This window comes from Kitasatospora sp. NPDC059599 (assembly GCF_042735125.1).
Classification (GTDB): Bacteria; Actinomycetota; Actinomycetes; order Streptomycetales; family Streptomycetaceae; genus Kitasatospora.
In genome coordinates this window covers 1-111,994 of the sequence record NZ_JBHWCL010000007.1, presented here as the reverse complement: position 1 = coordinate 111,994, position 111,994 = coordinate 1, and the positions used below count along the sequence as shown (strand labels likewise).

Genomic DNA, 111,994 nt, shown 5'->3' with positions numbered 1-111,994 from the left:
CCACGCCGTCCTGGAAGATCTGCCCGATCTGCCGGACCAGGGTGTCGATGTGCGCGTCGACGGTGCCGCTGTTCTCGTCGACCAGCACCATGTAGGTGGCGAACAGCTCCGGGTCGTCGAGCGCCTTCTTCCGCTTGGCCGCGAACAGCGTCGTCAGCCAGCGGTGCAGCCGATCGCCGGCGGGGCCGCCCTCGGTGGAGATGGCCGCCAGCTGGTGGTGCGCCTGGTCGAGCCAGCGCTGGGTGACCGCCTCGCGCAGCGCCGCCTTGCTCGGGAAGTGGCGGTAGACGCTGCTGTGGCTGACGCCGAGGATCCGGGCGACGTCCACGACGGTGGCCTTGGCCGGGCCGAACCGCCGGAGGACGTCCTCCGCCGCGATCAGGATCTGCTCGGCGGTGAGTGTGGTGTCCGTGGTCACGGGGAGGTCCGTCCTTAGGGTCGTGCGGTCGGTCGGTTGGTGCTGCGGTGCTGCGGAGCTGCGGTGCTGTGGGGCTGAGGCGCTGTGGAGCTGAGGCGCCGTGGAGCTGAGGTGCCGGTGGAGCTGCGTGCGTGAGGAGAGCCCGGGAAGGTCAGCGCTCGCTGTCCAGACGGGCCATCTGCGCGGCAGCGTACCGGTCACCTGCGGCGGAGCCGGCCGGGACGGCGGCCTCGATGGCGGCGAGGTCGGCCCCGGTCAGGGTGACGTCGAGGGCGCCGAGGGCCTCGGTGAGGCGCTCCCGGCGGCGGGCGCCGACCAGCGGGACGACGTCCTGCCCCCGCGAGACCACCCAGGCGATGGCGACCTGGGCGACGCTCGCGCCCTTCTCGGCGGCGATCGCGCGCAGCTGCTCGACCAGTGCCAGGTTGTGCGTCAGGTTCTCGCCCTGGAAGCGCGGGCTATGGCTGCGGAAGTCGGTCCCGGCGAGGGCGCGCTCCGGGTTCCAGTGGCCGCTGAGCAGGCCGCGGGAGAGCACCCCGTACGCGGTGATGCCGATGCCGAGCTCGCGGGCGGCGGGGAGGACGGAGGCCTCGATCGAGCGGGTGAGCAGCGAGTACTCGATCTGCAGGTCGCTGATCGGGTGGACGGCGGCGGCGCGGCGCAAGGTCTCGGCACCGACCTCGGAGAGGCCGATGTGGCGTACGTAGCCGGCCTTCACCAGGTCGGCGATGGCACCGACGGTCTCCTCGATCGGGACCTCCGTGTCGAGGCGGGCCGGGCGGTAGACGTCGACGTAGTCGGTGCGCAGACGGCGCAGGGTGTAGGTGAGGGCGGTCTTGGTGGCGGCAGGGCTCGTGTCGTAGCCGAGCCACTGGCCGTCCGGGCTGCGCTGGGCGCCGAACTTCACGCTGATCTGCACGCTCTCGCGGTCGCGGTCGCGCAGCGCCTCGTGGATCAGCAGTTCGTTGTGGCCCATGCCGTAGAAGTCACCGGTGTCGAGCAGGGTGATCCCGGCGTCGAGGGCGGCATGGATGGTGGCGATGCTCTCGGCCTCGTCGGCCGGGCCGTACATGTCGGACATGCCCATGCAGCCGAGGCCGAGGGCCGAGGTGACGAGCCCGGTGGTGCCGAGCGGGCGCTGCGCGGGGCGGGTGTTCGAGGACATGGGTGACTCCGAGGTCCAAGGGGCGGGTGCGACGCCGGGCGGCGCGGGAGTGCGGCGGTGCCGTGGTGTGGCGGCTCGGCACTGACGGCGGGGCGCGGCGTCGCGGGCAGGGTGGCCCGGGTGTCACTATGCCACGACAGCGAACAGATTTCAAAATCTGTTCGCTGTCGTCTGTCATCTGTCATCTGAAAGTTGAAATCTGTCGGCTGTCATCTGTTGGTCGTCATCCGTCAGGTGTCGCGGCACGCTCCCGACCGGTCGCAGTACGGCTGCCCGCCGCTGAGCCCGCAGCCGCAGAGCATCGCCCGCGGGGTGTCCCGCACCTCGCCGTCCGTGCCCGTCACCCGCAGATCCCCGCGTACCAGCAGCCGTCCGTCCGCCGTCCGCAGCACCGTGGTCGGCCGGTCCGGCTCCTCAAGGCCGCCGTCGGCCCGCCGGTAGCGCAGCGCGCCGGTGGGGCAGCGCCGCACCACCTCGGCGACGGCCTCGGGCGCCGCCGCGTTCGGTGTGATCCACGGCCGCCGCCCGGTGTCGAACACCTCCGGCAGGCCGCGCACGCACTCGGCGGCGTGCCGGCAGACCCGGGCGTCGAAGCTGACGGCGATGCCCGCACCCTCGTAGGTGCGGGCGCCGCCGCCCCGGTCGCCCCGCCGGGCGCTCTCGTGGGCGCTCTCCCGGGCGCTCTCCCCGCCGTCGGCCGGTTCGCCTGCCGGTTCGCCGGTTGGTTCGTCGGCCATCAGTCGGCGACCCGGCTGCGGTTCTCGTACGCGAGGTCGGTGTACTCGGGGTGCCTGAGCATCCAGCCCTTGATGAACGTGCAGGTGGCCAGGACGGGCAGGTCGCGGGCGCGGGCGTCGTCCAGTGCCGCGCGGGCGAGCGCGCTGCCGATGCCCCGGCCCTCGAAGGCGGACTCGACCACGGTGTGCGGGTAGACCACCAGGTGGTCGCTGCGCAGGTACTCGGCGAAGCCCGCGAGCTCGTCGTCCACCCACGCTTCGAAGCGGTGCCGGTCTTCCACGTCGCGGACCGAGAGGGTCATCGCGGCTCCTCACTGCCGGAGAGTCGGAGCCGGGCCCGGCCCCGGTCCATCATCGAGCGGTGGGGGCCGCCCCGCCCGTCGGCTCGCTCGCGGCGCCGTCGGTTGCGGCGCTGTTGGTTGCGGCGCTGGTGGTTGAGGCGCTGGTGGTTGAGGTGCCTTCGGTCGCTGCGCCTTCGGTTGAGGTGCCGTCGGTCGTCGCGCCGTCGGTCGTCGCGCCGTCGGTCGCCGCGGCCCGGGCCGTCGCGCCGCGGGCGGTGACCGTTCCCCCGGGCGTCCTCCAGTCCTCGTGCCCGCCCGGGGAGCGGAGGAGGTGGGCGCGGGCGGGCGGGAGGTTGCGCCACACCGTGCGCCCGCCGAGCCCGTACGCCGCCTCGAACTGCCGCAGCAGTCGGACCACCGCCCGGTGACGGGCGCCCCGGCGGGGCCCCGAGGTGAGGGTGCGCGCCGTCGTGGTGCCGAGGTACCCGAAGTACGTCAGCTCGCCGCCGGGCGTCAGCAGCCGCAGGTAGAGGTCGAGGATCTCGCGCACCCGCGCGGGGTGAAAGTTGGTGAACGGCAGTCCGGACACGATCGCGTCATACCGTTCCCCGTGTTCCTCCGGTCCGGCTCCCGCTGCCGCCACCGCCGTCCGGCAGTGCGGCAGTTCCTCGACCCGGCAGCCGGAGATGCGCAGCCCGGTCCCCGGGTGGCGGGCGGCCAGCACCGGGTCCTCCCGCAGCCGGTCGGCGAACCGCGGGTTCGCCTCGACGACGTGCAACCGGTCGCCCGGGCGCAGCACCCGGACCAGGCGGCGGGTCACGACGCCGGTGCCGGCGCCGACCTCCAGCACCGAGATCGGACGGTTCGGACGGCTGAGGACCGGTACGACCAGGGCGTTCACCAGGTCCGGGCCGCTCGGGGCCAGCGCGCCGGTGTCGTGGAAGGTGCGCAGGGCCTCGGCGAGGAACAGCAGATGGTCCCCCGCGGAGGATGAACTCCGCTTCGGAGAGGTGGAGTCGGGGCGGCGCCCGAGCTGGTCGTTCGTCATGTCATCGACGCTAGGCAGGGCCGGACCGCCGCGGATCGGCCGGTCAGTGACGGGCGCCCCCGACGAAAGTCGAGGGTGCGGGTGGCCGGAGGACAGGGGCGGCTCGATGCCGGGCGCACCTGGCATCGAGCCCGAGTCCCGGGTCCGAGTCCCGAGTCCGAACCCCGAGTCCCGAGCCCCGGGCCCGAGTTCCTCGCCCCGGGTCGGGGACGGGCCGAAGCCCGATGCGGTGAAGAGGAGGAGAGAGGGCAGAAGGAGCACGAGGACCGGAGGGTGGGGGAAGCGGTGGAAGCGGGGGACTGGCGGCAGCAGGGCGGAGGAAGCCGCCGCCAGGAGGACCGTAGGCGGACGGAAGGCCTTCGGGCCGACGGGAGGAGGGGCCCGATGCGCAGGAGCCTGCTCGGCTGGTACGGCCCGGACCACCGGTCGTGGACCGACACGGTGCTGCTGCTCGGCCTGCTCGCCCTCGCCGCGGAGGAGGCCGTGGTGCAGTGGCTCCAGGCGGACGGTCCGCTGCGCGCACCGCGTACGGCCGTGGTCGCGCTGGCCTCGCTCTCGTTGTTCCTCGCCCGCCGCTACCCGGTCGCGTCCGCCGTCCTGCCGGTACTCACCGCCGGGGTGTTCGACCGGGCCTTCCCCGGGCTGTTCAGCGTCTTCCACCTCGCCTACCTCGGCCGGACCGGCCCGGCGGTGGCCGGGGGCGCGGTCATCGCGGTGGCCAGCGGGTCCGGCGCGGATTCGCCGGTCGGCTGGGCCGGTACCACCGGGGCCCAACTCCTCGTCCAGGCCGCCGCCTTGTCGGTCGGCCTGTGGCTGCATGGCAGGCGGGTGCTGATCCACACCCTGCACGAGCAGGTCGACGCGCTGCGCCGTGAACGCGAGCTGCGCGCCGAACAGGCCCGGGCCGCCGAACGCGCCCGGATCGCCCGGGAGATGCACGACGTGCTGGCCCACCGTCTCAGCCTGCTGGTGCTGCACGCCGGAGTGCTGCGGGACCAGGCCCGGGCCGGCACCGTCGCCGACGACCTGGACCGGCTCGGCCACCGGCTCGAACTGCTGCGCACCACCGCCGCCTGCTCGCTCGACGACCTGCGCGACGTCCTGGGAGTACTGCGCGCCGACCCGCCGGACAGGGCCGACGGCGGGGGCGAGCCGCTTGCGCCGGGCGGAGCCGGGTCCGCCCCGGCACCCGCCCTGCGTGACCTCGCCGAGCTCGTCGGGGAGGCGACCCAGGCGGGACAGCGGGTCGAACTGGCCCTCTCCGGGGACCCGGAGGCCGTCCCGACCACCCACCGGCTGGCCGTGCACCGCCTGGTCCAGGAGGCCTTGACCAACGCCCGCAAGCACGCGACGGCCGCGCCGGTCACCGTCCGGGTCGGCTACGGGGAGCCGGCGACCACGGTCGAGGTCCGCAACGGTCCGGCCGGGGCGCCGTCCGACGGTCGGGGCACGGGCGGCGGGTACGGCCTGGTGGGGCTGAGTGAACGGGTCGGCGCGCTCGGCGGTGACCTCGACGCGGGACCGGACGGCACCGGCGGCTTCCGGCTCTCCGCCCGGTTGCCCGGGCCGGGCCGCCCGCCGGGGACGGCGCCGGGCCGTCCGCGGCCGCCGATACGAGCCGAGGGGCCCGAGCTGTTCGAGGTGTCGGAGGTGTCCGAGGTGCCCGAGGTGCCCGAGCTGTCCGAGCTGTCCGAGCCACCTGCACTCCCCGGGCCGCCCGGGCCGCCGAAGCGGCACCCGACGCACCCGACGCACGCGACGCAACCGAGGCACCCGGAGCGGCGACCGAAGCCGCCGACGCAGCAGCCGGAGGAGACCGCATGATCCGCACGATGGTGGTCGACGACGACGCGCTGGTCCGGCTCGGACTGGTCGACCTGCTGGCCCAGGACCCGGCGCTGACCGTGGTGGCCGAGGCCGCCGACGGGTTCCAGGCCGTCGAGATCGCCGGCAGCCGACGGGTCGACGTTGCGCTGATGGACATCCGGATGCCCCGGCTCGACGGCATCGCCGCCACCCGTCGACTGCGTGAACTGCCCGACGCCCCGCGGGTCATCGCGCTCACCACCTTCGACCTGGACGAGTACGTGTACCAAGCGCTCGCCGCCGGGGCCGACGGCTTCCTGCTCAAGGACACCCCGCCCGCCGACATCGCCCGGGCCGTGCACGTCGTCGCGGGCGGCCAGGGGATGCTGCACCCGGCGGCCGCGCGACGCCTGATCGACCGGTACCACAGGGTCGGCGCGCCCCGGTCGGTCGCCGCCCGCGGCCGGGTCGCCGGACTCACCCCGCGCGAGACCGACGTGTTGCGCGAACTCGCCGACGGGCTCTCCAACGCGGAGATCGCGGGCGCCCTGGGGATGCGGGAGAGCACCGTCAAGGCGCACGTCAGCCGGATCCTGACCGGGCTCGGCGTCGGCAACCGCGTCCAGGCCGCGTTGCTGGCACGCGATGCCGGGCTGGTCGGGGACGGCCCCTGAGGGCGGCGGCCGGTCCGGTCCCGCGGTGGCGGTACCCGCGACGACGGCACGTGCGGTCGCGGAACGCCCGGTGGCGGTGGAGCCTTGGGCGGCTGCAGGGCCCCCGGGAGGCGGCGCTGCGTCCGGTGACGGCGCACGGCGGGCTCGTCGGGGCATCCCATCGGCCGGTGTTCACGCGGGTGTTCCCCGGACGTTCCCCCGGAGTCAGGCCCGGTGTCCGGTCGGGCTTCCCTGAGCCGTCGCGTGCTCCCGGTTCGTACCGCGGGCTGAGCCGCTGTCACCCATCCGGCGTGGAAATGCCGTGCCTTGGCGGTTTGCGCTGCCGAAGTCGGGCGGCGGGTCCATGGTGGAGATGGGCGCGATCCGGCGACCGCGCCCGCGCGCCGATCCAGGCCCGCGCGCCGTGCGCCCGTCGCCGTTCCCCGACGGGTGCCCGAGGTCGGGCCCGGTACCGGCACGCTGGGAGCAGGGCCACCTCGCAGGAAACCGAACGGTTCTTCTAGGCTCACATCTCGGCTTCCCTGCGGCGGTCAGGCCACTGCGCCCGCCGCCGGGAGGCCGCCGTCCACGGGGCTCCGGGCGGACCGGGGCCACCGGATCGAGCGAGGAGGACACACATGCCAAGCACGCCGCCCAGCCGTTCCACCGCACTTGGGCCAGACGGACCGTTCCGGAGGGCCGCCGATCATCCCGGCCGCACGGCGCGGTCCGGCCGGGCCTGGTACCCGGGCGGGAGCGGTCGGCCGTCCCGACCGCTGAATACCGGCGGCGGCCGCGGAGGCGCGCGTTGAGTCCCCAGATCGTCGGGTCGTCGGCCGCGCCGGGTGCCGCCGCGGAAACCGACCGGAACCCGTCCCCCGTCCCGGCGGCCGCCGACGGCGAAGCCCTCGCCGCAGTCACCGCGGCAGCCACCGCAGCCGTGGCGCCCGCTCCTTCGGTGTCGCCGCCCCCGTCGGCCCAGACCTCGCCCGCCAAGTCCTCACCCGCCCAGTCCTCACCCGCCCAGTCCTCACCCGCCCAGTCCTCGCCTGCCCAGTCCTCACCCGCCCCTATGTCGCCCGCCCAGACCTCGCCCGTGCCGACCCCGGCGGCCGGCACGAACCCCGGGCCGGCCGCCGCTTCCAGAACCACCGCCCCCGCCGGGAGCGCGCCGGTCACCGCGGCACTGCCCGGCCTGCCACAGGCACTCAGTGTCCGCGCCCGTACCCTCGCCGGCGCCGTCCGACGCCGCTGCGCCGACCTCGCCCGGATCGAGTCACCCAGTGGGGACGCCACCCGACTCGACGCCCTCGCCGAGGAGTTGGCGTCCGGCTTCCGGGCCACCGGCGCCACCGCCCGGCGCGAGCCCAGCCCGGCCGGAGACCACCTCGTCCTGGAGTGGGAGGGGCGGGACGAGTCCTTGCCGCACCTGCTGATCGTCGGCCACCACGACACCGTCTGGCCGGCGGGCACCCTGGCGGACTGGCCGGTCACCGAGGAGAACGGCCGGCTCACCGGGCCCGGCGTGGTCGACATGAAGGGCGGACTCGCCATCCTGGAGGGCGCGTTGGCCCTTCTCGCGGACCTCGGCGAGCGGCCGCACCGGACCGTGCGGCTGGTCGTGGTCTCCGACGAGGAGGTCGGCAGTCCGGACGGGCGGCGCCTGGTCGAGCGCCAACTGCGCGGCGCCGCCGCGGTGCTGGGGCTCGAACCGCCGCACCCCGACGGCCGGCTGAAGACCGCCCGGCGCGGCAGCACCCGGGTCCGGCTCACCGTGACCGGGCGCGAGGCGCACGCCGGCAACGACGCCCACGACGGGGTGTCGGCGGTCGACGAGCTGGTGGACCAGCTCGTGCTGGTCCGCGGCCTCGCGGGCCAGCCCGGTACGGAGCTCAACGCCGGCCGGATCAGCGGCGGTTCGCGGGCCAACGTGATCGCGGGCCGGGCCGAGGCCGAGCTCGGGCTGCGGTTCTCCACCGCCGAGGCGCAGCGCCGCACGCTCGACCACCTCGCCCGGCTCACCGCGCTGCGCCCGGGGGCCAGGGTGCGGACGGAGGTGCTGTCCAGCCGTCCGGCGTGGCCCGAGCGGACCGGCAACCCGTTGCTGCGGCACGTGCGTTCGCTCGCGGCGGTGCTCGGGCAGCAGCTGGACGGCGCCCCGGCCGGCGGGGCGGGGGACACCAACCTTCCGGGCTCGCGCGGGCTCCCGACCCTGGACGGGTTCGGTGCGGTCGGGGCCGGGGCGCACGCCCGGCACGAGCACATCCGGCTGGACCAGATCGCCCCCCGGATCGCGCTGCTGGCGGCGCTCCTCGCCGTACCGCTGCCGCGACTGCGGGACCGTGCGGAGGGCTGAGCGGGGGTGGTGCGCCGGTGACGGCCCGCCGCCCGAGCCGAGCCGGGCCGGCGGCGGGTAGCGAGTAGCGGCCGAGGGGGGCGGCTGACCACGGCTGCGGCTGCTGCGACTCACGGCCGGCCGCCGGCCGCAGCTCATGGCCGACCGCCGCCACGGCTCGCAGCCGACGGCTGCCGCAGCTCACCGGCAACGGCGAACAGATGACAGCCGACAGATGACAGATGACAGCTGACAGATTTCGAAATCTGTCAGCTGTTATCTGTTTCGTGCCTTGCCATCCCTCCGCCCCGCCGCGCAGAATGGTACCGACCGAACGGTCAGTCGGTTGGTGCCCGGGCCCCGGGCGGACCGGCGCGCAGGACACGAGAGGGGACCGTGGTGACAGCAGAGGTGGCCGAGCCGGTTCCCGCGCAGGCGCCGGAGGACCGGTTCGAGGCGGTCGTCGCCGCCGAGCAGCGGATCGAGCCCAGGGACTGGATGCCCGACGCCTACCGGGCGACCCTGATCCGGCAGATCGCCCAGCACGCCCACTCCGAGATCATCGGCATGCAGCCCGAGGGCAACTGGCTCACCCGGGCCCCCTCGCTGCGCCGCAAGGCCATCCTGCTCGCCAAGGCCCAGGACGAGGCCGGTCACGGCCTCTACCTCTACGCCGCCGCCGAGACCCTCGGGGTCGATCGCGCCGAGCTGACCGAGAAGCTGATCTCCGGCCGCCAGAAGTACTCCTCGATCTTCAACTACCCGACCCTCACCTTCGCCGACGTCGGTGTGATCGGCTGGCTGGTGGACGGCGCGGCGATCTGCAACCAGGTGCCGCTCTGCCGCTGCAGCTACGGCCCGTACGCCCGGGCGATGGTGCGGATCTGCAAGGAGGAGTCCTTCCACCAGCGGCAGGGCTACGAGCTCCTGATGACGCTGATGCGCGGCACCGAGGCCCAGCGCCGGATGGTCCAGGACGCCGTGGACCGCTGGTGGTGGCCGTCGCTGATGATGTTCGGCCCCTCGGACGCGGACTCGCCCAACACCGCCCGCTCGATGGCCTGGCGGATCAAGCGGCACAGCAACGACGAGCTGCGGCAGCGGTTCGTCGACATGAGCGTCCCGCAGGCCGAGCACCTGGGCGTGACCCTGCCCGACCCCGAGCTGCGCCGGAACGAGGAGCGTGGCGGCTGGGACTTCGGCGAGCCGGACTGGTCCGAGCTGAACCGGGTCATCCGCGGTCAGGGCCCGTGCAACGCAGAGCGGGTCGAACGCCGCCGCGCCGCCCACGAGGACGGCGCCTGGGTGCGCGAGGCGGCCGTCGCCTACGCCGCCAAGCGCGCTGCGGAGCAGTCCGCCGCGGCCGGGCCGCAGGCCCAGCACGTCCAGCACGCCACGGAACAGGAGAACGGAAAGTGACCGAGCCCATGGCCGAGTCCAAGGCGGTGCCCACGGCGGGGTCCAAGGCCGGCTGGCCGCTGTACGAGGTGTTCGTGCGCCCCCGGCGCGGCCTGAACCACGTGCACGTCGGCTCGCTGCACGCGGCCGACGACCGGATGGCCCTGCTCGCGGCCCGCGACCTCTACACCCGCCGCAACGAGGGCGTCAGCCTCTGGGTGGTCCGCTCGGACGCGATCACCGCCTCCACCCCGGACGAGCGCGACCCGTTCTTCGAGCCCAGCGGCGACAAGGTCTACCGCCACCCGACCTTCTACGACATCCCCGAGGATGTCCCGCACATCTGACGGGGGAACCGCCATGCAGGACCACACCGCCACGCAGGAGCACACCGCCTCCGGCCCCGACCACGGGGACCACCAGGACCACGCGGGCCGGCAGAGCCACGCGGGCCACGGGGACCACGGGGACCATGCGGGTCACGACGACCACGTCTACCTCAGCCTGGCCGAGGCTGCCCCCGGCCCCGAGGGCGAGGGCCGCTGGGCGTACGGGACGGGCTTCGCCGACCCGCTGCTCGGCGTCGACACCGCCCTGCCCGCCGGGACGGACGGCACGGACCTGGCCGCCTACTGCCAGATGCTCGGCGACGACGCCCTGATCCTGGCCCAGCGGCTGATCGAATGGTGCACCCGGGCGCCCGAGCTGGAGGAGGAGGTCGCCCTGGCGAACCTCGGCCTCGACCTGCTCGGCCAGTCCCGCCTGCTGCTGACCCGGGCCGGTCAGGCGGACGGCACCGGCCGCACCGAGGACGACCTGGCGTACTGGCGCGAGGAGCACGAGTTCCGCAACGTCCGGCTGGTGGAGACGCCGAACGGCGACTTCGCCTACTCGATCGCCCGGCTGCTGCTCTTCGCCACCGCGCGCGGCGCCCTGTACGAGGCGCTGAGCGCGCACCCCGACCCGGTGCTGGCGGCGGTCGCGGCGCGCGGGGTCAAGGAGCTGGCCTACCACCGCGAGTACGCCACCGCCTGGACGCTGCGCCTCGGCGACGGCACGCCCCACTCCGCCGAGCGGATGCAGGCCGGGCTGGACGCCGTGTGGCCGCTGCTGGAGGAACTGTTCACGGCGCACCCGGTGGAGCTGCGGGTGGGCGTCGACCCGGCGACCCTGCGCGAGCCGGTGCTGGGCGCGCTCGGGGCGGTCCTCGCCGAGGCCGGACTGACCGTGCCGGAGGTGCCGCCGTTGGCCACCGTCCTCGGCCGGGCCGGCCGCGACGGCGTGCACACCGAGGCCCTCGGTCCGCTGCTCGCCGAACTGCAGGTGGTGGCCCGCGCACACCCGGGGGCGACGTGGTGACCGGGCAGCTCGCCGCCGACGCGGTGACCGGAACCGCGGGCGTCGCCGCCGCGGACACCGCCCGCGAGCCGGCCCGGGCGGTCGCCGGGGCCGTCCCGGACCCGGAGCTGCCCATGCTCACCCTGGCGGACCTGGGCGTCCTGGCCGGGGTCGAGGTGGACGGCGGCACCGGTGCGGTCACCGCCTGGCTGACCCCGACCTACTCGGGCTGCCCCGCGGTCGCCGAGATGGCCGCCGACGTGGACCGCCGGCTGCGTGCGGCCGGGTACCCGGACGTCCGGGTGCGGCTGCGGCTGGACCCGCCGTGGTCCACCGACCTGATCACCGCCGAGGGCCGCCGAAAGCTCGCCGAGGCAGGCATCGCCCCGCCGCGCCCGACCTCCGCCGTCCGCGCGGCCGGACCGGTCCCGCTCGCCCTCGGCCCGACCCGCGCCGGAGCCGCGACCGGTACCGCGACCGGAGCTGCGGCCCGGGCCGCCACCGGCGCGGCACCCGTGCCGTGCCCGCAGTGCGGCAGCCCGGAGACGGAGGAGCTGTCCCGCTTCGGCTCCACCGCCTGCAAGGCGCTCTGGCGCTGCCGCGCCTGCCGGGAGCCCTTCGAACGCGTCAAGGAGATCTGAATGCCCGCCGCCTCGCCCGCCGCCGCTTCGCCTTCCGCCGCCGTCGCGGACGCCGCCTCGCCCGCCGCCGGCACCCGGGCGACCGGCATCCGCCCGGCCCGCCGCCCCACCTTCCACGGGATGCGGATCGACCGGGTGGAGCGGCTCTGCGACGACGCCGTCGCGGTGACCTTCGCGGTGCCCGACGAGCTGGCGGAGGAGTTCGCCTTCCGCCCCGGGCAGACCCTGACGCTGCGCAAGCTGGTGGACGGCGTGGACGAGCGCCGCTCGTACTCGATCTGCGCCCCCGTCGGCGGCCCGCTGCGGATCGCCGTCCGCGAGGTGCCGGGCGGGCTGTTCTCGCGCTGGCTGGTGCGTGAGGCGCGGCCCGGCGAGGAGGTGGAGGTCCTGACGCCGTCGGGCCTCTTCACCCCGGAACTCGGCGTCCCCGCCGATCACGTGCTGCTCGCGGCCGGCTCCGGCATCACCCCGATGCTGTCGATCGCCGGCTCCGTGCTGGCCGCCGACCGCCGCTCGACCGTCACCCTGCTCTACGGCAACCGCCGCAGCGACACCGTGATGTTCGCCGACGAGCTGGCCGACCTGAAGGACCGCTACCTCGGCCGCTTCCAGCTGGTCCACGTGCTCTCCCGGGAGACCAGGGACGCCGAACTGCTCAGCGGCCGCCTGGACCCGGAGCGGGTGCGGGCACTGCTGGCGGCACTGGTGGACGTCGGGAACGTCGGCCACTGGTGGCTGTGCGGCCCGTTCGGCATGGTCACGGGAGCGAAGGACCTGCTCGCCGAACTGGGCGTGCCGGGCGAGCGGGTGCACCAGGAGCTGTTCCACGCCGAGGACGAGCCGCTGCCGGAGCGCGACGAGGACTGGGACCGGACGGACGCCTCGTCGGACGGCGGGACCGGCGCGCACAGCGAGGTCACCGTCGTGCTCGACGGCCGCGGCAGCACCCTCACCCTCCCGTGCGACCGCTCGATCCTGGACGGCGCGCAGCGCTCCCGCCCCGACCTGCCGTTCGCCTGCAAGGGCGGCGTCTGCGGCACCTGCCGCGCCCTGGTCACCGAGGGCGAGGTGGAGATGCGCCGCAACTTCGCCCTGGAGGAGAAGGAACTGGCCGCGGGCTACGTCCTCACCTGCCAGGCCCGTCCGGTCACCGACCGGGTGACGGTCGACTACGACCGCTGAGCCGCGGCGGCCGGGCTGCGCGGTCCACCGCGCGGCCGGTGGCCGGCCACCGGAGGGCGGCCACCGGAGGGCGGTCAGACCGCCGCCGGGGCGGCCTGCTGCGCCGGCTCGCCGAGCAGCTTGACCAGGTCGTTGACGGCCGCGCGCCCGGCCCGGTTCGCGCCGACCGTGCTGGCGGACGGGCCGTAGCCGACCAGGTGCACGCGCGGATCGGCGGTGGCGCGGGTGCCGGTGAGCGCGATGCCGCCGCCGGGGGAGCGCAGACCGAGCGGGGCCAGGTGGCCGACCTCGGGCCGGAATCCGGTCGCCCAGACGATCGCGTCCACCGCCGACTCCTCGTCGCCCCAAGCGACCCCGTGCTCGGTGAGACGGTCGAACACGGGCCGGCGGTGCAGCGCGCCCAGCTCCTCGGCGCGTCGGTAGGCCACGGACGGGCCGAGTCCCGTCACGCTCACCACACTGCGCACCGGCAGGCCCTGCCGGACCCGCTCCTCGACCTCGGCCACCACCGCGCGTCCGTACTCGGGGGTGAACGGCCCGTCGTGGTAGACGGGTTCGGATCGGGTCACCCAGACCGTCTCGCCGACCGCCGCCACCTCGGACAGCACCTGGATCGCCGAGGCGCCGCCGCCCACCACCAGGACGCGCTTGCCCGCGAACTCCTCCGGGCCGCGGTAGTCGGCGTAGTGCAGCTGGCGGCCGGCGAAGTGGCCCGGGTAGTGCGGGAGGAACGGGCGGGTCCAGGTGCCGGTGGCGTTGATCAGCGCGCGGGTCGACCAGGTGCCGCGGTCGGTCTCCACCAGCAGTCGCGAGTCCGGGCGCTCGGACTCGGCACGCACGGCGCGCACCGCGACCGGGCGTACGACCGGGAGCGCGTGCCGGGCCTCGTACGCCGCGAAGTACCCCGGCACCACCTCGCGCGCGGGGGCCTCGGGGTCGACCGGCGGGAGCTCGGCGTCCGGGAGGTCGTGGAAGCCGTGCACGGTGGCCATCCGCAGCGACGGCGAGCGGTGCGCCCAGGCGCCGCCGGGGGCGGCGTCGGCGTCGAGCACGACGAAGCCGCCGTCGGCGCCCGCCCGGTGCGGGGCGAAGCCGCGGCGGCGCAGGTGGTAGGCGGCGGACAGGCCGGCCTGCCCGGCGCCCACCACCAGGACGTCCACGCGCTGCGGCGCGGCGTTCGTCGCACCGTCGGCGGTCGCACGGGCCTGCGTTGCACGGTCCTGCGTTGCACGGGCCTGCGTTGTACCGACGTTCGTTGCACCGTAAACAGTCACGGCCGTGAAACATTCGGGGTGCGGCGACTGTTCCCGCCGGTTCCGCCGCCTCCTCGATCCGGGCGGAGGGCGCGGGGGTGGCGCACGGGGGGGGGGCTGCGGGTGGTGGGCGGTGGGTGGTGGGTGCTCAGGCGATCGGAGAGATCACCGCGGCGGTGCCGTAGGCGCAGACCTCGGTGCCGACGTCGGCCGCCTCCGTGACGTCGAAGCGCATCATCAGGACAGCATTGCCGCCGCGCGCCTTGGCCTGCTCGACCAGCCGCTGCATCGCCTCGTTGCGGCTCTCGACCAGGGTCTTCGTCAGACCGCGCAGCTCACCGCCGATCAGGGACTTCAGGCCGGCACCGATCTGGCTGCCGATGTGGCGGCTGCGGACGGTCAGTCCGAAGACCTCGCCGATCACGCGGTCGACCCGGAATCCGGGGATGTCATTGGTGGTCACGACCAGGACGTCGGCGTTCGGGCCCTGCCCGCCGCCGTACTCGTTGATGTCAGCCATGGGACCCATCCTGCCCATGTGAGGCGTCCGAGTGACAGAGGCCGGACCGGGTCGTGGCCGAGAAGGCTTCCGGAAGCTGGTCCGGACCGGTGATCGGGCGGCCGAAAAGCCGTACCGTAGCCCCATGGGCGAGCGAAGCGATCATCCACAGGGGCCGGGCGCGGCGGAGGACTCCGGCGCGCAGGAGATCGAGGCGACGGTGGTGCTGGGCCTGCGGATCACCGACTGGCCGGCCCTGCGCGCGGCCGCGATCAGGGCCGTCGAGGAGCTGGACTTCGAGGGCATCGACCCGGCGGGCCAGCGCCGTGAACTGCTGCGCGAGGTCGCCGAGGACGCCAACGCGGCACTCGGCGCGCTGCTGCACCCGGACCGGCTGGTGGCCGCCATCCCCGGGATCGAGGCGGTCGGCGGCACGCTGGAGATCAGCGTGACCGAGGACTTCTCACCGGACTTCGCCGAGCTGTTCCCGCTGGAGAGCGAGGACGAGGACGGCGGCGCGGGCGCGGACTGGACGCTCACCCCGCGCACCGCCTGCCTGCTCCACGCCCAGCTGCTCGGCCTGGCCGACGCCGCCTACGACGACCTCGACGAGCACGGGGACGAGCCGGTCGCCGACGGGGACGACACCGACTGGACGGTCTTCGGCCGACTGCCCCAGCGCACCTGGCGAATGCACCGTGGCTGGCGGCGCGCGATGGCCCGGGCCTTCGACGACCTGGCCGACGACCTCGCGCTCGGCGAGTGGCCGCTGCCGCGCTGCCTGGCCGACGACCTCGCGCTGCGGATGGCGCTGGTGGACGCCCGGGCGCTGCTCGGCGCGCAGCCCGAGTCGGTGGCGGACATGATGGGCGACCTTCCGGCCGACCTCTATGACTACGACTGGGAAGGCTGCAACGACGAGCTGTTCGGCGTCTACGGGCCGGACGACGGCGACCCGGAACTGGGCTCGGAGCAGCGGACGGAGATGCTGCTGGCGGCCACGCACCCGGAGGGCTGGTTCCTGATGTACGAGGACGCGGAGGAGCGTGACCCGCAGCGCGGCTACCGGCGCTGACCGGGCGTCGGACCCGGCGGGAACGAGCAGCCCGGAACCGACCGACCGACCGACCGGCCGACCGGAGCCGGCCGACGGGCCGGCCGACGGGCCGGCCGACGGGCCGGCCGGGACGGCCCGGCGGACGGGCGGTCAGGCTGCGGACATGTCCGATGTGCCTGGAACGCGCGATGTGTCCCCGACAGGTTCCGGTCGGACGGACGGACCCCCGGCGGCCGACGGGAACGAGCCCGCGCTGGACCGGATCGCGCTCGGACTGGACAGCGTGCGGGCCGCGCAGCGCGGACGCACGGCCGAGGCACGGGCCGGCTTTCGAGGCGCTCTGGGAGGAACCGGGGGAGCAGTACGTCTTCCACCGCTGCGTGCCGGCGCACCACCTGGCCGATCTGCAGGACGACCCGCGGGCCGAGCCGGAGTGGGACCGGCGGGCCCTCGCCGCCGCCGACTCGCTGACCGCCGAGCGCGCCCGGACCTACGAGCCGGCCCGCCAGGTGCGCGCCTTCCACCCGTCGTTGCACCTCAACCTGGCCTCGGACCACCTCAAGCCCGGCGAGCCCGACCTCGCGCGCGAGCAGCTCGAACGGGCCGTGCGCACCCTGGACGTGCTGCCCGAGGACGCCTGCGGCGCGGGGATCCGGGCAGCCGTGGACGAGCTGCGCCAACGGCTGCGCTGACCGGGTGGGGCGGGACGAACGGGGCGGGCCGAGCGGGGTGGGGCGGGGCTGGCATGCTGGACGGGTGACTTCTCCGTTCGACGCCCCGGCCCCCGTTTCTCCGTCCACCTCGTCCGCTGCGCCGTCCCCGGTTGACCCGGACTCCGGTGACTCCCCGGCCCTGGAGGGCCGCGACGCGCGGCCGCAGTACGTGCTGCCGCTGGTCGTCCGGATGGAGCGGGCCACCCCGCCGGGTCGGACGGACGCGCTGGAGACCTCGGCCCGGGCGGTGCTCACGCTGCTGTCCGACCCGCGGGTGACCGAGGAGGACGGCGAGTGGGCCGAGCGGGTCGTGGCCTGGGAGGACGCCCGGATCCGCAAGGTGGTCCGGCGGGCCCGGGGCGGGGAGTGGCGGCGGGCGGGCGAGCTGCCGGGCGTCACGGTGCGGGGGCGGGAGGCTGAGGTACGGGTGTTCCCGCCGGTCCCGCTGGACGGTTGGCCCAAGGAGCTGGCCAAGCTTCAGGTCTCCGGGACGGACTTGGAGGAGACGGCCGAGGTCGGCGCGCCCGGGTCCGGGGTGCCGGTGCTGTGGCTCAACCCGGAGCTCGAGATGAGCGCAGGCAAGACGATGGCGCAGACCGGGCACGCCGCCCAGCTCGCCTGGTGGCGGCTGGACGAGGCGCAGCGCAAGGAGTGGGCGGAGTCCGGCTTCGCGCTCGCGGTGCGGACGGCCGCACCGGGGGCGTGGGAGGAGCTGGTCCGCAGCGGACTGCCGGTGGTCCAGGACGCCGGATTCACCGAGATCGCCCCGGGCAGCTGCACGGTGATCGCGGAGCACCCGGCGTTGCGCTGAGGGCCGGTGCCGAGGGCCGATGTTGAGGACCGGTGCCGAGGTCGGAGGGTCGGTGGCGGCGGGCGAGCGGCGGTGGACGAGCGACGGCGAACAGATGACAGCGAACAGATGACAGATGACAGATGTCGAAATCTGAAATCTGTCATCTGTTCTCCGGCGCCACGTCCCCGTCCGCTGCTACGAACCGGAGGCTTCGTACCGCCGCATCGCGCGGAGGCCGCCGTAGGACGCCAGGGCCGTCCAGAGCGCCATGATCAGCAGTCCGGTCCAGTGTCCGTAGTGGACGCCCGGCTCGGGCTGGGTGCGCATCGCGTGGAGGCCGGCCCGGTCGGGCAGGAACTGGCCGACCTCGCGGACGCCGGGGATGGCCGCGAGCCAGGTGGTGCCGAGGAACACCATCGGGGTGAGCAGTCCGAGTGCGGCGCTGAGGTTGCCCAGCATCGTGGTCAGCCCGAGGCAGATCAGCACCATCATCGGGTGGTAGAGCACGCCGGCCAGGAAGCTGCGGCTCAGGCCGGGGGTGGAGAGGTCCACGCCGCCGACGACGGCCACGGCCAGGAACGACCCCGCCGTGGAGGCCAGCCCGAGCAGCAGGCCCAGTCCGCCGCCGAGCACGAGCTTGGCGCCGTACAGCCGGCCGCGGCGGGGGACGGCGGTGAGCGAACCGCCGATCATCCGGGTGTTGAACTCCTGCCCGATCAGCAGGACTCCGAAGCAGGCCACGGCGACGTGGCCGAACAGCAGCCCGTAGTAGATCCCGCCGGCCGGGTCCTCGCCGGGGGTGTGGTCCTTGGCTCCGTAAGCGGCGTTGACCGCGGCGGTGATGCCGACGGTCAGCACCAGGGCGGTCAGCGGTGCCGCCCATTGCGAGGGCAGCGTGGTGAACTTGATCCGTTCGGCCCGCAGGGCGCCGATGAGCGTACTCATACTCTCTCCCATCTCCCTTTCCCCCGGGGTTACTTGGTGGGGCGGTGGCGCATCGCGCGCAGGCCGCCGTACGCGGCCAGGGCCGTCCAGAGCGTCATGATCAGCAGTCCGGTCCAGTGGCCGTACCCGACCTGTGGGTCGTCGACGTAGCGCAGCGCGTACTGGCCGGCCCGGTCGGGCAGGAACTGCGCCGCCCGGCGGACTCCGGGCACGCCGCTGAGCAGCGGTGAGAGCAGGAAGACGGTGGGGACCAGCAGCCCCATGGCGGCGGTGAGGTTGCGCAGCAGAGCGGTCACCCCGAGGCAGAGCACCACCAGCAGCGCCTGGTAGAGCACCCCGGCGACGGCGCTGCGGACCAGGGCGGGCCCGTCCCAGGCGCCGGGGACGGTGGCCGCGTACCCCGCGAAGGCGCCCGCCGTGCCGACGGCGCCGACGGCGAGACCGACCAGAGCGCCCAACGCCAGCTTGGCACCGTACAGTCGGCCGCGGTGCGGGACGGCGGTGAGCGACACGTCGATCATGCGGGTGTTGAACTCCTGGCCGATCAGCAGGATGCCGAAGCACGCCAGGGCCGCCTGGCCGAAGTTGAGGCCGTAGAAGACGCCGACGCTCGGGTCGTCGGTGATGTTGTGGTCCTTGGCGCCGAGGGCCGCGCCGATCGCCGTGGTGACCCCGGCGGTGAGCAGGGCGGCGAGCAGCGGGGTGACCCAGAGCGAGCGGAGGGTGGTGAGCTTGATCCGCTCGGCACGGAAGGCGTCGAAGGCGTGGGGCGACCGGGAGGTGCCAGGGGCCGTCGCGCCGAGGGGGCCGGCGCTCATGCGGCGGTCTCCGTCCGGTACTCGACGCTGTCCGCCGTCATCCGCATGAACGCCTCCTCCAGGGAGTCCTGTTGGGTCGCGATCTCGTACAGCACCACGCCGTTGGCGGCGGCGAGCGCGGCGATCCGCTCGGGTTCGGCGCCGCTCACCTCCCAGGCGCCGCCGTCGACCCGGGTGGCGTCGAGGCCGTGGCCGGCGCCGCCGAGCAGCGCGGCCAGCTTGGCCGGATCGACCGCCCGCACCCGGATCCGGGTGCGGCCGTGGCGGTCGATGAAGTCGGAGGTGGCGGCGTCGGCCAGCAGCCGGCCGCGGCCGATCACCACCAAGTGGTCGGCGGTGAGGGCCATTTCGCTCATCAGGTGGGAGGAGACCAGTACCGCCCTGCCCTCGGCGGCGAGGTCGCGCAGCAGGGTGCGGATCCAGCGGATGCCCTCGGGGTCGAGGCCGTTGACCGGTTCGTCGAGGAGCAGCACCGCAGGGTCGCCGAGCAACGCGGCGGCCACTCCGAGGCGCTGGCGCATGCCGAGGGAGAAACGTCGGATCCGCTGCCCGGCCGCGTCCGCCAGGCCGACCTGCGCGAGCACCTCGCCGACCCGGCGCTCCGGTATGCCGTTGCTCGCGGCGAGCCAGCGCAGTTGGCCGCGCGCCGTCCGGCCGCCGTGCAGGGCGTGGGCGTCCAGGAGGGCGCCGACCTGCCGTAGCGGGTGGGGGAGTTCGGCGTAGGCGTGGCCGTCGATCAGGGCGCGTCCGGAGGTGGGCCGGTCCAGGCCGAGGACCAGGCGCATGGTGCTGCTCTTGCCCGCGCCGTTCGGGCCGAGGAAGCCGGTCACCACGCCGGGGCGGACCTCGAAGGACAGGTCGTCGACGACTCGCCGTCCGTCGTACTCCTTGGTCAGGCCCTGGATCTCGATCACGGGCGTGCTCCCCTCCGGTCGTTGCGTAGTGGCGTTGCGTGGTGGCGTCGCGCGGTGTCGTTGCCGCTGCCGGCGGTTCCGGCCGGTGGTCACATTCGACCGGACCGGGCCGGACCGGCGGATCCCGCCGCGGAGTGGAGGCGTCTCCCTCCCGGGAGGGAGGGTGTTCACGCCCGCAGCGGGATCCGGGAGGCTCCGGTGGCCTGGCAGGATGGCCAGGTGACCAAGATCGCCGTGCCGAGGATCCTCGCGCCGTTGCTGGCCGGTGCCACGTACGCGCGGCTGCTGCACCTCCTGGTCGGGTGGATCTTCGCGGGCGTCGTGCTGCTGGTCTATCCGGGGACGTACCGGCTCTCCCTCCCGCGGATCCTGCTGGAGAGCGCCGCGGTGGACTCCGTGCTGCTGGTGCTCGTCGCGCTCATCCCGGCGGCGCGGCGGGCGGAGGGGGTCCAGGCCCGGCTGCTGCTGGTGCCCGACCGCGAGCAGGACATCGCCGCCGACTCCTCCCGCAGCCACGCCGACCGGTGGCGCACCGCGCTCTGGCTGATCGGCCGGGTCGCGCTCGGTTCGGCGGTCGGGATGGCGATCGCGTTCGGCGTCAACGCGGCCGGCGAGCTGCTGGCCGGACCGCAGGGACCGCGCTACCTCCTGCTCCTGCCGGTGGCGTTGTTCGGCTTCGGCTGGCTGGTGGTCGGCGTAGGTCACCTGCAACTGGCCATGGCCGTCAGGCTGTTGGGTCCGTCCCCGGCGGAGCGACTGGCGGCGGCCGAGCTGCGGGCCGAACGGCTGCTGGAACGCAACCGGTTGGCCCGGGAGCTGCACGATTCGATCGGCCACGCACTGACGGTGACGGTCCTTCAAGCGGGTGCGGCGCGCGAGGTCGGGGATCCGGCGTTCGTCGCCAAGGTGCTCGAAGTCATCGAGGAGACCGGGCGCCAGGCCATGGAGGACCTCGAACGCACCCTCGTCCTGCTGCGCGAGACCCCGCCCGGGGCGAACGGGACGGCCACCGAACAGCCCGGCATCGACCAGCTGCCGGCACTGTTCGACACCGCCCGCGCGGCCGGCAGCCCGGTCGAGGCGCGGGTCGAGGTGGCGGCCGGTTCGCTGCCCGGGGTGCTCTCCCGTGAGTCCTACCGGATCGTCCAGGAGGGCGTCACCAATGCGCTCAAGTACGCACCGGGAGAGCCCGTCGAGGTTCGCATCGCCGTCCGGGACGGGCAGTTGGAGCTGAGCTGCGCCAACCGGCTGGCCAGCAACGGACCACGCCCCCTGGCCGGCGGGCCACGCTCCTCGTCCGGCGGACCACGCTCCCCGGCCGGCGGGGTCCGGGCCCCGGCGGGCCCGGGACGGCCTTCGGCCACCGCAACGCGCAAGGGCGGCAAGGGCCTGCGGGGCATCCGCGAGCGGGCCGCGCTGCTCGGCGGGGAGGCCGCGGCAGGGGCGTCGCAGGACGGCAGCGGGGAGTGGGTGCTGCGGGTCCGGCTGCCCCTACGCTTGGGATCGTGACGAACGATCTTGTGGCTGACGGTCCGGCCGGCGGGGTTGCGGGGATGACGGACGTCCTGCTCGCCGACGACGAGGAGCTGGTCCGGTTCGGGCTGAGGGCCGTCCTGGAGGCGCAGCGCGACCTGCGGGTGGTCGGGGAGGCCGCCGACGGTGCCGAGGCGGTGGCGATGGCCCGCGCGCTGCGTCCGCACGTCGTGCTGATGGACGTCCGGATGCCGGTGATGGACGGACTGGCGGCCACTCGTGAGCTGCTGCGCACGGGCATCGGCACCGGCACCGGCATCGGGACGGGCACCGGGACGGGCACGGGCATCAGCACCGGCCCCGGAACGGGAACCGGCCCCGGAACGGGAACCGGATCGGGATCGGGAACCGGGACCCCGGGGGAGCGGCCGCCGCGGATCCTGGTCGTGACCACCTTCGAGAACGACGACTACGTCTACCAGGCGCTGCGCGCGGGCGCCGACGGCTTCCTGCTCAAGCGCTCCCGCCCGGCCGAGATCGCGCAGGCGGTACGGCTGGTGGCGGCGGGTGAGTCATTGCTCTTCCCGGCCGCGATCCGCCGCCTGGCCGCCGGGCACGGCAACCCGACCGCCCGCGCCGCCATGGAGCGGGCGGCGCTGACCGAGCGCGAGGCGGAGGTGCTGCGGCTGGTCGCCGGCGGTCTCAGCAACGGGGAGATCGCCGAGCGGCTGTTCCTCGGCGTGCAGACGGTGAAGACGCACGTCAGCAGCGTGCTGGCGAAGCTGGGCGCGCGGGACCGTACCCAGGCGGTGATCGCCGCGTACGAGTCGGGGTTCGTCGAGCCGTCGGAGTAGCACCGGTGGGCCCCGGCGAGCGGGGCGGGCGGAGGTTCAGGTCGGCGGGCGGCTCGTCAGGCCGGGTAGGCGTGGGTCTGGGTGGCCTTGACCGAGGCCCAGACCGGCACCCCGGGGGCCAGCTCCAGCTCCGCGACGGCGGCCGGGGTGAGGTCGGCGGCCATCGGCAGGTCGCCGGCCAGCTCGGCACGGACCCGGTCGCCGTGCAGGTCCAGACCGGCGACCTCGGCCCGCCACAGGTTGCGCGCGCTGGACTGCGGACGCTCCCGGTAGAGGGTCACCGCGGATGGCGGGAAGGCGACGAACGCCGGGCCGTCCAGCTCCTCCGTGGTGGCCAGGACGGTGCCGTCCGGGAGCGTGATGCGGGTGCCCTCGGCCCGGCCCTGGTACAGGTTCAGCCCGACCAGGCGGGCGATGTAGTCGGTGCGCGGCCGCCGGGCGACCTCGGCCGGGCTGCCGGACTGCACCTCGCGCCCGTGCTCGATCACCACCAGCCGGTCGGCCAGCACCATCGCGTCCAGCGGGTCGTGCGTCACCAGTACCGCCACCGCCTCGAACTCGGCCAGGTGGCGCCGCAGTTGGGAGCGCACGTCGAGGCGGGTGCGGGCATCCAGGGCGGCCAGTGGCTCGTCGAGCAGGAGCAACCGGGGGCGGGCGGCGAGTGCCCGGGCCAGCGCCACCCGCTGTGCCTGGCCGCCGGACAGCCGACCGGGGCGGGCGGCGGCGTGGTCGGCCAGGCCCATCCGCTCCAGCCAGACGGCGGCCTCGGCCCGGGCGGCGCGCTTGGGGCGGCCCTGACAGCGCGGGCCGAAGGCGACGTTGTCGAGGGCGCTGAGGTGCGGGAACAGCAGGTAGTCCTGGAACACCACGCCGACCGGGCGTTCCTCGGCGGGCGTGTGCACCCGTTCGGCCGGGTCCTCCAGGGTGCGGCCGTCGAGGCGCAGGTGGCCGTCGGTGAGCGGGAGTAGGCCGGCGAGGGCGCGCAGTGCGGTGGACTTGCCGGCGCCGTTCGGGCCGAGCAGCGCGACCACCTCGCCGGAGGCGGCGGTGAGGTCGAGATCGAGGGTGAACGCGGGCCGGTCGACCCGCAGTCGGGCGTCGAGGGCGGCGGCGTTCGCGGGGCTGTCGATGCTCATCGGGTCGGCTTCCGGGCGTTGGGAGTCGGCGTCCAGGCGTGCGGCGGGATGGCCGGGGGGATGCGGGCGGGCCGTGGCGCCACCGCCGCGGCCGGGGTCCCGGCGGGGCGGGTCACGGCGCCGACAGCCAGCGGTCGCGCAGCCCGACCAGGACGGCGACGGAGACCACCAGCAGTACCAGTGACAGCGCGATCGCGGCCTGCGGGTCGGACTCCATGGCCAGGTAGACGGCCAGCGGCATGGTCTGGGTGCGGCCGGGGAAGTTCCCCGCGAAGGTGATCGTCGCGCCGAACTCGCCGAGCGCCCGGGCCCAGGCCAGGACGGCGCCCGCGGCGATCCCCGGCGCGATCAGCGGCAGGGTGACCCGCCGGAAGGCGGTCAGCCGGGAGGCGCCCAGGGTCGCGGCGGCCTCCTCGTAGCGGGGGTCGGCGGCCCGCAGCGCGCCCTCGACGCTGATCACCAGGAACGGCATCGCGACGAAGGCCTCGGCGATCACGACGCCGGTGGTGGTGAAGGGCAGTGTGAGGCCGAAGGCCGAGTCCAGCCAGGAGCCGACGATCCCGCGCCGCCCGAGCACCAGCAGCAGCGCCACGCCGCCGACCACCGGCGGCAGCACCAGCGGCAGGGTGACCAGCGCCCGGATGACCCGGCGGCCCGGCAGTTCGGTGCGGGCGAGCAGCCAGGCCAGCGGGACGCCGAGGACCAGGGACACGGCGGTGGCCGCCGTCGCGCTGATCAGGGACAGGCGCAGCGCGTCCCAGACGGCGGGGCTGGTGAGCTGCTCGGACAGGTCGCCCCACGGCGCCCGGACCAGCAGGCCGACCAGCGGGAGGACCAGGAAGGCCAGTCCGAGCAGTGCCGGGAGCAGCAGGGTGACCGGGACGCGGTTGCCGCGCGACCGGCGCCGGCGCCGCGGCAGGGCCCGCACGGGTCCTGCCGTGCCGCCGGCGGCACGGTCCTGGCTGCCGCCGTCCTGGCTGCCCCCGGCTTGGCCGGGGCCCCGGTCGGGGCGCTTCCCGCCGGATCCGGTGGTGCGGTCGCTCACGGCGCCTGGAAGCCCGCCGCGGTCAGCACCTGCTCGGCCTCGGGCGACCGGACGTACGTGACGAAGGCGGCGGCGCCGTCCTTGTTCGGGGCCTTGGCGAGCGCGGCGATCGGGTAGTCGTTCACGGCCTTGGCGGCCTCGGGGAAGTCCACGCCGTCGATCTTCGCAGCATCGGCCTGCACATCGGTCTTGTACACCAGCGAGGCGTCGACCTCACCGAGTTCGACCTTGGTGAGCGCGCCCTTGACGTCCTGCTCCAGGGTGACCGGGGTGAGGTCGAGCCCGGCGGCCTTGAGCGCGGTCTGCGCGGCGGCGCCGCAGGGCACCTCCTTCGCGCACAGTGCGACCTTCACACCGGAGGCGGTGAGGTCCTTGAGGCCCGTGACGTGCTTGGGGTTGCCCTTGGGAACGGCGATGGTGAGCGTGTTCCTGACGAAGGTCGTCGGCTGGCCGCTCGCGCCGCCCGCGTCGGACACGGTCTTCATGGTGGCCGGGCTGGCGGCGGCGAACACGTCGGCCGGGGCACCGGAGTTGATGCTGGTCGCGAGGCTGGAGCTGCCGCCGAAGTTGAAGGTGACCTTGCTGCCCGGGTTGGCGGCCTCGAACTTCTTGCCGAGTTCGGTGAAGGTCTCCTTGAGCGACGCGGCGGCGAAGACGGTGATGGCGCCGCTCGCCTTCGGCACGGCACCGCCCGAGGCGGAGGAGCCCTGGGTGGCGGCGGTCGCGGCTGTGGTGCCGGAGGACTTGCCGCCGTCGCTGCCGCAGGCGGTGACCCCGAGGCTGAGGACGAGGGCGGCTGCGGCGGCGACGGCGAGTCTGCGGGTGGTGCCGGTCGTACGGGTGCTCATCGGTGGTTCCCCTCCGGGTGCGCGCCGGGAGGGGCGCGAGGGACTGACCGCAGTTGCGGCCATTACGGCGATCATAGTGCCGCAAATGCGAGCGATAAATCCCCTGTCACTTCGCACAGCCGGGGGCGGCCAGTGGCCTCGGAGCTGCTGTGGGATGGCTCAAACGGGTGCGCCCGGAGCGGTCTCCGAGGGCCGGGCCGGCGGTGGATGCGTCGCGCCGGGAGCGGCTTCCGAGGGCCGGGCCGACGGTAAATGCGTCGCGCCGGGGGCGGTCGACGGGCCAGAGTGGTCGCCGTCCGTACACATGTACACCCGTACGCACGGACGTCCGTCCAAGCGACCGGGTGGCGCAGTCGTGCCGCCGCGGTCGAGTCAAGGGGAGGAGTCCCGTCCATGTCCACGCTGCGCGTCACCGCCGAGAAGCTGACCATCCTGGAGCACCCGAATGCCGATGCTCTGGAGCTCGCACAGGTCGGCCTCTACCGGGCGGTGGTCGCGAGGGGCGCTTACCGGACCGGGGACTTCGCCGTCTACATTCCCGAACAGTCCGTCCTCCCGGACGAGTTGATCGCGGAGCTGGGTCTGACCGGCAAGCTGGCCGGCTCGCGGGCGAACCGGGTGAGGGCGGTACGGCTGCGCGGACAGCTGTCCCAGGGCATCGTCTGCCGGCCCGCCGCGCTCGCCGGCACCGACCTGTCCGCCGCGGCCGAACAGGGCGCGGACTTCGCCGAACTGCTCGGCGTGGTCAAGTGGCAGCCCCCGGTGCCCACGTCGATGAACGGCGATGTGCTCGGCGCCCCGGACCTGCTGCCCTGGGTCGACATCGAGAACCTCAAGCGGTACCCCGACATCTTCGAGCCCGGCGAGCCGGTGGTGCTGACCGAGAAGCTGCACGGCAGCTGCTGCCTGGTCACGTACACCGCCGGGACCGGCGAGGTGCAGGTGTCGTCCAAGGGGATCGGCGCGAAGGGGCTGTCGCTGGCCGAGGACGAGCGCAACCTGTACTGGCGGGCGGTGCGCGCGTACGACATCCCGGCGGTGGCGGCCCGGCTGGCGGAGCGGCTCGGCGCCGAGCGGGTCGGCATCTTCGGAGAGGTCTTCGGCGAAGGCGTGCAGGACCTGAACTACGGGGTCTCGGCGCGCGCCGGTCGGCCCGGGTTCGCGGCGTTCGACGTCTCGGCGGTGGTGGGCGGTCGGTTGACCTGGCTGTCCGCGCCCGAACTGCTGGACGGCGAGCTGCCGTTGGTGCCCGAGCTGTGGCGCGGGCCGTTCGACCCGGAGATCGTGCTGGGGCACGCGCAGGGCCGGGAGACCTTCTCCGGACGTGAAGTCCACCTGCGCGAAGGCGTCGTGGTGCGGACGGTGACCGAGCGCTGGAGCCCGGTGACCGGCGGGCGGGCGATCGCCAAGGTGGTCAGCGACGCCTACCTGACGCGCAAGGGCGGCACCGAGTACGAGTAGACCCGCGTGCGCGGCTGAGCCCGGTGCGCGGGCGGGCCTCACGTACGGGCGGGCCCCACGTAACGCGTGGGCCCGGTGCGCGGGGTGACCTGCGCACGGTCGAGCCGTGCGCAGGCGGTGCCCGACAGGAGGCGCGAGTTGCCGGTCCCCGGACCCGGTGCTCGCGCCTTCCCGCGTTGGCTACCCGTCAGTACAGTCGACGGTGCGCATCCCTGTTGCAGAAGGAGTCGCCATGGCCACCGAAACCCCCATACCCGGTCCGGCCGGACACCCGCTGGTCGGATCGCTGTTCGACCTCACCCGCCGCCCGCTGCGCACCTACCTCGCCGCCCGCCGTGACCACGGGGACGTGGTGCGGATCCAGGCCGGACCACCCGGTCTGCGGACCTCGTTCCACGCGGTGTTCTCCCCGGACGGCGTCCAGCAGGTCCTGGCCGGCGAGGCGGCCAACTTCCGCAAGGAGAACTCGTTCTACGACGAACTGCGGACCAGCGTCGGCAACGGGCTGCTGACCAGCCAGGACGGCGACTACCAGCGCCAGCGTCGACTGATCCAGCCGCTGTTCACCCGTCGCCGGGTGGACGGCTACGCCGCCGCCGTCGCCGGGGAGGTGGAGTCGCTCGCCGAACGCTGGCGGGCTGCGCCGGGCGGGGTGGTGGACGCCGCGGAGGAGATGTCGCGGTTCGCGATGCGGACGGTCGCGCGGATCCTCTTCGGTGCCGACGTGGAGGAGGCGGTGGCCGTGGTGGCGCACAACTTCCCGGTGCTCGGCGAGTACGTCAAGGAGCGCGGCTTCGCCCCGGTCCGCGTCCCGCGCACCTGGCCGACCCCGGGCAACCGGCGCGGCCTGGGGGCGCAGCGGGCGCTGTACGGGGTCTGCGACCGGATCATCGCCGAACGGGCCGCGCGCGGAGGGGGCGACGAGGACGCGGACGACCTGCTCACGCTGCTCGGGAGGGCGCGCGACGACGACGGGGAGCGGCTGGACCCGGCCGAACTCCGGGACCAGGTCCTGGTGTTCCTGGTCGCCGGACACGAGACCACGGCCGTCTCGCTGGCCTTCGCGCTGCACCTGCTGGCCAAGCACCCCGAACACCGGAAGCTCGCCCAGGAGGAGGCCCGGACCGTCCTGGCCGGACGGGCACCGACGGCGGCGGACCTGGAAGCACTGCCGTACACCACGCGGGTGCTGAAGGAGGCGATGCGGCTCTACCCGGCGGCGGCGCTGGTCGGCCGGCGGGCGGTCGACGAGACCGTCATCGACGGGTACGTCATCCCGGCGGGGGCGCAGGTCGTCGTCGCACCGCTGGTCACCCACCGGCACCCCGACCACTGGGCGGACCCGGAACGCTTCGACCCGGACCGCTTCCTGCCGGAGGAGGAGAGGGCCCGGCACCGCTACGCCTGGTTCCCGTTCGGCGGGGGGCCGCGGGCGTGCATCGGGCAGCACTTCTCGATGCTGGAGTCGGTGCTGACCCTGGGGCTGCTGCTGCGGGACTTCGAGGTGGAGGCCGTGGACCGGCGGGTGGCGCTCGCCCAGGGGATCACCCTGCGGGCGGCGAGCCCGATGCGGATCCGGGTGACGGCCGGGGGCTGACAGCCGGCCGGGCCCGGGCGGCGGACGGATGACAGCGAACAGATGGCAGATGACAGTGAACAGATGACAGATTTCAGACTCTGTCGTCTGTTCGCCGTTCGTTGTTTGCTGTTCGCCGGCCGCTGCCGGCTGTCCGCCGCCGGCCGCCGGCCGTTCCGTCAGCCGTCCGGGCATACGACCGGGTTATTCGAACACATCGCTCGCCATTTGCGGGCAGCTTTTCGGATCTTCGGGTGGCCGTTTCCGGCCCCTCGATAGCGTCCCACGCACCCCAGGCCGAAAGCGCACATGCGGCTGGCATATGACGAGACCCGGTCACCACGGACCCGGCCGCCCTCGCCGCCGGTCGCACGGAGTCCGCCCGGCCCGGGTGCCCGGGCGCACCGCGTACCGCCCCGGGCCCGACCGGTCGACCGGAGGTCCGATGGGCACCCTCAACCACCTCACCCTCGGCTGGCTGACCCCTGCCCTCTCGTACCTGATGGCCTGCGCCGGCGCCGCCCTCGGACTGCGCTGCACGCTGCGCGGTCTGGCCGCGAGCGGTGCCGCCCGGAGGAACTGGCTGGTCACGGCGGCTGCCGCGATCGGCTCCGGCATCTGGACCATGCACTTCGTCGCCATGTTCGGATTCACCGTCGACGGCACCGAGCTGCGCTACGACGTCCCGCTGACCGTCCTCAGCCTCGTCGTCGCGGTGCTGGTCACCGGCCTCGGCCTGACCGTCGTCTGCTACGGCGGGCACCGCGGCCTCGCCCTGCTGGCCGGCGGCGTCACCACCGGCATCGGCGTCGCCGCGATGCACTACCTGGGCATGGCCGCCGTACGGATGCACGCCGGTCTGCGCTACGACGCCGGGACGGTCGCCCTGTCCGTCCTGGTCGCGGTCGGTGCCGCCACCGCCGCGCTCTGGGCCGCCGTCACCATCCGCAACGTCCTCGCGGCCGGGGCCGCCGCACTGGTCATGGGCCTCGCCGTCAGCTGCATGCACTACACCGGGATGGCCGCCGTGCACGTCCGGTTGGAGCCGGCCAGGGCAGGCCTCGGCGGGGCCGGCCCGATGGAATTCGTCTTCCCGCTGGCCGTCGGCCTCGGCTCGTTCCTCTTCCTCGCCTCGGCCTTCGTGGCACTCTCACCGACCGTGCGGGAACGGGCCGGCCACCGGGAGGCCGGCGAGCTGGCCATCGAGGAGTTCCCCGCCGCGGCCGCGCGTCCCGCACCCGGACCGCCGGAGCCGGCCTTCCCCGGGCTCGGAGCCGGGGCCGGGCTCTCGGGCGGGACCGCGGAGGGGCTCGGAGCCGGGATCGGGGCCGGGCTCGGGTCCGGGGCTGAGCGGTACGGCGCGGAGCGGCACGACCGAGCGGCCTGAGCGGCGGGACCACACCGTCCGTGCACGTGCTCCCCTCCCCGCTGGGCCCTCCCCACTGAGCCCTTCCCGCTGAGCCCTGCCCAGCACCGCCCGGCCCAGTCCCGGCTCAGCCCCCGTCCTGCCCGAAAGGCTCCTCACCGATGCGAGAAGACCGCGGCGCCGCCCCCGGTGCCCGCCGGGGTGCCCACGCGGGCCCGTCCGTCCGGCCGCCGCACCCCGGAGCCTGGCTGCGCGGCCTTCGCCCCCGCACCGTCCGCGCCCGGATCATCGCCCTGCTGATGGTCCCGGTCGTCTCGATCATCGCCCTGTGGGGGTTCGCCACCGTCACCGCCGCGCAGGGCGTCTGGGACCTCCTGCGCCAGCGCGACGCCCAACGCACCGTGCTCACCCCCGTCGCCGAGGCGGTCGCCGGGCTGCAGGCGGAACGCACCGCGGCCGGGCAGCTGCTGGCGGCTTCGGCGACCGCCCCCACCGCCGCCCGGGAGACTGCCCTGCGCGAGGCCTCGGCGGCCACCGACCGCGCGATCACCCCGCTGTTCCCCGATCCCCGGCACCCCGACGGGGGTTACAACCGCGCCGACGCCCAAGGCCTCGGCGCCGACGCGGCCGCCCGCCTGGACGCCCTCGGCGCCGCCCTCGCGGCCCTGCCCGAGCTGCGCGCAGGGGTGCTGGCCCGGAGCGTCGGCTGGCCCGAGGTGTACGCCGCGTACGGCGAGGCCGTCGACCGGGCACTCGCCGCGGCCGGTGCCGTCGCGCCGCAACAGGAGCACGCGGTCGCGGGTGACGTCCGGGTGCTGCTGGAACTGGCGCGCTCGCGCGAGCTGTTGGCCCGCGAGGACGCGCTGCTGCGCGCGGCCCGGTTCTCCGGTGCGCTCGGCGAGGAGCAGCTGCGGGAGTTCTCCGGTACGGCGTTCGCCCGGCGGGAGTTCGAGCGAGGGTCGGCCGCCGACCTGGGCCCCGCCGACCGGGAGGCGCTGCTCGCCGTCACCGGCGGCCGGGACCACCGCGAGCTGGTCGGGTACGAGGACCTGGTCCGTGCGGCCGCCGACGGTCGTGCGGCCGTGTCGGCCGTGCCGGCGGACCGGTGGGCGATGGTCGCCGGGAACGTCGAGAGCAGCCTGCGCGCCGTCGAGGACCAGGCCGGACGGGTCGCCGCCGAGCGCCGGAACCCCTACGCCCTCGGCCTGTTCACCCCGGCCGGGACGGCGGTGCTGCTCGGCCTGCTCGGCGTGGTGGCGTCGCTGGTGATCTCGGTGCAGATCGGGCGCGGCCTGGTGACCGAACTGATCGGCCTGCGCAACGAGGCACTTGAGCTGGCCGGTCGCAAACTCCCCTCCACCATGCGGAAACTGCGGGCGGGCGAGGAGGTGGACGTCGAGACCGAGGCGCCGCGGCCGGCCGGCCGGGACGACGAGATCGGCCAGGTGCACCGGGCCCTCGGCACCGTCCAGCGGGCGGCCGTGACGGCCGCGGTCGAGCGGGCCGAGGTGCTGTCCGGGGTCTCCGGGGTGTTCGTCAACCTCGCGCGCCGCAGCCAGGTCCTGGTGCACCGCCAACTCACCTTGCTGGACGCGATGGAGCGCCGCACCGAGGACCCGTCCGAGCTGGCCGACCTGTTCCGGCTCGACCACCTCACCACCCGGATGCGCCGGCACGCCGAGGGCCTGATCATCCTCTCCGGTGCCGCGCCCGGCCGGGCCTGGCGCAAGCCCGTCCCGCTGGTGGACGTGGTGCGCGCGGCCGTCTCGGAGGTCGAGGAGTACGCCCGGGTCGAGGTGCACCCGCTGCCGCGTGCCGCCGTCGTCGGGCACGCCGTCGCCGACCTCGCCCACCTGGTCGCCGAACTGGTCGAGAACGCCACCGGATTCTCCCCGCCGCACACCCGGGTGCACATCCGGGGCGAACAGGTCGGCAACGGCTACGCGTTGGAGATCGAGGACCGGGGCCTCGGCATGGGGCCGGAGGCCCTGAACGCGGCCAACCGCCGGATCGCCGCCGCCGAATGCACCGACCTCTTCGACAGCGACCGGCTCGGCCTGTTCGTGGTCAGCCGGCTCGCCCGGCGGCAGGACGTCAGGATCTCGCTGGTGACCTCCGCGTACGGCGGTATCACCGCGGTGGTCCTGCTGCCGACCGCGCTGCTGGCCGACGGGGCGGCGGTCCGGGCGGCGGGCGATCGGTACCAACCGTACGACCCCGTCGTCGAGTTGGACGTCCGGCCGGGCACTGACGCCGAGCCGGTCCCGGTCGGGAGCGCCCACCCGGGCCGGCCCGACCGGGAGTTCGCCCCGACGGGCGGGAACACCCCGCGCGATGCTGGGGAGACGGGACTTCCGGCGGTGGGTGGGCCGCCGCCGGAGGGTGGGGCGCTGCTGCCGTTCGGTGTCCGGGGGAACGACCCCGGCCCGGTGCGCCGCGCTCCCCTCCGGGCCTCCGGGGCCCGGAGGGCAGACCCGGCTGCGGACGGGGGCCGGGGTGCCGCCGCCCGTCCGCAGTCCGGGCCGCCGCAGCCGAACCGCACCGGACCGGAGGCCACCCCGGCGCCCGGTGGACGCAGGCCCGATCCGGGGCCCGGGGAACTGCCGCGCCGGACCCGTCAGGCGAGCCTCGTGCCGCAACTGCGCGGGGCACCGGGACCGGGCGCGCACACCGGCCGTACGACCGGCACCGCCCCGGACCCGGCCACGGCGCCCGGTACGGGCCCCTCGGGGCGCAGCTCCGGGAGCCACGGCGCGGGAAGCAGCGGCCGGGGAAGTCGCGGTCCGGAGCGTCTCGGACCCGACGGACTCGGGAGCCCCGAACAGCCTGAGCGCCCTGGGCACCCTGGGCACCCCGGGAATCCCGGAGACCATGAGCGCCCCGGGCATCCCGAGAACCGCAGCCCCGAGAACCGCAGCCCCGAGGCGGCGCGTGCGGCGGTGGCGGCCTTCCGGAACGGGTGGGTGCGTGGCCTACGCCCCGACGGCGGACGGTCCGACCGGCCCGCGGACCGGCCCGCTGACCAGCCCACGGACCGGTTCGCCGACCAGCCCACCACACGGCGGCCCACCATTCGGCAGCCCGCCGATCCGCCGCCGCAGGGCCCGCGCGGCCCACTGACCCCACCCCGACCCGAAGGAGAGCACCCGTGATCGGCACCACCCACCGCGTAGGAGAGTTGAACTGGATCCTCGACGAGCTGGTCCGGCGCGCCCCCGAGGTGCGCTTCGCCGTGATGCTGTCCGCCGACGGACTGGCCATCGGCACCTCGGCCGGTCTGCCGCGCGAGGACGGTGAGCACCTGGCGGCGGTCGCCTCCGGGTTCCACAGCCTGGCCAAGGGTGCCGGCCGGTACTTCGACGCGGGTGAAGTCCGCCAGACCATGGTCGAGTTGGAGGGCGGATACCTGCTGGTCGCGGCGGCCGGGGAGGGCACCTGCCTGTCCGTGTTCGCCGACTCCCGGGCCGAACTCGGTCTGATCGCCTACGAGACGGCCAGGCTGGTCCGCCGGGTCGGCGAGCACCTGAGCACGGCGCCGCGCGCGGCGGACGGCTGGTGAGCCGGATGCCCCGACCGTCCCCCGAGGGCCCGCCCCCCGGGCGACATCCGGAACACCCGCGGGCCGATCCCGCCCGCCAACCCCGCAACCCGCTCGCCGCCGCCCACCGGGCCCGGTGGTACGACGACGAGGCGGGCCCGCTGGTCCGCCCGTACGCCGTGACCCGGGGGCGCACCGGAACCGGTGGGCGGCAGCTCGACCTGATCGCCGTCGTCGTCTGCGACCTGCCCGACCCGGCGCTCGCCCCGGACGCGCCCGAGCCGCCGGCCGGGCCCGAACAGGCACGCATCCTCGCGCTGTGCCGGGGCACCCCGCTGTCCGTGGCCGAGCTCGCCGCCGAACTCGACCTGCCCGTGGGCGTCGTGCGCGTACTGCTCGGCGACCTGCTGGCGGCCGGGCTCATCCGGGTCAACCGTCCTGTCCCGCCCGCCCTGCTCCCCGACGAGCGCATCCTCCAGGAGGTCATCCATGGACTCCGCGCACTCTGACCAGCGGTCCTGCCCGTCCGGTCCGTCCGCCTCGCCCGGCCCGTTCGATCCGCCGGGGCCCTCCGCGGCGCCCGGGTCGTCCGGGTCGTCCAGGCCGGACCGGGCGTCCCGGGCGTTCGCGACGGAGGACCCCGACGGCACCGTGCTCGCCCTCAAGATCCTGGTGGCGGGCGGCTTCGGGGCCGGCAAGACGACCCTGGTCGGCGCGGTCAGCGAGATCCGCCCGCTGCGCACCGAGGAGCGGCTGACCGAGGTCGGGCGCGGGGTGGACGACCTCGACGGCGTGGAGCGCAAGAGCACCACGACGGTGGCGATGGACTTCGGGCGGATCACCATCCGTGAGGGCCTGGCGGTCTACCTCTTCGGCACCCCGGGACAGGACCGGTTCTGGTTCCTCTGGGACGAGTTGGCCCAGGGCGCGCTGGGTGCCGTGGTGCTTGCCGACACCCGGCGGCTGACGGACTGTTTCCCGGCCGTCGACTTCTTCGAGAACCGGGGCATCCCGTTCGTGGTCGCGGTGAACCGTTTCGCCGGGACCCGGGAGTTCGGCCCGGGTGAGGTCGCCCGCGCGCTGGACCTGGACGCCGGTACGCCCGTGCTGCTCTGCGACGCGCGGCACCGCTCGTCGGGCAAGGAGGTGCTGATCAACCTCGTGGAGCACGCCGGCCGGGTGCGTGCCGCCCGGCTGCTCGCGGATGCCGCGCCGACGGCCCGGGGGTGAGGCGGCGTCGGAGCGGAGGGCCGGCGGCGCTCGGGCGACGGGTTTCAGCGAACAGATGACAGCTGACAGATTTCGAAATCTGTCAGCTGTCATCTGTCATGCGTCATCCGCCGCCGCGGAGTCGGTGGCGCATTGTGGGCGAACGGCTGCGCAAGGTGATGGCGGCGAACTATGATGTGACCTGCGTCACAACGCGCCCGATGGCGCCGTGGCCGGGCCCGGCGGGGCGTTCGGGTGCCGATTTCCGGGGAGAACGGCATGGCGGATTGCAGCGGTCGACGGATGGACGGCGAGCCCGGGAAGGGCTTCGGCCCGTGCGGGGCGGGCGGTCGATCGGCCGGTGGTCGATCGGCCGAGTTCAACCGGGTGTTCACCGACCTCCTGCCCAGGCTCCAGCAGGCGGCCGCCTCGCTCACCGGGAGCCCGCTCGCCGCCGGGGACGTCGTCCACGACGCGTACCTGCGGATCGCCCGCCGACCGGAGCGCTTCCTCGGCCACCCGCAGCCGTACGCCTACGCGCTCACCACGATGGTGAACATCCTGCGCGACCAGTGGCGCCGGGATCGCCGGAAGATACCGGTGCCCGAGGTGCCGGAGGCGGGCGCGGGGGTCGGGAGGGACCGTGCGGGGTCCGATCCGAGGGCGGGCGGGTTGACCGAGTTGCAGGCGCGCTGGGAGGTGGTCCGACTGCTGGGGTTCCTGACCGCCAAGCAGGCCCGCGCCGTGGCGCTGGTCGACCTCGATGGCTACAGCGTCGACGAGGCCGCCGAACTGCTCGGGCTGCACCGCAGCACCCTGGCCGTCACCCGCCGTCGCGCCCACGGGCGGCTGCGCGCCGTCCTCGAACGGGAGCGCGAACGGGGTCGCGGATAGCAGCCGGGCGTCGCCCTTCGTGCCGCCGCCCGCCGCCTCGCCGTCCGGAGCGCCCGCAGCCCGCCGCCCACCCTTCGCCGCCCGCCGCCTGCTGCCCGGAGCGCCGCCGGCCGGATTGCCGCCGCCCGGCGGTACGACGCACCGAGCTGACGGCAAGTCAGCTGATGCGTCCCCCCGGCCCGTACGCTGAAAATCGTGATCACGTACGAGGACCGCCGCCTGCGCGCCCTGGCCGAGGACGGCCGTTGGCACGAGCTGCTCGCCGCCTACCGGCAGGGCCGGGCGGCCGCCGTGGTCGAAGCGGGGGAGGAGACCGCGGCGTCCCTGACCGCGCCGCTCGGCCACCTGATCGCCTACGCGGCGCCGCCCGAGCTGGCCGTCCGACTGTTCGACCGGGACGGCGGCGAGGGCGCGGTCGCCGGGGTGGCCGACCATGATGCCGGCCCGCTCTGGGAAGTGCTGGCGACCCGGCACTCCTGGCTGAGGCTGGCGCCGTTGCTCGGCCCGGCGCCGGTGCGCCGGCTGGTCGCGCACACCCGGGTGCTGCTCGGCGAGGACCTCTCCTACGGGGCCGAGCCCGACCCGGAGGGCGTGCCGCTGCGGCTGGAGCCGTGGGAGTCGGCGGGGTGGGAGGAGTCGGCGAGGGTGCGGGAGTACCTGCCCGGCGGAGGTGCGCGGAGCGCGCTGCTGACCCTGCCGGCCAGTCGGGAGGGGCTCGGGGTGGTGGACCTGCCGGTGTCGGTGGCGCGGACGAACGGTCGGCCCGGTGGGCAGCGGATCACCCGGGCGCTGGGGGAGCTGGGCGCGCTGGCACCGTGGGCGGACGTGGTGTGCGTGCGTGGTGAGGCCCCGCTGGCAGCCGCCCTGCTGGCTCGCGGCCGACGGGTGGTCGGCGGGTACCTGCCGTTCGCGCTCGCCTACCCGGCGCTGGTGCGGGCCGCCGCGGTCGGGCGGGCGCAGGGCTGCGCGCACGGGAGGCTGGGGCTGTGGCGGGCGCTGGTCGCGATGGCCGGGGCGGACGGGCCGGGGTCGGGCGAGGTGAACGCGCTGGTGGAACGGATGCGCTGCTTCACCTGGCAGGAACCGGCGGCCGGGCTGCACCACCTGCACGTCGCGCTGGAGGATCCGGCCAGCGGGGTGGCCTGGGCGGTCAGCGGCTCGCAGGAGCTGTGACCGCCGGGCCGTGGTCGTGAGGGCCGTGGTCGTGAGGGCCGTGACTGCGAAGGTCGACACCGAAGGGCTGTGGCCGCCCGGCCGTGACCCGCCGGGCTGTGGCCGCCCGGCCGTGACCCGCCGGGCTGTGGCCGCCCGGCCGTGACCCGCCGGGCTGTGGCCGCCCGGCCGTGACCGCCCGGCCGTGACCGCCCGGCCGTGGCCGCTCGGAGTCGTGTCGGCGGGGTTGCGCGCGGCTGGTCGTACCGGGGTCGGGGAAAAGGAGGACCCCCGGCCCGGCGCCGTTTCCGGGGGTTGGTGGGAGGCGCCGGACCGGGGGAGTGAGGGGGTGCAGTCGCTCAGACGGCGGCGGGCGCGGCGCCCTGGGCGGGGACGGCCTCGGGCGAGGCCTCCGGTGCCGGGCTCCCGGCGTCGGCGCCGTGGTTGTCGACCAGGGTGAGTTCGTCGAACGGCACCTCGCCCGCCAGCACCCGGCGGGCGCGCTCGGCGTCGAGCTCACCGGTCCAGTGCCCGATCAGCACGGTCGCGACGGCGTTGCCCGCGAAGTTGGTGAGTGCGCGGGCCTCGGACATGAAGCGGTCGATGCCGACGATCAGGCCGACCCCGTCGACCAGCGCGGGCTTGTGCGACTGCAGCCCGCCCGCCAGCGTGGCGAGTCCGGCGCCGGTGACCCCGGCCGCCCCCTTGCTCGCGATCACCATGAACACCAGCAGCGAGAGCTGCTCGCCGATCGACATCGGCTTGTCCATCGCCTCGGAGATGAAGATCGACGCCATCGTCAGGTAGATCGCGGTGCCGTCGAGGTTGAAGCTGTAGCCGGTCGGCACGGTGATGCCGACGACCGGGCGGCTGACGCCCAGGTGCTCCATCTTGGCGATCAGGCGGGGCAGGGCGCTCTCGGAGGAGGAGGTCGAGAGGATGAGCAGGAACTCGCGGCCGAGGTACTTCAGCAGCGCGAACACGTTGACCCCGGCGACCAGGCGCAGCAGGGTGCCCAGCACCACCACGACGAACAGCGCGCAGGTCAGGTAGAAGCCGATCATGATGACCGCGAGGCTCTTCAGCGCCGCGGTGCCGGTGGCACCGACCACGGCCGCCATCGCCCCGAAGGCGCCGATCGGCGCGACCCACATGATCATCGCCATGACCCGGAAGACCAGCCGCTGCACGTGCTCGATCCCGCGCAGCACCGGGGCGCCGACCGGGCCCATCGCCTGCAGGGCGAAGCCGGTGAGCAGGGCGACCAGGAGGGTCTGCAGCACCTTGCCCTGGGTGAGGGACGAGAACATGGTGTCGGGGATCATCCCGAGTAGGAAGTCGGTGGTCGACTGGGAGCCGCCGGCCGCCGCCTGGGCGTGGCCGGACTTGGCGAGCGCGGCGGTCAGGTGCAGGCCGCCGCCGGGCTCCAGGAGGTTGCCGACGACGAGGCCGATGGCCAGTGCGACGGTCGACATGAGGAGGAAGTAGCCGAGGGCGAGGCCGCCGACCTTGCCGACCTTCGCGGCCTTGGTCACCGAGCCGATGCCCAGCACGATGGTGCAGAAGATCACCGGGCTGATCATCATCTTGATCAGGTTGACGAAGCCGGTGCCGACCGGCTTGAGCTCCACGGCGAAGCCGGGGGCGGCCAGCCCGACCACCACACCCGCGACCACCGCGGCGATCACGGCGAGGTAGAGGTAGTGGGTCCGGTCCTTGTGTCTGGGTCCCCCCGCCGTTGCGGCTCCAGCGATCGACATCTGCGGCTCCTTCGCCCTGCAGTCCTGGCGGCCCCGGGTGGTGGGCCGATCCGACTATGGGCCGGGGCGTGACGGAGGTCACGTTTGCGTTCATAGAGTTCACGGTTGCTGCACCGGGGTCCGCCGCGCCCTGCGTGGTGCACACTGGCTGGCATGTCCGAGCGCACCGCCCCCACCGCCCGGCGCCGTCGGCTCCCCCTGCACCGCCTGCTCCGCCCGTCGCGCCCGCACGGGCCGGCCCGCCCGCACGGTTCGTCGCGCCGGCCGCGGCTGCTGCCGCGTCGGTTGGTCCGCAGCCTGGCTGGGCAGCTGTTCGTCGTCCAGGTGGTGATCGTCGCCGCCGTGGTCGCGGGCGGTGCGGTCCTCGCATACCTCTTCACCGCCGACCGGAACGAGCGCGCGGCCCGTAACCAGGTCACCGCGGTCGCCCACGCCGTCGCCGACTCGCCGTCCGTCCGGGCGGCCGTGACCGGCCCCGACCCGACCACGGTGCTCCAGCCGTACGTCGAGCAGGTGCGGACGGACACCGGGGTCTCCTTCATCACCGTCATGGACACCGACGGCGTCCGCTGGACCCACCCGCTGCCCGAACAGATCGGCAAGCGCTACCTCGGGCACATCGACTGGGCGCTCGCCGGGCAGACCCGCAGCGAGACGTACACCGGCACGCTCGGCCCGTCCGTCCGGGTGGTCACGCCGGTGTGGGACGACCGGCACCGGGTGGTCGCCCTGGTCAGCGTGGGCCTCACCGTCGAGTCGATCTCCGCGCAGCTCAGCGGTCCGCTGATGGCCCTGGTCGGGGTGGCGGTGGCCGCGCTCGCGCTCGGCGGCGCCGGCACCTACCTCGCCAACTCCCGCCTGCGGCGCCACACTCACGGCATGGGACCGGACGAGCTCAGTCACCTCTACGAGTACCACCAGGCCACGCTGCGCTCGGTGCGCGAGGGGCTGGTCCTGCTCGACCGCTCGCACCGCGTCGTGCTGTGCAACGACGCCGCCCGCGAACTGCTCGGCCTGACCGGCGACGTGGACGGGCGGGAACTCGCCGGGCTGGGGCTGCCCGAAGCGCTGGTGGCGGCCGTCCTGGGCGGGGAGCCGGTCCGGGACGAGGTGCACCTCACCGCCGAGCGGGTCGTGGTGCTGAACACCTCCACCATCGGCACCGGCCTCGGCCGGGTCGTCACCCTCCGGGACCACACCGAACTGCAGTCGCTCAGCGGCGAGTTGGACTCCGTGCGCGGCTTCACCGAGGCGCTCGGAGCCCAGGCGCACGAGGCCGCCAACCGGCTGCACGCCGTCGTCTCGCTGATCGAACTCGGCCGCCACGAACAGGCGGTGGAGTTCGCCACCGCCGAACTCGAACTCGCTCAGCAGCTCACCGATCGGGTGGTCGCGGCGGTGAGCGAGCCGGTGCTGGCCGCACTGCTGCTCGGCAAGGCGGCCCAGGCAGCCGAGCGGGGAGTGGAGTTGACCCTCACCGAGGACAGCCGGATCGACGACGGGGTGCTCCCGCCCGGACTCTCCGCCCGGGACCTGATCACCGTGCTCGGCAACCTGATCGACAACGCCGTGGACGCCGCCATCGCCGGGGCCGCGCAGAGCCCCGTCCCGCCGGAGGTCACCGTCACGGCGCGGATCGACGGCGCAGGCTCGCGTGACGCCGGTTCGCGTGATGCCGGTTCGTGTGATGCCGGTTCGTGTGACGGCGGCGAACTCGACGGTGGTGCGCGCGGCGGTGTCGGGGCGGGTGTGGACGGCGACTGCCTGTTGCTGCGGGTCGCCGACACCGGCGCGGGCATCGACCCCTCGGCCGTCGAGGACGTGTTCCGGCGCGGATGGAGCACCAAGCAGGACGGCCGCGGGCACGGCCTCGGCCTGGCGCTGGTCGCCCAGGCCGCCCGGCGCAACGGCGGCACCGTCGAGGTCGGGCGGCAGGTCGGGGCGGTGCTGACGGTCCGGCTGCCGCTGGCTGGCCGGTCGGCGGGGGCGGCTGAATCGGTGGGGCCGGTTGAGTCGGTCGCCCCGGCGGCGACGCCGGAGCCGGTGGGGCCGCCGGGGCGGCCGGGCGAGCGGGCGGGGCAAGGGCCGGCACCGGACGGTCAGGGCCGTGCCGGGCGCGCACCGGAAGGAGTCCCGGCATGACCCCGCACGGCGGAACCGGCCCGGCGGGGATCTCCGTGCTGGTCGTCGAGGACGACCCGGTTGCGGCCGCCGCGCACACCCTGTACGTCGAGCGCGAGCCCGGCTTCCACGCCGCCGGCACCGTCCACAGCTGCGCCGACGCGCTGCGCTTCCTGGACCGGGCCCGCGCCGCCGGGACCCCGGTCGACCTCACCCTGCTCGACCTCTACCTGCCGGACGGCCACGGCCTGCAGCTGTGCCGGACGCTGCGCGCAGCCGGCCACAGCACCGACGTCATCGCGGTGACCTCCGCCCGCGACCTCGCCATGGTCCGGCAGGCGGTCTCGGCGGGAGTCGTGCAGTACCTGCTGAAACCGTTCAGCGCCGCCGCCCTGCACGACCGCCTGGAGCGTTACGCCCGCTACCGCGACAGCCTCGGACGCACCGGCGACGCGACCGGCCAGGACGAGGTGGACCAGGCGTTCGCCCTGCTCCGCACCCCCGAGCGCAGCACCCTGCCGAAGGGGCTGAGCGCGCCGACCCTGGACACGGTCGCCTCCGTGCTGCGGGAGGCCGCCACGGGACTGTCGGCGGCTGCCGCGGGCACTGCCGCCGGGGTCTCGCGGATCACCGCACGCCGGTACCTGGAGCACCTGGTGGACACCGGGCGGGCGGTGCGGGAGCCGCAGTACGGCAACGTCGGGCGGCCGGAGCTCTGCTACCGGTGGAAGGCGAAGGCCTGAGCGCTCCGGGGCCGGCGACGTGACCGCCCGGTGGCGTGGCGGTTCGGCGGTGCTGCCCGCCGTGGGCGCGCCCCTCGCGGGGTGCGGTTCCCCCGGGGGCGTGCCTTCCGTGCTCCTCCGGGTCGCGCTCTTCCGGGTTGCGTCCTTTCGGGCCGTGACCTTTCGGTGCGGCGGTCGTTGGAAGGGCCGGGGGCGTCGAGGAGCGGGGCGGGGCGGAATCGGGAGAGGTTCACTCGCGCGGGTGATTTTGGGTGCCCCGCTGGCATCCCTCCAGGTCAGGACCGGTAAAGTTAGGCTTACCTAACTTCTCCTGGGGGTTTGTCGTGTCGCTCGCTGCCGTACCCGTCCAGGCCGCCTCCGGAGCCCCGGCCGCCGGTGAGGCCATCCTGCGCCGTCAGCGCGTCCGCGAGTCCGCCGCCAGGACGTACGCCCGCTCCTTCCCGATCGTCCCGGTCCGCGCCAACGGCATGACGGTCGAGGGCGCCGACGGGCGGCGCTACCTGGACTGCCTCTCCGGTGCCGGCACCCTCGCCCTCGGCCACAACCACCCCGTGGTGCTGGAGGCCATCCGCCGCACCCTCGACAGCGGCGCCCCGCTGCACCTGCTCGACCTCGCCACCGCCGAGAAGGACGACTTCACCAGCGCCCTGTTCGACAGCCTGCCCGCCGAGTTCGCCACCCGCGCCCGCGTGCACTTCTGCGGCCCGGCCGGGACGGACGCCATCGAGGCCGCGCTCAAACTGACGCAGACCGCCACCGGCCGCTCCGGCGCGCTCGCCTTCACCGGCGCGTACCACGGCATGACCGCCGGCGCCCTCGCGCTCACCGGCAACGTCGCCGTCAAGGAGCCCCTGCCGAGCGGCGGCGAGGTCGTCCGGCTGCCCTACCCGTACGGCTACCGCTGCCCGTTCGGCGTCGGCGGCGAGGCCGGCGCCGACCTCGCCGCGACGTACGTCGAGCGGCTGCTGGACGACCCCTCCGGCGGAGTGGTGCCGCCCGCCGCCATGGTCCTGGAAGCCGTCCAGGGCGAGGGCGGCGTCGTCCCCGCGCCCGACGGCTGGCTGCGCGAGATGCGCCGGATCACCGCCGAACGCGGCATCCCGCTGATCGTGGACGAGGTGCAGACCGGCGTCGGCCGCACCGGCGCGATGTGGGCGGTCGAGCACAGCGGCGTCGTCCCGGACGCGATGGTGCTCTCCAAGGCCATCGGCGGCAGCCTGCCGCTCGCCGTCGTCGTCTACCGCGAGGACTACGACGGGTGGCGGCCCGGCGCCCACACCGGCACCTTCCGCGGCAACACCCTCGCCATGGCCGCCGGGGCCGCGACCCTCCGGTACGTCGCGGCGCACGGACTGGTCGAGCGGGCGGCCGTCGTCGGCGAGCGGATGACCGCCCGGCTGCGGGCACTCGCGGACGAACTGCCGGTCATCGGCGACGTGCGCGGGCGGGGGCTGATGGTCGGCGTCGAACTGGTCGACCCCACGGTCGAGGCCGACGCCTGCGGGGCCCACCCGGCGGACCCGGCACTCGCCGTACGGGTGCGGGAGGCGTGCCTGGAACGGGGCCTGATCGTCGAACTCGGCGGCCGCCACGACGCGGTGCTGCGGCTGCTCCCTCCGCTCACCATCACCGACGAGCAGGTGGCGGCGGTGCTGGAGCGGCTGGCGGAGGCCATCGCGGCCGCGGCCGAGGCCGGGTCCGGGCCGTCGACCGGGTCCGGGCCGTCGACCGGTTCCCGCTCCCGGGCCGGGGCGGCGACCCGGGCCCCTGCGGTGCCGTCGGCGGGTGGTGCGGGGGAGACGCAGCGGTGAGCGGCCTCGGGCCCGGACCGGTCGGGCTGCCCGGCGGCGAGACCCCGTCGGACGCCCTCGCCGGCGGCGCCGCCGGACCGGGCTCCCTCGCGCCGCTTCTCGCCACCGTCCTCGACGCCCTCGACACCGGCATCGCCATGCGGTCCGGGCCGTTGCCGGCGGGCAGCCCCGCCGAGATCGCCGCGCTCGTCGCCGACGCCCTGGCCACGACCGGCGGCCGCGGCGCACTCGCCCGGCTCACCGAACTCCTCGCCTACGGAGCGGCCGACCCCGCCGACCCGGCCTGCGCCGCCCACCTGCACTGCCCGCCGCTCGCCGTCGCCGCCGCGGCCGACCTCGCCGTGAGCGCCCTCAACCCGTCCCAGGACTCCTGGGACCAAGCCCCCGCGGCCACGGCGCTGGAGACCGCGCTGCTCGCCGAACTCGCCGAACTGGTCGGCTACGACCCGCGGCGCTCCACCGGGGTGCTCACCTCCGGCGGCACCGAGTCCAACCTGATGGGGCTCATGCTGGCACGCGACCAGAAGCTCGACGGCATCGTCGAGTTGGACGGGATCCCGGCGGGCGTCCGGCCCTGCATCCTCGCCTCCGAAGCCGCGCACTTCTCCGTCCAGCGCGCCGCCGCGCTGCTCGGGCTCGGCGAACGCGCCGTCGTCCCCGTCGCCGTCGACCGGCAGCTCCGGATGAGGGAGGAGGAGCTGGAGCGGTCACTGGCCGAGGCCAGCTGGGCGGGCCGGACCCCGATCGCCGTCGTCGCCACCGCCGGCACCACCGACACCGGCGCCGTCGACCCGCTCGTCGCCGCCGCCGACCTCGCCGCCCGCTACGGCGCGTGGCTGCACGTCGATGCCGCGTACGGCGGCGGGGCCCTGCTCTCCGACCGGCTCGCCCCACTGCTCGACGGCATCGCCCGCGCCGACTCGGTCTCCCTCGACTGGCACAAACTCGGCTGGCAACCGGCCGCCGCCGGCGTCTTTCTGGTCCGCCGCGCCGAGACCTACGTCTCGCTCGCCCGCCGTGCCGAATACCTCAACCCGGTCGACGACGAGCAGGCCGGCTACCCCAGCCTGCTCGGCCGCTCCCTGCGCACCACCCGCCGGGCCGATGCCTTCAAGCTCGCCGTCACGCTGCGCACCCTCGGGCGCGACGGCCTGGGACGCCTCGTCGACACCTGCCACGACCTCGCCCTGGCCGCCGCCGACGCCGTCCGCGCCGACGCGTCCCTCGAACTCCACGCCGACCCCGTCCTCACCGTCCTCCTCTTCCGCTACCGCCCGCCGGGTGTGACGGACGGTGAGGCGCTGGACGAGATGAACGGCCGCCTGCGGCGGTTGCTGCTGCGCACCGGGCGGGCGGTGGTCGGGCGCACGGAGCTGCCGGGGGAGGGGCCGGGGCGGGTGCGGCTGAAGCTGACACTGCTGAACCCGCACACGACGGTGGGGGAGGTCGGGACCCTGCTGCGGGAGGTGGTGGGTGCGGGCCGCAAGGTGGCGGGCGAACGCGCCGGATAGCCCGCCACGGGGTGTGACGGGCCAGGCGGGGTGCGACCCGGGGTGATGCACGGCCGGGGGGTGCACGGCCAGGGGGCGTACAGCCCGGGCCGGGGGCGGGTCAGGCGCCCATGAGGATCCCGCGGGTGAGTTCCCAGGTGTGGGGGTCGGCGGCGACCAGGAGGCCGTCCTCGCAGCCGGGGGCCTCGGGGCGGTACGGGCTGCCGTCCAGGCGGGCGGAGACGCCGCCGGCCTCGGTGACGAGGAGGGAGCCGGGGGCGTGGTCCCAGGGGAGGGTGCGCCAGTAGAGGAGGAAGTCGAAGCGGCCCTCGATGACGTCGGGGTACTCGATCCCGGCGGCGTGCCGGCCGGGGGAGACGTCGCCGAAGGCGGTGCAGTTGGCCTGCAGGCGGCGGCGGTGGTCGGGGTCGAGGTAACGGCTCTTCACCGAGCCGCGCAGCTCGGCGGCGTCCCGCGGTGCCGGCGGGCGGGTGAGGCGCTCGCCGTCGCGCCAGGCGCCGGCGCCCAGTTCGGCGCGGTACGCCGTGGCGGTGGCGGGCTGCCAGATCCAGGAGGCGACGGTCCGGCCGTTGCGGACCAGGGAGCACATCACCGCGTACTCGGGGCGGCCGGCGACGAAGTTGGCGGTGCCGTCGACCGGGTCGACCAGCCAGGCGGCGGGCTCGTCGTGGAGGGCCCGGGCGAGCGAGGGGTCGGCGGCGACGGCCTCCTCGCCGACCACGGGGACGGGCAGCAGCTCGTGCAGGCGGCGGGCGATGATGGCCTCGGCCTCGCGGTCGGCGACGGTCACGACCTCGCCGGGTGCCTTCTCCATCACCTCGCCGGCGGCCAGCGCCCGGAAGCGCGGCTCCACCGCCTCGGCCGACGCCTCGGCGAGTATCTCCGCCACCTTGTCCATCAGCACGTTCGCGCTCCCTTCGCTGTGTACCACTCTCCCACGAGTGCGGGAAGGGGGCGGCGGCGGCCGGGGGCGCGGACAGTCGACAGCCCGGCGAACCTCAGCTGACGGGTGGCGGACGGCCGTCGACGGCCGACGGCTGACAGATGACAGCTGACAGATTTCGAAAGTTGTCAGCTGTCATCTGTCACCCGTCCGTCGTTGCTCGCCCGCCGTGCGTCGCCGCTGTGCGGTGCCCCGTCAGCCACGAGGTACCGGCTCCCGTCACCCGCCCAGGTAGTGGAACCCGGGGCGAGGGTGCATCAGGAACTCGTGGTGCGAGATGTTCCACGCGTACGCGCCCGCCATGGCGAACAGCACGCGGTCCGCCGCCCGCAGTCCCGCCGCGCCCTCGGCCGCGCGGGCGAGGACGTCCTTCGGGGTGCAGAGCTGTCCGGCCAGGGTGGCGCGGCCGGTGGTGACGGCGGGGCGCGGCCATGGGTGCGGCCAGGCGTCCACCGGGAGCACGTCGAAGGGCTGCGAGTGTCCCCGGGTCGCCGGGGTGCGCAGGTGGTGGGTGCCACCGCGGACCACCGCGAAGTCCTCGCCGTGGCTCTGCTTCACGTCCAGCACCTCGGTCGCGTACCAGCCGCAGTGGGCGGTGAGGGCGCGGCCGGGCTCGATCCGCAGGGTGAGTCCGGGGCGGGCGTCGAGCAGCTCGGCCAGGCCCTCGCCGAAGGCCGTCCAGTCGAAGCGCGCGACCGGGTCCTCGTAGTCCACGGCCATTCCGCCGCCGATGTTGACCTCCGCGAGCGGGAAGCCGTGCCGCTCCGCCAGCGCGGCCGACCAGGTGACGATCTGAGCGGCGACCGACAGCTGTTCCTCCGCCGCCAGTCCGCTCGCCAGGTGGGCGTGCACGCCGCGCAGGCGCAGCTGCCGACCCGTCGGGCCGTCGCCGGTGAGCAGCCGGACGCACTCCTCGGCCTGTTCCGGGTCCAGGCCGAAGGGCGTCGGCCGTCCGCCCATCGCGAGCGGCACCGCGTCGAGCGCGTCCGTGGTGACCGCCAGGTTGACCCGCAGCAGCACGTCCACGACGGCGTCCGGCCGGTCCGCGAGCACGGCGGCGAGCCGGTGCAGCTCCTGCTCGCTCTCGACGTGCCAGCGGTGCACCCCCGCCTCCACCGCGGCGGCGATCTCGGCGGGGGTCTTGCCCGGTCCGCCGAAGGCCAGCAACGCGTCCGGCACGACGGCCCGGACGTGTGCCAACTCGCCGCCGCTGGAGACCTCGTAGCCGTCCACGGCGTCGCGCAGCGCGGCGAGCAGCGGTGCTTCCGGGTTGGCCTTGGCGGCGTAGTACAGCTCGACCCGTTCGGGCAGGGCGGCCCGGACGGCGGCGGCGTGTGCGCGCAGCGCGGTCAGGTCGTAGACGTAGGCGGGCAGTTCGTCGGCCGCGAGGGCGGCGACGTGGCTGCGGACGGTCTCGGTCATCGGGCGGCGCTCCCGGCGGGCAGGCGGGCGGGCAGGTGGGCGGGCACGTCGGTGGGCACGTGGGCGGGCATACGGGCGGCCTCGGCGAGGACGGAGCCCGCCAGCGGGGAAGGCATCCGGACGTAACCGGCCTCGCGGTCGGCCTTGCGCTCCCAGCGGGTCAGCAGGTTGGCCTTGGCGGGCAGCGGGACGCCGGCGAGCAGCGCGCGCAGCCGGGGCGGGCAGCCGTGGGCGGCGGCGTACTCCTCCAGGGTGTCCCGGACGGTCTGCCAGAGCGCGCACTCCTGCTCGGGGTGGCGGTCGGCGAGGGCGGCGAGCAGTTCGGAGACGTGGTTGACCAGGAGGCAGTAGACCACCCGGTCCCAGCCGCGCTCGGCGTCGTACGTCATCGGGCCGGCCACCTCGGGCGGGAGGGCGGCGAGGACGTCGGCGTTGTGCTCGGGGACGAGCTTGGTGCCCTCCAGGTCGCGGAAGAGCACCTGGACGGGGCGGCCGTCGGCGTCCACACCGATCAACACGTTCTGCAGGTGCGGCTCCAGCACCACGCCGTGGTCGAAGTAGGCGGCCAGGACCGGCGGGACGAGCAGCCGCAGGTAGGCGCGCCACCAGTCGAGCGCGGCCGTGCCGTCCGAGTCCTCGACCGGGGCCCGGTCCGAACCGCCCTCCAGCAGCCGGGAGATGTGGGCGGAGCTGGTCGGGTGTTCGTCGGCGACGGCGGCCGCGAGCAGCGGGGTCACACCGGGCCGTAGCACGCCGTCGAAGCCCTCGCGGACGATCAGGCCGAAGCCCTCGTACAGCGCCCGGTCGGGGAGGCCGTCGGCGCCGGGCAGGGCGAGGGTGCGGAAGGCCGGCTCGCGCAGCATCGCCGCGTCGGGGAAGCGCCGGGCGAGGTCGGCGAACACCGGGGCGAGCAGCCGGGTGAGCGCGACGGCGCCGGTGAGCTCGTAGGCGGCGTTCTTCCGCAGGCAGTTGGTGATGCGGACGTCGAGGCTGAACTTCAGGAAGGCGCCGGCGCCGTGCAGGGTGCGCACCGAGGCGGTGGCGGTGAACCGTTCGCCGCGCGGGCCGAGGTCGAGGACGTCGCCCCGGGCCATGGCCTCGCGCAACAGCGGCTGTTCGCCGATCAGTTGGTACTGCCAGGGGTGGACGGGAAGCAGCCGGTAGCCGGCCGGCACCTCGCCGAGCCCGTCCAGCAGGGCGCTGACGCCCGCGTCCAGCGACTCCTCGGCCAGCAGCTCGGCGCGGACGGCGAGGTGGCGCAGCGGGAAGTCGGCGCGGGACTCCGGGGCGTAGTGGCGCCAGTCGCCGCGGACGGCCGATCGGGACTTGGGGGCCGGGTGGAAGCGGTGACCGAACAGCAGTGCCTGCTCGGACTCCAGGTAGCGGTCGGGCCCGGCGGCCGGCCGGTGCTCCAGGCCCTGTCGGACGCCGTCATGACTGGACGTCACCTGGTCGAGGAACTCCTCGTTGACGGTGCCGGTGCGCAGCTCCAGCTCGTCCTGGACGTACTCGGCCAGCTCCTGCCAGCCCAACTCAGCCCATTCGCCGTCCCGTTCGACCTCGGCCGGCCCGGTGAAGCGGTGAGCGCCGAGCAGCGAGGTGCGGCGCAGGGTGACCCGCAGCAGTGCGCCGCGCCGGGGCAGGCGCAGCAGCAGGCGGCCGTCGTCGGCGGCGGTCTGGTGCTCGGGTGCGGAGACCTCGCGCAGCAGGCAGTTCAGCAGGGTGTGGACCACCGCCTCGTCAGCGGTGGGGAGTTCACCGGATCGGAGCGCGGGGGCGGCCGGCTCGCGGTTCGCCGACCCGGTGGTCATCGGCTGAGCGGTCATCTGCCGGGCGGCCGTCGTCTCGGTGGACATCTGCCGGTCGGACGTCTGCTGGTCGGTCATCTGCCGGTCGGTCATCGGCTCGGTGGTCATCGGTTCGGCGGTCATCGGCGACTCCAGCGCTGGCGGAGGGACGGGAGGATGAGTGCGGTGGCGGCGACGGCGGCCAGCAGGGCGGCGGCGGTTCCGGCCACCACGGGGGCGGCGGCACCGAACCGCCCGTTGGCCAGCGCGGCGACGGCGCCGGCGGCGACGGCGCCACCCTTGGAGACGAGTTCGAGGGTGCCGAACATCCGGCCGGGCGGGCGGCCCTTGGCGGCGCCGGCGGCGAGCACGGCGAGGCAGACGAGGCCCAGCGTGAGTCCGGCCCCGAGCAGCAGGCGGACGGCGACGAACACGGGCAGCGAGTACGCGACGGCGTGTCCGGCCAGACCGAGCGCCACGAGGCCGAAGCCGAGCGCGATGCCGGTGTGCGGGCGGAAGTCGAACACCCGGTGGGTGCGGGCGGCGAACACCAGGTAGCACAGGTGGGGCAGGGCGAAGAGCACGCCGGTGGTGGTGCCGTCCACGCCGGGCAGGCGCTGTTCGGCGAGCGCGATGAGGTACGGGAAGGAGATGACCGTCGCGAAGACGAAGGCGAACTCGAAGACGTAGAGCGTCAGGAGCGGCGCCGTGGCGGACTTCACGGGTGCCCGGTCGGCGGTGGCCGTCGGGGCCTCCGGGCATTCCGGTTCGGGCAGCAGTGAGAGGAACACCGCTGCGGTGAGCGGGAGTACGGCCATCACCAGGTACTGGCGGTGCGGGTCGATCCACGGCGAGAGCGCCCCGACCAGGATCGGCGCGGCCACCAGGGCCGCCCGCGCGCTGCCCTGCATCAGGGTGAGCGCGCGGGAGAGCCGGGACCCGTCGAGTGCGGCGGCCAGGTAGCCGTTGGTGGCGGCGAAGGTGCCGCCGAGGAAGCCCTGGAGGACCAGGGCGAGGGTGAACGCGGGCAGGCTGTCGGCCGCGCCGGCCAGCAGGAAGGAGACGGTGAGCCCGAGTTGGGCGCGCAGCAGCAGCCGCTTGCGGCCGAAGCGGTCGGCCAGCCGGCCCCACAGCGGTGCGCCGAGCCCGCTGAACACCGTCGGCACGATGTACAGCACGCCCGCCCAGCTGGCCTGCGGGTCGCCGAGCGAGGGCAGGATCGCGGTCAGGTACGGCGGCAGGCCGAGCGCGGCGAAGGAGGCGACGAAGTAGCAGGCCGCGACGGCGTGCACCTGGCGCCGGTCGAGCCCGCCGGAGTGTGCGGCGGAGGGAGACGACTGCTGAGGCAGTGTCTCCACCGTCATCGGATGGCCCTGTCGGTGCCCGTGGCGTGGCGCACGGTCTCCCGCGCGGAGTCCGGAACGTGCTCCTGTGCGGGCTCGCGTGCGGTGACCCGTGCGGGCTCGCGTGCGGTGACCCGTGCGGGCTCGCGTGCGGAGCCCCGTGCGGGCTCGCGCGCGGAGTCGCGCAGGTAGTTGGGGCCGCTGGTGTAGTGCTTGTTGATGTCGGCGGCGCCCGAGCGCTGCTTGCTGAGCAGCGTTCCGGCGGTGACCATGGCCTTGACCGGCAGGCGTTCGGCGTCCAGCAGGGCCGCCCGCAGCGGCGCGCCCACCGGCCCGAGCCGGTCCACGGCCTCCGCCGTGCGCTTGCGCAACAGGGTGAGGGTGTCGATGAGTTCGGCCCGGCCGTGGTCGGCGAGGCCGAAGGCGAGCGAGCCGGTGCACAGGTGTCCGGTGATGGTGGCGAAGAGGTCGGTGAGCGCGCGGTCGTCCCCGCCGAAGATCCGCGCGTCGTCGAAGTCGTCGACGGCGGGCGCCAGTTCACCGAGGGCGGCGGTCATCCGCGCGGTGTGCACGCGCGGGCCGTCGTCGTCCTTGTAGAGCAGCCGCAGGCCGTCCCGGTCGAGCACCAGTGAGGTGTTCTGCTGGTGGGACTCCAGGGCGATGCCGTAGCCGAACAGCGTGGTCTGCCAGTCCAGCAGCAGTTCGAGCAGGGCGTCGTAGCAGGCCAGGACGTCGCCGCCGTGGTGGCGGTCGGCGAGGTGGTCGAGGACCAGGCGGCCGTCGGGCGCGGGGGCCAGCAGGGCCGCCAGCGGCACGGTCGCCGCCTGCTCCAGCCCGGCCGGGTAGCGGCGCAGCAGGACGGCCAGCAGCTCGTGTCCGGCGTGCGCCCAGGTCTGCTCGTCGGCGTGCAGGATCCGGTCGGCGAACCGCGGTTCGCGCTCCAGCACGGCCTCGATCAGCCGCTGGCCGGCCGCGCCGTCGAGCAGCGTGCCGGGCTTGATGGTGCGGCGGTTGAGGCGGCCCAGGGTGGCGGTGGCGAGAGGGAGCTTGAGGTGGCAGGTGGGGTCGTCGGCGACGGCGACGGTGCGCATGGACAGGGTCGGGACGACGGTCAGGTACGGCCGGTCGGCGAGCACCGCGCGGCCGGTCAGGCCGGTGGCGGCCAGCGCCTCGTCCAGCGGCGCTCCGACGGTGAGCGGGTGGACCGGCAGGGTGGCCCAGCCGTCTCCCGGGCAGCGGTCGCCGAGGCCGAGCCAGGCCGGGGTGGGCCACCAGCTCGGCAGCGGACGCTCGCCGTGGACGGTCAGCGCGCCGACCGGCACGGCCAGCCAGCGCAGTTCGAAGGCCGGGTGGAACTCGGGTGCGTAGGAGCGCAGTTCGGTCTCGGTGAGGCCGGAGCGGCCGCGCGCGGTCGGGTAGATCGGGTGGTCGAGGTAGGCGGCCAGGGTGTCGTGGCCGAGCGCGGCGGCGGGGCCGGTCCAGTCGGCCGGGTCGGCGCCGTACAGGTCGGTCAGCCGGTCGTGCACCTCGGCGCGGTTCCGCTCGTGCAGTTCCATGGTGGCGAGGGTCTGCCGGCACTCCTCGGCGAAGGCGGTCCAGCCGGGCCGGTCCTCGGCCTCGGCCAGTGCGGAGAGGGCCGTCACGACGGTGTCCGGGCCGGTGAGGCGGCGCCCGTCGAGGTCCAGGAGCGGCAGCCGGGCGGCGTACTCGCACTGGAAGCCCTCCGGGGCCACCGGCAGGGCGAGGCGGGCCTCGGGGACGGTCAGCCAGGGGCCGTCCGGGCGGTCCTCGACGGCGCCGCGGGTGCGCAGGCCGAGGACGTCCTCGCGCAGCAGGGTGGAGAGCACCCGGAGGGTGAGCTGTTCGGCGGCGGACGCGGGGCCTGCGGACGCGGGGCCGGCAGACACCAGGCCGGCGGCCGAGGAACCGGCGGCCGAAGGGACAGTGGCCGGAGGGGTGGCGGTGGCGGGGTGGTCCCGGGTGGCTGCGGGACGGTCTCCGGTGGTCACGGGGTGATCTCCCAGCGGTTGGCCGCGAGGAAGCGGGCGACGGCGGCGTCCACCGCGCCCTGGTGGGTGCCGACGGCCCAGATGACGCCCAGGTAGTCCCGGTTGGTGCGGTAGTGCTCGTGGCGTTCGCCGAGCGGGCGCAGTGGGCGGTAGGCGAGCCGGACGCCGTCGCGCTCCTCGTCGTACGGGCCCGGGGCGGTGGTGAGGACGCCGGCGCGGTCGGCGCAGATCAACTCGTTGCGGGCCCGGCGCGGGGTGGCGGCGCACCGGTCGGACAGGTCGCCGGGCAGGACGCGGCCCAGGTGGACCCCGAGGACGAGCTCGAACAGGGGAATGTCGAGGATCTCGGCGAGCATCAGGTCGCACTGGTCGCCGATCGCCCGGTAGTTGACCTCGATGATCCGGGCGCGGCCGTCCGGCTGGAGCACGAACTCCGTGTGGCAGACGCCGAAACCGACGCCGAGCGCGTCGAGTTGGGCGAGTACCTGGTCGACCACCGGTTGCGGGTGCGCCGGGACGAAGGTGAGCAGTTCCTCGATGAAGTCCGGCGGCGGGGAGAGCCGGGTACGGAAGCCGCCGAGGACGTGCCGACGGTGGCCGTCGCCGAGGGTCTCCAGCGTGTACAGCTGCCCGTCCAGGAACTCCTCGACCACCAGGGTGGCGCCGGCCCTGCGGTGCTGGATCTCCTTGCAGCGCTGGGCGAGTTCGGCGGCGTCGGAGACCAGGGTGACGTCCTCGCTGGCCACCCCCTCGCGCGGCTTGACCACGCAGGGGAACGGCGGGTCCAGCTCGGCCGGGTCCTGCCCGGGGGCGAGTTCGGCGGACCAGACGGTGTCCTGGCCGGCCAGTTCGAGGTGGCGGCGCAGCTCGCCCTTGTCCTTGGCGCGCAGCGCGGCCTTCCAGTCCTTGGCGGGGAGGCCGAAGTACTCGGCGGCCAGGGCGGTCTGGATCTGCAGGTGGTCGCTGTTGCTGAACACCGCGTCCGGCGCGTGCTCCGGGGAGGCCAGGGCGCGGCGGGAGACCAGGCTGACGACGGCGCGGAAGTCGCGCACGTCGCACTCCAGGACCTCGGGTGCGGCGAAGGGGAGTTCGGCGTAGGCCTGCCGGTGGGGTTCGGCACAGTCGGTGAGGACGGTGACGTCGATCCCGAGCCGCGAGGCGGCGGGCAGGAATCCGTCGGTCACCGAGTCGGTGGGGTTCAGGGCGAGCAGGTAGAGCCGCATGGAGGGAGTCCTCGGGGAGATGGCGGAGGAGGGCGGGGTAGCGGATGACAGATGACAGGGGTTGAAATCTGTCATCTGTCATCTGTCATCTGTCAGCGGTCGGTTGTCGGCCGCCGGCTGCCGCTGTCGTCCGGTGACCGGTTTTGCGGGGCGACTACTTGGGCGCGTCCACGCCTGCGGCCTTGGCGATGTCGACGAGCATCGCGTCGGCGGCCTGGACGCCGATGCCGGACATCCAGGTCTCGTCCGGGACGTTGAACACCTTGTTGTTCTTCACGGCGTTCAGGCCCTGCCAGACCGGGGTCTGCTGGACCTCGCTCTCCTTGGTCTTTGTCGGGTCGTCGGCCGTGGTGACGAACACCAGGTCGGCGTCGGCCTGGTTGATCTGCTCGGCGCTGACCTCCAGGATGTTCTGGTCCACGTCCTGCGGGGCCGGGCGGGTCAGGCCGACGTCCTTGAGTACGACGCCGCTGTAGGAGGACTTGGCGTACAGACGGGTCGGGCCGGCCACGAAGCGGACCACCGACGCGGTCGGCATGGTGCCGTTGAACTTGGTCTTGATCTCCTCGCCGAGCTTCTTCGCCCGCGCCTCGTAGTCGGCGAGCGCCTTCTTCGCCTCGTCCTCCTTGCCGAGGGCCTGGGCGTAGAGCGCCAGGTTGTCCTTCCACGGGAAGCCGGTGGTCTCGGCCAGGACGGTCGGCGCGATCGCGTTCAGCTGGGAGTACACCTTGGCGTGCCGGACCTTGGAGGAGAGGATCAGGTCGGGCTTGAGGGAGGCGATCAGCTCCAGGTTCGGCTCGTTCATCGGGCCGACGTCCTTGGTGTCCTTGATCTTGTCCTTGAGGTAGTTCGGGAACCCGCCCTCGGTCTTCATGTGCGGGGACACCGCGCCGACCGGCGTGATGCCGAGCAGCGTGACGTCGTCCAGCTCACCGCTGTCGAGGACGACGACGCGCTTCGGCTGGCTCTTGAGTTCGGCCGTGCCCGCGGCGTGCTTGACGCTGCGCGGGAATCCGGCGGCGGCGCCGGCCGGGGCCGAGGACGCGGAGTCGCCGCCCGACGTGGCACCGTCCCCGCTGCTGCCGCAGGCGGCGAGCAGGGTGGTCGAGAGGGCGACGGCGAGGACGGCGACGGGGAGTCGGCGGTTCATCGGGGTTCCTTGGATCGGGTCGAACGGGGGGACGGGGGAGGGGGGTCAGCCGACGGTGGCCGCCGGGGACGTGGCGGAAGCAGTGGACGTCGTGGAGGTGGCGGAGGCGGGCCCGGAGCCCCACACCCGCTCCCGCGCCCGGGGCACGACCAGCGGCGTGCCGGTCTCCGGGTCGGGCACGACCCGGCAGGGCACCTGGAAGACGGCCTCGACCAGCTCGGCCGTCAGCACCTGGGCGGGCGGACCGGCGGCCGCGAGTCGGCCGTCCTTGAGCACCACCAGGTGGTCGGCGTACCGGGCGGCCTGCCCGAGGTCGTGCAGCACCATGACGACGGTGCGCCCGGCCTCGGCGTGCAGGTCGGCGACCAGGTCGAGCACGTCGAGCTGGTGGCGCAGGTCCAGGAAGGTGGTCGGCTCGTCGAGCAGCAGCAGGTCGGTCTCCTGGGCGAGCGCGAGCGCGATCCAGACCCGCTGGCGCTGCCCGCCGGAGAGCCGGTCGACCTGCCGGTCCCGCAGTTCGGCGGTGCCGGTGCGCTCCAGTGCCTCCTCGACCGCGGCCTGGTCGGCCGTGGACCACGGGCTGAGCATCCGCTGGTGCGGGTACCGCCCGAGCCGTACCAGCGCCTCGACGGTGACGGCCTCCGGCGTGACCGGTTGCTGCGGCAGCAGGCCCATCCGCTTGGCGAGCGCCCGGGCGGGCATCCGGTGGATGTCGGCGCCGTCCAGGGTGACGGTCCCGGCGGCGGGGTCGAGCAGCCGGACGAGACCGCGCAGCAGCGTCGACTTGCCGCAGGCGTTCGGTCCGACGATCGCGGTGACGGCGTCGCCGGGCAGTTCGAGGTCGAGTCCCTCGACGATGGTCCGGTCGCCGTAGCGCAGGCCGAGGCCCCGGGTGGCGAGCCGGTTGGCCGCCGGGGTCGGAGCCGCCGTGGTCGGGGCCGCCGCGATCGGGCCTTCCGCGGGGTCCGCGGAGGGGGTCGTGGTGGGAGCCCCGGTGGAGGCCCCGGCGGCGGTTTTGGCGGACGTCATCAGCTGCTCCTCTGGGGAAGCCGGCCCTGGCGGATCATCAGCACCAGGAGCCAGGGCGCGCCGAGGGTGGCGGTGACGGCACCGACCGGCAGACCGTGGACGGGGATCACGTGGAGCACCAGGAGGTCGGCGGAGAGCAGCAGCACGGCGCCGGTGAGCGCGGTGAGACCGAGGGTGCCGAGGGTGGGCGGCCCGGCGAGCAGCCGGACCAGGTGCGGGACGGCGAGTGCGACGAAGGCGACCGGCCCGGTGAGGGCGGCGGCCAGCGAGGCGAGGGTGATGGTGAGCAGCAGCAGCCAGAGCCGGTCGCGGGCCGGGTCGAGACCGAGGCCGCCGGCCGAGTCGTCGCCGAGGTCGAGCACGGCGACCCGGCGCTGGCAGAGCAGGACTCCGAGGGCGGTGACCGCGATGGCGGTGCCGCCGATCCACACCTCGGTCCAGGTGCGGCCGTAGAGCGAGCCGGTGGTCCACTGCAGCGCGGAGGAGGCCAGCTCGGCCGGGAACCGTACGATCATCAGGTTCACGGCGGCGGCCAGGCCCTGCTGCACCGCCAGGCCGACCAGCACCAGCCGGGTGACGGCCATCCTGGAGCGCCAGGCGAAGCCGCCGAGCAGCAGCGCCGCGAGCAGCCCGCCGCCGACCGCGGCCAGCGGGATCAGCTGCTGGGAGGCGCCGGTGGCGAGCATCAGCACCGCGCCGAAGGAGGCGCCGCCGGTGATGCCGATGGTGTCGGGGGCGGCCAGCGGGTTGCGGAACAGCCGCTGCAGCATCGAGCCGGACATCGCCAGTCCGGCGCCCGCGATGAGCGCGGAGACGACGCGGGGCGCGCGGAACTGCTGCACCACCAGGACGTTGCCGGGCTCGCCCTGTCCGAAGAGCGCACGCAGCGCGTCCCAGACGGGGATGCCGACCTGTCCGGTGCCGAGCGCGATCCCGGTGAGCAGCACCAGCAGCGCGGCGGCGACCAGCGACCAGAGGGCGGTACGGGCGCGACGGCGGGCGACGGCCCGGGCGGGGAGGACGAGCGTGGTCACCGGGCCACCTTCCGGGCCAGCACCGCGAGCAGCGGCGCGCCGAGGAAGGCGGTCACGATGCCGACCTCGATCTCGGAGGGGCGGACCACCAGCCGGCCGAGCACGTCGGCGGTGAGCAGCAGTACCGGACCGGCGATCAGGCAGCCGGGCAGCAGCCGGCGGTGGTCGTTGCCGAGCAGCGGGCGGACCAGGTGCGGGGCGGCCAGTCCGATGAACGCCACCGGTCCGGCGACGGCCACCGCACTGCCCGCGAGCAGTACCACGGCGAGCCCGCCGGCCGCCCGGATCCGGGCCACCGGTACGCCCAGCGACTGCGCGGTCTCGTCGCCGAGGGCCAGTGCGTTGAGCGCGGGCGAGATGGCGAGGGCTCCGACCAGGCCGATCGCGAGGAAGGGCAGGACGGGGGTGAGGGTGTCCAGGTGGCGCCCGGCGATCGAGCCGGCCAGCCAGAACCGGGCCTCGTCCAGCGTGCGGTGACTGGCCAGCATCAGCGCCGACGTCCAGGAGGTGAGCACCACGGTGAGCACGGTGCCCCCGAGCGCGAGCCGGACCGGGTCCAGGTCCCCGCCGCGGCGGGACATCGCGTACGCGGCGACGGCGGCGACGGCCGCTCCGGCGAAGGCGAACCAGACGTACTGGACCGGGCGGGCGAGGCCCAGCGTGTAGATCGCGGCGACCACGGCGAGGCTCGCGCCCGCGTTGATGCCGAGGGTGACCGGGGAGGCCAGCGGGTTGCGGGTGACCCCCTGGGCGACCGCCCCGGCGACGCCGAGCGCGGCCCCGACGGCCAGTCCGATGAGCGTGCGCGGTACCCGAAGGCCCGTCACCACGTCGGCGTCACCGCCGTGGGCGGCGCCGGTGAGGGCGTCGACGACGGTGGCGAGCGGGATGGATCGGGAGCCCAGCGCGAGGCTCAGGGCCGCGCACAGCACGAGCGCGCACAGGCCGGCGGCCAGCAACAGGGGCTGCCGGACCGCCGAGGCGCGGGGCGCGGGGGCCGTGGGGGCCGGCGGGTCGGTTCTCAACACGAGGCAACATCTTAGGTTAGGTTTGCCTAAGTTCGTCAAGGTTGGGCGATTCGGCCGGTTGACCCCCGGTTGGTCCGATGTGTCGATCGCCGCGTCGACCGGTGGCGTCGCGTCGCGTCGGGTCGTGCTGTGCCGTGCTGCGCCGTGTCGTGCCGGGTCGAGCCGGGTCGAGCCGGGTCGTGCGTGGTCATGTGTCGCCGTGCGTCGTGCCGGGTCGCGCGTGGTCGCCGGGTGACTTGAGGCATTGTAAGGTGAGCCTCACCTTAATCGATCATACGGAATCGATCTCGGGAGTGTCGATGGTTCCCGGAACACCCCTGCCCGTCGCGCCCCGCGGCGCCCTGCCGCTGACGGCGTCCTCCGGGCTCGTCGGCGACTACCGGCGGCTGCTCGAACTGTGCCCGGTGCTGGAACTGCGTGTACTCGGCGCCACCGAGCCCGACCCCCGAGCCGCCGACGGCTGGTACTCCGGCGCCCGACTCGCCACCGACGAAGCGGCGCTGGCCGCCGTCCTGGCCGGCGAGGAGGCCCGCATCGCCGCCGAGCACGGCCGCGCCCCACGTCCGCACGTCACCGCCTCCCGGCTGCTGCACCACTACGTCTGGTCGGCCTGCCTGATCGTCGCCGGCCCCTGGCACCTCGCCCGGCGGGTCCCCGTCGTCGCCCCCGCGGACCTCTGGCTGCACGCCCCCACCGGCGCCCTCGCGCTGCGCCCGCGCGGCCACGTCAGCCTCCCCGGCGACGACGAACTCCGCGCCGAACTGCGGGCCGCCGTGGTCGCGCACGTCGGACCGGTGCTCGCCGCGTTCGCCGGACCCACCCGACGCCACGACCGGGCGCTCTGGGGCATGGTGACGGACGACCTCGCCTCCGCCGTCTGGTACCTCGGCCGGATGCTCGGAGAGGAGGACGCCGCCGTCGCAGCCGCCGACGCCGTCCTGCCCGGCGGCACCCGACCGCTCCCGGGCGCCGCCGACTTCCGCCGCCTGCGCACCCCCGACGGGCGCGCCCACCACACCCGCACCCGGCTCGGCTGCTGCATGTACTACGCGGTCGAGCCCGCGGCCGTCGCCTGCCTGACCTGTCCGCGGACCTCCGACGAGGAGCGGCTGCGGCGGCTCTGACCGCCCGGTCGTGGACGTCGGTGCCGGCCACCGTGACGGAGTCGGCGGACTCCTGACGGGTCGTCCACCGCCGCCCGGTGTGGCCCGGTTCGTTGTCAGTGGCGTCGGCTATGGTCACCGGCATGATCGATTCCACCATGCGGGTCCGGATCGCCCGTCCCTCGCGCGACCTCGCGGCGGCCGAGCGCTTCTACGTCGGCGGTCTCGGCCTCGACGTGCTGTGGCGCACCACCGAGCGGGTCTCCGGCGAGCACGACCTGCTGATGGTCGGCCCGCCCGGCGGCGCCTGGCACTTCGAGCTCACCCACGACCCGGAGCGGCCGCTGGAGCCGACCCCGACGGTCGACGACCTGTTCGTCGTCTACCTCGGCGCGCCGGTCGACGAGGCCCTGGTCGCCCGGCTGGAGGCGGCCGGTGGCACCCGGGTCAAGGCCCACAACCCGTACTGGGACGAGTTCGGCGTGACGATCGCCGACCCGGACGGTTACCGGCTGGTGCTCTGCGCCCGCAGTTGGGGGGAGTGACCGGCCGGGCTGCTCCCGCTTCAGCTCTTGCCACCCGACGCCGGGCCGCTACCGCTCCCGCTCCTGCCACCCGGCGCCGGGCTGCTCCCGCTCCCGCCGCCCAGGGCAGGGCCGCTTGCGCTCCCGTCGGACGGCGCGGGGCCGGGTGTGCGGTCCCCGGAGCGGGGCAGCACCGCCACGCCCCGGTCCAGGTCCACGCCGACGTGCGGCGGCGATCCCGCGTGCGCGTCGTCCCGCAGCGCCAGCTGCTCCTTCTTCTGCTCCACCTGGATCCGCTTGCCCGGGCTGAACAGTGCGTGCAACTCGTCCAGCCCGCCGGCGCCCATCCCCACCCCGGGCCCGCGCTGCCGTGGACGCGGTGACGCCTCGTCCCGGATCTGCCACGCCGCCAGCACGGCCAGCCCCAGGATCGCCGCCACCGCTGCCACCGCACCCATGATCAGCCCCATGCCCGCTCAACGCGGCACGGGAGCGCGGGTGTTCCCGTGCGGAGGGGACGGACCGGGCGGTGAGTCCGCCGGATACGCTGCCACCCGAACGGAAGGAGCACCCTCATCATGACCGTACGCGGAAGCCTCGTGGCCATCCGGACGGCGGACGGAACCGCCGACGCCTACCTCGCCCACCCCGACGACGGCCGGGCCCACCCCGGCGTCATCCTCTACATGGACGCCTTCGGGCTCCGGCCGCACCTCAAGCGCATGGCCGACCGCCTCGCCACGGCCGGGTACACGGTGCTCGTGCCCAACGCCTACTACCGGAACGGCCGTGCGCCGGTCGTCGAACTGCCGGAGTTCATCGACCCGGAGAAGGACGACACGATCTTCGACCGGCTCGTCCCGCTGCTCGCCACCCTCACCCCCGAGACGACCGAACGCGACGCCGACGCCTACCTGCGCTGGCTCGCCGGGTCCCCGCTGGTCCAGGACGGCCCGGTCGGCCTCACCGGCTACTGCCGCGGCGCCCTCCTCGCCCTGCGCACCGCCGCCAGTCATCCGGACCGGATCGCGCTGGCGGCCGGCTTCCACGGCGGAAACCTCGCCACCGAACGCCCGGACAGCCCGCACCTCGGGGCCGGCCGGATCACCGCGGAGCTGTACTTCGGCCACGCCGACGGGGACGAGTCGATGCCGCCGGAGCAGATCGAGCGGCTCGCGGCGGCCCTCACCGCCGCCGGCGTCCGCCACCGGGCCGAGGTCTACACCGGTGCCCTGCACGGCTACACCCAGGCCGACACCGCCCGCTACGACGCGGCCGCTGACGAGCGGCACTGGGAGGCCCTGCTCGGCCTGCTGAAGCGCGTCCTGCCGGCCTGAGCGGGGCCGGGTGCGGTTCGGCCGCGCGCTCCGGCGCGTCCGGTGGTGTCCGTTCCGGCGGCACGGTCCGCGCCCGATCTGTTGGCTTCCCGTTCATGTGCGGGACGGGCGGAATTCGGGCACCGGAGCGAACCGGCCGACAACGTCGGATGCCTGACGCCGAGTCCGGCCGCGTGACACGGGGCACGGGGGACGAGAGGGCCGGACACCGGCATCGGGGAACGAAGCGGAGCGACGGATCCAGGGGGGCCGTACGTGCACACCATGCAGGACAGGCGGGGGACGCGGACCGGGCCGGACCTGCGCGGCGTCCAGGACGCCATCGCGCAGGCCATCGCCGAATCGACGCCCGGCGGAGTACGGACGGGCGAACTCGACCGCGACGGGCGGGCGTTGCGCTGGGTGGAGGCCGGGCGGGGCGGCGGAGCGCCGGTGGTCCTGATCGCGGGTTGCGGCACGTCGTCGCTGACCTGGGCGCCCGTACTGCCCGAACTCGCCCGGCACGGCAGGGTGGTGGCCTACGACCGGGCCGGGACCGGCGCCAGTGAGCCCAACCGTGGTGCGGGCCGGGTCGTGACCCCGACACTGGACGGCCAACTCGACGACCTCGCCGCCCTGGTGCGGCACCTGGGCGGCGGCCCGGCCGTCCTGGTCGGCCACAGCTGGGGCGGCCAGCTGGCCCAGCTCCTCGCCTGGCAGGCACCGGAGCTGGTGGCCGGCCTGGTCCTGGTGGACCCTGCGCACGAGGAGTTCCAGCCGTCGGCCATCCGCGTCGCCGAAGGCGCGTTGAACCGGCTGTGGCTGCTCCGCGAGGCGCTGACCAGGCCGACGGCAGGGCCGGCGGATCCGCTCGCCCGGGCCGAGGCGGCCGTGGTCGCGCACCACCACCAGCGGTGGACCCTCCTCGCCGAGAGCCGGCTGACGACCGTCGCCACCCCCGAGCTCAGGCGGCGCCGCTCGGACTCCCGGCTGCCCGAGGTGCCGGTGGCGGTCCTGAGCGCCACCGCGGGGCTGCCCGGGGTGATGCGGTCCCGCTGGACCGCCCTGCAGTCGCGGATCGCCTCCGGAGCCACCCGGGGGACGCACATCCTGGTGCGCGGCGCCGGCCACGCCGTCCACGCGGACCGGCCCAGGGCCGTCATCGCGGCCGTCCTGGAGGTGTCCGATCACGCCCGGTACGCCGGGAAGGCCTGACGGGAATCCGACAGCCGTGGTCAATTGGTGCCCGGATACGGGCTGCTGAGGACACGACACGCTCTGGCACACTGTGTGCCGTCGACCTGTCGGGGAGGGTCGCGACACACGGGGGTCAGGGGTATGGGCGGGGCGGGCACCGTGCTCGGCGGACGGTACAGGCTGATCGAGAAGATCGGCGGCGGCGCGATGGGCTCGGTCTGGCGGGCCGAGGACACGGTGCTGGCGCGACAGGTGGCGGTCAAGATCCTGCGCTCGGAACTGTTCGAGGACGGCACCGCCGCCCAGCGCTTCCGCCGGGAGGCCCAACTGGTCGCCGCGATCGACCACCCCGGCGTCGTGCACGTCCACGACTACGGCGAGGGCGGCGCGGACGGCGACGAGCGCTGCGCCTACATCGTGATGGAGCTGATCGACGGCCGTCCGCTGGACCGGGTGCTGGCCGACACCGGCCCGATGGGCGTCGAGCGCACCCTCGACCTGGTGGCCGGCGCCCTGGACGCGCTGCACGCCGCGCACCGGCGGGACATCGTGCACCGGGACGTCAAGCCGTCCAACCTGATGGTGCGCACCGACGGCCGGGTGACCGTCACCGACTTCGGCATCGCCCGGGCTCTCGCCAGCACCAAGCTCACCGCCCCGTTCGCGATCATCGGCACCGCGCTCTACATGTCGCCGGAGCAGGCCGAGGGAGCCGCCCTCGGGCCGGCCACCGACCTCTACTCGATCGGCGTGGTCTGCTACGAACTACTGGTCGGCGAGCCGCCGTTCACCGGTGACGGTCCGCTGCAGATCGCGCTCAAGCACGTCAACCAGCCGGTGCCGGAGCTGCCGGAGACCTTCCCGGTGGCCGTCCGGGCCCTGGTCGCCCGGGCCCTGGCGAAGAAGCCCGAGGAGCGGTTCGCGGACGCCGCCGCGATGGCGGCGGCGGCCCGGGCGGCGATCAGGCACGCGGGGGGCGTCGGGCGCGCGGGTGGCGTGGCGGGCGGCCCGGGCGGGGGCACGTCCGGACCCGCAGGCAGCGGGACGATCGCCCTCCGGCCCGGCGCGGTGCCCGTGACCGGAGGGAAGGCCGGGGGAGCGCCCGCGGCGGAAGCCGGGGCGGGTGCGGCCACGCCGGACGCGGCCGCGGGAACGGCAGCCGGGGGAACGCCGGCCAAGGGACCGGCCGTCAAGGGGCCCGCCGTCAAGGGGGTCACTGCCGAGGGGGCCGGCGCCGAGGGCGGACAGGCCGGGGCCGTTCCTGGCGCAGGCGCAGGCTCCGGCGACGAGGATCCGCCGAAGGGCGCCGCCGCGCGGGACGAGGTCGCGAAGCTGCTGCCGCAGGCGCCGACCGAGGCCGGTCGGCGCCGGCCCCGGCGCACCCTGCTGGTGCCGGTGATCATCCCCGTGATCATCTCGGCGGGTACCGCCACCGCCCTGCTGATCGACCGCAGCCCCGGTGGCTCGGACGCGGCAGCGCCACCGGCCGCCCAGCCGACCGTCGTGGTGACCGTCCCCGCGAACCCCGCCAGTGGTTCCCCGGCGGCCGCTGCCACCACCGCGCCCGTCACCCCGCCGCCGTCCGACACCCCGGCGGCCACCCCGAGCCCCGACCAGTCGGCCCCCGGCGCCCAGAACCAGCAGCCGCCGCCCGTCGCGGTCCCGGCCCAGGGTGGTGCCGGTGGCACCTCGGGCGGCGCCAGGGCCGGTGGCACGGGTGCGACCTCCGGCGGTGGTGCGTCCGGCGGAAGCGCCGTGGGCGGCCAGGCGAACCAGTCCGCAGGCGGTGCCGGCGGCAATCCGCCCGCACCGCCCGTCAACCAGAACCCGCAGCCGCCCGCCCAGACCTCGGGCGGCGCCACCACCGCGGCCCCGCAGGGCCCGAGCCGTCCGTCGTCCTGCGGCGGCACCAGCTGGAGCACCGTCGTCAGCGTGAAGGAGGACCGCCCGATCGGGATGCGCAACGACAGCCTGACCGGCGGCAACCCGATCGTGCTCGGCGGCGCCACGCAGTACGGCTGGGTCCGCGCGACCAACCCCGGTGCGTGGATCCTCTTCAACGCGTGCAACAACGGCGGCCCGCAGCTGGTCCAAACCCCGGACGGGAAAGTCGAGTTGAGCAGCGGGTTCAGCTATCTGACGAACTGGACCGTCCGCAGCGGCTCCACCGCGGGCTCGTACACGCTGGCCGACTACATGAACTCGGTCTGCATGACCTCCAACGGCCCGGGCAACGCGGTCACCATGGTCGCCTGCACCCCCGGCAACACGGCCCAGGAGTGGCGCTTCCAGTGACGGCGGGCGCGGCAGTCGCTCCGCTCCCTGAAGCAATGCCGCGACGGTCCCTGAAGCGACGGCCGCGGCGGTCCGCGGGAGGCAGGTAGCACGGGCCCGGTGGGCGGAGCAAGGCCCCGGGGTGGCGGAACCCCGCCACCCCGGCGTCAAGGGACTGTGTGGAAACTTCTACACAGATGTAAAAGTCGAGCGCCGACCGGTCGACGCCGCCCGCCGAACCCCCGTTCGGCGCGCGGGCGGCCGTCGGCGCAGGCGGCCGGATGTGGTTCGTAGCAGAACCGTTCGCGGAATGCGGTGAATTGCCCCGGTTCTCAGGTCGCTTGACGACTCTTTACCCGGTGGCGGGACCTGGCCAACTCCTGAAGTAGACCTGTCATTTCATCTGTTGGATTGTCATGCTTCTGTTCATCCCCAGCGGCAGCCCCCACCCCCACCCCTCGGTGGCGAGCCGCATGACTGCACGGGATTCCAGCACGTCAGCGCCCGTCCCGCCCCACAGGTGCCGACCCGGCCCCCGGGACGAGGTGCGACCGCGCCCCTGCGCGGTTTCCCGGAAGGACTCGTACGTGAAGCGAAAGCTCGCGGCCGTCGCCGTACTCTCGGCCACCGCCCTGCTGACCGGTGTGATCCAGGTGAGCACCGCCGCCCAGGCCGCCCCCACCCCCTCGCTGCAGGCCCAGGCCGCCCAGCAGCACGCGACCGCGCTCGCCGTGGCGAGCGGCCAGGCCGGTCCGCTCGCCAAGGCGCTCGGCCTCGGCGACAAGGAGCAACTGGTCGCCAAGGACGCCGTCGTGGACAAGGACGGCACCCGCCACCTGCGCTTCGAGCGCACCTACGCCGGCCTGCCCGTGATCGGCGGCGACCTGGTCGTCCACCAGAAGGCCGACGGCGCCGTGAAGTCGGTCTCCAAGGCGGTCGCCGCACGGATCGACCTGCCGAGCGTGACCCCGAAGCTCCCGGCCGACCAGGCCGCCGCGCAGGCCACCGGCGCGGTCAAGGCCACCGTCGGGGTGACCCTCGACGCCGACCAGTCGCCGCTGTCCGACGTCCACCAGACCGGCAAGGCCCAGCTGGTGGTCTGGGCCACCGACGGCGAGCCCCGACTCGCCTACCGCACCACCGTCGAGGGCGTGCGCGCCGACGGCACCCCGAGCAGCCAGGTCCTGGTGACCGACGCGGCGAGCGGCCAGGTGCTCTCCACCCACGAGAAGGTGCAGACCGCCGCCGGCACCGGCAACGGCGTCTTCGTCGGCCAGGTACCGCTGACCACCGCGCAGAGCGGTGGGCAGTACTCGCTCAAGGACGACACCCGCGGCGGCCAGTCCACCACCGACATGAGCAACGGCACCTCGGGCAGCGGCTCGCTGTTCGCCAACACCACCAACACCTTCGGTGACGGCACCGCCGCCAACCGCGAATCCGCCGCCGTGGACGCCCAGTTCGGCGCCTCCACCACCTGGGACTTCTACAAGAACACCTTCGGCCGCAACGGCATCCGCAACGACGGCGTCGGTGCCCTCAGCCGGGTGCACTACGGCTCCAACTACGTCAACGCGTTCTGGAGCGACGACTGCTTCTGCATGTCGTACGGCGACGGCAGCGGCGACGCGGCCCCGCTCACCGAGATCGACGTGGCCGGTCACGAGATGACCCACGGCGTGACCGCCGCGACCGCCAACCTCAACTACGCGGGCGAGTCCGGCGGCCTCAACGAGGCCACCTCGGACATCATGGGCACGATGGTCGAGTGGTACGCCAAGCTGCCCTCCAACCCGCCGAACTACTGGATCGGCGAGCTGATCAACCTCAACGGCGACGGCAAGCCGCTGCGTTACATGGACCAGCCGAGCAAGGACGGCCAGTCCGCCGACTACTGGGACGCCAACGTCGGCAACTCGGACGTCCACTTCTCCTCCGGCGTGGCGAACCACTTCTTCTACCTGCTGTCCGAGGGCAGCGGCGCGAAGAGCATCAACGGGTTCGACTACAACAGCCCGACGTACGACAACTCGACGCTCGCCGGCATCGGCCGGGACAAGGCCGCGCAGATCTGGTACAAGGCGCTGACCACGTACTTCACCTCCACCACCGACTACGCGGGCGCCCGTGCGGCCACCCTCAGCGCGGCGGCGGACCTGTACGGGTCGGGCGGCACGGAGTACAACGCGGTCGCCGCCACCTGGACGGCGGTCAACGTCAACTGAGCCGGGGGCCCTGCCGGACCGTGGGTGCCGGCCGGAAGGGCCGTGAGCGGCGGGAGCGACGGTGCGCGGACCACCGTCGTTCCCGCCGCTCCTCCATGTGCGGCGCACCCCGCGCGACGTGCGGAGTATCCGGGGACGTGCGGAGCATCCCGGGACCTGCGGAACCCCCCGCTGTGGCGCGGTGTGCCTCAGGCCCCTCGTGTTCCGTACCGCTCCTGGGCGTCGAGGACCGCATCACCGTGAGCGGCGGCCCAGGCGCCGAGCGCGCGGATCGGCCCGAGCAGAGCCGCGCCCGCGCCGGTGAGGGCGTAGTCGACCCGGGGCGGTGCCTCGGCGTACCGGCGGTGCTCCACCAGGCCGTTGTACTCCAGCCGCCGCAAGGCCTCGTTGAGCACCTTCGGGCTGATCCCGCCGATCCGGTCGAGCAGGTCGCGCGGCCGCATCGGGCCCCGCTCGCCGAGGACGTGGACGACCACGCTGTCCCAACGGTTCGCGATCACCTCGAAGGCCAGCCGGGCACGGCAGTCGGCGGCGAAGACGGTGCCGTCCGGATCGCCGTCCGGGCCCGGCCCCACGGTTGCGCCGGCACCGTCGGCCGCCGGGCCGGAATCCGCTCCACTCCCGCTCTTCCGGTTCATGGTGTCCATGCGTCCATCCTGCCCGATCCGATGCGTACCGGATGGTGTGCATCGGCCCGCCTAGCGTGCCGGGTACGGAAGTTCGCACCGACTGAGGTCGGGCATCGACGGCGAGGAGTGGACATGCGGATCGGCATTCTCGGGACCGGCGCCATGGCGGCGGCCCTCGGCGGGGCCTGGGTACGGTCCGGGCACGAGGTCCTGGTGGGCGGGCGCGACCCGGAGGCGGCGAAGCGGCTCGCCGTCGCGATCGGCGCGTCGGGAGGCGATGGGCTGAGCGGTGCGGCGAGTTTCGGGGAGGCCGTGCTGGTCGCGGTGCCGGCCGGAGCGGCGGTGCCGGTGGTCGCGCCGCTGGCGGGCGACCTGGCCGGGCGGACCCTCCTCGACTGCACCGTACCGATGGCCCCGGGCGCGGCCGGGCCCGTGCTGACCACGGAGGGCACGGCCGACTCCGTCGCCGCCCGGCTCGCCGTGGCGGCGCCGACGGCCCGGGTGGCCAAGGTGTTCGGGATCTGCCACGAGAGCATCTGGACCCTGCCGCGGCCAGCCTTCGAAGGCGGCGCCCCGCTCGGCGTCCCCTACTGCGTGGACGACCCGGCGGCCGGCACGCTCGTCGCCGACCTGGTGGCTTCCATGGCCTGCGTCCCGGTGCACTGCGGCGGCCTCGACCGGGCCGGGCTGCTGGAGGCGACGGCCGTGTTCGCGATCGGCGTCTGGTGGTCCGGCGGCGAGGCGCGGCACGTCTTCCCGTCGCCGGCCCTCGCGCCGGGAGCGGTGGACGACTAGGCCGCGACTGGGCCCGGTTCGGTCCGGCCCCGGACAGGACCTAGCACGCCGGACCGGTCGCCGGACACCCAGAAAACTCGACCATCCGCCGGCAGTCGACAACCCCCTTGACCGGCAGCGTACTTGGTTCCACCGGTGTGCTTCGGGTCCGTAGCGTCCTCGGCATGACGTTACTGACGCAATCTCCGTCGGGCACCGTTCGCCGTCGCGGCCTGGTGGTCTACCTGGTCCTCGCGTACGCCGGGATGTGGGCGGCCATGGCGCCGCTGCTGGCCGACGGCTACCGGCGGGCCGACGCCCGGGAGGAGGTCGGCGGGCTGGAGCAACTGTGCATCGGCGCAGCGATGTTCGCGCCCGCGCTGGCCGCGCTCTTCGCGGTCCGCTTCGTCGAGCGCGGTCGCGCGGGTGGGCGCGGTGGGGTGCGGGACGCCCTCGCGTTGCACTGGCCCCGCCCCCGGGCCCGCGCGGTCCGGGCCTGCCTGCTGCCGGTCGCGGTGCTCGGCGGGCTGACGGCGGCGGTGCTGGTACTCGGCACGCTGGCGGGCAGCTACCCGTTCGCCGGGTTCGGCGCGTTGCACGCGGGGGCGGTCGGTTCCTGGGCGGTCCAGGGCGTGATCGGGATGGCGGTCTCGCTGCCGCTCTTCTTCGGCGAGGAACTCGGCTGGCAGGGTTTCCTCTTCCCCCGACTGGTCCGACTGGGCGCCGCTACCCAGGGCGGGGCCGCGGCCGGTACCGAGGGCGGGGGCGAGGGCGGCACGGGCGCCCTGGTCCGGGCGTACCTGCTCACCGGTACGGCCTTCGCGCTCTGGCACCTGCCGCCGTTGCTGATGGGCGGCCAGTACCCGGGGCGCCCCTGGTACGTGGCGGTGCCCGCCTTCGTGGTGAGCTGCGTGCTCGTCCTGCCGGTCTTCACCTGGCTGCGGCTGCGTTCGGGGTCGGTGGTCCCGGCCGTGCTGGCGCACACCTTCGCGAGCAGCATGAGCGTGTCGATGGTCAAGGAGTTCGCCGACCCGACCGCCGAGCTGGACCCGCTCACCATGGGGCTCGGCGGCTGGCCCGGTTGGATCGTCCTCGGCGCGTTCGTGGCCTTCCTCGCGTGCACCGGCCGGCTGCGCCCGTCCCGGTACGGCCGGGGGTAGCCCGCCGGGCGGTGAGCGGTGAGCGGTGAGCGGTGGGCGGCCGGGCGGTTGGCGGATCGCGGCCGGCGGTCACCCGCCCGTCGGCGCCAGGTCCTTGCGGACCTCGTCCAGCATCAGGCCGGCCCCGGTGTACCCGATGCCGAGCATCCACAGGTTGTCGTCCACCCGGAAGACCCGCCCGTGGCGGACGGCGTCCAGGTTCTTCCACAGCGCGCCCTCGGTGACCTTGCCCTGGTCGGACTTGGCCGCGTCCCCGTACACCGAGTAGAAGATGACGTCGGCCGCCGCCTGGTCGACCTGCTCCGGGCTGATCTCCATCGAGAAGCCGGGCTTGTCCTGGTTGGCGGGACGGCCGAGTCCGAGGTCCTTGAAGACCGAGCCGACGAAGGTGTCGTCGAGGTACAGCCTGGTCGGCGCGCCCGCCAGGAAGCGGGCCATCGCGACCCGGGTGGCCGCGGCCCTGGCCGGCCCGCCGAGTGCGGTGACCAGGTCGCGCAGCTTCGTCCGGTACGCCGCGTCCGCCGCCGCGGCCTCGGTCTGACGGCCCAGGGCCTCGGCGTGCAGCCGGACGTTCTCCTTCCAGGTCGGCCCGGTGGTCTTGGAGAGCACGGTCGGCGCGATCCTGGACAGCTCGTCGTACCGCTTGTCGTCGCGGACCTGGTTGCTGAGGATGAGGTCCGGACGCAGTGCCGCGATCGACTCCAGGCTGGGCTGGCCGATCGTGCCGACGGTCTTCGTCCCGGCGAGCCGATCGGCGGGGAGGTAGGCGGGGAAGGGCGCGCCCGCGCTGACGGTGGTGGCGCCGACCGGGGCGAGCCCGAGGGTGAGCACCGAGTCCAGCGCGTCCGTGTCCAGCACCACGACCCGTTCGGCCCGCGCCGGCACGGTGCTCTCCCCGCGCGCGTGCCGGACCGTCCGGGTGCTGCCGCTGCCGGACGAACCGGCCTTCGGGGCGGGGGAGTCGGGCCCGCAGGCGGCGAGCGCCAGTCCGGGAGCGAGCCCGGCGGCGAGGCCGAGCGCGGCGCGGCGGCTGAGGGTTCTGGACATCGAGGGCACCTCCAACGTGCGTGCGGGGCGCGGGAATTCCTGCCCGCGCGGCCGCCGGTTCACGCCTGGAGCCACAGGGGTCGGTCGCACCCCCGGAGACGCAGGATCACCGCTGAGCGCCCGGATCCCGCCGCGGCCCCGTCAGGGCCCGTCCTGGGCCTCGGTTCCGTTCTCCCGTCGCTGGCGCAGCAGTTCGTCGTACTCGGCGTGCACCCGGCGGTCCATCGCCAGGGTGAACTGGGCGTCGGCGACGGTGCGGGCCAGTGGCCGTACCCGCAGGATGCGTTCGGTGAGCCGGGCCGCTTCGCCGGGCGGCAGCGGGGTGTCGGTGGCCAGTGCGCTGAGCAGGTGCTCGGTGACCACCTCGATGAAGATCTCGGCGATGGCGTCCACGTGTTCCCTGGTGCGCCGGCTGGCGTCCAGCACCGCCGAGAGCGGCACGCCCTCCGCCACCAGTTCCGTGGTGGCGTCCATGAGCCGGCGGCTCACGTGGGTGATCCCGTCCTCCTCGATGCTGATGTAGCCCTGTTCGATCGATTCGGCGGTGTTCTCCTCGGTGAGCTGGTCCCCGAACGCGGTCTTCAGTTCCTCCCAGTCCAGGCGTACCGGGGTCTCGTCCGACCAGGGGGCGACGATCGCGGCCTCCAGCCCGATCAGGTCGGCGACGTCCCGCCCGCTCTCGCCGGCGCCGATCAGCTCGGCGATGCCGCCCAGGGTGTGGCCGCGTTCCAGCAGCTCGCCGATCATGCGCAGCCGGGAGAGGTGTTCCTCGCCGTACCAGGCGATCCGGCCCGCCTTGCGGGGTGGCTGGAGCAGTTTGCGCTCGCGGTAGAAACGCAGGGTGCGGGTGGTGATTCCGGCCGCTTCGGCCAGTTCCTCCACCCGGTACTCACGTTTTCTGTCGCTGGCAGCAGCTCTGACCTTGTCCACGGCGATCAGCATAGGTCCGTCGGCGGGAACGTTCCCGGGGTCGGGTCCGTCGCGCTTCTTCCCTCCGGTGTCAGCAAGGGCTACCCTGCCAATCATGCCAGTGATTACTGGCGCGATTGGCAGGGTCCGGGGGCGGGGTCCCCGGAGAGCGCGACGACCACCGCCCACCCTCAGGAGGAGGCCGCATGGCATCCAGCAGCAAGCGCCCCCGCTCCGGCACGGCCGGCGCGTCCGGCGAGCCCGACACGCCCGGCGCGGCCGACGGCTCCGGCACCTCCGGCGCCGCGGGTGCCCCCGACGCCGACGGCGCGCCCGAAGCGGCGGCCGCGACCGGCGCCCGCGTGGCGGCGGAGACCGTGCCGCACGTCCGGGTGGCGGTGATCGGCTCCGGCTTCGGCGGGCTCGGTGCGGCGGTCCGGCTGCGGCGCGCCGGGATCACCGACTTCGTGGTCCTGGAACGCGCGGACTCCGTCGGCGGCACCTGGCGCGACAACAGCTACCCCGGCTGCGCCTGCGACGTACCCTCCCACCTCTACTCCTTCTCCTTCGCCCCCAACCCCGACTGGCCGCGCAGCTTCTCGGGCCAGCCGGACATCCGCGCCTACCTGGAGAAGGTCGCGACGGTCTTCGGCCTCCGCCCCCACCTGCGCTTCAACGCGGAGGTGCTGGAGGCGCGGTGGGAGAGCGAGGCGACCCGCTGGCGGATCACCACCTCGGCCGGTCAGTGGACCGCCGACGCCGTCGTCTCCGCCGCCGGGCCGCTCGCCGACCCGCAGGTCCCCGACCTGCCCGGGCTGAGCGGCTTCCCCGGCAAGGTCTTCCACTCCTCCCGCTGGGACCACGACTTCGACCTGACCGGCAAGCGCGTCGCCATGGTGGGCACCGGCGCCTCCGCCGCCCAGATCATCCCGTCGATCCAGCCCGAGGTCGGCAAGCTGACCGTCTTCCAGCGCACCCCGGCGTGGGTCCTGCCGCGCCGCGACCGCGAGATCACCCAGCTGGAGAAGTGGCTGCACGGCCGCCTGCCGGTCACGGCGAAGGTCCGTCGCGGCACCCTGTTCGCCCTCCGCGAGCTCCAGGTCGACGCCTTCGTCCGCCGCCCCGGGATGCTGCGCCTGGTCCAGCAGCTCGCCGAACGCCACCTCGCGCAGGGCGTCGCCGACCCGGCGCTGCGCGCCAGGCTGACCCCGGACTACCGGATCGGCTGCAAGCGCATCCTGCTCAGCAACACCTACTACCCGGCGCTCTCCGCTGCCAACACCGAGGTCGTCGCCTCCGGCCTGCGCGAACTGCGCGGCTCCACCCTGGTCGCGGCCGACGGCAGCGAGCACGAGGTGGACGCCATCGTCTTCGGCACCGGTTTCCACGTCACCGACATGCCCATCGGTGACCGGGTGTTCGGCGTCAACGGCACCAGTCTGGCCGAGGAGTGGAAGGGCGGCATGGAGGCGCTGCGCGGTTCGACCGTGCGCGGCTTCCCGAACCTCTTCTTCGTCATCGGGCCCAACACCGGCCTCGGCAACAGCTCGATGATCCTCATGATCGAGTCCCAACTGAACTACATGATCGACGCGTTGACCATGCTCCGCTCGATCGGTGCCGCCGCGATGCAGCCGACCGCGCGCGCCCAACGGCAGTGGAACCTCGAACTGCAGCACCGGATGGACCGTACCGTCTGGACCACCGGTGGCTGCCGCAGCTGGTACCTCGACCCGAGTGGCAGGAACACCGTGCTCTGGCCCGGCTCCACCAGCTCGTTCCGCCGCGCCACCCGCAAGGTGGACCTCGGTGAGTACGAGCTGATCATGCGCGCCGCACCGGCCGCCACCCGTACCGTCCAGGAGGTCTCCGCGTGAGCGCCGTCCATCTGCCCGCCGAGTACGAACCCCCAGTACCTGTCGATGAGTTGAGCGTACGGTCGGCGGACGGCATCCGGCTGCACGTCGAGGTGCACGGCCAACCCGGCGCACCCACCGTGGTGCTGGCGCACGGCTGGACCTGTTCCACCACGTTCTGGGCCCCGGTGATCCGCGAACTCTCCGACCGCTACCGGGTGGTGGCCTACGACCAGCGCGGCCACGGTCACAGCGAGATCCCGCCGAGCCGGGCCCGCTACTCGACCAGGGCGCTCGCCGAGGACTTGTCCGCGGTACTCGCCCGGACCGTTCCGGCGGGGGAGCGGGCCGTGCTGGCCGGACACAGCATGGGCGGGATGACCATCATGGCCGCCGGCGGCCGCCCCGAGGTCGCCGACCGCACCGCAGCCGCGATCCTGATCTCCACCGGTCCGGCCGACCTGGTGGCCGAACTCACCGTGCTGCCCCCGGGCGTCCGCTCCCCGGGTCTGCGCCGCTTCCTGCACCGGCAGCTGCTCCGCTCCCGGCTGCCGCTCGGACCGGTCTCGCCGGTCAGCCGGGTCGCGCTCAAGTACGCCACCATGGGGCCGGGTTCGCCCGCCGGGCAGGTGGAGGCCACGGCCCGGATCGTGCACGCCTGCCCGACCGCCGTACGCGCCAACTGGGCCGCGGTGCTCGACCGGCTGGACGTCCGCGCCGGACTGGCCCGGCTCGCCGCGCCCACCGCGGTCGTGGTCGGCACCGCCGACCGGCTGACCCCGCCGGTGCACGCGCACCGGATGGTCGCCGAACTGGCCGACCCGCAGGGGATGTTGCTGCTGCCCGGGGTCGGCCACATGTCGCCGCTGGAGCGCCCGGCGGAGGTCGCCGCCGAGATCCACCGGATGGCCGCCACGCACCTGGTCGGCGGCGCCGGCTCCGCTGATCGCCCCGAGTCCGCCGATGAAGCTGCCAATGAACCCGCCGATGAACCCGCCGATGAGAGGACCGCCGTCGCATGACCGCCATCCCGCCGCTGTCCGCGCAGGTCGTCGTCGTCACCGGGGCCGCCCGCGGGGTCGGCGCGTCGCTCGCCCGCAAGCTCGCCCGGCGCGGGGCCAAGGTCGCCCTGCTGGGGCTGGAGCCGGAGGAGCTGAAGGCCGTCGCCGCCAAGTGCGGCCCGGACGCGACCAGTTGGGAGGTGGACGTCACCGACCTCGACGCGCTGGAGGACACCGCCCGACGGGTCAAGGAGCACTACGGGCGGATCGACACCGTCGTCGCCAACGCCGGGATCGCGCTCGGCGGACCGCTGACGGACAGCGACCACCGGGCGTTCAGCCGGGTCATCGAGGTGAACCTGCTCGGCAGCGTCGCCACCGCGCGGGCCTTCCTGCCGGCCCTCACCGAGAGCCGTGGGTACCTGCTGCAGATCGCCTCGCTCGCGGCGCTGACACCGGCACCGCTGATGAGCGCGTACTGCGCCAGCAAGTCCGGGGTGGAGGCCTTCGCCCACTCGATCCGCGCCGAGGTCGCCTACCGGGGTGTGAAGGTCGGCGTCGGATACCTGAGTTGGACCGACACCGACATGGTGCGCGGGGCTGACGAGGACGCCGTGCTGAAGCAGATGCGGTCGCGGCTGCCGTGGCCGGCGAACAAGACGTACCCGCTGGAGCCCGCGGTGGACCGGATCGTGGCGGGCATCGCGCGCCGGTCGGCCCACGTCTACGCCCAGGCCTGGCTTCGGGGCATGCAGCCGGTCCGCTGGCTGCTGCCGAGCCTGATCGCGGTGGTCGGCTCCCGGGACGTGGCCCGGCTCGCCCCGCAGCTCGCCGCCACCGCCGCCGACCGCCTGCGCGCCGTCGGCGCCGGGGGTGCGGCGGACACCGAGGCCCGGGGGAGCCGACGTGGGTCGGACAGCCGAGGCGACGGCTGACGCGGTCGGCTGACTGCGGTCAACCAGCCGCTGACAACTGACAACTGACAACTGACAACTGGTAGGCGGTAGGCGGTAGGCGGCAGGCGACAAGTGACAGGCGACAGATGACAGCTGACAGATTTCGAAAGCTGTCATCTGTCAGCTGTCATCTGTTCGCCGCCCGCCGTCGTCCGCTCCCTCCCCCTCTCCCTCGTCCACTCCCTTGCCCTCGCTCTCGCCCGCGATCCGCGCCAGCGTTTCCAGGGCTTGCGCCAGTACCGGCAGCGGCGGCGAGGCCAACCCGACTCGGACGGCGGACGGCGAGCGTCGCGGATCCACGGCGAACGCCGTCGCGGGCGTGACCGCGATCCCGGCGCGCGCCGCCGCCGCGACGAAGGTCTCGGCCCGCCGGCCGCCCGGCAGTTCCCACCACAGGTAGTACGAACACGGGTCGGCCCGCAGCCGCTGCCCCGCCAGCACCTCGCGCGCCAGCCTCTGCCGGTCCGCCGCGTCGGCCCGCTTCGCCGCCTCGACGGCGACCAGCGTGCCGTCCCCGATCCAGCGCACCGCCGCCTCCAGCGCGAACCCGTTGGGCGTCCAACCGCCCGACCGCAACGCGCCCGCCACCTGTTCGCGCAGCCCGGCCGGCACGACCGCGAACCCGGTGGTCAGACCGGGTGCGAGCCGCTTGGAGAGACTGTCGACGAGGACGGTGCGCTCCGGTGCGAGCGCGGCCAGCGGGGTCGACCCGGGGCACAGGAAGGACCAGACGGCGTCCTCGACCACCGGCAGGTCGAGTCGCCGCAGTTCCTCCGCGAGGGCAACCGCCCGTTCGTGCGGCAGGCTCACGCCGAGCGGGTTCTGCAGCCGGGGCTGCACGTACACGGCGCGCAGTGGCGCCGCCCGGTGGGCGACGGCGACGGCGTCCGGCAGCAGTCCGCGTTCGTCCATCGCCAGTGGCACCAGCCTGATGCCCAGCCGTTCCGCCGTCGCCTTGACCACCGGATAGGTCAGCTCCTCGACCCCCAGCCGTTGCCCCGGCGGGACCAGCGCGGCGAGCGCCCCCGCGATGGCCTGCCGCCCGTTGCCCGCGAAGAGCAGGTCATGGCCGCCGGCCTCCCGGATGCCGGTCGGGAGCAGGTCCGCGAAGGCGTGCCGTGCCGCGTCCGTCCCGGCCGCGCCGACCGGCCGCAGCGCGTCGCCGAGCGCGTCCGCGCGCAGCAGCGGAGCCAACCCGCCCGCCAGCAGCCGGGCCTGCCCGGGGACGACGGGGTAGTTGAGCTCCAGGTCCACCGGTGTGGCGGCCGGTTCGGTGAGCGCGACCTGTCCGCCGTCCGGGTCGTGCGCGGCCCGGACGAAGGTCCCGCGTCCGACCTCTCCGACGGTCAGGCCGCGGCGGCCCAGTTCCCGGTAGACCCGTCCCGCCGTCGAGGCGGCGATGCCCCGGCTGCGGGCGAAGGCGCGCTGGGTGGGCAGTTGTCGGCCGGGCCGCAGCCGCCCGGCGGCGATGTCGGCGGCGACCTGGTCGGCGATCTGGCGGTAGTCGTCCATCGGCGTCGATCCCTCCGTCTCCTGCGTGTCCGGGCATGCCGTGCGCGCCCCGCGCCCGGCATCCCGCGTCCGGCGCCCCCGCGCCCTGCACCCCGCGTCCGGCGCCCCCGCGCCCGGCATCCCGCGTCCGGCGCCCCGCATCACACACGACGCACCCCGCCATCATTGCACCGAGCGCAAAGTCGTCATTGCGCCGAGCTGATCGCCCGGCCTAGCCTCCTCGCATGGACACGTTGACAACCGCCGTGGACGGCCACGCCGCGCTCGGGATCGCCGCTGTGGCACTGGGCATGGTGTTGTCGCCGGGGCCGAACATGATCTACCTGGTGTCGCGCTCGATCGCGCAGGGCCGCCGTGCCGGGCTGATCTCGCTGCTCGGGGTCGCGACCGGTTTCCTGGTCTACCTCGTCGCGGTGACGGCGGGGGTGGCCGCGGTGTTCTCGGTGGTGCCGGCCCTCTACACCGCGATCAAGCTGGCCGGCGCCGGCTACCTGCTCTGGCTGGCCTGGAAGGCGGTCAAGCCGGGCGGCACGGCGGTGTTCGCCCCGCAGGAGCTGCCGCCGGACCCTCCGCGCCGCCTGTTCGCGATGGGGTTCCTGACCTGCCTGCTCAATCCGAAGATCGCCATCATGTACATCTCGCTGCTGCCCCAGTTCGTGGTGCCGGAGCGCGGTCACGTGGCCCTGCAGAGCCTGCTGCTGGGGCTGATCCAGATCGTGATCGCGATCACCGTCAACGGACTGATCGCGATGAGCGCGGGCGGCATCGCCTCCTTCCTCAACCGTCGTCCGGCCTGGCTGCGCGTCCAGCGCTACGTGATGGGCACCGTCCTCGCCGGGCTGGCCGTGCACATCGCCGCCGACCGCGCCAAAGCGGTCGCTGCCTGAGGGGCGGAGCGGCCGCTCCCCAAGGGCCAGGGCGGCCGTCGGCTAAGGCCCGTCCTCGACGCACCGTCGTCCGTCCGGAGCCGACGTGTGACGGTCGGTCCGCTCCGGCGGGCGGCCCCGTGCGGTGGTCGCGGTGGTCGCGGTGGTCGCCGCGATTGCGGTTGCGACGGTCGCGGCGGGCGTCGGGCGGTGGCTGCGGCCGGTGGTGGTCGTCCGCGCGACCGTCCGCAGCACCTCGTACCCGGCCTGCACGAACCGTCCGTCCAGTATCGGCCCGGTGTTGGCGAGCACCGCGACGGCGGCCGCCGTCTCCGGGGAGAACCCCACGAAGGTCGTGAAGCCCCGAGTCCCGCCGGTGTGGAAGTACAGGTCGCGCCCGCCCGAGCGGCGACGGTTCCACACCAGGCACAGTTCGTCGGTGGAGTGCGGCAGCCGCAACCGCGCCCGCTGGACGTCGGCCAGGGCCGCTCCCAGCGCGCCGCCGCCCCCGCCTCCACCACTGCCCCGGCAGCTGCTGCCGGGCCGAGGCGCGTCGAGGTGTGCCCGGAGGTAGCGCAGCAGGTCGGCTCCGGTCGACCGGACGGCGCCCGCTCCCGGCAGCCCGGGGATGCTCCACGGCGGGACTGCGCGTCCGTGCCGGTACCCGGTCGCCAGGTTCGCCGGGTCCGGCGCGCAGGTGGTGGCGGGGAGGCCGAGCGGTCGGCAGACGCGCCGGGTGAGCAGTTCGCCGTAGGGCAGCCCGCCTGTCTCGGCGAGCACCCGACCGAGCAGCCCGACGCCGTAGTTGGAGTACCGGTACCGGCTACCGGGCGTGCACCGTACGGTGGTTCGGGCCAGTGCCACGCGCAACTGTTCGTCGCCGAAGGCGGTGTACGGGTTGCCGGCCCAGTTCCGGACGGCGCCCGCGAGCAGCCCGGGCGGCAGGCGGGGGAGCCCCGAGGTGTGGGTGGCCAGGTGCAGCAGCCGGATCGGATCGGTCGAACGCACCGTCACCGGAAGCCAGTCGGGCGGGAGGCGGTCCTCCACCGGGTCGGCCGGGGCGAGTTCACCGGTCGCGGTCATCTCCGCGAGCAGCAGGGCGGTGAACGTCTTGCTGACCGAACCGAGTTCGAAGACGGTGTCCGGGGTGCACGTGGGCGCGTCCGCGGTGCGGGCGAGTCGGCCGTGGCACCGGACCTCCTCACGGTCGCCGTGCACGACGGCCACCGTGACGGCGGTGGCGTACGGCGCGGCCGCCCGGACTGCCGCCCGGACGGCCGCGTCGAGCTCGTTCACCCGGCCGCGGCGTCGGTGCCGCCGAGCGCGCGGGAGAGTGTGACCGTCGCGGCCACCACCGCCACCACGGCGGTGTGTTCGTGGGCCCGGATCGCCGACTCGGGGTCGTCCTCGATGGGTTCGGCATCCCGGGGGACCAGGCCGTCCGCGCGTTGCACCGCCGCCAGCGCCTCCCAGCCGGAGCTGCCGAGAGCGGGTTCGCCGATGCACGCGTCGACGATCAGCAGTTCGCCGACGAGGTCCCACTGGCCGATCTCGGTCCAGATGTCGAGCCAGACCGGCAGCCAGGCGCGCAGGTAGTCGCGCATCGGTCCGGGCAGGTCCGCCGGGCGGGCGCCCCAGTCGGTGAGGTGGAAGACGGTGTGGGTGACCTGGTAGGCGATCGACCAGGCGATGGTCCAGGGTTCGGGGAGCGCGCCGAGCCAGGTGCGAGCAGCGAGTTCGGCCCAGTCGGGCCGGTGGCTGAGCCCGATGACCCGTCGTGCGTTCGCCACCGCCAGCTGGCGGCTGCCCTGGATCTCGACGGCGTGGACGGCGCGCAGCCGGCTGATCGATTCGAGCAACTCCTCCAGGGCGGCGTGCCGGTAGCCGACCCGGGCGAAGTGGGCGTAGGTCTCCAGCGGGTCGGTGACCGTGACGTGCCGCAGCTGGCGCTCGTACAGCATGTCGCCCTCGCGCAGTTGTTCCCAGGCGCCGTCGAGCATGTCGCGCGCGGCGCGGGCGTCCTGCGGTCCGGCAACGCCGTCGCGCAGGACCAGGGAGGAGGCCATCGCGGCTTCGCAGAGCGGCTTGTAGACGTCGTTCGGTTCGGCGAGGTCGATGATGGTGTTGTCGGAGAGCCGGCCCCAGCCGTCCTGGTAGCAGGTGTGCAGCCAGGACAGCGCGCGGGTGCCGAGTTGTTGGGCGGTGGCGAGCACCTGGGTGTCGGTCATCGCGGTCCACCCTCCGACAGGGCTTCGGCGACGGCGAGTTCGAGCCGGGTGCGGACGGCGCCGATGCCGACCAGACGGATCCGGTCCAGGATCGGCTCGACCTCCAGGTGCGGCGGCCGGTCCGCGGCGTCGGCCCACGCGAGCCAGCGGGCGAGCCGGACGGCGGTGGTGAAGTCGCGTCGGAGCATGGCGCGGGCGGTGCCGCGGGAGAGGTCCAGGAGGTTCGTGCGGGCGGCGTCGTGGACCGGGCCGTCCAGTCCGGGCAGCGCGAGCACGGACAGCTGTGCCATCCGGACCGACCAGGTCTGCCAGCCGAGTTCGGCCGGCCCGGGCGGCGGGGCGGGCGCGGGGTCCGGAGCGGTGTCCGCGTACGGGGTGCGGGCGAGCACCTGCTCGGCCGCCCAGTCCTGCCAGGCGATGGCCTGCGCGGCGTCGGGGGAGGCCGGTGCCGGGGAGGGGAAGGTCCGTCGGGCCTCGGCGAGCAGCGCGGCGGTGGGGCCGTCGGGCTCGGCTCCGGTGAGCAGCTGCGGGGCGAAGAGGTCGGCGCCGAGCACGCGGACCGCGGCCAGCAGCGGGCGGGGCACGGCGGTGTCCGGGGTCGCGAGCGCGGCCGCACCCCCGCCGCCCCGGAGGGCGTCGAGGGTCCGGCCCGCCACCCGCTCGACCGCCGCGGCGTACTCGTCACGGAGAGGGGTCTCGGCGAATGGCATGGTGGTGAGGTCCTCCTTCAGGAGGTAGGGCGCGGGCGCGGGGCCCCGCGGGTGCGGGGCCCTGCGGACGGAGCGTGGCTACCGGGTCGGCTTCTCCTTGGGTCCCTTCGGGGACAGCAGCAGGAGTCCGAGCAGCAGCAGGCCACCGGCGGCCTCGGGCAGGTACGTGGGCGCGTCGGACACGACGGCCTCGTCCTCCACCATCAGGCTCGCTAGGGTTTCGGCTTCGGCCGACGTCGCGCTGCGTGACGTCGAAACCGATTCGGTCCGGAACTGAGTAAGCATCAGATGTGCCTCCTCGTCTGGATTTCACCGCCAGGTCCGGCGGTGCCCCTGTCCGACACTACGAGCACGATCGAGTACCTGCATCCGCAGCGTCCTGAACTGGGGCGTTGCACTCGGTGTGGGCTCGACAGCGGCGAGTGGGTACGGTCGGGGGCATGACCACAGCCTTGATCACCGGCGCGACCGCCGGCATCGGAGCCGCGTTCGCCCGCCGGCTCGCCCGCAGCGGCTACCAGCTCGTCCTGGTGGCGCGGGACACCGAGCGCCTGGAACGCGCCGCCGCCGACCTGCACGGCACGTACGGCGTCGAGGCGGAGGTGCTGACCGCGGACCTCGCGACCGACGACGGCATCGGGGCCGTCGAGGCCCGGCTGGCCGACCCGGCCCGTCCGGTGGACCTCCTGATCAACAACGCCGGGTTCGGCAACAAGGGCGCGTTCGGAACCGTCCCGCTGCAGGACGAGCTGGACATGCTGAAGGTGCACGTCGAGGCGATCCTGCGGCTGACGACGGCCGCACTGCCCGGCATGCGCGAGCGCCGCCGGGGAGCGATCGTCAACGTCGCCTCGGTGGCGGCCTTCCTGCCGCGCGGGACGTACGGGGCGAGCAAGGCCTGGGTGGTCAGCTTCACCCAGGGCGTGCTGCGCGACCTGGGCGGCACGGGCGTGCGGATGATGGCGCTGTGCCCGGGTTTCACCCGGACCGAGTTCCACGAGCGGGCGGGCATGGGCACGGGCAACATCCCGGCCTGGTCCTGGCTCTCCGTCGACCGGGTCGTGGACGAGGCGATGCGCGACCTGGCCCGCGGCCGGTCGGTGTCCGTGCCGAGCAAGCGGTACAAGGTCGCGGTCGCGATCGCCCGGCTGCTGCCGCCGGGCGGGCTGGGCGGGCACTCCTCGAAGGCGGCGCGCACCTACCGGACGAACTGAGGCTCGCGGCGGCGGGCGGCGGGCGGCGGGCGGCGGGCGGCGGGCGGCGGCGTACGGCGGCTGGGGCTGCGGGGCTGCGGGGTCGCTGGGCAGCGGGGAATAGGGCAACCCTCACTATTAGCTTGCCTAACTATGAGCTACGCTCGCTATGCTGGCGTTCATCCGACCGCCGTGCCACCCGTCGTCGCGCCCCCGGCGCGCGTCCCGACCCTGGAGGCCCGCCTTTGAGGCCCGCCGTCAACTGGACCCCGCCTGCCCGCGCCGAGGGCGAGCCCCGCCCGCCCGCACAGTGGCGGCGCATCCTCGCGCTCTTCCGCCCGTACCGGGGCCGCCTGACCACCGTCGGGCTGCTGGTCGCCGCCTCCGCCGTGGTCTCGGTGGTCTCGCCGTTCCTGCTGAAGGCCGTCCTGGACACCGCCATCCCGCAGGGCCGCACCGGGCTGCTCAGCCTGCTCGCGCTCGGGATGATCCTCACCGCCGTGGTGAACAGCGTCTTCAACGTCCTGCAGACGCTGATCTCCACCACCGTCGGCCAGCGCGTGATGCACGACCTGCGCACCGCCGTCTACGGGCACCTGCAGCGGCAGTCGCTGGCGTTCTTCACCCGCACCCGCACCGGCGAGGTGCAGTCCCGGATCGCCAACGACATCGGGGGCATGCAGTCCACGGTGACCTCCACCGCGACCAGCCTGGTGTCCAACCTCACCGCGGTGGTCGCCTCCGTCGTCGCCATGCTCGCCCTGGACTGGCGGCTCACCGTCGTCTCCCTGCTCCTGCTCCCGCTGTTCGTCTGGATCAGCCGCAGGGTCGGCAGGGAACGCAAGAAGATCACCACCGAGCGGCAGAAGCAGCTGGCCGCGATGAGCTCGGCGGTCCAGGAGTCGCTGTCGGTCAGCGGCATCCTGCTCGGACGCACGATGGGCCGCTCCGACTCACTGGCCCGCGACTTCACCGAGCAGTCCGACCGGCTCGCCGACCTGGAGGTCCGGGCCGGCATGGCCGGGCGCTGGCGGATGAACACCATCCAGATCGTGATGGCCGCGATGCCCGCGCTGATCTACTGGGCGGCCGGCCTGACCTCCGCCGCCGGCGCCCCGATCGTGTCGGTCGGCACCCTGGTCGCCTTCGTCACCCTCCAGCAGGGCCTCTTCCGCCCCACCGTGAGCCTGCTGTCCACGGGCGTCGACGTGCAGACCTCGCTCGCGCTCTTCCAGCGCATCTTCGAGTACCTCGACCTCCCGGTGGAGATCGCCGAGCCGGCCGCGCCGGTCACCCTGGCCGAGCCGCGCGGCGAGGTCCGCTTCGAGCGCGTCGACTTCCGCTACGACCCGGCCCAGGAGCGTCCGACCCTCTCCGGCCTCGACCTCACGGTCCCGGCCGGGAGCTCACTGGCCGTGGTCGGCGAGACCGGCTCGGGCAAGACCACCCTCAGCTACCTCGTCCCGCGGCTGTACGACGTCACCGGCGGCCGGGTCACCCTGGACGGCGTCGACGTCCGCGAGCTCTCCTTCGACACCCTGGCCCGCTCGGTCGGCGTGGTCTCCCAGGAGACCTACCTCTTCCACGCCTCGGTCGCCGAGAACCTGCGCTTCGCCAAGCCGGGCGCCACCGACGCCGAACTGGTCGAGGCCGCCCGGGCCGCACAGGTCCACGACACCATCGCCGCCCTGCCGGACGGCTACGACACCATGGTCGGCGAACGCGGCTACCGCTTCTCCGGCGGCGAGAAGCAGCGCCTCGCGCTCGCCCGGACGATCCTGCGCAACCCGCCGGTGCTCATCCTCGACGAGGCCACCAGCGCGCTCGACAACCGCACCGAGCGCGCCGTCCAGCAGGCCGTGGACGCCCTGTCCGCCGGCCGCACCACCATCACCATCGCGCACCGGCTCTCCACCGTCCGCGCCGCCGACCAGATCGCCGTCCTGGACCACGGCGAGGTGGTCGAACTGGGCACCCACGACGAGCTGGTGGCGCTGGACGGCCGATACGCGGCCCTGCTGCGCCGGGAAGCACCGGAAGCGGCCGCGCTGCCGGAGGCCGTCCTGCCGGAGGTCGCCCTCGACCGGGTGTGAAGCCCGGCCCGGGTGTGAACCCCGCCCCGGTGTGAAGCCAGCCCGGGTGCGAACCCCACCTCGGTGTGAAGCCTTCGAGCGGATGTGGGCCCGTGCACGGCCGTGAACCCGTGCCCGGGCGTGGACCCCTCGGACAGGGGTGACCCCCGGCGGTCAGGCCGCCTTCGGCACCTCGTTGTAGGTCTCCGCGACCTCCTGGCCGGAGAGCCGCTGGATCGCCGCCATCACCTCGTCGGTCACCTGCCGACGGGCCTTCAGCGAGCGGGCCTGCCCGTGCAGCTCGTCGAAGTGCAGCGGCTCGCCGAAGCGGACCGTCACCTTCTCCAGTCGCGGCACCCGCTTGCCCACCGGCAGGATCTGCTCCGGCCCCTCCAGCGCCACCGGGACCACCGGCACGCCGGCGGTCAGCGCGAGCCAGGCGACGCCCGTCTTGCCCCGGTAGAGGCGGCCGTCCAGCGAGCGCGTGCCCTCGGGGTAGATGCCGAAGGCCTTGCCGTCCTCCAGGATCTCCAGCGCCGACTCCAGCGAGGCCTGAGCGGAACGGTAGGTGCCGCGCTCGACCGGCACCGCGCCGATCGCCTCGAAGAAGCCCTTGGAGAGCTTGCCCTTGAGCCCGGCGCCGGTGAAGTACTCGGCCTTGGCGAGGAAGTGGACCCGGCGCGGCGAGGTCAGCGGGATCACCACGCTGTCGATGAAGGACAGGTGGTTGCTGGCCAGGATGACCCCGCCCTTGCGCGGTACGTTCTCGACCCCCTCGATGACCGGGCGCCAGATTCCCCGCGAAACCGGTTTCAGCACCAGCTTGGTGACGAGGTCGAGCACGATTCCCTCCCTGGACGAACGACCGCCCGGGAGGTGCCCGGGCCCGCAATCAGATCCGCAGACTACGACACCCACCCCCGCGCCCGTCCACTCCCGCCGACCGTGGTGCACACCACGGACAGGTAGGGTACGGCCGTCCGAACCGAGCAACACCCCGCAGTACCCAGGAGGGCACGATGGAGACCACCGAGGCGATCAAGGCCTTTTTCGACCGCTTCGACAAGGACGGCGACGGCAAGATCACCCCGGCCGAGTACGCGCTCGCCGCGAACGAGATGGGCGACCACGACGTCACCCTCTCGATGGCCGAGGCCCTGATCCACAGCATGGACACCAACCACGACGGCGTCCTGACCTTCGACGAGTTCCTGGCCGCGCGCCGGCGCTGAGCCCGCGTGCCGACGGGGCCGGTCGCCGTACCGGCGGCACCGGCCCCGCCCGGCGGTCCCGCCGTCCCCCGTGCCCCGGGCCGCCCCGTCGCTTCTCCGCGCCAGGGCCGCTCCGCCGTCCCCCGTGCCGCTCCGCCGTCCCCCGTGCGCCCGTCGCGTCCCCCGTGCCCCGGGCCCGCCCGGTGGCGTCCCGCGGGGCCCTACCGCCCGTCGGTCACCGGGAACACCCGGCGCACCACCCGGTCCGCCGCGCCGCCGTCGTCCCAGACGCAGAACTTCGCCCGGAACCGCGCCCGCGCCCCCGGTGCCGGATCGCCCGCCAGCAGTGCCCGCACCAGTTCCCCCGCGGTCTCCGTGACCGCTCCCGGCGGCTCCGCGAACAGGTCGAAGTAGACGCCGCGCTCCCGCTGGTACTCCTCCCAGTCCGGGGCGAAGACCACCACCGGCCGGTCCAGCACCGCGTAGTCGAACATCATCGACGAGTAGTCCGTCACCAGCACGTCCGCTGCGAGGTAGAGGTCCTCGACGGTCGGGTGCGCCGAGACGTCCACGATCCGTGCCGCGTCCCCGTCGGCCGCCAGATCGCCCGGTCCGCCGGTGTGGAAGTAGTGCGTGCGCACCAGCAGCGTGAAGTCCGGGCCCAGCCGCCCGGCCAGCTCGGCCACGTCCAGCAGGGGCACGTAGCCGCCCTTGCCGCCGCGGTGGGTCGGCGCGTACAGCACGGCCCTGGTGCCCGGCCGCAGCCCCAGTCGCTCGCGCACCGCGCGCACCTCGTCCGGGGACGCGTCGGCCAGCCGGTCGTTGCGCGGGTAGCCGGTGTCGAGCATCTCGTACCGGCCGGGGAAGGCGCGGGCGAAGTGCTCGCTGGTGTGCGGGTTCGGAGAGACCAGGAAGTCCCAGCGGTCGACGGCCTCTTGGAGCAGGTCGAAGTCCATCCCCTCCGCCGCCTCGGGGCGGTCGCGCAGGTCCATGCCCATGGTCTTGAGCGGGGTGCCGTGCTGGGTCTGGACGTGCACCGAGCCGGGCCGCTTGACCATCGTGCGCGGGAAGTTGACGTTGTTGACGAAGTACTTGGCGGTCGCCATCACCTTCAGGTAGGCGGGGGTGTTGACGATCACGTACGGCACCCCGGGCGGCAGCGTGCCGGCCTGCCGGCGGTTCTCCACCACCCACACGCCCCGGATCCGCGGCGTGAGTTCCTTCGCCTTCTCGTAGATCGCCGCCGGACTGCAGGCGTAGCCCCGGTGCCAGTACGCGGCGTAGACCGCCAGGTTCTCGTCGAGCGGCAGCCGGCGGAAGGCGTTGTACGCGGTGAACCGGGCGCCGCTGCGCACCCCCTTCTTCACCGCGGGCGCCACCGCCCGTGCCCCGCGCTTGAGTTCGCGCGGAAGCCGGCCGGTGCGGCGCAGCTCGGCGTACGCGATCCGGGCGCCGCGGGCGGCCAGCCGGTACTGCACGCCGCGCACCCCGCCGGGGTAGCGGTAGCCGGCCGGGCGGTGCCGGTCGAAGTGCCGGGCGATCCGCTGGAAGAAGTCCCGGCGCAGGTCGGCGGGGACCAGCCCGGGGGAGTCGTAGACGTTGAGCGCCTGGCGGACGGTCCGGTCGAAGACCAGCGTGCGCAGCGACTCCGGGACGGGTCTGCCGGGGCGGTCCGGGCGGTCCAGGAAGGCGAAGATCGCGTCGTACTGCGCGAAGACGTCGGCGTGCTTGGGGGAGGCGGTGGCGGTGATCGCACCGTCCCGTCCGCGCCGGTAGTTGTAGCAGGCCCGGTCGACGTAGCGCAGCCGCTCGGCGGCCAGCAGCGCCGGGTAGGTGACCGAGATGTCCTCGTAGTAGCCGCGGCCGAAGGAGACGCCGAGGCCGTCCAGGAACTCGCGCCGGAACACCTTGTTCCACACCGACATCACGGTCTGGAACAGTGCCGGGTGCTCGGCCAGCGTGCTGCCCTCGACCAGCGGGGAGCCCGTCAGCACGTGGCGCCAAGGGTTGGACTCCGTCCCGCCGTCCGGGTAGACGTGGGTGAAGTCGGTGATCAGCACGTCGGCGGGGGTCTCGCGGCGGCGCTCCTGCGCCAGCTCGTCGAGGACCACGCTGACGGTCCGCTCGGGCAGCCAGTCGTCGCTGTCCAGGAACCAGACGTACTCGCCACGGGCCTGCGGCAGGGCGGCGGTGCGGGCGCCGCCGAGGCCCTGGTTCTCGGTGAGGTGCATCACTCGCAGCCGGGGGTCGCGGACCGCGTAGGCGTCCAGGATCGCGCCGGAGCCGTCGGGGGAGAGGTCGTCGACCGCGATGACCTCGAAGCGGGACTCCAGGGCGGGGGTGTCGCCGAGGATCGAGTCGAGGCAGCGCGGCAGGTACCGCTCCACGCCGTGGACCGGGAGCACGATGCTGAGGAGGAGGGACACGCTGGCCGAGTCTACCGATCCACCGGGCGCGACCAGCGCGGACGTCCGGTGCGAGCGGTCTCGCCGGGGACGGGCGGGATTTCGCCGACGGGATCCGCGGCGGACTGACCCGGAACCGCCGGTGCCGGGCCCCTTGCGGGGCGGCACCGGCAGTCAGGTGGCGGTCCGGCCGACCCTCGACGGCCGACCGCCGGTCCGGGCACCGCGCGAGCCTGGCCACCGCAGCGTCGAGGCGGCCGGGCAGTGGCTCGCGGGAGCCGGAGTTCTTCATCAATCGAACACGCGCCTGGGTGCGGTGCGGGCACAGCGCGTGCAATCAGATATTGCTTGGAGGTGAGGCGGGAGTCAATCCCTCGAATGTGTTCACTTCATGAAAGCAAGCGCGCAGGGGGTGAGGGGGGTCGAATCGACGGGGGTCGGTGGCGTCCGGTGACGGGAGGTGGCGATGGGTGACGAGGGTGGTGGCGATCCGGGGCTCGCGGGTCAGGTCGGGGCGGGTGGAGGTCGACGGTCGGCCTGCGGCGTCGGGTTGCGGCGTCGGCTCGGGAACCGGCGACGGTGCCGCTTCGGGACCGGCTCGGCGTCGGCTCGGGAACCGGCGTCGACGTGGGGTCGGAGGCGCCCCGAACATCACTTTGTCGATCTGGCGGCTGTCCCCTATATGGGGAGTCCGTCTGCGGAGGTCCCGGGGGTGTGCGCGGGCGCTCCGGCCGACGCCGTGCCGGGTGCCGCCGCAGCGCCCCACGTGCGCCGGGCGCGGACGGCGCGGACGGCTACCCGGTCCGCACTTCCGGGCACTGCTGACGGATGGCCGGTCGTGCACCATCATTGATGCCTAGTCGTGATCGGCCGGGTGGCCCCTGGTGCATCGTCAGTTGACGCCGCACGGTACGGTGGCACAACACCAAGGACGGTTGCGCGAAGGCCGTCTGTCACGGATAGTCTTCGCCTCACGGCCCTGGCGCCTCGTAGGGGTGGGAAAACTGATGGAACACATGCAAGTGCGGACTCGGCCCCGTGTGCCGGCGATCCAGTGCGGTGTCGGCACGACCGGCCGCCGGATCGAACGACACCTGGCCGTGCTCGGCGCGCCCGCGCTCCCGGCGGTGGACACCGCCGAGGCGCTCGGGCTGATAAGGGAGCTGACGCCTCGCGGCGCCGGGGCCCCGACGACCCGTCGTCGCCACACCAGGATCTCGCTGCTGACGCCGCTGCGTCGGCTGCGTCGGAGCCTCTTCGGCGGGCGCGGCTAGGGGTTCGTCCCCAGCCGTCGTCGGTCGTCGTCCCGCCCTGGTCGGGAACAGACCCGGTGGACCGTCCGGTCCGCCGGGTCATTGGCGTGTCCGGACGCCCCGTCGCTCCGGGGCGGCCCGAAGCCCGCGCTGTGGTCTGAACCTTTCACCTTATGCGAGTTTGCCTCCCTGGCAAGGCGAGTCGGCGAGGCAGTAGGCCCGACCCCCTGACCTGGGCCAGGATGGCGCCATGGCGGACAACAACCACTCCACCCCGACCGGCCGGTTCCAGACCACCACCTTCGAGATCACCACGGGCAGCCGCGAAGTCGCGGTCGACATCACCGACCGCTGCGCGGCGTTCCTGGACGAGCGGGCCACCGGGCGCGACGGCCTGCTCAACGTCTTCGTGCCGCACGCGACCGCCGGGATCGCCGTCCTGGAGACCGGCTCCGGCAGCGACGACGACTTCCTCGCCACCCTGCGGGACCTGCTCCCGGCCGACGACCGCTGGCGCCACCGGCACGGCAGCCCCGGGCACGGCCGGGACCACGTGGTGCCCGGCCTCGTCGCCCCGCACGCGACGCTGCCGGTGCTCGGCGGCCAACTCGCGCTCGGCGTCTGGCAGTCCGTGGTGCTCGTCGACACCAACGGGGACAATCCGCGCCGTACCGTCCGGCTGTCCTTCCTGGGCTGATTCGGGTCGGCGTCGGGCTGGGTCGGCGTCGGGCTGGGGCTGATTCGGGTCGGCGTCGGGCTGGGGCTGATTCGGGTCGGCGTCGGGCTGGGTCGGCGTCGGGTCGGTCCCGGCGGCTGCAGGGTGCAGGCTGCCGGACGCGGATACCGGATACCGGCTACCGGCCGACGTGGGCGGCCACCGCCGCCAGGTAGCGCTCGATCGCCAGGTGCTGGCAGAGCAGCGCGACCGGGCGGCCCAGGCGTGCGTACCAGGCGGACAGCCGGGAGAACGCGGTGACTTCGAACCACACCTCGCCGTCGGCGTCCATCGACACCAGGAACGCCTCCTCGCCGCACTCCGGGTGGCCGGGGAGCGTTCCGTAGGCGAACCCGACCCGGTCCGGCTCGTCCGTCGTCCACACGACCCGGCAGGGGATCACCAGCCGTGGCCACCGGCTGCCCGGCAGGCTCAGCCGCAGCAGCACCGTGTCGCCGTCCCGGGCCGGGCCGCCGGGGTGGACGGCGAAACCGGTGCCCGTCTGGCTTCCCCAGTCGCGCACGTACCGCCCGGCCCGCTGCAGCACCTCCGGCCCGCGCCCGAGGTGTATCCGGCGCCGCAGGTGCGCGTAGCCGTCCGGCAGCCGCCCGCCCCTGGTCGCCCCCACCTCGGCGTACGAGGGTGCGGTGGCGCGGGCGGCAAGCAGGCGGCGGTGGAGGTCGGTGGCCATGCCGGCCACGGTAGCCGCCGCCCGGGACCGCCCGGTCGGCGGGCTGCCCGGGGTTGCCGGGGGACTGCCGGGGGTTGCGGGGGGCTGCGGGCCCACGGGGCGCCGGAGGCCGACGGGCGGGGCTCGGCGAACAACGTTCAGCGAACAGGGTTCAGATGACAGAGTTCAGCGAACGTCTTCTGACATCTGTTCGTCGGGTCCGTGCCCGTGCCCGGTTGTCGGGGCCGCTTGCCCGCCGCCCGCGTCGCCCACCGTTCGACCGCGCCGGTCAGCCGTCGAGCGAGATCGCGCTCTTGGCCCGCTCCACCGACTCCTCGGCGGCCGGCCCGCCCGGATTCTCGGTCGCCAGGGCCTGGTTGAGCTCGACGAACGGGCGCAGCCGTTCCTCGTACGAGGCGAAGGCGGCCCGGTGGTCGCCGTCGGAGCGGGCGAGGGCGTCGGCGAGGACGTGGGCGCCGACGAGGGCGAGGCTGGTGCCCTGGCCCGACAGCGGGGAGGCGCAGTAGCCCGCGTCCCCGAGCAGGACGACCCGGCCGTGCGACCAGCGGTCCATCCGGATCCGGGTCATCGTGTCGCAGTAGAAGTCGGGTGCCTCGGCCAGTGCCTTCAGCAGCCTCGGGGTTTCCCAGCGCAGTGCCGCCATCCGCTCGGCGACGACCGCCTTCTGCGATTCCGGACCGCGTCGGCCGTGCGGCAGCGGCTCGCCGCCGAAGCCGAAGGTGATCCGCAGCTCGGTGTTGTCCCGCACCGGGTAGACGCCGTAGCCGGCCTCGCCGTCGCGCAGCCACAGCTGCCAGTCCTCCAGGCCGAGGAAGTTGTCCGCGCTGAAGATCGCCAGGTGCATGCCGAGGTGGTGGGCGAAGTGCTCCTCGGGTCCGAAGGTCAGCCGGCGCACGGCGGAGTGCAGGCCGTCGGCGCCCACGACCAGGTCGTACCGGTGGGGTGCGGCGTGCTCGAAGTGGACCCGGACGCCGTCCTCGTCCTGGTCGAGTGCCGTGACGCCGTCGCCGAACAGGAACCGGGTGTTCCCTTCGGCGATCGCCCGTTCGTGCAGGATCCGGACGAGGTCGTCGCGCAGCAGCTCGATGTCGTCGCTGTCGAGCCGCCCGCTGCTGAACGTGCTCTCGGTGGAGCGGTGGACCTCCCGGCCGTCGCCGTCCAGGACGGACATGCCCCGCATCCGGGTCCGGTGGGCGCGGGCCTGTGCCAGCACGCCCAGCCGCCCGGCCACTTCCAGTGCGGCGCCCCGGATGTCGACGGCCTGTCCGCCGCCGCGCAGTGCGGGGGCGTGCTCGACCACCGTGGGGGCGAAGCCCCGGCAGCTCAGCAGTGCGGCGAGCGCGGTGCCGGCGATGCCGCCGCCGGAGATGAGTACGGTCTTCATGGGTCGCTCCTCGCTGTTCGTCCGCGCGCGGTGTCGCGCGCTGGTCCGTACGTTGTACGCGACGCTGAATGTACGGCGTACATGCAGGCCCGCCAAGTGCGGTTTCTCCGCTTCTGAACTAGTGCAGCCAGGGGTTTCGGGGAAGCTCTCCTGGTAGCGTCTGAGCTAGTACAGTTCCGGGCGTCGCAGAAGGAGATCCGTGTCACACGAGCGAGTCGGAGCCAGCCGCACGCATGCCACCCCCGGGACCGCCGTTCCCGGGCTTGCCACCGTCCCCGGATCCGCCACCCCCGGGTCCGCCCCGCCGTACCGGCGCATCGCCGACGAGATCGCCGCGCGGATCGCCGAGGGCACCCTCGCGCCGGGCGATCGGGTGCCCTCGACCCGGCGGATCGCCCGCGAGTGGCACGTCGCGTTGGCCACGGCCACCAAGGTGCTCACCACGCTGCGGCTGGAGGGGCTGGTCGAGACCCGGCCCCGGGTGGGCACCGTGGTGGCAGCCGCCCCCGCCCCTTCCCCTGGCCCTGAACCTGGCCCTGCTCCCGCCACCGCTGCGCGGCCCGGCACCGCGGTGGGTGCACGCGTTCCGACGCCCGCTGAACCGTCCACTCCCGGGCCGTCCACTCCCGGGCCGTCCGTCGAACTCACCGCGGAGCGGATCGTCCGGGCCGCCCTGGAGATCGCCGACCGAGAGGGGCTCGCCGCACTCTCCATGCGCAGCGTCGCGGCCCGGCTCGGTGTCGCCGCGATGTCTCCCTACCGGTACGTCCCGAGCAAGGACGACCTGGTGCTGCTGATGGCGGATGCCGCGTTCGGGGAGGAGTCGTACCCGGCCGGGCCGCCGGGGGACTGGCGGGCGCGGCTGGAACTCGGTGCGCACACGCTGTGGCGGATCTACCGGCGCCATCCGTGGCTCGCCCAGGTCGGCGTGCTCACCCGCCCGCTGATGCTGCCCGCCCTGTTGGACCACGCCGAGTGGGCGCTCTCCGCACTCGACGGCCACGGCCTCGACGCCGCGACGATGCTCGACCTGCACGTCCTGCTCTACAGCTACGTCCAGGGGATCGCCGTCCACCTGGAGCGGGCGGCGCAGGCCGAGGCGAGCACCGGTCTCACCGAGGACCAGTGGATGGACCGTCAGGGACCGGCCCTCACGGCGATCGTCACCGGCGAGCGCCACCCCGTGTTCGCGCGGACGACCGGCAGCCTCGGTGACGGCTACGACCTGGACCTGGACGCGCTCTTCGCCTTCGGGCTGAAGCCGCTGCTGGACGGGGTCGCCACCATGATCGAGTCGGCCGGGAGCGGGAGCGGGAGCGGGAGCGGGAGCGGGAGCGGGAGCGGGAGCGGGGCCGGGGCCGGGAACAGGAACGGTGCCGCCGACGGGGCCACCACCGGGGCCGTCTTGCGGCGGGGCGGAGCGTCGGAGTAGGAAGGCAGCATGAGCGACAACGCGACGAACGAGCCCACGGTGGTCTGCGAACTCGCCCCCGACGGCGGCGCCGAGGCGGCGCTGCGGCACGACCCGGCGGCGTCCGGGCCCCGCGCCGACTGCGTGCTGTGCGGCGAGCCGACCGAGCTGTCCGCCGACCAGCCGGGCAGCACGCTCTGCCCGGTGTGCGCCTGGCAGCAGGCACAGCGGATCGCCTGCTCGGGCTGACACCGCCCCGGTCGAGCCGCCCCTGGTCGAGTCGCCCCTGGTCGAGCCACGCGCGTTACGCGTCCTCCCGCCCGGCCAGGGCCAGCGTCGAGCCGCGCCGCCCCTTGCGGACCAGCAGTTGGGCCGGGATGCGGCTGCGCAGATCGGCGACGTGACTGACGATGCCGACCGCGCGGTCCCGTTCGCGCAGGCCGTCGAGGACGTCCATCACCTCCTCCAGCGACTGCTCGTCGAGCGTGCCGAAGCCCTCGTCGATGAACAGGGTGTCCAGCGGCATGCCGCCCGCCTCGTCGGTCACCACGTCGGCCAGGCCCAGGGCGAGGGAGAGCGAGGCGAAGAAGCTCTCGCCGCCGGACAGGGTCGCGGTGTCCCGCTCGGTGCCCGTCCAGGCGTCCACCACCCGCAGGGCCAGGCCCGAGCGCCTGGTGCCGGTGCCCCGGTCGTCACTGTGGACCAGGGTGTAGCGCCCGCCGGACATCCGGACCAGCCGGTCGCTGGCCGCCGCCGCGACCTGCTCCAGCCGGGCCGCCAGCACGTACGACTCCAGGCGCATCCGCAGCCGGTTCTCGGCGGAGGTGCCGGCGGCCAGCGTGGCGAGCCGGTTGATCCGCCCGTACCGGTCCAGCGCCGGGGCCAGCTCGGCGGCGAGCCCGGCCAGCTGCCGCCCGATCTCGGCCAGTGCGCCGCAGCGTTCGCGGGCCGCGGCCTGAGCGGCGTGCGCCTGCCCGAGCCGGTCGGTCGCGGCGCGGAGCGCGGCCCCGGCGGCGGGCAGGTCGACCGGCGGACGGGTCGCGGCCTCGGCCAGCTCCGGGAGGTCCAGTTCGTGCCGGACGGCGGCGGTCTCGGCGCGGTGCCGCTCCAGCCGGTCCTCCAGCCGGTCGCGTTCCTCGCGCGGCAGCAGCACCGCCAGCGCGGCCGCGGCGTCCGGGAAACCCGCTGCGGCGGCGGTCTTGCCCAGTTCGCCCTCGGCTTCGTCGAGTCGGCCCGCCGCCTCGGTGTGGGCCCGTGCGGCCGTTGCCGCGGCGGCGACCTGCTCGGCGAGCCGGGTGAGGGCCGCAGCCCGGTCGGCGACCGAGGCCGCCTCCCCCCGGGCGGCCGCCACCCGGGCGGTCAGTGCCTCCTGTTCGGTGCCGAGCTTCAGCAGCCGGTCGGTGAGGACGGCGGCGCGCTCCCTGGCCTCGTGCAGTTCGTCGCCCCGGCGGGTGCGGTCCCGCGACAGCCGGGCGATCTCCTGCTCGACCCGGCCGAGCGCCTCCGCCGTGTGCCGGGCCCCGCGGTGCTCGTGCTCCAGCTCGGTGAGGGCCCGAGCGAGCGCCTCGGCGCCGTCCGGCCCGGCCGCGCCGGCGGCCGCGGCCTCGCGCACCCGCAGGGCGGTGAGCGCCTGGTCGGCCTCCGTCCAGGCCTGGTCGGCGACGGCCTGGGCGCGACGGGCCCGCTCCTCGTCCTCGGCGCCGACCCGGCTGCCGGGCGCCGCTTCGGCGGGGGCCGGGTGCTCGGGCGAGCCGCAGACCCGGCAGGCCTCGCCGGTCAGCAGCTGTTCGGCCAGTTCGGCGGCCATGCCCGCCAGTCGCCGGTCCCGCAGGTCCAGACCGTGCTCGCGGGCGTCCAGCGCGGCGGCACGCAGCCCGACGACCCGCGGTTCGGCCGCCGCGATCTCGGCGCGCAGGCCGTCGCGCTCCCGCGCCGCGTCCAGGCGGGTGGTCAACTCGGCACGCTGCCCGTCCAGTTGCTCGACCCTGGCGGTCGCGGCCCGGGCCCGGGAGTGTTCCTCCTCCAGGCGGTGCAGCTCGCCCTCGAACTCGGCCAGCCAGTCCTCGGCCTCCTCGGCCAGCGCCTCGGCGGAACTCCGGTCCACCGTCAGGGAGCGCTGCTCCCGGGCGAGTTCGGCGCAGCGCCGCTCCTCCGTGCGGGCCGCCTCCAGCCGGACCACCTCGGCCCGCAGCCGCAGCTCGGCCTCGGCCAGCTCGGCCGCGCCGGCCCCGTGGAGCCGCCGGCCCTCCTCGCCGGGCGCGGCGGCCAACGCCTCGCGGTGTCGCTGCTCCGTCGTCCGCGCGCGCCGGAGCGCCTCGGTCGCGCCGTCCCGCAGCCGCAGTGCGGACTCCACCCCGACGGCCCCCTGTGCGGCGGCCAGCCGCTGCCGGTCCCGCGCCGCGGCGGGCTCGAAACCGGCGAGCCGCTCGGCCTCGGCCAGCGCCGCGCGGTACCGGCGCTGCCGCCCGGCCAGCTCCTCGGCCTCCTCGCGGCGCCGCTGGGACGCACCGTGCGCGTCCCCGGCGCCCGCGAGCGCCGACTCCGCCACGGCGAGCTGCTCGGCCGCGCCGCTGCGCAGGACCGCGGCCCAGCCGAGCACCCCGGCGGTCAGCCCGGCGGAGGCGTCCTCGGCCGGGACCCAGCCCTCGGCGGGCTCGGCGTCCGGGCCGGCCGCCTGCTCGGCCTTGCTGGCGAGATCGCGCAGTCGGCGCCGACCCGCCTGGACCGCTGCCTCCTGGGTGCGCCGCTGCTCGGCCAGCCAGTCCTCGACGAGCCGGTACCGCTCGGTGTCGAACAGTCGCCGCAGCAGCTTGCCGCGCTCCTCCGAGTCGGCCTTGAGGAAGTGGGCGAAGTCGCCCTGCGGCAGCAGCACCACCTGGCAGAACTGCTCCCGGTTCATGCCGATCAGCCGGAGGACCTCCTCCCCGACCTCCTGGTGCGACTTGCTGAGCCCCCGCCAGCCCGGCGAGCCGTCGCCGGAGTCGGCGACCCATTCGCGCAGCAGGGTCTGCGCCCGCTCGACCGTCGTCCCGCTGCCCACCTTCTTCGGCCGGCGCTGCTCCGGCAGGCGGGTGATCTGCAGCCGCCGTCCGCCGAGGGTCAGCTCCAGCCGGACCTCGGTCAGCCGTGCCGGGTCGGCGTGGTCGCTGCGCAGCCGCACGGCCCGGCGGGCGCCCGGCGTCTCCCCGTACAGGGCGAAGCAGACCGCGTCCAGCACGCTGCTCTTGCCGGCACCCGTCGGGCCGCGCAGCAGGAACAGCCCGCCGGAGGCGAGCGCGTCGAAGTCGACCGTCTCGGAGCCCGCGAACGGGCCGAAGGCGGTGACGGTGAGCCGGTGCAGCCTCATCGGGGCAGGTCCGCCTTCCGGTCGGTGGTCTCCCGGACGCGCTCGAAGCCCTCGCGCAGCCAGCCGAGCTCGTCCGGCTCCGGCTCGGCGCCGGGGCGGACGTGCCGCAGGAAGCCCTCGGCGATCTCCAGGTCGTCCCGGCCGCTCACCCGCGCGGCGTACGACGAGGAGGGCTCGGTGTCCGACTCCTCGGGGTCGAAGAGCAGCTGCAGGGTGTGCGGGAAGCGGCGGCGCAGCTTCTCCATCGGCTCGCCCGGCCGGGCGGCGTCGGTGAGCGTGGCCTGCACCCAGGACTGCTCGTGCTCGGTGTACGCCTCGTCGGTGAGCAGGGCCTGGAGGGTGTCGCGCAGGGTGGCCAGGGGGCGCGGCTCGGGGCAGGGGACGCGCTCGGCGGCCACCGATCCGTCGGCCGCGAGGTCGACCAGCCACATGCTCTTGCGCTGGCGCACCTCGGAGAAGGAGTAGGCGAGCGGGGAGCCGCTGTAGCGCAGGTGCGGGGCGAGCGTCTGGCAGCCGTGCAGGTGGCCGAGCGCGACGTAGTGCACCCCGTCGAAGACCGAGGCGGGCACGGCGGCGACGCCGCCGACCGCGATGTCCCGCTCGCTGTCGCTCGGTGCTCCGCCGGTGACGAAGGCGTGCGCCAGCACCACCGCGCGGGTGCCGGCCGGGCGCGCCGCCAGGTCGGCCCGGACCTCCGCCATGGCGGCCCCGAGCACCGCGGCGTGCCCGCCCTTCGACAGCCCGAACCGCTCGCGCACCAGCGTCGGCTCCAGGTACGGCAGGCCGTACACCGCGACCGGCCCGTGCTCGTCCGCCAGCACCACCGGGCTGGCGCACTCGCCGGGATCCGTCCGCAGGTGGATCCCCGCGCGGCCGATCAGGCCCGCCCCGACCCCGAGGCGGCGGGCCGAGTCGTGGTTGCCGCTGATGAACACCGTCGGCACGCCGAGGTCCGCCAGCCGGTGCAGGACGTCGTCGAACATCGCGACCGCCTCCAGCCCCGGCAGGGCCCGGTCGTACACGTCCCCGGCGACGAGCACGGCGTCCACGCGCTCGGCCCGGACCACGTCCACCAGGTGGTCCAGGAAGGCCCGTTGGGCGTCGTGCAGGCTCTCCCGGTGGAACGAACGCCCGAGGTGCCAGTCGGAGGTATGCAGCAGTCGCATGGTCCCCGACCCTAACGCGCGGCACTGACAATCCCGCCCGGATCCGCGGAGGCATGCGTCTCACCCGTACCGGGGGCCGGCGGTCCGCCGACCGGTCCGCCGTCGTGCCGGGGACCCGTCCGACCGGCCGCCCGGGGGGCGTTCCCGACCCGGCGTTCGATTACCAGGGGTGCATTGTCAGTGGCTCTGTGTATGTTCCTCGACGTCGGCGGCCCGTCGTCCGGGGCGGCCGGCGCCGTCGGGTGTCGGACGAGCGAGAAGCAGGAGGAGCCATGGCTGCGGTGCGGGAGCTGGTGTGCGGGGTGGTGTGCGCTGCGGGCGCGCGGACGTCGCGGGGGCGCCGACGGGTGTTGGTGCTGGCCGGCGGCAAGCGGGGGAGCGGGGTCGGCGGGGCGCCGGGCGGCGGGCCCGGCGGGGCCGCGCCGCCCGGGGGCGGGCGGCCGCCCGGCGGGCACACGGGAGGGGGTGGTGCGCGGGCACGGCGCGGCGGGCCGGCCCGGGGCGCGCCGCCGCAGCCGGTCGCGGTGGCGCTGGCCGTCGCGGCCGGGGACTTCGCCGGGCTCGCGCGGTACGGGCTGTTCGGCGGGCTCGGCCACCAGGAGTACCTGCGGCGGGCGGAGGAGCAGCTGACGGCCCTGCACCGGCAGGGCCTGGAGGTGCACCTGCGGGTCCTGGAGGCGAACGACTTCGAGGACTACTGCGAGGCGCTCGGCCTCGACCCGCGGATGCCCGCGGCCCGGGTCGCCTACGCCGGTGATCCCGAGTTGGCCGGGGAGCCGTTCGTCTACGCGGGGGAGCGGCTGGTCGAGCTGCTGCCCGTGCTGATGGACGACCACCGGGCGCGGGTGCGGATGTCCGTGGCCTGCGCGGCCCTGCTGGACGCGGTCGGGGACGACCCGGCCGGGCAGCGCCGGATGGCGGCGGTGATGCGGTACGTGACGTCGGTCTACCTGGCCCTGGCCGAGGGGGCCGGGGAGGGCTGCCACCTGCTGACGTTGCGCTGCCACGGTCCCGAGGACGGCGAGGAGCTCACCTCGGCGGTGGACGTGTACGTGGAGGAGGGGCAGCTGTACCCCGCGGGGCGGGACACCGAGGCGTTCTGCGTCACGCTGGCGGCGGGCGTGGCCTCCGGCGGGGCAGGGGCGCTGCTGCTGCACGGCGATCCGTCGTCGGGCGGCCGGGCCGGCGCGCAGCTCGGCGGGCTGGAGGGCGGTCCGGACGGTGACGCGCCGGTCCGGCCGCCGGTACGCGGGTGGGCGCTGGTCGACGGGCGGTTGCGGCCGATGACCGCGCACGAGGTGTTCGACGAACTCGCCGACGATGCCGCGCGCGGGCTGCCGTTCCCGCCGGGCGTCGACCCGCGGCCCGGGTTCCCGCTGCCCCCCTTCCCGGGGCCCCGGGAAGGGGGTGGGCCGCTGGGATGATCACGGCGTCCACCGCCTCCGCATCCACCATGCGGCGCTGGGGACTGTTCATCGACCGCCTGTTCGGGGAAGATTCGGAGAAGATCAACAGCAGGAGCGCGCGGTACCCCACGCCGCCGCTCCGGCCGCTCAGCTCCGTACCGCGCCCCGCAGGTCCCCTCCGCGCACCGCCGGTCCGGCGAGCCCGACAGCGAGAGGGGGACGCATGAGCGAGCGGAGCGAGCCCGGTGCCGGGGGGTGCGCGCAGGCGGACGCCACGGTCGAGGCCTGCGCGGGCTTCTCCGCCGATGCCCCCGCCGGGCCGACCGGCGCCTTCACGTGGGCGACCGGCGGTTCCTCCCGGTCGACCGGCGCCTCCTCCCTGCCGACCGGCGGTTCCACCGGCCCGGTCGAAGGCCCCGCCGAACGCCGCGAGGCGAGAGCATGAGTCCGATCGAGTACAGCGCGGAGATCGCCGACCTGCTCGGGAAGGTACGGCGGCGTCCGACGGCGGGCTGGCCGTGGCGGCCGGGCGAGCAAGTGCCGGACGGGCTGCCGGTCAAGCAGTCCTGGGGGTGGCTGTTCGCCCCCGACGGGCGGGTGCTGACCCTGGTGAACCCCAGGGACGGGATCTGCTCGCTGCCCGGCGGCTCGCTGGAGCCGGAGGACGCCGGCGACCCTGCGGCGGCCCTGGCCAGGGAGGCCGCCGAGGAGGCGCAGGCGGCGATCGGCCGGCCGTACTACCTCGGCTACCTCTACGACCGGGTCGGTTCGGCGAACGGCGGGCACGAGTGCGCGCGCGTCCGGATGGCGGCGGTGCTGCGGGCGGTCGGGCCGAGCGCGGCCGACCCGGCCTCGGGCCGGCACTACCGGCGGCTGCTGGTCGCGCCGGGGCTCGCCGTCGAGCTGCTGGGCTGGGGCGCGCCAGGGCTGCGCCAGGCCCGGGCGGCGGTCGCCACCGCCGTCCGCTGGCTCGGCGTGCCCGCCGCCGCGAACGAGGCGATCGAGGAACTGCCGGTCGAGGGCTGCACGGTCTCGCCGGGCACCGTGTACCCGGGCGGCGGTCACTCGGGCGCGCGGGGCTGACCGGACCGGGTCCGGGAGGCGACCGGCCGCTCCCGAGTCCTCGGTGATGCCGATGTCCTGACGGTTCGTGTCCTCCGCGTGCTCCGCGCGTTCAGTGTTCCGTGCCTTCTGCGTCTTCGGGGTGCCCGGGGTGCCCCGGGTGTTCGGGGTGTTCCGCGCATTCCCGGTGTTCCGTGCGTTCCGTGTGTTCCATGAGTTCTGTGCGTTCCGTGCCTTCCGCTGGTTCGGGGCATTTCGCGCGTTCGGCGCCGGGGGAGGCTCGCGCCGGCGCCCGGCCGGGTCCGGTCGCACCTGTGCGCGCTCGCGGCGGCCCTTTCGCGCCCGCCGCGGTCTCCTCGTGCCCGTCGCCGCGCCCTCGCCTCGACGGCCGACCGCTGTCGAAACTGACTCAACGATGGTCGGACAACGACTCCAGGTTTACCCCTGCCTTAACGGACGCAAGTTGCCGGTCTACGCGCGCAGTACTACGCGCGTCAAAGCGCACCCCCATTGACCAGTGTGAACTCACTTACCGTCGGCGGCAGTTCACCTCTCTGCTATCAGACGATCCGTCAATTGCCTTGGCATGAGCGCTTCCGGGTTCCCCTACCGCCTGGTATCACTTCTGTGACCCACGCCACGACCCCCCACTCCCCCCCACCCTGGAGGTGTCATGCTCCGCCCCGCCCGTGCCCTGTCCATCGCCGCGATTGCGGCAGGCCTCACCATGACGACGCTCTTCGCCGCCTCGTCCGCCAATGCGGCCGGCGTCAACTACGTGGCCCTCGGCGACTCGTACTCCGCCGGTGTCGGCGCCGGCAGCTACCTGAGCGACAGCGGCAGCTGCAAGCGCAGCACCAACGCGTACGCGTACCTGTGGAAGAACGCGCACTCGCCGTCCTCCTTCAAGTTCGTCGCCTGTTCGGGCGCCCGCACCGGCGACATCCTGAACAGCCAGATCTCGGCCCTGGACTCCGGCACCACGCTGGTCAGCATCTCGGTCGGCGGCAACGACGCCGGCTTCGCCGACACCATGCAGACCTGTGTCCTGGGCTCCGACAGCGCGTGCCTCAACGCCGTCAACACGGCCAAGAACTACGCGCTCAACACCCTGCCCGCCCAGCTGGACCAGGTGTACTCCGCCATCAAGTCCAAGTCGCCGAACGCCCACGTCGTGGTCATGGGCTACCCGCACATCTACAAGGTCGGCGGTGACTGCGTCTTCGGCATCGGTGACACCAAGCGCGCCGCCATCAACGGTGCCGCCGACACCCTGGACGGCGTCCTCGCCAAGCGCGCCGCCAACGCCGGCTTCACCTTCGGCGACGTCCGCAGCATCTTCACCGGCCACGAGATCTGCGGCAGCCTCACCACCTGGCTGAACAGCACCACCCTGCCGATCGACGAGAGCTACCACCCGAAGGCCTCCGGCCAGGCGGGCGGCTACCTCCCGGTCTTCTCGCAGTCCTGACGGGTCGCGTCGGTCTCCGACGCCGTCCTGCCGCGGGTGCCGCCGCCCCCTCCAGAGGCACGGGGAGGGGACGGCGGCAACGCCGTTTCCGGCAACCGGTCGGGCGGGCCCGGTCGTCCCCGGCCGCCCAGGCCGGCCTACGCCCTGTCCGGCCGATCCTGCTGGGCCCGCGACGCCAAGATCGGCCGGACAGGACCTGGCTCCGCCCGGTCGGCGGGAAGGGGATGCCGGCGAGGACCGGCAACAACTCCGCCTCCTCCAGATCGAGGTGCGCCTCCAGTTCGGCCGACATCATCCGGTTCGGCTCCGCGTGGAGCCGCTCGGGTTCGGTGACCTCGATGCCGGCGAGCAGGGCCACCAGCTCCTCCTTGATCCGTCCGATGGCCCGATGCTGTTCGTCGAGCCGGGCGAGCACGTCGCCCAGGTCGGGGTGGTTGCGTGCGAGGGCCGGGAAGGTGGCGGTGTCCTCGCCGGTGTGGTGGTGGGTCGGCCCGTCGCAGAACGCCAGGCAGTGGTGCCGAAGCTGCGGTCCGAGCCCGGCCGGTCGGCCGGGGAGGTGGGCGTGCGCCTGCTCCCGGATGTGGCGCAGCTGCGCGCGCAGCCAGGTGTGCGCCTCCGGCAGCTTGTCGGCGAGGGTGCGCACCGCCGGTGCTCCGCCGCGGGGGGCGTTGCCGGAGGTGCCCCGGGATGTTCTCCCTCCAGGACGACGACCGGCAACTCGCGTTCGGTGTGCGCCTGGTAGTCGCCGTACCCTGGGGCCTTCCGGGCGACGGCGGCGAACGGCCGTTGTCGGCGCTCGCCCTCGGCGGGTACGGCGATCGCGTCGAAGGTGTCGGTGCCGAGTTCGCCCCGGACCACCGGGTGGGTCGGCAGGTTGCGGTACCACTGCGGGTGCTCCGGTGCTCCGGTGCTCCGGTGCTCCGGTGCTCCGGTGCTCCGGCGCCCCGGCGGCCCCGGCGGCCGAGGCGACGAGCAGGAGCAGCCCATTCGCCCGGACGTAGCCGAGCGGCCCGGTGTGCGGCCGCCCGGACCGGGCGCCGGTGGTGGTCAGCAGCAGGTCGCCGCCCTCGAACGGGCCGCCGACCCGTCCGCTGTTGGTGCGGAACTCCTCGATGACGTTCAGGTCGAAGGACGGGGCATGGGTGTGTGGTGGGTCTCCGTAGGCAGGGGGAGGCGCGGCCACACGCGGTGACGTTCGGGGTCGGCGCGTCGTGCTCGCGGATACCGCGGGTGACCGCCCGGCGTCAGATCAGGGCGGCGAGAGGGTGCTCATCGCGCATCGTCCCTTCGGAAGCGTGTTCGCTCGGCCACCGGCCGGCCCACTTCTCTGTGGCCGGCGCCGCGCTGCACCGCCTCATGAGAGCGATGCAGCGGGCGGACTGTCAACGAGCGGGATCGCTCAGGACGATGCCGAGTGACTGCCCGAGCGGGACGGCCGAGTGAGTGCCCGCCGGGGACGGCCGGGCGACCGCCCGGCAGGGGCGGTCGCGGACGGGCGTGCGAGGTCCTCAGCGCAGGTAGTCGACCAGGCCGGCGGGCCTGAGGCCGGCGGCGTCGGCGGCGGCCAGGGCGCGCTGCAGGTCGGTGGCCAGGGTGTCGGTCCAGTGCATGATGATGACGTCGCCCGGCTGCAGCGGGCCCGGGTGCCAGATGTCGGCGGCGCCCCAGCTGAAGTCGGCGTCGGCGGTGAGCACGGTGCGGATGCCGCAGTTGGCGGCGGCTTGCAGGGTGTCGGCGTTCGAGGCGAAGTACGGCGGGCGGACGACCGCCGGTGTGGTGCCGAAGAGGCGGGTCATGGCGTCGCGGGCGTCGCAGATCTCGACCTGCTGCTGGTCCAGGGGGAGCTTGCTGAGGTCGGAGTGGGAGACCGTGTGGTCCTGGACGGAGGAGCCGGGCACGGCGGTGACCCGCCGGAAGAAGGCCGGGTCGGTGCCCGCCGGCATCGGCAGCGGGAAGGCGGTGACGGGCAGGTGGTGGTCGGCGATGAACTGTTCCGCCTCCGGGGTGCGCTGCCAGCCGTCGTCCACGGTGAAGAAGACGACCTTGTCGGTGGTGGGGATCGAGCCCGTCGCCACTGCCGGGGCGGGCGCGGGGCCGTCGACCCGGACGTCGTCGACCGAGAACGGGCCCTGCTGGTACCAGCCGTGCACGTACAGCCGGATGGTGCGCGCGGTGGGGCCGGTGGTGAAGCGGGTGGTCAGCCGTTGCCAGCCGCCGCCGGTGCTTTCCGTCCAGGCGGGCGGGAGGTCGTTGCCGGTGCCGGTGGCGCCCAGGTGGACGAAGGCGCCGCGGACCCAGGCGGAGGCGGTGTAGGTGGTGCCGGGCTGGACGGCGACGGTCTGGGTGCACTCGCCGGTGGAGTCGGCGGTCGCGGGGGTGACGGTCAGGGCGGAGGTGCCGGAGTGCGGGGCGGTGGTGGTGAGGGCGGCCTCGGCCGGACCGCCGGTGCAGGTCCAACCGGGGATGCTGCCCCAGTCGGCGAGGCTCGGCGCGGGCACCTCGAACCCGGGGTTGGTCGCCAGGTTGACGGTCGCGGCAGGGGTCGTGGCCGCCGGGGCGGGCGCGGCGGCGGACGTGCTCACGGCGGACGTGCTCGCGGCTGACGGCGCCGTGCGGGCGGAGGCCGCCGGGACGGCGAAGGCGGTGAGCAGTGCGACGGAGGCGGCCAGTGCGGACAGGCGCGTGGACATCGACACGTGAGGACTCCAGCGTGTGGGGGTGACGCCCGTGGGGAGGGCGTGAGCGGAATCGGGTGACAGGGTCGGAACCGTGGTGGCCCGGGCGCTCCCGGAGGGACGGGAGGGCGGAGGGCGTGGGTGAAGGAGGCGTGTGAGCAGAGGGGGTGGCGGTGCGCCGCACGCGGACCGAAGAGAAACAATGGACTGGACCAATCGGCCCGTCAAGGGAACGGCAGGTGAACCGGACGGCCGTCGAGCCCGCGCCGCACCGAACGGGACGAACCGTCAGAACGCCTGCGGTGCATGCCGATCAGGTGAGGTACAGCTCCTCGATGTCCTCCGCGTAGTACTCCGCGATGGCCGTTCGGCGCAGCTTGAGCGAGGGGGTCAGCAGTCCCTGCTCCTGGCTGAACTCCCGCGGCAGCAGCCGGAACGCGCGGATCGACTCGGCCCGGGAGACCGCCGTGTTCGCCGCCGCCACGGCGCGCTGGATCTCGGTGTGCAGGTCCTCGTCCGCGAGCACCGCCCAGGCGTCCAGCTGCTCCCGTCCGCGGGTCTTCAGCCAGTGCGACAGCGCCGGTTGGTCGAGCGTGATCAGTGCGGCCACGTACGGGCGGTCGTCGCCCACCACCAGGCACTGGGAGACCAGCGGGTGCGCCGCGACCCGGTCCTCCAGGCCCGACGGCGCGAGGTTCTTGCCGCTGCTGGTGACGATCAGGTCCTTCTTGCGGCCGGTGATGGTGAGGTAGCCGTCCTCGTCCAGCCGGCCCAGGTCGCCCGTCGCGAACCAGCCGTCGACCAGCGACTCGGCGGTGCACCGCGGGTGGTTGAGGTAGCCGCCGAAGACCGAGCCGCCGCACACCCACACCTCGCCGTCGTCGGCGATCGCCACCGACGCGCCCGGCACCGGCTGCCCGACCGTGCCGAGCTTCTGCCGCCCGGTCGGGTTGGCCGTGATCGCCGCGGAGGTCTCGGTGAGCCCGTACCCCTCGAACAGCTGCAGCCCGGCGCCGGTGAAGAACTGGCCCAGTTCGCGCCGGAGCGAGGAGCCCCCGCACATCACGCTGCGGACCCGGCCGCCGAGCACCGCGCGCAGCTTCGGGTAGACGGTCCGCTCGTACGCGAGGTGGCGCAGCCGGAGCGCGGCGCCCGGTCCGGGGCCGCGCCCGAAGGCCTTCTGTTCCCGGGCGGCGGCCCAGTCGACCGCCACCTGCCGGGCCTGCTCGAAGAGTTCGCCGCGTCCGGAGTCCTCGGCGGCGCGCCGGGCCTGCTGGAAGATCTTCTCGAAGACGTACGGGACGGCGTGCAGGAAGGTCGGCCGGAAGGTCTCCAGGGCGGGCAGCAGCGCGTCGGTGGAGACCTCGGGGACGTGGCCGATCCGGAAGCCGGCGCGGATCGCCGCGATCTGCACCGCCCGCCCGTAGACGTGGGCGAGCGGCAGGAACAGCAGGGTGCCGGGCTGGCTGCCGCCGGTGTCGCGCAGGACGTCGCCCCAGCCGGCGAGCAGTGAGTCGGCCTCGGAGGCCAGGTTGGCGTGGGTGAGGAGGCAGCCCTTGGGGCGGCCGGTGGTGCCCGAGGTGTAGACGACGGTGGCGATGTTCTCGGCGGCGACGCCGAGGCGCTGGCGGTGCACCAGGGAGTCGGGTACGCCCCGACCGTCCTCGGTGATCGCGGCGACGCAGTCGCGGTCCAGCTGCCAGATGCCGGTGAGGTCGGGCAGCGCGTCGCAGACCGCGCCGACGGTCATCGCGGCGTCCTCGTCCTCGACCAGGCAGGCCACCGCCTGGGTCTCGGCGAGGATCCAGCGCACCTGCTCGGCGGCGGCCGTGGGGTAGACCGGGACGGTGATCGCGCCGATGGACCAGAGCGCGTAGTCGAAGAGCGTCCACTCGTAGCGGGTCCGGGACATCAGGGCGACCCGGTCGCCGTAGCGGACGCCGTGGGTGAGCAGGCCCTTCGCGAGGGCGAGCACCTGGTCCCGGAACTCCCGGGCGGTGACGTCCTGCCACCGGCCGTCGGCGGTCCGCCAGGACAGCTGGACCAGGTCGGGGGCGCGCTCGGCGGTGTCGTAGAGGGAGTCGGCGAGTCCTCCGGTGGCCTCCGGAACGGCCGGCGCGGGGGTGGTGAACTCGCGCACGTTCCTCCCCAGTTCGCGTCTCCCCGGCGCTTCCGCCGGCCCGGCCCGCCGTCCGGCCGCCGGGGCGGCGGCGCCCGGTTGTGCGGGTGGAGCGAAACTATCGGATCGCCCGGTCACTTCCCAGGGTTGTGACGGTGACGCGACGAGATCGGCACGGGTCCGGTCGGAGGGTGTCGCGATCGGGGAGGCGGGGGGAGGCGGGGGGAGGCGGGACGGCGTCGGCGAGGGGCGGAAGGGAAGCGGGGGAGCGACGGGGGAGCGACGGTGGCGGGTCGGGGTCGGGGTCGGGGTCGGGGTCGGGGTCGGGGTCGGGGTCGGGGTCGGGGTGTGCCGCGAGGGGAGGCGGAGGCCGACTCGGGGTAGACCCGGGAAGAGCCGGGAAAGGGTACGGCGAGGGTGTCGGGCGAGGGCCGGAGCGCGGAGCGGGCGAAAAACCGGACGTCTGCGGATGATCCGGGCGCGAAGTGGAGGAGATCGCGACCGGTTTCTGACGTGTGCGGGGCAAGCTGGAGATGTGGATCGATTCGACCCTCGAACGAGTGGTCAGGGCGTAGTAGAGTCGCGCAGACCCGTGGCCGGGAGCCCCCTCCGTATCCCTCCTTACCGTCCCCGCCGTGCCCCACCCCTCCCGGCGCGCCACCGCTTCCACGACCCCCACCCTCCCCGTCCGCGCCTGGCACTTCCCGACCGAGGACTCCATGCGTCTGCGCAGCAGCTCGATCCGCGCGAAGATCATCGCGCTGCTCCTGGTGCCCATCGTCGCGCTCACCGCCCTGTGGGTGTACGCGACCATCGCCACCACCGGGGACGTCTGGAACCAGTTGAGGATCAGCCGTACGTACAAGGAGTTCGCGGGCCCGGTCGACCAGTACGCCACCGACCTGCAGAACGAGCGCCGTGCCGCCGTCCAGCGCCTGGCCGACCCGCGCTCGCCCGTGGCCAGGGACGCCTACGAGCACGCCAAGACCGTCACCGACCACAGCCTCGCCGTGCTGCGGCAGATGAAGGACGGCTCGGCCGCCAAGCTCTCCACCTCCCAGCGCGGCCGCTTCGTGCAGATCATCGCCGCCGCCGACCAGATCGGCCCGCTGCGGTCCCAGGTCGGCCGGACCGCGCTGAACTGGGAGTTCGCGCTGGGCCAGTACAGCGACCTGGTCAAGCCGGTGTTCGGCTTCCGGTCCGCCTACGTCGCCCGGCAGACCGGCCAACTTCCGCGCCAGGGAACCATCCTGATCGAGCTGGCGCGCGCCCGCGAGTACCTGTCGCAGGAGGACGCGGCCATGGAGGGCCTGCGCTCGGGCGCCGCCAAGCCCACCGCCGAGCAGTACCAGGTCGCGCTGGACGCCCTGCACAACCAGCAGGCGCTGTACACCGTCTACGTCGCCGAGCTCGAACCCGCCGACCAGTCCGACTACATCGCGCTGCGCAGCGGTGAGGCCTGGGGCGCGCTGGCCCGCGCCGAGGCGGACTTCGTCGGCGCCGGCGGCCCCGACCGGGTCGTCCAGGCGCTCAACGGCGACTCCTGGCGGGAGACCGCCGACCGGGCGCTCGGCGACCTCGCCTCGATCAACAGCCGGATCGCCGCCGGGCTCGACGACCGCACGCGGTCCGCGGCGATCGGGATGCTCTGGCGCGGCGGCATCGCCGGTGCGATCGGCCTGGTCGCGGTCGTGCTGTCGATCCTGATCTCGTTCCGGATCGGGCGTGGCCTGGCCCGCGAGCTGATCGGCCTGCGCAACGCGGCCAACGAGCTGGCCGGCTCCCGGCTGCCCTCCGTCATGCTGCGGCTGCGCCGCGGCGAGCCGGTGGACGTGGCCACCGAGGCGCCCGAACTGCACTTCGGTGACGCCGAGATCGGCCAGGTCGGCCAGGCCTTCAACGCGGTCCAGCGGGCCGCCGTCGAGGCCGCCGTCGAACAGGCCGAACTGCGGCGCGGCGTCTCGGCCGTGTTCGTCAACCTGGCCCGGCGCAGCCAGGTGCTGCTGCACCGTCAGCTCACCCTGCTCGACACCATGGAGCGCCGCACCGAGGACCCGACGGAGCTGGCGGACCTCTTCAAGGTCGACCACCTCACCACCCGCATGCGCCGGCACGCCGAGGGTCTGATCATCCTCGCGGGCGGCTCGCCCGGGCGCGCCTGGCGCAAGCCGGTCCGGATGGTGGACGTGGTCCGGGCGGCGGTCGGCGAGGTCGAGGACTACGCCCGGGTGGCCGTCCGACCGTTCCCCGGCACCGGCCTGCTCGGCAGCGCCGTCGCGGACGTCACCCACCTGATCGCCGAGCTCGTCGAGAACGCCGCGGTGTTCTCCCCGCCGACCACCCAGGTCACCGTCCAGGGTGAGGTGGTGGCGCACGGCTTCGCGCTGGAGATCGACGACCGCGGGCTCGGGCTGAGCGAGCAACTGCTCGCCGAGATCAACGAACGCCTCTCCGTGGAGCAGGAGTTCGACCTCGCCGACACCGACCGGCTGGGCCTGTTCGTGGTCAGCCGGCTGGCCCGGCGGCACGGCATCCGGGTGCACCTGCGGCCGTCCCCGTACGGCGGGACGACGGCGGTGGTGCTGATTCCGCGCGAGCTGCTGGCGGAGGCGCCGGACGGGCTGCCGGAGCCGACCGCAGCCGGCCGGCGGCCGGTGGGCTCCGACCGGCGCGGGCAGCGGGACCTGGTCGCGGTGCCGGGGACGGGAGCGGGAGCGGGTGTCCGGGGCGGCGTCGGGTCCGTGGCGTCGGTCGGATCCTCGTCCGGAGGGCCGTCCCGGTCCTCCTCCGGTTCCTCGTCCTCCTCCGGTTCCTCGTCCGTAGCCGGCGACGGAGTCGGCGGCCGGCACCGGGGGACGGGCGGGCCCCGGCCCTCCGTGCCCGAGGTGGGGCGCACAGCGGGCGGTCTGCCGCGTCGGGCCTCGCGGACCAAGGGCGGGCCGGTCCTGGTCCCCGCGCCCGACGCGGACGCCGGGGAGACGCCGGGGACGGGGCGGCACCGGCGGGAGGACGTGGTGCTGGCCGCAGCCGCGGAGGCCTTCGAGGCCGCGGCGGCCACCGGGTCCGGTGCGGCCGCTGAGACCACCGCGACCGCAGCTGAGACCGCCGCGACCGCCGAGGCCACTGCTGCGACCGTCGAGGCCGCCGCGGCGCCACCGGTGGCCGCCGCGCCCCGGACGGCGGGCGGACTGCCGCGCCGGGTCCGGCAGGCGAACCTGGCGCCGCAGCTCAGGGAGCAGCGCGCGGACCAGCTGAAGGAACGATTCCGCAGCGCGGGCGGCCCGGAAGGGCCGGACCGGGGCGCGGGCACCGACCCGGACGCCCGGGAGGTGCGGGAGCGCTCGCCCGAGGAGGCCCGGGCGACCTTCACCTCGTTCCAGCGCGGCTACACCCGGGGACGCGGTGCCACCACCCCGGCGGACCGCACCGGCGCCGTCGAGGGCCGTGACGGATCGACGAAGGGCCGTGACGGCTCGACGAAGGGGCGCGACGGCAAGCCGGAGGCCCGCGAGGGCGCGCCGCGCGGTCGCGTCACCGTCGTCCCGGTCTGGCAGCCGCCGGACATGTCCCGCCGGGCGATCGCCCCGGCACCCGCCCCGGCGGCGTTGCCCGCGCCCTCGGACACCGGACGGGCACCGCTCGCGCGCCGGCAGCAGCCCGGTCCGCCGGTCCGCCGCACACCGGGCCCCGGATCACCAGTACCGTCAGCATCACCCGTCGTACCCGCACCACCCACACGACCGGAACCACCCGTACGACCCGCATCACCTGCACCACCCGCTCCAGCGGAAGGAACTGATTCATGACCACTTCGACGCAGCCGTCCGGGGACCTCACCTGGCTCCTGGACGACCTCGTGGGGCGCGTCGCGGCCCTGCGGCACGCGGTGATCCTCTCCAGCGACGGCCTGGCCACCGGCGCCTCCCGCGACCTCGACCGCGAGGACGCCGAGCACCTGGCCGCCGTCGCGGCCGGGTTCCACAGCCTGGCCAAGGGGGCCGGCGCGCACTTCAAGGTCGGCGGCGTCCGGCAGACCATGATCGAGCTGGACGAGGCGTTCCTGTTCATCACGGCCGCCGGTGACGGCAGCTGCCTGGCCGTGCTGAGCGACGCCGAGGCCGACATCGGCCAGATCGCCTACGAGATGGCCCTGCTGGTCAAGCGGGTCGGCGAGCACATGGCCGCCGAGCCGCGCACCGAAATCGCCCCGCCGGGGAGATGAGCGGTCCGATGGCGGATCCCAAGGCGGACGTGCCGGACGGCCCGGAGGTGCCGGTGGGCACGGACGGGCCGGCCGGTGCGACCGCGCCTGCCGATGCGAACGCGTCGACAGAGGCCGGCGCGCCGGCCGGCGTGGCCGCGTCCCAGGGCGCGGACGGTCCCGCGGACGCCCCGGCGGCCGGTCCTGCGGGCGCACCTGCGGACGCTCGGGTGGACCCGGAGTCGGTGGGCACGGAGCCGGTGGACCCGGACGGGCCCGACGTCGACCTGTTCCGGCCCCGCACCCCGGTCGACGACCGCTGGTTCGACGACGAGGCCGGTCCGGTGGTGCGCCTCTACTCGATGACCCGCGGCCGCACCCGGCCGGTCGAGGAGGGTCTGTTCGACCTGATCTCGCTGGTCACCGCCGTCGAGCCCGGGCCGGACGCGGGGGCCGTGCCCGCGCACGTCCTCGACCCGGAGCACCAGACGCTGCTGTCCCTGTGCCGCAGCGAGCCGCTCTCCGTCGCCGAACTCGGCTCCTTCACCGACCTGCCGGTCAGCGTGGTGCGGGTGCTGCTCGGCGACCTCTACGACGCCGACCTGATCAGCGTCACCCGACCCGTTCCGCTCGCCGAGCTGCCGGACGAGCGCCTGCTGCGAGACGTGATCAATGGACTCCGTGCGCTCTGACCACCACCTCCGCCCGGACGGTGCCGCGTCCCACCCGGCGAACGCCAACGACCCGCAGTGGCGCGGCGGTCCGGCCGTCGCGGTGAAGATCCTGGTCGCGGGCGGTTTCGGTGCGGGCAAGACCACCCTGGTCGGCTCGGTCAGCGAGATCCGACCGCTGCGCACCGAGGAGGAGCTCAGCGAGCTGGGCCGCCCGGTGGACGACACCTCGGGCGTGGAGGCGAAGCGCACCACCACGGTCGCGATGGACTTCGGCCGGATCGACCTGCGGACCGGCCTCGCGCTCTACCTGTTCGGCACGCCCGGGCAGGACCGGTTCTGGTTCGTCTGGGACGAGTTGGCGCGCGGCGCGCTCGGCGCCGTGGTGATCGCCGACACCCGTCGGCTGGCCGACTGCTTCCCGTCGGTCGACTTCTTCGAGCAGCGCGGCATGCCGTTCGTGGTCGCGGTGAACTGCTTCGAGGGCACCGAGCGGTTCTCCCCGGACGAGGTGCGGGACGCACTCGACCTCGACCCGGGCATCCCGGTCCTGCTCTGCGACGCGCGGCTGCGGGAGGACGGCAAGGACCTGCTCGTCGCCCTCGTCGAGCACGCCGCGGCGCGACGCCACCGCGCCCCCGCCCGAGCCTGACGGGGCGTCCGCCCGGGCGCCCGGCCTCGCGGGATCTCCGGGTTTCCCCGCGCCCCGCCGGGGCCTGAGGGAGTCTCGGGTGAGGGCTGCGGCGGTGTCGCGCCCGGACCGCCGTCCCATCCGGCCGTCCGCATCCCGGACGATCGGTGGGCGGAAGGTTGCCTAGACCGGCCCGGCCGTGGAAGGCTCTGTGGACGAGGGCCGCCCGGCCGTGCCGTCGGGGGAGCCGGAAACGCTCCGTTCACACGGGCGTTGCCGACCGGCGGACGGCCTTCGACGATCCGGCGGGCACCGCCGGCGCGTGCCGACGACGGCGCGACGCCACACGCAGAACGAGGGGGAGGGCAGCAGATGACCGTCGGCCGACGACTCGCCGTCACCACCGTGCCCGGACCCCTCGCACCCGGCTCCGCCCGCTCGGGCGCCGCCGTTCCGGTGCTCACCGTCCGCCGCTACATCGACCACGCGCTGGTCTGTAGCGCGTGTTGTCGCTGACCGGCCCGTCCCGTCCCGGTACGTCCCCGGCGCTCCCGGCTCACCGGCCGCCGCCCGACGCACCGCAGATCCCGTCGACCAGGCCGTAGCGGACCGCCGTCCGGCGTGCCGCGGCCGACCAACCGGACCCGCCCAGCGGAGAGAACACCAGTGAACATCGTCTGCCTCAGACCTTCCCCCGCCGTCGTCGGCCGTACTCGAACGACCGTTGCGGCCCCCGGGGCGTGCGCGGGTGACGGCCGGACCGGACGGTGGAACGGGCGCGCGGGCCGCGCCGTGGACAGCCGGCGGGGCCGCCACGACCTCGAACCGTTCTGGCCGTCCCGGCAGCCGCACCTGTTCGATCAGACGTGTCCGGGCTCGCCCAGCGCGTCCCGGCCCTCCGCCCGCTGACCCGGTTCCGTCCGGTCCAGCCCCGGTAGTACGCCCGGTCGACGCGCAGACGACCCACCCCGTCCGTCACGCGCGAAATGAGCGGCACACCATGTCTTCTTCCTCCACGGCCACCCTGCCCCTGCCCACCGCGACCCCGCACCTGCGCGCGGTCCGCTCGGTGCCGTCCGTCCCCACCGTTGCGCCCGTCCCCGCCGCCGTGCCCGGTGCCCCCGGCCCGGCCGGGGGCGCGGGCCCCTCCGTCCGGTCGTCCGT

General features: G+C 74.5%; 95 protein-coding genes and 3 pseudogenes (1 of these 98 cut by a window edge). 54 read left to right on the top strand and 44 right to left on the bottom strand.

Annotated elements, in window-relative coordinates:
* The 5 genes from ACFV04_RS04540 to ACFV04_RS04520 all read right to left on the bottom strand — a co-directional run.
* Positions 1–418 carry the 5' portion of a TetR family transcriptional regulator gene (locus ACFV04_RS04540; RefSeq protein ID WP_380526740.1) on the bottom strand. The gene continues 170 nt to the left of window position 1, outside the view, so the window shows 418 of its 588 coding nt (coding positions 1–418); it begins with the start codon at positions 416–418; its stop codon lies off the left edge, out of view.
* Positions 419–569: 151 nt separating this feature from the next.
* Positions 570–1,583, bottom strand: a complete 1,014-nt coding sequence (locus ACFV04_RS04535; RefSeq protein ID WP_380526738.1) for an aldo/keto reductase — start codon at positions 1,581–1,583, stop codon at positions 570–572.
* Positions 1,584–1,813: 230 nt separating this feature from the next.
* Positions 1,814–2,320, bottom strand: coding sequence for a (4Fe-4S)-binding protein (locus ACFV04_RS04530; RefSeq protein ID WP_380526736.1), 507 nt, complete (start codon positions 2,318–2,320; stop codon positions 1,814–1,816).
* A complete protein-coding gene (locus ACFV04_RS04525) occupies positions 2,320–2,622 on the bottom strand; it encodes a GNAT family N-acetyltransferase (RefSeq protein WP_380526734.1) in 303 nt (100 codons plus the stop codon). The genes ACFV04_RS04530 and ACFV04_RS04525 overlap by 1 nt, the downstream gene beginning before the upstream one ends.
* A 49-nt stretch (positions 2,623–2,671) precedes the next feature.
* A complete protein-coding gene (locus tag ACFV04_RS04520; RefSeq protein WP_380526732.1) occupies positions 2,672–3,649 on the bottom strand; it encodes a class I SAM-dependent methyltransferase in 978 nt (325 codons plus the stop codon).
* Positions 3,650–4,033: 384 nt separating this feature from the next.
* Between ACFV04_RS04520 and ACFV04_RS04515 the strand changes: the two genes are divergently transcribed.
* From ACFV04_RS04515 to paaE, 8 genes are all read left to right on the top strand, one after another.
* Complete coding sequence (locus tag ACFV04_RS04515) at positions 4,034–5,473, top strand: histidine kinase (RefSeq protein WP_380526730.1); 1,440 nt, start codon at positions 4,034–4,036, stop codon at positions 5,471–5,473.
* Positions 5,470–6,129, top strand: coding sequence for a response regulator (locus tag ACFV04_RS04510; RefSeq protein ID WP_380526728.1), 660 nt, complete (start codon positions 5,470–5,472; stop codon positions 6,127–6,129). The genes ACFV04_RS04515 and ACFV04_RS04510 overlap by 4 nt, the downstream gene beginning before the upstream one ends.
* A 1,075-nt stretch (positions 6,130–7,204) precedes the next feature.
* Positions 7,205–8,464: a M20 family metallopeptidase gene (locus ACFV04_RS04505; protein WP_380526726.1), complete on the top strand. Its 1,260-nt coding sequence runs from the start codon at positions 7,205–7,207 to the stop codon at positions 8,462–8,464.
* A gap of 390 nt (positions 8,465–8,854) precedes the next feature.
* Positions 8,855–9,862, top strand: coding sequence for a 1,2-phenylacetyl-CoA epoxidase subunit PaaA (gene paaA, locus ACFV04_RS04500; protein WP_360250707.1), 1,008 nt, complete (start codon positions 8,855–8,857; stop codon positions 9,860–9,862).
* 8 nt (positions 9,863–9,870) lie between these two features.
* Positions 9,871–10,188, top strand: a complete 318-nt coding sequence (gene paaB / locus ACFV04_RS04495; protein WP_360250704.1) for a 1,2-phenylacetyl-CoA epoxidase subunit PaaB — start codon at positions 9,871–9,873, stop codon at positions 10,186–10,188.
* 13 nt (positions 10,189–10,201) lie between these two features.
* Positions 10,202–11,200: a 1,2-phenylacetyl-CoA epoxidase subunit PaaC gene (gene paaC, locus ACFV04_RS04490; protein WP_380339947.1), complete on the top strand. Its 999-nt coding sequence runs from the start codon at positions 10,202–10,204 to the stop codon at positions 11,198–11,200.
* A gap of 113 nt (positions 11,201–11,313) precedes the next feature.
* Positions 11,314–11,820 carry a 1,2-phenylacetyl-CoA epoxidase subunit PaaD gene (gene paaD / locus ACFV04_RS04485; protein ID WP_380340278.1) on the top strand — a complete coding sequence of 169 codons (507 nt, stop codon included), beginning with the start codon at positions 11,314–11,316 and terminating at the stop codon, positions 11,818–11,820.
* The gene (gene paaE, locus ACFV04_RS04480; protein ID WP_380526724.1) at positions 11,821–13,002 is read left to right on the top strand and encodes a 1,2-phenylacetyl-CoA epoxidase subunit PaaE; all 1,182 of its coding nucleotides are present in this window, start codon (positions 11,821–11,823) and stop codon (positions 13,000–13,002) included.
* Between the two features lie 74 nt (positions 13,003–13,076).
* On the opposite strand, the gene ACFV04_RS04475 is transcribed toward paaE, so the two are convergent.
* Both ACFV04_RS04475 and ACFV04_RS04470 read right to left on the bottom strand, forming a co-directional pair.
* On the bottom strand, positions 13,077–14,162 hold the full coding sequence (locus ACFV04_RS04475) for an NAD(P)-binding domain-containing protein (protein WP_380526722.1): 1,086 nt from the start codon (positions 14,160–14,162) through the stop codon (positions 13,077–13,079).
* A gap of 241 nt (positions 14,163–14,403) precedes the next feature.
* A complete protein-coding gene (locus ACFV04_RS04470; protein WP_360250510.1) occupies positions 14,404–14,775 on the bottom strand; it encodes a YbjQ family protein in 372 nt (123 codons plus the stop codon).
* Positions 14,776–14,899: 124 nt separating this feature from the next.
* Here ACFV04_RS04470 and ACFV04_RS04465 point away from each other — a divergent pair, with 124 nt between their 5' ends.
* The 3 genes from ACFV04_RS04465 (at position 14,900) to ACFV04_RS04455 (ending at position 17,335) form a co-directional block, all read left to right on the top strand.
* Positions 14,900–15,829 carry a hypothetical protein gene (locus ACFV04_RS04465; RefSeq protein WP_360250507.1) on the top strand — a complete coding sequence of 310 codons (930 nt, stop codon included), beginning with the start codon at positions 14,900–14,902 and terminating at the stop codon, positions 15,827–15,829.
* Positions 15,830–16,191: 362 nt separating this feature from the next.
* Positions 16,192–16,503, top strand: coding sequence for a hypothetical protein (locus ACFV04_RS04460; RefSeq protein ID WP_380526719.1), 312 nt, complete (start codon positions 16,192–16,194; stop codon positions 16,501–16,503).
* A gap of 64 nt (positions 16,504–16,567) precedes the next feature.
* On the top strand, positions 16,568–17,335 hold the full coding sequence (locus ACFV04_RS04455; protein ID WP_380526717.1) for an aminoacyl-tRNA hydrolase: 768 nt from the start codon (positions 16,568–16,570) through the stop codon (positions 17,333–17,335).
* A gap of 177 nt (positions 17,336–17,512) precedes the next feature.
* Here ACFV04_RS04455 and ACFV04_RS04450 read toward each other — a convergent pair whose 3' ends face one another.
* From ACFV04_RS04450 to ACFV04_RS04440, 3 genes are read right to left on the bottom strand one after another with little or no spacing between them, the layout of a single operon-like run.
* Entirely contained in the window at positions 17,513–18,262 is a 750-nt protein-coding gene (locus ACFV04_RS04450; protein WP_380526715.1) for a hypothetical protein, read from the bottom strand.
* A gap of 29 nt (positions 18,263–18,291) precedes the next feature.
* On the bottom strand, positions 18,292–19,080 hold the full coding sequence (locus ACFV04_RS04445; protein ID WP_380526714.1) for a hypothetical protein: 789 nt from the start codon (positions 19,078–19,080) through the stop codon (positions 18,292–18,294).
* Complete coding sequence (locus ACFV04_RS04440) at positions 19,077–19,994, bottom strand: ABC transporter ATP-binding protein (RefSeq protein ID WP_380526712.1); 918 nt, start codon at positions 19,992–19,994, stop codon at positions 19,077–19,079. Before ACFV04_RS04440 ends, ACFV04_RS04445 begins: the two co-directional genes overlap by 4 nt.
* Positions 19,995–20,213: 219 nt before the next feature.
* Here ACFV04_RS04440 and ACFV04_RS04435 point away from each other — a divergent pair, with 219 nt between their 5' ends.
* A complete protein-coding gene (locus ACFV04_RS04435; protein WP_380526710.1) occupies positions 20,214–21,503 on the top strand; it encodes a histidine kinase in 1,290 nt (429 codons plus the stop codon).
* Positions 21,504–21,547: 44 nt separating this feature from the next.
* Positions 21,548–22,321 carry a response regulator gene (locus tag ACFV04_RS04430; protein ID WP_380526765.1) on the top strand — a complete coding sequence of 258 codons (774 nt, stop codon included), beginning with the start codon at positions 21,548–21,550 and terminating at the stop codon, positions 22,319–22,321.
* Positions 22,322–22,377: 56 nt separating this feature from the next.
* Here the strand turns inward: ACFV04_RS04430 and ACFV04_RS04425 are convergent, their stop codons facing one another.
* The 3 genes from ACFV04_RS04425 to modA all read right to left on the bottom strand — a co-directional run bounded on the left by ACFV04_RS04425 (position 22,378) and on the right by modA (position 25,350).
* Entirely contained in the window at positions 22,378–23,457 is a 1,080-nt protein-coding gene (locus ACFV04_RS04425; protein ID WP_380526708.1) for an ABC transporter ATP-binding protein, read from the bottom strand.
* Between the two features lie 112 nt (positions 23,458–23,569).
* Entirely contained in the window at positions 23,570–24,502 is a 933-nt protein-coding gene (locus tag ACFV04_RS04420; protein WP_380339975.1) for an ABC transporter permease, read from the bottom strand.
* Complete coding sequence (gene modA, locus ACFV04_RS04415) at positions 24,499–25,350, bottom strand: molybdate ABC transporter substrate-binding protein (RefSeq protein WP_380526706.1); 852 nt, start codon at positions 25,348–25,350, stop codon at positions 24,499–24,501. The genes ACFV04_RS04420 and modA overlap by 4 nt, the downstream gene beginning before the upstream one ends.
* Before the next feature lie 393 nt (positions 25,351–25,743).
* Here modA and ACFV04_RS04410 point away from each other — a divergent pair, with 393 nt between their 5' ends.
* The 9 genes from ACFV04_RS04410 (at position 25,744) to ACFV04_RS04370 (ending at position 36,567) form a co-directional block, all read left to right on the top strand.
* Entirely contained in the window at positions 25,744–26,811 is a 1,068-nt protein-coding gene (locus tag ACFV04_RS04410; RefSeq protein WP_380526704.1) for an RNA ligase (ATP), read from the top strand.
* Positions 26,812–27,043: 232 nt separating this feature from the next.
* Entirely contained in the window at positions 27,044–28,408 is a 1,365-nt protein-coding gene (locus ACFV04_RS04405) for a cytochrome P450 (RefSeq protein WP_380526702.1), read from the top strand.
* Positions 28,409–28,832: 424 nt separating this feature from the next.
* On the top strand, positions 28,833–29,774 hold the full coding sequence (locus tag ACFV04_RS04400; protein WP_380339983.1) for an MHYT domain-containing protein: 942 nt from the start codon (positions 28,833–28,835) through the stop codon (positions 29,772–29,774).
* 140 nt (positions 29,775–29,914) lie between these two features.
* Complete coding sequence (locus ACFV04_RS04395) at positions 29,915–32,905, top strand: nitrate- and nitrite sensing domain-containing protein (RefSeq protein WP_380526700.1); 2,991 nt, start codon at positions 29,915–29,917, stop codon at positions 32,903–32,905.
* The gene (locus tag ACFV04_RS04390; RefSeq protein ID WP_380339989.1) at positions 32,902–33,312 is read left to right on the top strand and encodes a roadblock/LC7 domain-containing protein; all 411 of its coding nucleotides are present in this window, start codon (positions 32,902–32,904) and stop codon (positions 33,310–33,312) included. The genes ACFV04_RS04395 and ACFV04_RS04390 overlap by 4 nt, the downstream gene beginning before the upstream one ends.
* Positions 33,313–33,317: 5 nt before the next feature.
* Entirely contained in the window at positions 33,318–33,800 is a 483-nt protein-coding gene (locus ACFV04_RS04385) for a DUF742 domain-containing protein (RefSeq protein WP_380339991.1), read from the top strand.
* Positions 33,781–34,521: an ATP/GTP-binding protein gene (locus tag ACFV04_RS04380; RefSeq protein WP_380526697.1), complete on the top strand. Its 741-nt coding sequence runs from the start codon at positions 33,781–33,783 to the stop codon at positions 34,519–34,521. The genes ACFV04_RS04385 and ACFV04_RS04380 overlap by 20 nt, the downstream gene beginning before the upstream one ends.
* A 258-nt stretch (positions 34,522–34,779) precedes the next feature.
* Positions 34,780–35,394: an RNA polymerase sigma factor gene (locus ACFV04_RS04375; protein ID WP_380526695.1), complete on the top strand. Its 615-nt coding sequence runs from the start codon at positions 34,780–34,782 to the stop codon at positions 35,392–35,394.
* 195 nt (positions 35,395–35,589) lie between these two features.
* On the top strand, positions 35,590–36,567 hold the full coding sequence (locus tag ACFV04_RS04370) for a hypothetical protein (protein WP_380340002.1): 978 nt from the start codon (positions 35,590–35,592) through the stop codon (positions 36,565–36,567).
* A gap of 338 nt (positions 36,568–36,905) precedes the next feature.
* Here ACFV04_RS04370 and ACFV04_RS04365 read toward each other — a convergent pair whose 3' ends face one another.
* Positions 36,906–38,306 (bottom strand): cation:dicarboxylate symporter family transporter, encoded by a 1,401-nt coding sequence (locus ACFV04_RS04365; protein ID WP_380526693.1) that lies wholly within the window; start codon positions 38,304–38,306, stop codon positions 36,906–36,908.
* 153 nt (positions 38,307–38,459) lie between these two features.
* Between ACFV04_RS04365 and ACFV04_RS04360 the strand changes: the two genes are divergently transcribed.
* The 4 genes from ACFV04_RS04360 to ACFV04_RS04345 all read left to right on the top strand — a co-directional run bounded on the left by ACFV04_RS04360 (position 38,460) and on the right by ACFV04_RS04345 (position 44,492).
* Positions 38,460–40,448 (top strand): ATP-binding protein, encoded by a 1,989-nt coding sequence (locus ACFV04_RS04360; RefSeq protein WP_380526691.1) that lies wholly within the window; start codon positions 38,460–38,462, stop codon positions 40,446–40,448.
* A complete protein-coding gene (locus ACFV04_RS04355; RefSeq protein WP_380526689.1) occupies positions 40,445–41,170 on the top strand; it encodes a response regulator in 726 nt (241 codons plus the stop codon). Before ACFV04_RS04360 ends, ACFV04_RS04355 begins: the two co-directional genes overlap by 4 nt.
* Positions 41,171–41,493: 323 nt before the next feature.
* Positions 41,494–42,981 (top strand): diaminobutyrate--2-oxoglutarate transaminase, encoded by a 1,488-nt coding sequence (locus ACFV04_RS04350; RefSeq protein ID WP_380340013.1) that lies wholly within the window; start codon positions 41,494–41,496, stop codon positions 42,979–42,981.
* Positions 42,978–44,492: a pyridoxal phosphate-dependent decarboxylase family protein gene (locus ACFV04_RS04345; protein WP_380526687.1), complete on the top strand. Its 1,515-nt coding sequence runs from the start codon at positions 42,978–42,980 to the stop codon at positions 44,490–44,492. The genes ACFV04_RS04350 and ACFV04_RS04345 overlap by 4 nt, the downstream gene beginning before the upstream one ends.
* Before the next feature lie 100 nt (positions 44,493–44,592).
* On the opposite strand, the gene ACFV04_RS04340 is transcribed toward ACFV04_RS04345, so the two are convergent.
* From ACFV04_RS04340 to ACFV04_RS04295, 10 genes are all read right to left on the bottom strand, one after another.
* Entirely contained in the window at positions 44,593–45,390 is a 798-nt protein-coding gene (locus ACFV04_RS04340) for an inositol monophosphatase family protein (protein ID WP_360250689.1), read from the bottom strand.
* A 264-nt stretch (positions 45,391–45,654) separates the two neighbouring features.
* Complete coding sequence (locus ACFV04_RS04335; protein ID WP_380526685.1) at positions 45,655–46,857, bottom strand: type III PLP-dependent enzyme; 1,203 nt, start codon at positions 46,855–46,857, stop codon at positions 45,655–45,657.
* Positions 46,854–48,668, bottom strand: coding sequence for an IucA/IucC family protein (locus ACFV04_RS04330; protein ID WP_380526763.1), 1,815 nt, complete (start codon positions 48,666–48,668; stop codon positions 46,854–46,856). The genes ACFV04_RS04335 and ACFV04_RS04330 overlap by 4 nt, the downstream gene beginning before the upstream one ends.
* 116 nt (positions 48,669–48,784) lie before the next feature.
* Positions 48,785–50,008, bottom strand: coding sequence for an MFS transporter (locus ACFV04_RS04325; protein WP_380526683.1), 1,224 nt, complete (start codon positions 50,006–50,008; stop codon positions 48,785–48,787).
* A complete protein-coding gene (locus ACFV04_RS04320) occupies positions 50,005–51,996 on the bottom strand; it encodes an IucA/IucC family protein (RefSeq protein WP_380526681.1) in 1,992 nt (663 codons plus the stop codon). The genes ACFV04_RS04325 and ACFV04_RS04320 overlap by 4 nt, the downstream gene beginning before the upstream one ends.
* The gene (locus ACFV04_RS04315; RefSeq protein ID WP_380526680.1) at positions 51,993–53,219 is read right to left on the bottom strand and encodes an acetyl-CoA carboxylase biotin carboxylase subunit family protein; all 1,227 of its coding nucleotides are present in this window, start codon (positions 53,217–53,219) and stop codon (positions 51,993–51,995) included. Before ACFV04_RS04315 ends, ACFV04_RS04320 begins: the two co-directional genes overlap by 4 nt.
* A 154-nt stretch (positions 53,220–53,373) precedes the next feature.
* Entirely contained in the window at positions 53,374–54,369 is a 996-nt protein-coding gene (locus ACFV04_RS04310) for an ABC transporter substrate-binding protein (RefSeq protein ID WP_380340029.1), read from the bottom strand.
* Positions 54,370–54,414: 45 nt separating this feature from the next.
* On the bottom strand, positions 54,415–55,398 hold the full coding sequence (locus ACFV04_RS04305; protein WP_380526679.1) for an ABC transporter ATP-binding protein: 984 nt from the start codon (positions 55,396–55,398) through the stop codon (positions 54,415–54,417).
* Positions 55,398–56,432 (bottom strand): FecCD family ABC transporter permease, encoded by a 1,035-nt coding sequence (locus ACFV04_RS04300; RefSeq protein WP_380340033.1) that lies wholly within the window; start codon positions 56,430–56,432, stop codon positions 55,398–55,400. Before ACFV04_RS04300 ends, ACFV04_RS04305 begins: the two co-directional genes overlap by 1 nt.
* Entirely contained in the window at positions 56,429–57,460 is a 1,032-nt protein-coding gene (locus tag ACFV04_RS04295; protein WP_380340035.1) for a FecCD family ABC transporter permease, read from the bottom strand. The genes ACFV04_RS04300 and ACFV04_RS04295 overlap by 4 nt, the downstream gene beginning before the upstream one ends.
* A 299-nt stretch (positions 57,461–57,759) precedes the next feature.
* On the opposite strand from ACFV04_RS04295, the gene ACFV04_RS04290 reads away from it, so the two are divergent.
* Both ACFV04_RS04290 and ACFV04_RS04285 read left to right on the top strand, forming a co-directional pair.
* Complete coding sequence (locus ACFV04_RS04290) at positions 57,760–58,584, top strand: (2Fe-2S)-binding protein (protein WP_380526678.1); 825 nt, start codon at positions 57,760–57,762, stop codon at positions 58,582–58,584.
* A 122-nt stretch (positions 58,585–58,706) separates the two neighbouring features.
* Positions 58,707–59,108: a VOC family protein gene (locus ACFV04_RS04285; RefSeq protein ID WP_380340040.1), complete on the top strand. Its 402-nt coding sequence runs from the start codon at positions 58,707–58,709 to the stop codon at positions 59,106–59,108.
* A 20-nt stretch (positions 59,109–59,128) separates the two neighbouring features.
* Here ACFV04_RS04285 and ACFV04_RS04280 read toward each other — a convergent pair whose 3' ends face one another.
* Positions 59,129–59,557, bottom strand: coding sequence for a DUF6191 domain-containing protein (locus ACFV04_RS04280; RefSeq protein ID WP_380526676.1), 429 nt, complete (start codon positions 59,555–59,557; stop codon positions 59,129–59,131).
* 108 nt (positions 59,558–59,665) lie between these two features.
* Between ACFV04_RS04280 and ACFV04_RS04275 the strand changes: the two genes are divergently transcribed.
* The 4 genes from ACFV04_RS04275 (at position 59,666) to ACFV04_RS04260 (ending at position 66,099) form a co-directional block, all read left to right on the top strand.
* On the top strand, positions 59,666–60,424 hold the full coding sequence (locus ACFV04_RS04275) for a dienelactone hydrolase family protein (protein ID WP_380340046.1): 759 nt from the start codon (positions 59,666–59,668) through the stop codon (positions 60,422–60,424).
* Between the two features lie 264 nt (positions 60,425–60,688).
* Positions 60,689–61,618 (top strand): alpha/beta fold hydrolase, encoded by a 930-nt coding sequence (locus tag ACFV04_RS04270; protein ID WP_380526674.1) that lies wholly within the window; start codon positions 60,689–60,691, stop codon positions 61,616–61,618.
* Positions 61,619–61,741: 123 nt separating this feature from the next.
* Positions 61,742–63,895, top strand: a complete 2,154-nt coding sequence (locus tag ACFV04_RS04265) for a serine/threonine-protein kinase (RefSeq protein ID WP_380526672.1) — start codon at positions 61,742–61,744, stop codon at positions 63,893–63,895.
* Between the two features lie 566 nt (positions 63,896–64,461).
* The gene (locus ACFV04_RS04260) at positions 64,462–66,099 is read left to right on the top strand and encodes a M4 family metallopeptidase (protein WP_380340058.1); all 1,638 of its coding nucleotides are present in this window, start codon (positions 64,462–64,464) and stop codon (positions 66,097–66,099) included.
* Positions 66,100–66,287: 188 nt separating this feature from the next.
* On the opposite strand, the gene ACFV04_RS04255 is transcribed toward ACFV04_RS04260, so the two are convergent.
* Complete coding sequence (locus ACFV04_RS04255) at positions 66,288–66,746, bottom strand: winged helix-turn-helix transcriptional regulator (protein ID WP_380526670.1); 459 nt, start codon at positions 66,744–66,746, stop codon at positions 66,288–66,290.
* Between the two features lie 114 nt (positions 66,747–66,860).
* Here ACFV04_RS04255 and ACFV04_RS04250 point away from each other — a divergent pair, with 114 nt between their 5' ends.
* Together ACFV04_RS04250 and ACFV04_RS04245 are read left to right on the top strand one after the other, a co-directional pair.
* Positions 66,861–67,523 (top strand): NADPH-dependent F420 reductase, encoded by a 663-nt coding sequence (locus tag ACFV04_RS04250; RefSeq protein WP_380340064.1) that lies wholly within the window; start codon positions 66,861–66,863, stop codon positions 67,521–67,523.
* Between the two features lie 164 nt (positions 67,524–67,687).
* Positions 67,688–68,662 carry a CPBP family intramembrane glutamic endopeptidase gene (locus ACFV04_RS04245; RefSeq protein ID WP_380526668.1) on the top strand — a complete coding sequence of 325 codons (975 nt, stop codon included), beginning with the start codon at positions 67,688–67,690 and terminating at the stop codon, positions 68,660–68,662.
* A gap of 69 nt (positions 68,663–68,731) precedes the next feature.
* Here ACFV04_RS04245 and ACFV04_RS04240 read toward each other — a convergent pair whose 3' ends face one another.
* Complete coding sequence (locus tag ACFV04_RS04240; RefSeq protein ID WP_380340070.1) at positions 68,732–69,709, bottom strand: ABC transporter substrate-binding protein; 978 nt, start codon at positions 69,707–69,709, stop codon at positions 68,732–68,734.
* A 141-nt stretch (positions 69,710–69,850) separates the two neighbouring features.
* Complete coding sequence (locus tag ACFV04_RS04235; protein ID WP_380526666.1) at positions 69,851–70,651, bottom strand: MerR family transcriptional regulator; 801 nt, start codon at positions 70,649–70,651, stop codon at positions 69,851–69,853.
* A gap of 173 nt (positions 70,652–70,824) precedes the next feature.
* On the opposite strand from ACFV04_RS04235, the gene ACFV04_RS04230 reads away from it, so the two are divergent.
* Genes ACFV04_RS04230 through ACFV04_RS04220 form a run of 3 tightly spaced genes read left to right on the top strand, consistent with a single transcriptional unit; the run spans position 70,825 to position 74,410 of the window.
* A complete protein-coding gene (locus ACFV04_RS04230) occupies positions 70,825–72,495 on the top strand; it encodes a flavin-containing monooxygenase (RefSeq protein ID WP_380526664.1) in 1,671 nt (556 codons plus the stop codon).
* Positions 72,492–73,496 (top strand): alpha/beta fold hydrolase, encoded by a 1,005-nt coding sequence (locus ACFV04_RS04225; RefSeq protein WP_380526662.1) that lies wholly within the window; start codon positions 72,492–72,494, stop codon positions 73,494–73,496. Before ACFV04_RS04230 ends, ACFV04_RS04225 begins: the two co-directional genes overlap by 4 nt.
* Complete coding sequence (locus ACFV04_RS04220) at positions 73,493–74,410, top strand: SDR family oxidoreductase (RefSeq protein WP_380340082.1); 918 nt, start codon at positions 73,493–73,495, stop codon at positions 74,408–74,410. Before ACFV04_RS04225 ends, ACFV04_RS04220 begins: the two co-directional genes overlap by 4 nt.
* A gap of 141 nt (positions 74,411–74,551) precedes the next feature.
* Here the strand turns inward: ACFV04_RS04220 and ACFV04_RS04215 are convergent, their stop codons facing one another.
* Positions 74,552–75,943, bottom strand: a complete 1,392-nt coding sequence (locus tag ACFV04_RS04215) for a PLP-dependent aminotransferase family protein (protein ID WP_380526659.1) — start codon at positions 75,941–75,943, stop codon at positions 74,552–74,554.
* 224 nt (positions 75,944–76,167) lie between these two features.
* On the opposite strand from ACFV04_RS04215, the gene ACFV04_RS04210 reads away from it, so the two are divergent.
* Entirely contained in the window at positions 76,168–76,830 is a 663-nt protein-coding gene (locus ACFV04_RS04210; protein WP_380526657.1) for a LysE family translocator, read from the top strand.
* 42 nt (positions 76,831–76,872) lie between these two features.
* On the opposite strand, the gene ACFV04_RS04205 is transcribed toward ACFV04_RS04210, so the two are convergent.
* The 4 genes from ACFV04_RS04205 to ACFV04_RS04190 all read right to left on the bottom strand — a co-directional run bounded on the left by ACFV04_RS04205 (position 76,873) and on the right by ACFV04_RS04190 (position 79,951).
* Positions 76,873–78,105 carry a serine hydrolase domain-containing protein gene (locus tag ACFV04_RS04205; RefSeq protein ID WP_380526656.1) on the bottom strand — a complete coding sequence of 411 codons (1,233 nt, stop codon included), beginning with the start codon at positions 78,103–78,105 and terminating at the stop codon, positions 76,873–76,875.
* Complete coding sequence (locus ACFV04_RS04200) at positions 78,102–79,037, bottom strand: DUF6895 family protein (RefSeq protein ID WP_380340094.1); 936 nt, start codon at positions 79,035–79,037, stop codon at positions 78,102–78,104. The genes ACFV04_RS04205 and ACFV04_RS04200 overlap by 4 nt, the downstream gene beginning before the upstream one ends.
* Positions 79,034–79,747, bottom strand: coding sequence for a hypothetical protein (locus ACFV04_RS04195; RefSeq protein ID WP_380526654.1), 714 nt, complete (start codon positions 79,745–79,747; stop codon positions 79,034–79,036). The genes ACFV04_RS04200 and ACFV04_RS04195 overlap by 4 nt, the downstream gene beginning before the upstream one ends.
* 78 nt (positions 79,748–79,825) lie before the next feature.
* Positions 79,826–79,951 carry a hypothetical protein gene (locus ACFV04_RS04190; protein ID WP_363568886.1) on the bottom strand — a complete coding sequence of 42 codons (126 nt, stop codon included), beginning with the start codon at positions 79,949–79,951 and terminating at the stop codon, positions 79,826–79,828.
* 236 nt (positions 79,952–80,187) lie between these two features.
* On the opposite strand from ACFV04_RS04190, the gene ACFV04_RS04185 reads away from it, so the two are divergent.
* Both ACFV04_RS04185 and ACFV04_RS04180 read left to right on the top strand, forming a co-directional pair.
* On the top strand, positions 80,188–80,961 hold the full coding sequence (locus ACFV04_RS04185; protein WP_380526653.1) for an SDR family NAD(P)-dependent oxidoreductase: 774 nt from the start codon (positions 80,188–80,190) through the stop codon (positions 80,959–80,961).
* A gap of 224 nt (positions 80,962–81,185) precedes the next feature.
* Positions 81,186–83,033 (top strand): ABC transporter ATP-binding protein, encoded by a 1,848-nt coding sequence (locus tag ACFV04_RS04180; RefSeq protein WP_380340104.1) that lies wholly within the window; start codon positions 81,186–81,188, stop codon positions 83,031–83,033.
* Positions 83,034–83,186: 153 nt separating this feature from the next.
* On the opposite strand, the gene ACFV04_RS04175 is transcribed toward ACFV04_RS04180, so the two are convergent.
* Positions 83,187–83,855: a lysophospholipid acyltransferase family protein gene (locus ACFV04_RS04175; protein WP_380340107.1), complete on the bottom strand. Its 669-nt coding sequence runs from the start codon at positions 83,853–83,855 to the stop codon at positions 83,187–83,189.
* A 176-nt stretch (positions 83,856–84,031) separates the two neighbouring features.
* Between ACFV04_RS04175 and ACFV04_RS04170 the strand changes: the two genes are divergently transcribed.
* Complete coding sequence (locus tag ACFV04_RS04170; RefSeq protein WP_360250369.1) at positions 84,032–84,244, top strand: EF-hand domain-containing protein; 213 nt, start codon at positions 84,032–84,034, stop codon at positions 84,242–84,244.
* Between the two features lie 200 nt (positions 84,245–84,444).
* Here ACFV04_RS04170 and ACFV04_RS04165 read toward each other — a convergent pair whose 3' ends face one another.
* The gene (locus ACFV04_RS04165; protein WP_380340111.1) at positions 84,445–86,649 is read right to left on the bottom strand and encodes a CDP-glycerol glycerophosphotransferase family protein; all 2,205 of its coding nucleotides are present in this window, start codon (positions 86,647–86,649) and stop codon (positions 84,445–84,447) included.
* A 986-nt stretch (positions 86,650–87,635) separates the two neighbouring features.
* Between ACFV04_RS04165 and ACFV04_RS04160 the strand changes: the two genes are divergently transcribed.
* A complete protein-coding gene (locus ACFV04_RS04160) occupies positions 87,636–87,902 on the top strand; it encodes a hypothetical protein (RefSeq protein ID WP_360250363.1) in 267 nt (88 codons plus the stop codon).
* Positions 87,903–88,131: 229 nt separating this feature from the next.
* Positions 88,132–88,578 carry a YjbQ family protein gene (locus ACFV04_RS04155; protein WP_360250360.1) on the top strand — a complete coding sequence of 149 codons (447 nt, stop codon included), beginning with the start codon at positions 88,132–88,134 and terminating at the stop codon, positions 88,576–88,578.
* Positions 88,579–88,735: 157 nt separating this feature from the next.
* Here ACFV04_RS04155 and ACFV04_RS04150 read toward each other — a convergent pair whose 3' ends face one another.
* Entirely contained in the window at positions 88,736–89,287 is a 552-nt protein-coding gene (locus ACFV04_RS04150) for a DUF1990 family protein (RefSeq protein WP_380340115.1), read from the bottom strand.
* 268 nt (positions 89,288–89,555) lie between these two features.
* On the bottom strand, positions 89,556–90,671 hold the full coding sequence (locus tag ACFV04_RS04145; protein ID WP_380526649.1) for an FAD-dependent monooxygenase: 1,116 nt from the start codon (positions 90,669–90,671) through the stop codon (positions 89,556–89,558).
* Between the two features lie 316 nt (positions 90,672–90,987).
* On the opposite strand from ACFV04_RS04145, the gene ACFV04_RS04140 reads away from it, so the two are divergent.
* Positions 90,988–92,103 carry a TetR/AcrR family transcriptional regulator C-terminal domain-containing protein gene (locus ACFV04_RS04140; RefSeq protein ID WP_380526762.1) on the top strand — a complete coding sequence of 372 codons (1,116 nt, stop codon included), beginning with the start codon at positions 90,988–90,990 and terminating at the stop codon, positions 92,101–92,103.
* A 9-nt stretch (positions 92,104–92,112) separates the two neighbouring features.
* Complete coding sequence (locus ACFV04_RS04135) at positions 92,113–92,331, top strand: hypothetical protein (RefSeq protein WP_380340121.1); 219 nt, start codon at positions 92,113–92,115, stop codon at positions 92,329–92,331.
* A gap of 55 nt (positions 92,332–92,386) precedes the next feature.
* On the opposite strand, the gene ACFV04_RS04130 is transcribed toward ACFV04_RS04135, so the two are convergent.
* Together ACFV04_RS04130 and ACFV04_RS04125 are read right to left on the bottom strand one after the other, a co-directional pair.
* On the bottom strand, positions 92,387–95,428 hold the full coding sequence (locus ACFV04_RS04130) for an AAA family ATPase (protein WP_380526647.1): 3,042 nt from the start codon (positions 95,426–95,428) through the stop codon (positions 92,387–92,389).
* Positions 95,425–96,594, bottom strand: coding sequence for an exonuclease SbcCD subunit D (locus ACFV04_RS04125; RefSeq protein ID WP_380526645.1), 1,170 nt, complete (start codon positions 96,592–96,594; stop codon positions 95,425–95,427). Before ACFV04_RS04125 ends, ACFV04_RS04130 begins: the two co-directional genes overlap by 4 nt.
* A gap of 272 nt (positions 96,595–96,866) precedes the next feature.
* On the opposite strand from ACFV04_RS04125, the gene ACFV04_RS04120 reads away from it, so the two are divergent.
* The 4 genes from ACFV04_RS04120 (at position 96,867) to ACFV04_RS04105 (ending at position 100,533) form a co-directional block, all read left to right on the top strand.
* Positions 96,867–98,018 carry a hypothetical protein gene (locus ACFV04_RS04120; RefSeq protein WP_380526643.1) on the top strand — a complete coding sequence of 384 codons (1,152 nt, stop codon included), beginning with the start codon at positions 96,867–96,869 and terminating at the stop codon, positions 98,016–98,018.
* 205 nt (positions 98,019–98,223) lie between these two features.
* On the top strand, positions 98,224–98,445 hold the full coding sequence (locus ACFV04_RS04115) for a hypothetical protein (RefSeq protein ID WP_380340132.1): 222 nt from the start codon (positions 98,224–98,226) through the stop codon (positions 98,443–98,445).
* The gene (locus ACFV04_RS04110; RefSeq protein ID WP_360250336.1) at positions 98,442–99,083 is read left to right on the top strand and encodes a hypothetical protein; all 642 of its coding nucleotides are present in this window, start codon (positions 98,442–98,444) and stop codon (positions 99,081–99,083) included. Before ACFV04_RS04115 ends, ACFV04_RS04110 begins: the two co-directional genes overlap by 4 nt.
* 652 nt (positions 99,084–99,735) lie before the next feature.
* A complete protein-coding gene (locus tag ACFV04_RS04105; protein WP_360250333.1) occupies positions 99,736–100,533 on the top strand; it encodes an SGNH/GDSL hydrolase family protein in 798 nt (265 codons plus the stop codon).
* On the opposite strand, the pseudogene ACFV04_RS04100 reads toward ACFV04_RS04105, so the two are convergent.
* The 5 genes and pseudogenes from ACFV04_RS04100 to ACFV04_RS04080 all read right to left on the bottom strand — a co-directional run.
* Positions 100,430–101,152 (bottom strand): annotated as a pseudogene (locus tag ACFV04_RS04100) (hemerythrin domain-containing protein); the annotation flags it as partial. The gene ACFV04_RS04105 and the pseudogene ACFV04_RS04100 sit on opposite strands and share 104 nt — an antisense overlap.
* Before the next feature lie 137 nt (positions 101,153–101,289).
* Positions 101,290–101,520, bottom strand: a pseudogene (locus ACFV04_RS04095) (nitroreductase/quinone reductase family protein); the annotation flags it as partial.
* A pseudogene (locus ACFV04_RS04090) lies at positions 101,504–101,716 on the bottom strand (nitroreductase/quinone reductase family protein); the annotation flags it as partial. The pseudogenes ACFV04_RS04090 and ACFV04_RS04095, both read right to left, overlap by 17 nt.
* Before the next feature lie 325 nt (positions 101,717–102,041).
* Positions 102,042–103,223, bottom strand: a complete 1,182-nt coding sequence (locus tag ACFV04_RS04085) for a polysaccharide deacetylase family protein (RefSeq protein WP_380340289.1) — start codon at positions 103,221–103,223, stop codon at positions 102,042–102,044.
* Between the two features lie 298 nt (positions 103,224–103,521).
* Complete coding sequence (locus ACFV04_RS04080) at positions 103,522–105,348, bottom strand: AMP-dependent synthetase/ligase (protein WP_380340139.1); 1,827 nt, start codon at positions 105,346–105,348, stop codon at positions 103,522–103,524.
* 614 nt (positions 105,349–105,962) lie between these two features.
* Between ACFV04_RS04080 and ACFV04_RS04075 the strand changes: the two genes are divergently transcribed.
* The 5 genes from ACFV04_RS04075 to ACFV04_RS04055 all read left to right on the top strand — a co-directional run bounded on the left by ACFV04_RS04075 (position 105,963) and on the right by ACFV04_RS04055 (position 111,346).
* Complete coding sequence (locus ACFV04_RS04075; RefSeq protein ID WP_380526641.1) at positions 105,963–109,133, top strand: nitrate- and nitrite sensing domain-containing protein; 3,171 nt, start codon at positions 105,963–105,965, stop codon at positions 109,131–109,133.
* Positions 109,130–109,549 (top strand): roadblock/LC7 domain-containing protein, encoded by a 420-nt coding sequence (locus ACFV04_RS04070; RefSeq protein ID WP_360250324.1) that lies wholly within the window; start codon positions 109,130–109,132, stop codon positions 109,547–109,549. The genes ACFV04_RS04075 and ACFV04_RS04070 overlap by 4 nt, the downstream gene beginning before the upstream one ends.
* Positions 109,550–109,890: 341 nt before the next feature.
* On the top strand, positions 109,891–110,220 hold the full coding sequence (locus ACFV04_RS04065) for a DUF742 domain-containing protein (protein WP_380340292.1): 330 nt from the start codon (positions 109,891–109,893) through the stop codon (positions 110,218–110,220).
* Entirely contained in the window at positions 110,201–110,851 is a 651-nt protein-coding gene (locus tag ACFV04_RS04060; protein ID WP_380526640.1) for an ATP/GTP-binding protein, read from the top strand. The genes ACFV04_RS04065 and ACFV04_RS04060 overlap by 20 nt, the downstream gene beginning before the upstream one ends.
* A 351-nt stretch (positions 110,852–111,202) precedes the next feature.
* On the top strand, positions 111,203–111,346 hold the full coding sequence (locus ACFV04_RS04055) for a hypothetical protein (RefSeq protein WP_380340146.1): 144 nt from the start codon (positions 111,203–111,205) through the stop codon (positions 111,344–111,346).
* The last annotated feature ends 648 nt before the right edge of the window (positions 111,347–111,994 follow it).

What these genes read in the sequence shown, in the direction of transcription:
- ACFV04_RS04535 (WP_380526738.1), bottom strand. Translation starts at nt 1,583, where the DNA reads ATGTCCTCGAACACCCGCCCCGCGCAGCGCCCGCTCGGCACCACCGGG.
- ACFV04_RS04530 (WP_380526736.1), bottom strand. Translation starts at nt 2,320, where the DNA reads ATGGCCGACGAACCAACCGGCGAACCGGCAGGCGAACCGGCCGACGGC.
- ACFV04_RS04525 (WP_380526734.1), bottom strand. Translation starts at nt 2,622, where the DNA reads ATGACCCTCTCGGTCCGCGACGTGGAAGACCGGCACCGCTTCGAAGCG.
- ACFV04_RS04520 (WP_380526732.1), bottom strand. Translation starts at nt 3,649, where the DNA reads ATGACGAACGACCAGCTCGGGCGCCGCCCCGACTCCACCTCTCCGAAG.
- ACFV04_RS04515 (WP_380526730.1), top strand. Translation starts at nt 4,034, where the DNA reads ATGCGCAGGAGCCTGCTCGGCTGGTACGGCCCGGACCACCGGTCGTGG.
- ACFV04_RS04510 (WP_380526728.1), top strand. Translation starts at nt 5,470, where the DNA reads ATGATCCGCACGATGGTGGTCGACGACGACGCGCTGGTCCGGCTCGGA.
- paaB (WP_360250704.1), top strand. Translation starts at nt 9,871, where the DNA reads ATGGCCGAGTCCAAGGCGGTGCCCACGGCGGGGTCCAAGGCCGGCTGG.
- paaC (WP_380339947.1), top strand. Translation starts at nt 10,202, where the DNA reads ATGCAGGACCACACCGCCACGCAGGAGCACACCGCCTCCGGCCCCGAC.
- paaD (WP_380340278.1), top strand. Translation starts at nt 11,314, where the DNA reads ATGCTCACCCTGGCGGACCTGGGCGTCCTGGCCGGGGTCGAGGTGGAC.
- paaE (WP_380526724.1), top strand. Translation starts at nt 11,821, where the DNA reads ATGCCCGCCGCCTCGCCCGCCGCCGCTTCGCCTTCCGCCGCCGTCGCG.
- ACFV04_RS04470 (WP_360250510.1), bottom strand. Translation starts at nt 14,775, where the DNA reads ATGGCTGACATCAACGAGTACGGCGGCGGGCAGGGCCCGAACGCCGAC.
- ACFV04_RS04465 (WP_360250507.1), top strand. Translation starts at nt 14,900, where the DNA reads ATGGGCGAGCGAAGCGATCATCCACAGGGGCCGGGCGCGGCGGAGGAC.
- ACFV04_RS04450 (WP_380526715.1), bottom strand. Translation starts at nt 18,262, where the DNA reads ATGAGTACGCTCATCGGCGCCCTGCGGGCCGAACGGATCAAGTTCACC.
- ACFV04_RS04445 (WP_380526714.1), bottom strand. Translation starts at nt 19,080, where the DNA reads ATGAGCGCCGGCCCCCTCGGCGCGACGGCCCCTGGCACCTCCCGGTCG.
- ACFV04_RS04430 (WP_380526765.1), top strand. Translation starts at nt 21,548, where the DNA reads ATGACGGACGTCCTGCTCGCCGACGACGAGGAGCTGGTCCGGTTCGGG.
- ACFV04_RS04425 (WP_380526708.1), bottom strand. Translation starts at nt 23,457, where the DNA reads ATGAGCATCGACAGCCCCGCGAACGCCGCCGCCCTCGACGCCCGACTG.
- modA (WP_380526706.1), bottom strand. Translation starts at nt 25,350, where the DNA reads ATGAGCACCCGTACGACCGGCACCACCCGCAGACTCGCCGTCGCCGCC.
- ACFV04_RS04410 (WP_380526704.1), top strand. Translation starts at nt 25,744, where the DNA reads ATGTCCACGCTGCGCGTCACCGCCGAGAAGCTGACCATCCTGGAGCAC.
- ACFV04_RS04405 (WP_380526702.1), top strand. Translation starts at nt 27,044, where the DNA reads ATGGCCACCGAAACCCCCATACCCGGTCCGGCCGGACACCCGCTGGTC.
- ACFV04_RS04400 (WP_380339983.1), top strand. Translation starts at nt 28,833, where the DNA reads ATGGGCACCCTCAACCACCTCACCCTCGGCTGGCTGACCCCTGCCCTC.
- ACFV04_RS04395 (WP_380526700.1), top strand. Translation starts at nt 29,915, where the DNA reads ATGCGAGAAGACCGCGGCGCCGCCCCCGGTGCCCGCCGGGGTGCCCAC.
- ACFV04_RS04385 (WP_380339991.1), top strand. Translation starts at nt 33,318, where the DNA reads ATGCCCCGACCGTCCCCCGAGGGCCCGCCCCCCGGGCGACATCCGGAA.
- ACFV04_RS04380 (WP_380526697.1), top strand. Translation starts at nt 33,781, where the DNA reads ATGGACTCCGCGCACTCTGACCAGCGGTCCTGCCCGTCCGGTCCGTCC.
- ACFV04_RS04375 (WP_380526695.1), top strand. Translation starts at nt 34,780, where the DNA reads ATGGCGGATTGCAGCGGTCGACGGATGGACGGCGAGCCCGGGAAGGGC.
- ACFV04_RS04365 (WP_380526693.1), bottom strand. Translation starts at nt 38,306, where the DNA reads ATGTCGATCGCTGGAGCCGCAACGGCGGGGGGACCCAGACACAAGGAC.
- ACFV04_RS04360 (WP_380526691.1), top strand. Translation starts at nt 38,460, where the DNA reads ATGTCCGAGCGCACCGCCCCCACCGCCCGGCGCCGTCGGCTCCCCCTG.
- ACFV04_RS04355 (WP_380526689.1), top strand. Translation starts at nt 40,445, where the DNA reads ATGACCCCGCACGGCGGAACCGGCCCGGCGGGGATCTCCGTGCTGGTC.
- ACFV04_RS04340 (WP_360250689.1), bottom strand. Translation starts at nt 45,390, where the DNA reads ATGGACAAGGTGGCGGAGATACTCGCCGAGGCGTCGGCCGAGGCGGTG.
- ACFV04_RS04335 (WP_380526685.1), bottom strand. Translation starts at nt 46,857, where the DNA reads ATGACCGAGACCGTCCGCAGCCACGTCGCCGCCCTCGCGGCCGACGAA.
- ACFV04_RS04330 (WP_380526763.1), bottom strand. Translation starts at nt 48,668, where the DNA reads ATGACCACCGGGTCGGCGAACCGCGAGCCGGCCGCCCCCGCGCTCCGA.
- ACFV04_RS04325 (WP_380526683.1), bottom strand. Translation starts at nt 50,008, where the DNA reads ATGACGGTGGAGACACTGCCTCAGCAGTCGTCTCCCTCCGCCGCACAC.
- ACFV04_RS04315 (WP_380526680.1), bottom strand. Translation starts at nt 53,219, where the DNA reads ATGCGGCTCTACCTGCTCGCCCTGAACCCCACCGACTCGGTGACCGAC.
- ACFV04_RS04310 (WP_380340029.1), bottom strand. Translation starts at nt 54,369, where the DNA reads ATGAACCGCCGACTCCCCGTCGCCGTCCTCGCCGTCGCCCTCTCGACC.
- ACFV04_RS04305 (WP_380526679.1), bottom strand. Translation starts at nt 55,398, where the DNA reads ATGACGTCCGCCAAAACCGCCGCCGGGGCCTCCACCGGGGCTCCCACC.
- ACFV04_RS04290 (WP_380526678.1), top strand. Translation starts at nt 57,760, where the DNA reads ATGGTTCCCGGAACACCCCTGCCCGTCGCGCCCCGCGGCGCCCTGCCG.
- ACFV04_RS04285 (WP_380340040.1), top strand. Translation starts at nt 58,707, where the DNA reads ATGATCGATTCCACCATGCGGGTCCGGATCGCCCGTCCCTCGCGCGAC.
- ACFV04_RS04280 (WP_380526676.1), bottom strand. Translation starts at nt 59,557, where the DNA reads ATGGGGCTGATCATGGGTGCGGTGGCAGCGGTGGCGGCGATCCTGGGG.
- ACFV04_RS04275 (WP_380340046.1), top strand. Translation starts at nt 59,666, where the DNA reads ATGACCGTACGCGGAAGCCTCGTGGCCATCCGGACGGCGGACGGAACC.
- ACFV04_RS04270 (WP_380526674.1), top strand. Translation starts at nt 60,689, where the DNA reads ATGCAGGACAGGCGGGGGACGCGGACCGGGCCGGACCTGCGCGGCGTC.
- ACFV04_RS04265 (WP_380526672.1), top strand. Translation starts at nt 61,742, where the DNA reads ATGGGCGGGGCGGGCACCGTGCTCGGCGGACGGTACAGGCTGATCGAG.
- ACFV04_RS04255 (WP_380526670.1), bottom strand. Translation starts at nt 66,746, where the DNA reads ATGGACACCATGAACCGGAAGAGCGGGAGTGGAGCGGATTCCGGCCCG.
- ACFV04_RS04250 (WP_380340064.1), top strand. Translation starts at nt 66,861, where the DNA reads ATGCGGATCGGCATTCTCGGGACCGGCGCCATGGCGGCGGCCCTCGGC.
- ACFV04_RS04245 (WP_380526668.1), top strand. Translation starts at nt 67,688, where the DNA reads ATGACGTTACTGACGCAATCTCCGTCGGGCACCGTTCGCCGTCGCGGC.
- ACFV04_RS04240 (WP_380340070.1), bottom strand. Translation starts at nt 69,709, where the DNA reads ATGTCCAGAACCCTCAGCCGCCGCGCCGCGCTCGGCCTCGCCGCCGGG.
- ACFV04_RS04235 (WP_380526666.1), bottom strand. Translation starts at nt 70,651, where the DNA reads ATGCTGATCGCCGTGGACAAGGTCAGAGCTGCTGCCAGCGACAGAAAA.
- ACFV04_RS04230 (WP_380526664.1), top strand. Translation starts at nt 70,825, where the DNA reads ATGGCATCCAGCAGCAAGCGCCCCCGCTCCGGCACGGCCGGCGCGTCC.
- ACFV04_RS04220 (WP_380340082.1), top strand. Translation starts at nt 73,493, where the DNA reads ATGACCGCCATCCCGCCGCTGTCCGCGCAGGTCGTCGTCGTCACCGGG.
- ACFV04_RS04215 (WP_380526659.1), bottom strand. Translation starts at nt 75,943, where the DNA reads ATGGACGACTACCGCCAGATCGCCGACCAGGTCGCCGCCGACATCGCC.
- ACFV04_RS04210 (WP_380526657.1), top strand. Translation starts at nt 76,168, where the DNA reads ATGGACACGTTGACAACCGCCGTGGACGGCCACGCCGCGCTCGGGATC.
- ACFV04_RS04200 (WP_380340094.1), bottom strand. Translation starts at nt 79,037, where the DNA reads ATGACCGACACCCAGGTGCTCGCCACCGCCCAACAACTCGGCACCCGC.
- ACFV04_RS04195 (WP_380526654.1), bottom strand. Translation starts at nt 79,747, where the DNA reads ATGCCATTCGCCGAGACCCCTCTCCGTGACGAGTACGCCGCGGCGGTC.
- ACFV04_RS04190 (WP_363568886.1), bottom strand. Translation starts at nt 79,951, where the DNA reads ATGGTGGAGGACGAGGCCGTCGTGTCCGACGCGCCCACGTACCTGCCC.
- ACFV04_RS04185 (WP_380526653.1), top strand. Translation starts at nt 80,188, where the DNA reads ATGACCACAGCCTTGATCACCGGCGCGACCGCCGGCATCGGAGCCGCG.
- ACFV04_RS04170 (WP_360250369.1), top strand. Translation starts at nt 84,032, where the DNA reads ATGGAGACCACCGAGGCGATCAAGGCCTTTTTCGACCGCTTCGACAAG.
- ACFV04_RS04160 (WP_360250363.1), top strand. Translation starts at nt 87,636, where the DNA reads ATGGAACACATGCAAGTGCGGACTCGGCCCCGTGTGCCGGCGATCCAG.
- ACFV04_RS04155 (WP_360250360.1), top strand. Translation starts at nt 88,132, where the DNA reads ATGGCGGACAACAACCACTCCACCCCGACCGGCCGGTTCCAGACCACC.
- ACFV04_RS04150 (WP_380340115.1), bottom strand. Translation starts at nt 89,287, where the DNA reads ATGGCCACCGACCTCCACCGCCGCCTGCTTGCCGCCCGCGCCACCGCA.
- ACFV04_RS04145 (WP_380526649.1), bottom strand. Translation starts at nt 90,671, where the DNA reads ATGAAGACCGTACTCATCTCCGGCGGCGGCATCGCCGGCACCGCGCTC.
- ACFV04_RS04135 (WP_380340121.1), top strand. Translation starts at nt 92,113, where the DNA reads ATGAGCGACAACGCGACGAACGAGCCCACGGTGGTCTGCGAACTCGCC.
- ACFV04_RS04130 (WP_380526647.1), bottom strand. Translation starts at nt 95,428, where the DNA reads ATGAGGCTGCACCGGCTCACCGTCACCGCCTTCGGCCCGTTCGCGGGC.
- ACFV04_RS04125 (WP_380526645.1), bottom strand. Translation starts at nt 96,594, where the DNA reads ATGCGACTGCTGCATACCTCCGACTGGCACCTCGGGCGTTCGTTCCAC.
- ACFV04_RS04120 (WP_380526643.1), top strand. Translation starts at nt 96,867, where the DNA reads ATGGCTGCGGTGCGGGAGCTGGTGTGCGGGGTGGTGTGCGCTGCGGGC.
- ACFV04_RS04115 (WP_380340132.1), top strand. Translation starts at nt 98,224, where the DNA reads ATGAGCGAGCGGAGCGAGCCCGGTGCCGGGGGGTGCGCGCAGGCGGAC.
- ACFV04_RS04110 (WP_360250336.1), top strand. Translation starts at nt 98,442, where the DNA reads ATGAGTCCGATCGAGTACAGCGCGGAGATCGCCGACCTGCTCGGGAAG.
- ACFV04_RS04105 (WP_360250333.1), top strand. Translation starts at nt 99,736, where the DNA reads ATGCTCCGCCCCGCCCGTGCCCTGTCCATCGCCGCGATTGCGGCAGGC.
- ACFV04_RS04085 (WP_380340289.1), bottom strand. Translation starts at nt 103,223, where the DNA reads ATGTCCACGCGCCTGTCCGCACTGGCCGCCTCCGTCGCACTGCTCACC.
- ACFV04_RS04070 (WP_360250324.1), top strand. Translation starts at nt 109,130, where the DNA reads ATGACCACTTCGACGCAGCCGTCCGGGGACCTCACCTGGCTCCTGGAC.
- ACFV04_RS04065 (WP_380340292.1), top strand. Translation starts at nt 109,891, where the DNA reads ATGACCCGCGGCCGCACCCGGCCGGTCGAGGAGGGTCTGTTCGACCTG.
- ACFV04_RS04060 (WP_380526640.1), top strand. Translation starts at nt 110,201, where the DNA reads ATGGACTCCGTGCGCTCTGACCACCACCTCCGCCCGGACGGTGCCGCG.
- ACFV04_RS04055 (WP_380340146.1), top strand. Translation starts at nt 111,203, where the DNA reads ATGACCGTCGGCCGACGACTCGCCGTCACCACCGTGCCCGGACCCCTC.